Source organism: Nitrospira sp. SG-bin1, from assembly GCA_002083365.1.
Lineage (GTDB): Bacteria > Nitrospirota > Nitrospiria > Nitrospirales > Nitrospiraceae > Nitrospira_D.
Genome location: LVWS01000015.1, coordinates 1 through 101,010, shown reverse-complemented (window position 1 = coordinate 101,010; position 101,010 = coordinate 1). Strand labels below are relative to the sequence as shown.

100 protein-coding genes are annotated in these 101,010 nt (G+C 53.9%); 41 read left to right on the top strand and 59 right to left on the bottom strand.

Features of this window, described 5'->3' with window-relative positions; all coding sequences use genetic code 11:
- Positions 1–435 precede the first annotated feature (435 nt).
- The 30 genes from A4E19_16000 to A4E19_15855 all read right to left on the bottom strand — a co-directional run bounded on the left by A4E19_16000 (position 436) and on the right by A4E19_15855 (position 36,027).
- Positions 436–1,788, bottom strand: a complete 1,353-nt coding sequence (locus tag A4E19_16000) for a hypothetical protein (GenBank protein OQW35958.1) — start codon at positions 1,786–1,788, stop codon at positions 436–438.
- A 62-nt stretch (positions 1,789–1,850) separates the two neighbouring features.
- Complete coding sequence (locus tag A4E19_15995; GenBank protein ID OQW35957.1) at positions 1,851–2,915, bottom strand: glycosyl transferase family 1; 1,065 nt, start codon at positions 2,913–2,915, stop codon at positions 1,851–1,853.
- A 50-nt stretch (positions 2,916–2,965) separates the two neighbouring features.
- Positions 2,966–4,888 (bottom strand): hypothetical protein, encoded by a 1,923-nt coding sequence (locus tag A4E19_15990; GenBank protein ID OQW35956.1) that lies wholly within the window; start codon positions 4,886–4,888, stop codon positions 2,966–2,968.
- A gap of 1 nt (position 4,889) precedes the next feature.
- Positions 4,890–5,978 carry a hypothetical protein gene (locus A4E19_15985; protein OQW35955.1) on the bottom strand — a complete coding sequence of 363 codons (1,089 nt, stop codon included), beginning with the start codon at positions 5,976–5,978 and terminating at the stop codon, positions 4,890–4,892.
- Positions 5,979–6,036: 58 nt separating this feature from the next.
- Positions 6,037–7,260: a hypothetical protein gene (locus A4E19_15980; protein OQW35954.1), complete on the bottom strand. Its 1,224-nt coding sequence runs from the start codon at positions 7,258–7,260 to the stop codon at positions 6,037–6,039.
- Between the two features lie 391 nt (positions 7,261–7,651).
- A complete protein-coding gene (locus tag A4E19_15975) occupies positions 7,652–9,079 on the bottom strand; it encodes a hypothetical protein (protein OQW35953.1) in 1,428 nt (475 codons plus the stop codon).
- A 200-nt stretch (positions 9,080–9,279) separates the two neighbouring features.
- Complete coding sequence (locus tag A4E19_15970) at positions 9,280–10,662, bottom strand: hypothetical protein (GenBank protein ID OQW35952.1); 1,383 nt, start codon at positions 10,660–10,662, stop codon at positions 9,280–9,282.
- A gap of 222 nt (positions 10,663–10,884) precedes the next feature.
- Positions 10,885–12,228, bottom strand: coding sequence for a hypothetical protein (locus A4E19_15965; GenBank protein OQW35951.1), 1,344 nt, complete (start codon positions 12,226–12,228; stop codon positions 10,885–10,887).
- Between the two features lie 90 nt (positions 12,229–12,318).
- Positions 12,319–13,590: a hypothetical protein gene (locus A4E19_15960; protein ID OQW35950.1), complete on the bottom strand. Its 1,272-nt coding sequence runs from the start codon at positions 13,588–13,590 to the stop codon at positions 12,319–12,321.
- An 88-nt stretch (positions 13,591–13,678) separates the two neighbouring features.
- Positions 13,679–14,617, bottom strand: a complete 939-nt coding sequence (locus tag A4E19_15955; GenBank protein ID OQW35949.1) for a hypothetical protein — start codon at positions 14,615–14,617, stop codon at positions 13,679–13,681.
- Between the two features lie 85 nt (positions 14,618–14,702).
- Entirely contained in the window at positions 14,703–16,565 is a 1,863-nt protein-coding gene (locus A4E19_15950; protein ID OQW35948.1) for a hypothetical protein, read from the bottom strand.
- Between the two features lie 486 nt (positions 16,566–17,051).
- Positions 17,052–17,864 (bottom strand): hypothetical protein, encoded by an 813-nt coding sequence (locus tag A4E19_15945; protein ID OQW35947.1) that lies wholly within the window; start codon positions 17,862–17,864, stop codon positions 17,052–17,054.
- A 93-nt stretch (positions 17,865–17,957) separates the two neighbouring features.
- On the bottom strand, positions 17,958–18,929 hold the full coding sequence (locus A4E19_15940; GenBank protein ID OQW35946.1) for a hypothetical protein: 972 nt from the start codon (positions 18,927–18,929) through the stop codon (positions 17,958–17,960).
- 207 nt (positions 18,930–19,136) lie between these two features.
- Complete coding sequence (locus A4E19_15935; GenBank protein ID OQW35945.1) at positions 19,137–20,012, bottom strand: glycosyl transferase family 2; 876 nt, start codon at positions 20,010–20,012, stop codon at positions 19,137–19,139.
- 113 nt (positions 20,013–20,125) lie between these two features.
- On the bottom strand, positions 20,126–20,314 hold the full coding sequence (locus A4E19_15930) for a hypothetical protein (GenBank protein ID OQW35944.1): 189 nt from the start codon (positions 20,312–20,314) through the stop codon (positions 20,126–20,128).
- A 116-nt stretch (positions 20,315–20,430) separates the two neighbouring features.
- The gene (locus A4E19_15925; protein OQW35943.1) at positions 20,431–21,345 is read right to left on the bottom strand and encodes a hypothetical protein; all 915 of its coding nucleotides are present in this window, start codon (positions 21,343–21,345) and stop codon (positions 20,431–20,433) included.
- Positions 21,346–21,487: 142 nt separating this feature from the next.
- Positions 21,488–22,792, bottom strand: coding sequence for a hypothetical protein (locus tag A4E19_15920; protein ID OQW35942.1), 1,305 nt, complete (start codon positions 22,790–22,792; stop codon positions 21,488–21,490).
- 114 nt (positions 22,793–22,906) lie between these two features.
- Positions 22,907–23,737, bottom strand: a complete 831-nt coding sequence (locus tag A4E19_15915) for a phosphate ABC transporter permease (GenBank protein ID OQW35941.1) — start codon at positions 23,735–23,737, stop codon at positions 22,907–22,909.
- A 400-nt stretch (positions 23,738–24,137) separates the two neighbouring features.
- Complete coding sequence (locus A4E19_15910; GenBank protein OQW35940.1) at positions 24,138–24,866, bottom strand: hypothetical protein; 729 nt, start codon at positions 24,864–24,866, stop codon at positions 24,138–24,140.
- A 498-nt stretch (positions 24,867–25,364) separates the two neighbouring features.
- On the bottom strand, positions 25,365–26,594 hold the full coding sequence (locus A4E19_15905) for a hypothetical protein (protein OQW35939.1): 1,230 nt from the start codon (positions 26,592–26,594) through the stop codon (positions 25,365–25,367).
- A gap of 195 nt (positions 26,595–26,789) precedes the next feature.
- Entirely contained in the window at positions 26,790–27,389 is a 600-nt protein-coding gene (locus A4E19_15900) for a hypothetical protein (GenBank protein OQW35938.1), read from the bottom strand.
- 72 nt (positions 27,390–27,461) lie between these two features.
- A complete protein-coding gene (locus A4E19_15895) occupies positions 27,462–28,178 on the bottom strand; it encodes a hypothetical protein (protein ID OQW35937.1) in 717 nt (238 codons plus the stop codon).
- 268 nt (positions 28,179–28,446) lie between these two features.
- Positions 28,447–29,379, bottom strand: a complete 933-nt coding sequence (locus A4E19_15890) for a hypothetical protein (GenBank protein OQW35936.1) — start codon at positions 29,377–29,379, stop codon at positions 28,447–28,449.
- Positions 29,380–29,392: 13 nt separating this feature from the next.
- Positions 29,393–30,667, bottom strand: a complete 1,275-nt coding sequence (locus A4E19_15885) for a peptidase M28 (protein OQW35961.1) — start codon at positions 30,665–30,667, stop codon at positions 29,393–29,395.
- 47 nt (positions 30,668–30,714) lie between these two features.
- The gene (locus A4E19_15880; GenBank protein ID OQW35935.1) at positions 30,715–31,263 is read right to left on the bottom strand and encodes a dTDP-4-dehydrorhamnose 3,5-epimerase; all 549 of its coding nucleotides are present in this window, start codon (positions 31,261–31,263) and stop codon (positions 30,715–30,717) included.
- Positions 31,260–32,495 carry an SAM-dependent methyltransferase gene (locus A4E19_15875; protein ID OQW35934.1) on the bottom strand — a complete coding sequence of 412 codons (1,236 nt, stop codon included), beginning with the start codon at positions 32,493–32,495 and terminating at the stop codon, positions 31,260–31,262. Before A4E19_15875 ends, A4E19_15880 begins: the two co-directional genes overlap by 4 nt.
- Positions 32,496–32,563: 68 nt before the next feature.
- Entirely contained in the window at positions 32,564–33,622 is a 1,059-nt protein-coding gene (locus tag A4E19_15870; GenBank protein OQW35933.1) for an NAD-dependent epimerase, read from the bottom strand.
- 232 nt (positions 33,623–33,854) lie between these two features.
- Complete coding sequence (locus tag A4E19_15865; GenBank protein ID OQW35932.1) at positions 33,855–34,625, bottom strand: glucose-1-phosphate cytidylyltransferase; 771 nt, start codon at positions 34,623–34,625, stop codon at positions 33,855–33,857.
- An 87-nt stretch (positions 34,626–34,712) separates the two neighbouring features.
- Entirely contained in the window at positions 34,713–35,219 is a 507-nt protein-coding gene (locus A4E19_15860) for a hypothetical protein (GenBank protein OQW35931.1), read from the bottom strand.
- Positions 35,220–35,673: 454 nt separating this feature from the next.
- Complete coding sequence (locus A4E19_15855; protein OQW35930.1) at positions 35,674–36,027, bottom strand: hypothetical protein; 354 nt, start codon at positions 36,025–36,027, stop codon at positions 35,674–35,676.
- A gap of 330 nt (positions 36,028–36,357) precedes the next feature.
- Here A4E19_15855 and A4E19_15850 point away from each other — a divergent pair, with 330 nt between their 5' ends.
- Together A4E19_15850 and A4E19_15845 are read left to right on the top strand one after the other, a co-directional pair.
- The gene (locus A4E19_15850; GenBank protein ID OQW35929.1) at positions 36,358–36,966 is read left to right on the top strand and encodes a hypothetical protein; all 609 of its coding nucleotides are present in this window, start codon (positions 36,358–36,360) and stop codon (positions 36,964–36,966) included.
- Between the two features lie 190 nt (positions 36,967–37,156).
- On the top strand, positions 37,157–37,657 hold the full coding sequence (locus A4E19_15845) for a hypothetical protein (protein ID OQW35928.1): 501 nt from the start codon (positions 37,157–37,159) through the stop codon (positions 37,655–37,657).
- Here the strand turns inward: A4E19_15845 and A4E19_15840 are convergent.
- From A4E19_15840 to A4E19_15760, 17 genes are all read right to left on the bottom strand, one after another.
- Complete coding sequence (locus A4E19_15840; GenBank protein OQW35927.1) at positions 37,654–39,141, bottom strand: hypothetical protein; 1,488 nt, start codon at positions 39,139–39,141, stop codon at positions 37,654–37,656. The genes A4E19_15845 and A4E19_15840 overlap by 4 nt on opposite strands.
- Positions 39,142–39,186: 45 nt before the next feature.
- Positions 39,187–39,645, bottom strand: a complete 459-nt coding sequence (locus A4E19_15835) for a hypothetical protein (protein OQW35926.1) — start codon at positions 39,643–39,645, stop codon at positions 39,187–39,189.
- Between the two features lie 32 nt (positions 39,646–39,677).
- The gene (locus A4E19_15830; protein ID OQW35960.1) at positions 39,678–40,034 is read right to left on the bottom strand and encodes a hypothetical protein; all 357 of its coding nucleotides are present in this window, start codon (positions 40,032–40,034) and stop codon (positions 39,678–39,680) included.
- A 67-nt stretch (positions 40,035–40,101) separates the two neighbouring features.
- Positions 40,102–40,860, bottom strand: coding sequence for a hypothetical protein (locus A4E19_15825; GenBank protein OQW35925.1), 759 nt, complete (start codon positions 40,858–40,860; stop codon positions 40,102–40,104).
- Positions 40,861–40,912: 52 nt separating this feature from the next.
- A complete protein-coding gene (locus A4E19_15820) occupies positions 40,913–42,250 on the bottom strand; it encodes a magnesium transporter (protein ID OQW35959.1) in 1,338 nt (445 codons plus the stop codon).
- 130 nt (positions 42,251–42,380) lie between these two features.
- Positions 42,381–43,265 (bottom strand): GTPase Era, encoded by an 885-nt coding sequence (gene era, locus A4E19_15815; protein ID OQW35924.1) that lies wholly within the window; start codon positions 43,263–43,265, stop codon positions 42,381–42,383.
- Positions 43,262–43,621, bottom strand: coding sequence for a hypothetical protein (locus A4E19_15810; GenBank protein OQW35923.1), 360 nt, complete (start codon positions 43,619–43,621; stop codon positions 43,262–43,264). The genes era and A4E19_15810 overlap by 4 nt, the downstream gene beginning before the upstream one ends.
- Positions 43,622–43,648: 27 nt before the next feature.
- Positions 43,649–44,935: a phosphopyruvate hydratase gene (gene eno, locus A4E19_15805; GenBank protein ID OQW35922.1), complete on the bottom strand. Its 1,287-nt coding sequence runs from the start codon at positions 44,933–44,935 to the stop codon at positions 43,649–43,651.
- A 128-nt stretch (positions 44,936–45,063) separates the two neighbouring features.
- The gene (locus A4E19_15800) at positions 45,064–46,491 is read right to left on the bottom strand and encodes an aspartyl/glutamyl-tRNA amidotransferase subunit B (protein OQW35921.1); all 1,428 of its coding nucleotides are present in this window, start codon (positions 46,489–46,491) and stop codon (positions 45,064–45,066) included.
- Positions 46,488–46,811, bottom strand: coding sequence for a hypothetical protein (locus A4E19_15795; GenBank protein ID OQW35920.1), 324 nt, complete (start codon positions 46,809–46,811; stop codon positions 46,488–46,490). Before A4E19_15795 ends, A4E19_15800 begins: the two co-directional genes overlap by 4 nt.
- Positions 46,801–47,208, bottom strand: a complete 408-nt coding sequence (locus A4E19_15790; GenBank protein OQW35919.1) for a hypothetical protein — start codon at positions 47,206–47,208, stop codon at positions 46,801–46,803. The genes A4E19_15795 and A4E19_15790 overlap by 11 nt, the downstream gene beginning before the upstream one ends.
- A 51-nt stretch (positions 47,209–47,259) precedes the next feature.
- Positions 47,260–48,726, bottom strand: a complete 1,467-nt coding sequence (gatA, locus tag A4E19_15785; protein ID OQW35918.1) for an aspartyl/glutamyl-tRNA amidotransferase subunit A — start codon at positions 48,724–48,726, stop codon at positions 47,260–47,262.
- Between the two features lie 75 nt (positions 48,727–48,801).
- On the bottom strand, positions 48,802–49,158 hold the full coding sequence (locus A4E19_15780) for an aspartate 1-decarboxylase (GenBank protein OQW35917.1): 357 nt from the start codon (positions 49,156–49,158) through the stop codon (positions 48,802–48,804).
- A gap of 72 nt (positions 49,159–49,230) precedes the next feature.
- Positions 49,231–49,524 (bottom strand): asparaginyl/glutamyl-tRNA amidotransferase subunit C, encoded by a 294-nt coding sequence (gatC, locus tag A4E19_15775; GenBank protein ID OQW35916.1) that lies wholly within the window; start codon positions 49,522–49,524, stop codon positions 49,231–49,233.
- A gap of 32 nt (positions 49,525–49,556) precedes the next feature.
- On the bottom strand, positions 49,557–51,386 hold the full coding sequence (locus tag A4E19_15770; GenBank protein ID OQW35915.1) for a glutamine--fructose-6-phosphate aminotransferase: 1,830 nt from the start codon (positions 51,384–51,386) through the stop codon (positions 49,557–49,559).
- A gap of 53 nt (positions 51,387–51,439) precedes the next feature.
- Complete coding sequence (locus tag A4E19_15765; protein ID OQW35914.1) at positions 51,440–53,107, bottom strand: hypothetical protein; 1,668 nt, start codon at positions 53,105–53,107, stop codon at positions 51,440–51,442.
- Entirely contained in the window at positions 53,085–53,765 is a 681-nt protein-coding gene (locus A4E19_15760; protein OQW35913.1) for a hypothetical protein, read from the bottom strand. Before A4E19_15760 ends, A4E19_15765 begins: the two co-directional genes overlap by 23 nt.
- A gap of 178 nt (positions 53,766–53,943) precedes the next feature.
- Here A4E19_15760 and A4E19_15755 point away from each other — a divergent pair, with 178 nt between their 5' ends.
- From A4E19_15755 to A4E19_15730, 6 genes are all read left to right on the top strand, one after another.
- A complete protein-coding gene (locus A4E19_15755) occupies positions 53,944–54,630 on the top strand; it encodes a dTMP kinase (protein ID OQW35912.1) in 687 nt (228 codons plus the stop codon).
- A gap of 2 nt (positions 54,631–54,632) precedes the next feature.
- Positions 54,633–55,661, top strand: a complete 1,029-nt coding sequence (locus tag A4E19_15750; GenBank protein OQW35911.1) for a hypothetical protein — start codon at positions 54,633–54,635, stop codon at positions 55,659–55,661.
- A 36-nt stretch (positions 55,662–55,697) separates the two neighbouring features.
- A complete protein-coding gene (locus A4E19_15745) occupies positions 55,698–57,662 on the top strand; it encodes a methionine--tRNA ligase (protein ID OQW35910.1) in 1,965 nt (654 codons plus the stop codon).
- On the top strand, positions 57,659–58,513 hold the full coding sequence (locus tag A4E19_15740) for a hypothetical protein (protein OQW35909.1): 855 nt from the start codon (positions 57,659–57,661) through the stop codon (positions 58,511–58,513). Before A4E19_15745 ends, A4E19_15740 begins: the two co-directional genes overlap by 4 nt.
- Positions 58,514–58,584: 71 nt before the next feature.
- A complete protein-coding gene (locus tag A4E19_15735) occupies positions 58,585–59,523 on the top strand; it encodes a hypothetical protein (GenBank protein OQW35908.1) in 939 nt (312 codons plus the stop codon).
- 244 nt (positions 59,524–59,767) lie between these two features.
- Positions 59,768–60,061 carry a hypothetical protein gene (locus A4E19_15730; protein ID OQW35907.1) on the top strand — a complete coding sequence of 98 codons (294 nt, stop codon included), beginning with the start codon at positions 59,768–59,770 and terminating at the stop codon, positions 60,059–60,061.
- 39 nt (positions 60,062–60,100) lie between these two features.
- On the opposite strand, the gene A4E19_15725 is transcribed toward A4E19_15730, so the two are convergent.
- Positions 60,101–60,382, bottom strand: a complete 282-nt coding sequence (locus tag A4E19_15725; GenBank protein OQW35906.1) for a hypothetical protein — start codon at positions 60,380–60,382, stop codon at positions 60,101–60,103.
- Positions 60,383–60,419: 37 nt separating this feature from the next.
- Here A4E19_15725 and A4E19_15720 point away from each other — a divergent pair, with 37 nt between their 5' ends.
- On the top strand, positions 60,420–61,847 hold the full coding sequence (locus tag A4E19_15720; protein ID OQW35905.1) for a hypothetical protein: 1,428 nt from the start codon (positions 60,420–60,422) through the stop codon (positions 61,845–61,847).
- A gap of 199 nt (positions 61,848–62,046) precedes the next feature.
- Here the strand turns inward: A4E19_15720 and A4E19_15715 are convergent, their stop codons facing one another.
- Positions 62,047–63,399, bottom strand: coding sequence for a hypothetical protein (locus tag A4E19_15715; GenBank protein ID OQW35904.1), 1,353 nt, complete (start codon positions 63,397–63,399; stop codon positions 62,047–62,049).
- A gap of 22 nt (positions 63,400–63,421) precedes the next feature.
- Complete coding sequence (locus A4E19_15710) at positions 63,422–63,646, bottom strand: hypothetical protein (protein OQW35903.1); 225 nt, start codon at positions 63,644–63,646, stop codon at positions 63,422–63,424.
- A gap of 216 nt (positions 63,647–63,862) precedes the next feature.
- On the opposite strand from A4E19_15710, the gene A4E19_15705 reads away from it, so the two are divergent.
- Complete coding sequence (locus A4E19_15705) at positions 63,863–65,617, top strand: hypothetical protein (GenBank protein OQW35902.1); 1,755 nt, start codon at positions 63,863–63,865, stop codon at positions 65,615–65,617.
- Positions 65,614–67,848: a hypothetical protein gene (locus A4E19_15700; GenBank protein ID OQW35901.1), complete on the top strand. Its 2,235-nt coding sequence runs from the start codon at positions 65,614–65,616 to the stop codon at positions 67,846–67,848. The genes A4E19_15705 and A4E19_15700 overlap by 4 nt, the downstream gene beginning before the upstream one ends.
- Before the next feature lie 66 nt (positions 67,849–67,914).
- Here A4E19_15700 and A4E19_15695 read toward each other — a convergent pair whose 3' ends face one another.
- Complete coding sequence (locus A4E19_15695; GenBank protein OQW35900.1) at positions 67,915–69,255, bottom strand: hypothetical protein; 1,341 nt, start codon at positions 69,253–69,255, stop codon at positions 67,915–67,917.
- Between the two features lie 166 nt (positions 69,256–69,421).
- Here A4E19_15695 and A4E19_15690 point away from each other — a divergent pair, with 166 nt between their 5' ends.
- Positions 69,422–71,632, top strand: coding sequence for a 1,4-alpha-glucan branching enzyme (locus A4E19_15690; protein ID OQW35899.1), 2,211 nt, complete (start codon positions 69,422–69,424; stop codon positions 71,630–71,632).
- Positions 71,633–71,725: 93 nt separating this feature from the next.
- Here the strand turns inward: A4E19_15690 and A4E19_15685 are convergent, their stop codons facing one another.
- Entirely contained in the window at positions 71,726–72,304 is a 579-nt protein-coding gene (locus A4E19_15685) for a hypothetical protein (protein ID OQW35898.1), read from the bottom strand.
- A 350-nt stretch (positions 72,305–72,654) separates the two neighbouring features.
- On the opposite strand from A4E19_15685, the gene A4E19_15680 reads away from it, so the two are divergent.
- Entirely contained in the window at positions 72,655–73,017 is a 363-nt protein-coding gene (locus A4E19_15680) for a histidine kinase (GenBank protein ID OQW35897.1), read from the top strand.
- A 346-nt stretch (positions 73,018–73,363) separates the two neighbouring features.
- Here A4E19_15680 and A4E19_15675 read toward each other — a convergent pair whose 3' ends face one another.
- Positions 73,364–74,218, bottom strand: a complete 855-nt coding sequence (locus tag A4E19_15675) for a hypothetical protein (GenBank protein OQW35896.1) — start codon at positions 74,216–74,218, stop codon at positions 73,364–73,366.
- Between the two features lie 23 nt (positions 74,219–74,241).
- Complete coding sequence (locus tag A4E19_15670) at positions 74,242–75,993, bottom strand: hypothetical protein (protein OQW35895.1); 1,752 nt, start codon at positions 75,991–75,993, stop codon at positions 74,242–74,244.
- A 167-nt stretch (positions 75,994–76,160) separates the two neighbouring features.
- On the opposite strand from A4E19_15670, the gene A4E19_15665 reads away from it, so the two are divergent.
- From A4E19_15665 to A4E19_15575, 19 genes are all read left to right on the top strand, one after another.
- Complete coding sequence (locus A4E19_15665) at positions 76,161–76,583, top strand: hypothetical protein (protein OQW35894.1); 423 nt, start codon at positions 76,161–76,163, stop codon at positions 76,581–76,583.
- Between the two features lie 71 nt (positions 76,584–76,654).
- Positions 76,655–77,419, top strand: coding sequence for a hypothetical protein (locus tag A4E19_15660; GenBank protein OQW35893.1), 765 nt, complete (start codon positions 76,655–76,657; stop codon positions 77,417–77,419).
- Between the two features lie 196 nt (positions 77,420–77,615).
- Positions 77,616–78,218 (top strand): hypothetical protein, encoded by a 603-nt coding sequence (locus A4E19_15655; protein ID OQW35892.1) that lies wholly within the window; start codon positions 77,616–77,618, stop codon positions 78,216–78,218.
- Between the two features lie 13 nt (positions 78,219–78,231).
- Positions 78,232–78,975, top strand: coding sequence for a hypothetical protein (locus A4E19_15650; protein OQW35891.1), 744 nt, complete (start codon positions 78,232–78,234; stop codon positions 78,973–78,975).
- A 94-nt stretch (positions 78,976–79,069) separates the two neighbouring features.
- A complete protein-coding gene (locus A4E19_15645) occupies positions 79,070–79,384 on the top strand; it encodes a hypothetical protein (protein OQW35890.1) in 315 nt (104 codons plus the stop codon).
- A 27-nt stretch (positions 79,385–79,411) separates the two neighbouring features.
- On the top strand, positions 79,412–79,612 hold the full coding sequence (locus tag A4E19_15640) for a hypothetical protein (GenBank protein ID OQW35889.1): 201 nt from the start codon (positions 79,412–79,414) through the stop codon (positions 79,610–79,612).
- 52 nt (positions 79,613–79,664) lie between these two features.
- Positions 79,665–80,762: a hypothetical protein gene (locus tag A4E19_15635; protein OQW35888.1), complete on the top strand. Its 1,098-nt coding sequence runs from the start codon at positions 79,665–79,667 to the stop codon at positions 80,760–80,762.
- Positions 80,763–80,765: 3 nt separating this feature from the next.
- A complete protein-coding gene (locus A4E19_15630; GenBank protein ID OQW35887.1) occupies positions 80,766–81,593 on the top strand; it encodes a hypothetical protein in 828 nt (275 codons plus the stop codon).
- A 76-nt stretch (positions 81,594–81,669) separates the two neighbouring features.
- The gene (locus A4E19_15625; GenBank protein ID OQW35886.1) at positions 81,670–81,981 is read left to right on the top strand and encodes a hypothetical protein; all 312 of its coding nucleotides are present in this window, start codon (positions 81,670–81,672) and stop codon (positions 81,979–81,981) included.
- Positions 81,965–82,876, top strand: a complete 912-nt coding sequence (locus tag A4E19_15620; GenBank protein OQW35885.1) for a hypothetical protein — start codon at positions 81,965–81,967, stop codon at positions 82,874–82,876. The genes A4E19_15625 and A4E19_15620 overlap by 17 nt, the downstream gene beginning before the upstream one ends.
- Before the next feature lie 19 nt (positions 82,877–82,895).
- Positions 82,896–83,981, top strand: a complete 1,086-nt coding sequence (locus A4E19_15615) for a hypothetical protein (GenBank protein ID OQW35884.1) — start codon at positions 82,896–82,898, stop codon at positions 83,979–83,981.
- A 109-nt stretch (positions 83,982–84,090) separates the two neighbouring features.
- A complete protein-coding gene (locus A4E19_15610; GenBank protein OQW35883.1) occupies positions 84,091–84,336 on the top strand; it encodes a hypothetical protein in 246 nt (81 codons plus the stop codon).
- Positions 84,337–84,344: 8 nt separating this feature from the next.
- On the top strand, positions 84,345–85,250 hold the full coding sequence (locus A4E19_15605; protein ID OQW35882.1) for a hypothetical protein: 906 nt from the start codon (positions 84,345–84,347) through the stop codon (positions 85,248–85,250).
- Positions 85,247–86,305, top strand: a complete 1,059-nt coding sequence (locus A4E19_15600) for a hypothetical protein (protein OQW35881.1) — start codon at positions 85,247–85,249, stop codon at positions 86,303–86,305. Before A4E19_15605 ends, A4E19_15600 begins: the two co-directional genes overlap by 4 nt.
- Positions 86,274–87,233 (top strand): hypothetical protein, encoded by a 960-nt coding sequence (locus tag A4E19_15595; GenBank protein ID OQW35880.1) that lies wholly within the window; start codon positions 86,274–86,276, stop codon positions 87,231–87,233. Before A4E19_15600 ends, A4E19_15595 begins: the two co-directional genes overlap by 32 nt.
- Positions 87,230–88,075, top strand: coding sequence for a hypothetical protein (locus A4E19_15590; GenBank protein ID OQW35879.1), 846 nt, complete (start codon positions 87,230–87,232; stop codon positions 88,073–88,075). Before A4E19_15595 ends, A4E19_15590 begins: the two co-directional genes overlap by 4 nt.
- A 128-nt stretch (positions 88,076–88,203) precedes the next feature.
- Positions 88,204–88,809 (top strand): hypothetical protein, encoded by a 606-nt coding sequence (locus A4E19_15585; GenBank protein OQW35878.1) that lies wholly within the window; start codon positions 88,204–88,206, stop codon positions 88,807–88,809.
- Positions 88,806–89,459 carry a hypothetical protein gene (locus A4E19_15580; GenBank protein OQW35877.1) on the top strand — a complete coding sequence of 218 codons (654 nt, stop codon included), beginning with the start codon at positions 88,806–88,808 and terminating at the stop codon, positions 89,457–89,459. Before A4E19_15585 ends, A4E19_15580 begins: the two co-directional genes overlap by 4 nt.
- Positions 89,460–89,594: 135 nt before the next feature.
- Positions 89,595–90,092 (top strand): tRNA-specific adenosine deaminase, encoded by a 498-nt coding sequence (locus A4E19_15575; GenBank protein ID OQW35876.1) that lies wholly within the window; start codon positions 89,595–89,597, stop codon positions 90,090–90,092.
- Between the two features lie 125 nt (positions 90,093–90,217).
- Here the strand turns inward: A4E19_15575 and A4E19_15570 are convergent, their stop codons facing one another.
- Positions 90,218–90,406 carry a hypothetical protein gene (locus tag A4E19_15570; protein ID OQW35875.1) on the bottom strand — a complete coding sequence of 63 codons (189 nt, stop codon included), beginning with the start codon at positions 90,404–90,406 and terminating at the stop codon, positions 90,218–90,220.
- 279 nt (positions 90,407–90,685) lie between these two features.
- Positions 90,686–91,360: a hypothetical protein gene (locus A4E19_15565; protein ID OQW35874.1), complete on the bottom strand. Its 675-nt coding sequence runs from the start codon at positions 91,358–91,360 to the stop codon at positions 90,686–90,688.
- Positions 91,361–91,627: 267 nt separating this feature from the next.
- On the opposite strand from A4E19_15565, the gene A4E19_15560 reads away from it, so the two are divergent.
- Entirely contained in the window at positions 91,628–91,825 is a 198-nt protein-coding gene (locus A4E19_15560; GenBank protein ID OQW35873.1) for a hypothetical protein, read from the top strand.
- Here the strand turns inward: A4E19_15560 and A4E19_15555 are convergent.
- Entirely contained in the window at positions 91,822–92,223 is a 402-nt protein-coding gene (locus A4E19_15555; GenBank protein ID OQW35872.1) for a hypothetical protein, read from the bottom strand. The two genes, A4E19_15560 and A4E19_15555, sit on opposite strands and share 4 nt — an antisense overlap.
- Positions 92,224–92,287: 64 nt before the next feature.
- Positions 92,288–92,722: a hypothetical protein gene (locus A4E19_15550; GenBank protein ID OQW35871.1), complete on the bottom strand. Its 435-nt coding sequence runs from the start codon at positions 92,720–92,722 to the stop codon at positions 92,288–92,290.
- A 613-nt stretch (positions 92,723–93,335) separates the two neighbouring features.
- On the opposite strand from A4E19_15550, the gene A4E19_15545 reads away from it, so the two are divergent.
- The 5 genes from A4E19_15545 to A4E19_15525 all read left to right on the top strand — a co-directional run bounded on the left by A4E19_15545 (position 93,336) and on the right by A4E19_15525 (position 95,822).
- A complete protein-coding gene (locus tag A4E19_15545; GenBank protein OQW35870.1) occupies positions 93,336–93,581 on the top strand; it encodes a hypothetical protein in 246 nt (81 codons plus the stop codon).
- Positions 93,582–93,931: 350 nt separating this feature from the next.
- Positions 93,932–94,411 carry a hypothetical protein gene (locus A4E19_15540; GenBank protein ID OQW35869.1) on the top strand — a complete coding sequence of 160 codons (480 nt, stop codon included), beginning with the start codon at positions 93,932–93,934 and terminating at the stop codon, positions 94,409–94,411.
- 417 nt (positions 94,412–94,828) lie between these two features.
- Positions 94,829–95,215 (top strand): hypothetical protein, encoded by a 387-nt coding sequence (locus A4E19_15535; GenBank protein OQW35868.1) that lies wholly within the window; start codon positions 94,829–94,831, stop codon positions 95,213–95,215.
- Between the two features lie 97 nt (positions 95,216–95,312).
- Positions 95,313–95,540 carry a hypothetical protein gene (locus A4E19_15530; protein OQW35867.1) on the top strand — a complete coding sequence of 76 codons (228 nt, stop codon included), beginning with the start codon at positions 95,313–95,315 and terminating at the stop codon, positions 95,538–95,540.
- A 45-nt stretch (positions 95,541–95,585) separates the two neighbouring features.
- Positions 95,586–95,822, top strand: coding sequence for a hypothetical protein (locus tag A4E19_15525; GenBank protein ID OQW35866.1), 237 nt, complete (start codon positions 95,586–95,588; stop codon positions 95,820–95,822).
- A 36-nt stretch (positions 95,823–95,858) separates the two neighbouring features.
- On the opposite strand, the gene A4E19_15520 is transcribed toward A4E19_15525, so the two are convergent.
- Positions 95,859–99,113 (bottom strand): hypothetical protein, encoded by a 3,255-nt coding sequence (locus tag A4E19_15520; protein ID OQW35865.1) that lies wholly within the window; start codon positions 99,111–99,113, stop codon positions 95,859–95,861.
- A gap of 293 nt (positions 99,114–99,406) precedes the next feature.
- Between A4E19_15520 and A4E19_15515 the strand changes: the two genes are divergently transcribed.
- The 3 genes from A4E19_15515 to A4E19_15505 all read left to right on the top strand — a co-directional run bounded on the left by A4E19_15515 (position 99,407) and on the right by A4E19_15505 (position 100,873).
- The gene (locus A4E19_15515; GenBank protein ID OQW35864.1) at positions 99,407–99,862 is read left to right on the top strand and encodes a hypothetical protein; all 456 of its coding nucleotides are present in this window, start codon (positions 99,407–99,409) and stop codon (positions 99,860–99,862) included.
- A 181-nt stretch (positions 99,863–100,043) separates the two neighbouring features.
- Positions 100,044–100,244 carry a hypothetical protein gene (locus tag A4E19_15510; protein ID OQW35863.1) on the top strand — a complete coding sequence of 67 codons (201 nt, stop codon included), beginning with the start codon at positions 100,044–100,046 and terminating at the stop codon, positions 100,242–100,244.
- A gap of 188 nt (positions 100,245–100,432) precedes the next feature.
- Entirely contained in the window at positions 100,433–100,873 is a 441-nt protein-coding gene (locus A4E19_15505) for a hypothetical protein (protein ID OQW35862.1), read from the top strand.
- Positions 100,874–101,010 lie beyond the last annotated feature (137 nt).

Here is a 101,010-nt window from a genome sequence, read left to right as displayed (position 1 = left end):
GCGTGCGCCGCAACGGTTGACGCGAAGGCGCTCACTAAAATACAGGCCCCGAGGGCTTGCTTGAGTCGAAGCATGTGGAGTCTCCTCATAGTTCACAACACGCTGAGGCTATAGAAATGTTTGGCGGTGTCTTAAATGAGGTTCCGCACCTTATACAGAAATAGGCAATCATTATGCAAAATAAGCCGTCTATTAGAGACCTAAGTACAAATGTAAGGCCACTTATTCCGACTTGTTTAAACCGTTCATAGGCCCTGCGTGGTGTGCGATGAGAGGAACCGTAAAACTAAACTTTGGTGGTTTGATCGCTATGCCAATTGTTCCAGCAATTTGGCGTTTGCCCCTCCAGGACAGTTTTCAAGGCTTGAAGTAGTGGTAGGTAGCATCTAGCTCTGACAAGACCAGCTTTGTGCGAGCGTCAAGTAGTCATGATGCTCAACTCTTTTGAGGCTTATCCTTAGCTCTACATTCCTCCGGTAATTTGCAGACAACGGCGCGAAACTTTCCGCTCGCTCCGCGAGGAATCTCCGTGGTTCGCTCCATGACTACTTTGATATCCCCCATCCGTTCTTTGACTCTTTGCACGATCACATCTTCATGACGCGAGGAAAAACCTGGTGTTGGTACAAATTTCACACGCACACAATCAAGCCTTTCCTGAATGATCTGAGCTTCGCGGATCGCTAGGTCACCGTTAAATACTGCACCAAACCTGCTGACGCGCCTCCCGTCTTTTGTGTAGAGCACATCGCTGATTCTTCCATCCAGCGATCCCATCACCGGTAAGGTACGTCCACATTGGCACGCTTCAGGATGATCCGTCAGACAGCCTCGATCACCAATGCGGTACCGGATCAGTGGCATATCAGCATTTAACAAGCCCGTACACACCAGGTCGCCAGACACCCCGGGCGGAACCGGTCGATCATTCTGAACAAACTCTACCCACCCGACTTCCGGCCATAAGTGCAACCGGCCCATAGCACACTCACTTGCCATAGCGGCCATCTCGGCCATTCCGTAGGTTTCACGAACAGGACAGTTGAAGGCTTCTGCAATCGCTGCTCGTTGATACTCATAGACCGGTTCAGCGCTTGTGAGCGCGACGGCCATGTGCAGATCCTTTCGGCCTAAGTCCAAGGCTTTCTGAGCTAATGCGTAGAGCGAAGAAGGGTACCCATAAAGATAGGCAATACGATAGCGAGAAAGCGCATCAAGATAAGTCACCATGAGATCCGGAGCCAGATGATAGGAAGACATGTAGAGTTGATTTAACCCCTGATTCCATACCCAAAAAGGCGGACGTCTCTGAGTCACCGGAGTCACTAATTGGCCGGCAATCATTGCCCAACGGTTGTGTCGAGACACGCCGTTCCAGTTGCGAATCCGTGCCTCGCTCCAGGCAGACAAAGTACGTATGGTCTGCAAGCTTGCCCACAAGCTCAGTGGCTTACCGGTACTCCCACTTGTCCGCTCGTTGTACATCTTCCGCACGTTACAATCATCGGCCACAAATCCTCGTGAGTTCGCCCTGAGCAAGTCTTTTTCAAGAATCGGCCAATTTTCCAAGTACTCCCACGATGCCTTATCCCCGCCCTTCCGTCGGGCAGCCCATTGCTCCCGATAGTACGGCACTTGCGTGGCAGCTCGATGGAGTACATACGCTAATCGTTCTTCTTGCCAGACTCGCCACTGTTCTGGACTCCAATATTCACGCCTAAGTGCTTCTTCAGCCAGACGCTCTGTTTCCGGGCCGTATCGCCAGGATCGGAGGTGCAGCCCGCGCATGCTGGCTACTATCGAACGCAATGGTCCAGGCAGTCTATGGTAAGCTTTGAGTAGTGTGTCTTTCATTTCCGAGCTTGTGCTGCAACTTCCATCAAAATTTTCTCCCACTTTGGGAGAATGCTCGGCCAATCAAATTGTTCAACTTTTATGCGGGCATTTTTCGACAGCCGATCGGCGAGACCATCCTCGGTCAAGAATCGCCTAACCGCTTGGGCCATTGCGGCAGCATCGTCAGTAGGAACAAGGAGTGCATCGCTCTCGTCTTTGAGCAAATAAGGGATGCCTCCTACATTCGTACTCACAATGCATAATCCACAAGCCATGGCTTCGAGCACACTCACTGGCGTATTGTCCACTCTGGGTGTATTCAAAAAAATATCGCCTTGATTGAGTAACTTGGGAATTTCATCTTTAGTGACAGTGCCCGTGCACATCAGCCTATCATTGACGCCAAGTTGCGATGTCAATCCTTTCATCTGTTCAAAACTCCCATCACCCTTATCGGGGCCCATCATGACTAGCCGAACCTCTGGAAAGTCCTGTGCCAGCTGAGCGACTACCCGAACAGCGAGCGAGGGATTGTAGATATGATGGAATGCCCTGAGCCAGACTAACTTGGGGACAGGATGCGCTCGATCCTTAAACGAATACTTTTCCAGGTCCAATGGATTTGGCAACAGCTCTAACTCCTTGTGGTAGGGTCTCATTTGCTCAAAGAGATAGGCCGAGGGTGTAGTAACAATAGGGGAACTCCGTAATAAGCGAGGGACACGTTCACCGGTCTTTTGAGCAAATGCCGGAAGATTTCCTCCACGAAGCGTCAACACATATGGCTTCTTCACCATTCTTAAAGCCCAACACACCAACTCAGCCCACAGGAATGCCGGCCCACTGTAGACATCGACATGTGCCACATGATATTGATTTCGACACCGCCAAACAGTCTGCAGAAAATCAAGCAACCGTGCTAACCGACCAGGACGAAAGGATGTTGTGATAATGCACCAATCGGCAGCCTTGAGTCGGAAGGCAAGGTCCTCGCACACACTCCGAGTTCCCCTAGTAGCAGATAGGAAGTTGCCGACTAAGAGCACGGTTGGACGTTTCTGGTTTTCAAAAGTTAGCATAAGTTCGGCTCACAGAATGACAAGCCCATTAAGGCTTCAGCTGTTCCCATTTAGCAGACGGCTCCGTCATCCGCTAAATGCAAGTGAACGGAAAGCAAGAAAATCGTCAGCCGGAAGATGGCACCCCGTGAGAAAGCTCCATCGGGGCGACCGCTGCAAAACGCTTCCACGATCGGTTCATATCTCTCCGGCCTAAAAAACTCCGGCAGCCGACTCGATGGACCAAGCAGTGTCTCTCTGACGCGAGACCTAAACTGAGCATCCACCCACCGATCCACAGGAACAGCAAAACCGTGCTTGGGTTTCTTGGCGATCATCAGAGGGAGCTGCCGTGCGGCAATCTCCCGCAGGACCTGCTTGCACTCACGGCCTTTCACTTTGAGCTGGTGCGGCAAGGTGAGGCCAAATGAAAACAATTCCTCATCCAGCATGGGTACACGCACTTCGAGACTTTCCTTCATACTGGCGAGGTCAACCTTGAACAAAAAGTCGTTCGCCAACGTCACGCGCACGTTGGCTTCCGTCGCCAATCCAGAGAGCCGCTCCACTCGACCCGCCTTCGGGGGTAAGCAGTGCTCCCACTGTTGCTCAAAGAACCGGCGAACCGGCAGCATTTTTCCATAGTCCAAGCATAACCTGCGCAATTCTTCTTCTTGCAAAAAGGTGAACAAGTTTTGAACGATTTGCACATCGTCGCCGTATGCCACTTCCCTGAGACGAGCTGGGAGATGGGGTGACACAACCGCCAGGTTTGCCAGTGGATCAAGCGCCAGAGCGCTTACATTCCACAGAGCGGCAGGCAAACGTTGCATCTGTGCAATTCTGGTCAGCCGCCAATAGACATCATATCCACCAAATCCTTCATCCCCGCCGTCTCCCGAGAGCGCAACGGTGACATGGGCACGCATCAAACGACACACCGCATTGACCCCGAATAGCGATGTGTCGGCAAAGGGCTGTCCCGCATGCTTCAGCAAGTCGATGACCCGTTCCCATGTTCCTTGTCCCTCGTCCATATCGAGCGCCATATGATGACTGCCGATATGTTGGGCCACGGCTAATGCGTCCGATGTCTCATCATACTTCCGGTCCGAGAAACGAACATTATAGGTCCGCAGCCTTCCCTGAAGCGTTCGTTGAGCTGCCGCGCTGACGAGTGAGGAATCAATTCCTCCGCTCAGCAACGAACCGAGAGGGACCTCACTTTCTAACTGACGTTGGACTGCTGTCGCGATCAGCTCTTCCGCTCGATCAACGGCTTCCGATAAGGACAGGCTTGGGTCCGGTGCGATGATTCCCTTCCAATACCGTCGTGCCTTCCAGGAAATCGCGCCATCTGACAGTGAACTTGCTTCGAGAATCTCTCCGGCTTGCAAAGCATGGATACCTTGATAGAAAGTGCCGGGAGCTGGAATATACAACAGCGCCGCGGAGTCATAGATCGCCTGTCGATCCGGCCTCGTGTCGATGTCCTTTACACAAAGTACGGCCTTGAGCTCACTTGCGAAAGCCAGCCTCGACTTCGTCGGGGCATAAAAAAGCGGCTTGATCCCGTAACGGTCTCGAGCAAGCAAGAGCGTTTCGGTACGCATATCGTAGATCGCGATTGCGAACATTCCCCTCAATCGCTCAACAAAACCTATGCCTAGCTCTTCATAGAGATGTGGTATGACTTCAGAGTCCGAATGGCCCCTGAAGCGGTGCCCTTTCCCTTCCAGATGGCTCCGCAACTCCCTGTGATTATAAATCTCGCCGTTGAAGACACTCCAAACCGTTCCGGTTTCATTTGCCATCGGCTGAGTACCGGTTTCCGACAGGTCGATGATCGAGAGACGCGTGTGCACCAGAGTGGCCGAGGGGAAAGACCGGACTCCGAAGGCGTCGGGGCCTCGGTGATGGAGCGACCGCCGCATATGGTCGGCAGCTTCACCGCCACCCTCCTGTCTGCCGATCCAACCACCGATTCCACACATGTTATTTGTCCTTCCACCCTTCAGCCCGATAGACCGCAAAGGTCTCTGACAGCAAGCGATCGAGTCCGAAAGCTTGCTCGGCCTTTGTCCGACCGGCATCCCCCATCCTGCGACACAACTCCTGGTCTTTGAGAAGAGCTACGATACGATCGGCGAGTACAGCTCCATCCTCTTTTGGCACCACGAACCCCGTCTTGCCGTCTTTTATCAAATAGGGAGCGTCACCCGCGTCGGTGGCGACAACGGCACGACCACAGGCCATCGCCTCCATAATGACATTTGGACAGCCTTCGCTCTCGGCAGTATGGACAAGAAAGGCCGCATCAGCGAGTAGATCCGGAATATCGTTCCGCGCGCCCAGAAACCGAACTAGATGATCCACATGGAGACTTCTCGCCATGTCCTCTAGTTCCCCTCTCAAGAGTCCTGATCCCGCAAGAAGGACCTCAGGACATACGCCCTTAGAGGCAAGAAAACCGACGGCTCGAATTAACCGATCCCATCGCTTTACCGATGACAGGCTTCCTACAGCTAGGATATGTCCCCGTTCAGGGTACGGCTGAGGTATGTACCGATCCAGATCGACTCCATTCATGACAACGTAGATGCGGCGAGGCCGATTTATTGTCGCCGAACGTTTGGCCTCTTGCTCCGCATTAAAGCTATTATAGACTTGGCCGGACGGCCATCGTCTACAAAATCGCCCTAAAATCTGCCCCGCTTCCCGGCTAGCTCGGGTAAAGCTGCTTCGTACCGACCCAATAGGGATGGCTCCTGCACCTTGAGCTGCCCACCAGGCAGCGATGTTCGTATAGAACGTGTACGAGTGAATGACCTCAGGTCGCAGATCGGACACCAGACTGCGCAGAGCCTGTAATTTGGCCAATCGTGTCGGCTTGGTTCCTAGTGCGACCACAGGAACATCTAATGCGCGAATGAATGCGGCATAGTGATCATTATGAGAATTCCCCCACACAGCGACGACGGGTTTATACTTGCTTCGATCCATAGATTCTAGCAAGTACAGTAGCTGCCGCTCTAATCCACCTAAACCTAACTGCCCGACGAGATAGAGGATGCGGCAGTCCACGTGGGGATCCCTACAGAAAGTCCCTAAGATTCGCTAAGTGTTTTAAACAACTAAGGCGTTACAGGCGCCGACGAACATTTGTTTCCACAGCTTCCGATACGATCCCCGTGGGCCAGATCCATTGTCTCGCACCAACCAACATGCCGATACCAAAGGAAAACATCTTGTCATGAAAACCATGTATCTGGAGGAGATATAAACCGAGCGCGACGAGAATGCCCAGCAGTGCAAGCGAAAGTTCATCACGACCGGATCGTGATGGTATTAAACGATAGACATGCCATATGATCCACAGAAAAAATATGAGGCCGAGAACTCCCCAGTAGATTGTGATCGCGAGAAGTGAGTTGTGCACACCATGCGTAATCATACCACCGGCACGGTGTCTGCCATACCCCTTCTCGAGCCCCCATTTTTCATGGAAATTTCCCGAACCAACACCAGCTACGATGTATTCCGGTAGACGATCTAATGACGTGTCATATAACTGCATCCGGCTCTCCTTTTTGCCACTCTTTGCCGTCTCAGTTGAGAACACCATCCGAGACCAGATCGCGTCAGGTAGCACTGCATAAACAATCATGCCTAAGACGGAAGCAACGATCAAAGCTTTCCCATATCTGAATCCTTGGGCATAGAGAATTGTCGCAAAGGACACGAAGATGACCACGGCGACACCTCTGGACATCGGTAAGAATGAGGCAATGAGACAGAAGGCGCCTGCTCCCAGCAATAAAATACGGAGATGCTTTAATCTGTCCCATAAAGATAGAGCAAATGCCACGATTGCTCCCTGAGCGCATATAAAGGACAGATGATTTATATTGGCCCCCAAGGGCTTATTCCCGAACGCTTGACGGCGAATTTGGCTAGCCTCGCCGAAATCATCAGCCTGCATTCCCTGTAGCGTTTCATATCCCGTCGAATAGAGAACAATAGATACCCAGAAGGCTGTCGCAATATATCCGTACAGGCCGATAGTCAGCGCCGAGCGATCTCTACATAGTACCGCCACGCACACCGCGCCTCCGATCATTTGCCCAAAACGTATAAGGTCGCCATATCTGGAGAGCGGGCTCGAAAATTCCAAGAGGACGCTGACACCGATGAAGGCATAGGCTGCGATAAAGACGGGGTGATACCACGTCTTGCCCAAGGTGCGAGGACGATTCACCATGATATATGCCGCGATCACGACAAACAGGAGAAAGTTGACGGTCATCCCGGCTACCGTGGGAAGATAATTTTCCAGCGGTAGAATCACCATCGCCGCAAAGAGCAAGCATCTCTCAACAGGGGTGGTGCGGGATTGGGGCACGATGTGTTGAGTAGCGACCGGTACCCCGCTTGTCGATAGTCCCTGGTTTAATCTGATGGGTCGGTCGAGAATGGAGTGTACCTCGGTTTTTTGTAGGTGCTCTTTGTAACTAAGGCGGGTTGCTTGTTAGGCGCGGTGTAGGATCCTTAGGCCAGATCAACCCGTGGGTTCTGACCTTTTCGGCACAGGAAACTCACCAGTCCTATCAACACCTGTACTGGCTCGGATGAGTACGATATCTTATAGGTAATCGCAATTTCGCAAATCACTATATCTCTCGTAGGATACCCCGTCAAGGACACGATCGTTTGCGCGTCGACGAGTCGCGACCATTATAACAGCAATTTACCAGTGCTCATATGGCCGCCCAAAATACGAACGCTATCAATACGCCGATGGAAAGACTCACACGGTCGCGAACGGCAAAAATTACGGGATCCTCGTTCATCGAGCCGCGGTGCGTAAGCATCCAAACGCGTGTGATCCATGTAAGCAGCAAGGGACAAGCCAACCAAATGAATTCTGGATGGCTATACAGCTGAGTGGTTCGGCCATCGTTGATATAGAGGGCCAACACCATCACCGCCATGTAGCCGGATGCGGCACCGAGCGCCGCGATCATAGGCAGATCATCTGTGAAGTAGCCTCGGCCACGAGCTTTGTCCTGTTTGCTTTGTTCACGTACCTGAAACAGTTCGGCGTAGCGCTTGACCAGCGCTAAGCTTAGGAAGATGAACATTGAAAACGCGAGCAGCCAAAAGCTCAGTTGAATACTGAGAGCGACGGCACCGACAAGGATGCGCAAGGTGTATAGGATTGCAAGAGTGATGACATCGATGACCATTCGTCGTTTGAGCCATATGGAATAGGCCAGCGTCAGCGCGTAATAGCAGACCAATCCGATCGTGAAAACGATCGGCAACAACCAGATCCCCAAACCCAAGGCGGCCATCAGCATGAGCGGAGACGCGATCAGACCGGATTGGACCGAGAGTTGCCCGGAGGCAAAAGGCCTTGATCGCTTGCGGACGTGGTGACGGTCATCCCGAAGATCAAGCAAGTCGTTCAAGATGTAGACGCTGGAAGCGCATAAACTAAAAGAAAGGAAGGCGAGTGACGCATTGAGAACCTGCAACCACTCTGTATAGCGGTGGGCAGCCAGTAACGGCACGAAAATGAGAATGTTTTTGAGCCACTGATGCACCCGCAGAGCTCGTATCCAGTCGCGCAGTGCTCCTTGTGGGGACCCGAGGACACCGGCCACATTGCCAAGCGCCCGCGCCCTACGTTCAACCATGAGGGAGGCATTGACCACATAAGCCTGACGGGCGGCATTCCATACGGGCAGGTCTTTCTTGGAGTTGGCAGCATAGTCAAAACCACGATGACCGAAGTTCTGCACGAGTACATCGCGCTTAGCATGGGCTGAAAGGTTGCAATCACCGTCTGTAGCAATGATGTCATCGAAGAGCCTCAGATGGCTTGCGACCTGGTCTGCCAGCCTGCGATGGCTCGCCGTCGCGAGAACGATCCGCCGGCCACGCCGTCGCTCATGCTCGATAAACTCGATTATCACCCTGTCGTAGGGCAGAGTAGTGACATCGATCTCCGTGGCATAGGCCAGTTGGCGTTTGAGGACAGCTTTCCCCAGCATCAGCCACTGCAGCAGCGCAAGAATCCGGCGAGGTCTATCCCGTACGTACATCAGCGCCGTCTCGATCAAAAGATCGGAACGAAGCAGTGTGCCATCGAGATCGATGACAAGCGGTGGCTCCTCTACCAACGTAAACCTCTAACTCTCATACAGTGGTTCATGCTGCCCACTTCCATACGATAAGTGATTCTTGAAGAACGTTCACCCGAATATCACAGTGTAGACGTCCCGTCGTGGGGCCTCGGCGAGTCCAATCCAGAATCTCGCCACTGCAGGAAGCACGGTGCCAACTGGAATAACTGCCGGCAAGGATATTACCTGACAGGAAGTCAATTCTGTCTTAAACTACGAATGAGACGTACTAGTCCTATAGCTGCCAGTAACGGAACGATGAACTCCAGCGCGACTCGATATCGTGAACCTTGACCGAACGTAATCCCTGAAGGCAGAGTAAGAAGTAGACAAATACCCAAAATTGCTAGCAGCCATTTCATCTGGATCACGCCGCCGTCCCGATTTCTGTCCGGAGTGCCACATAGGCCTAGCCCAGCAAAAATCAATAAGGAAGCCAAAAATCCACCAAGCACCCAAACATCGCCACGGAAGTTCAATCCAGCCGGTCGCAAAATAGCCGGATCGGGATGAATGATATATTGGCCCGCGTTCAATACAAAGCAATAGCCCGTCAAGATAGGAGCTGCTCGAAAAACGGCGATCGCCCTTCGCCAGCGTTCGTCATTCACTTCCTGGATGGAAAGGCCCTGACTCCACTCTCGTTCTTCCTCATGTGCTGCTCTATGGAGCGCCCACCGGTCTCCCCTTGCTTCTTGAAGTTGCGCCTTCACACCAGCCGCAAAGTAATGATAGGCATTCACTCCCGGGACGTCGCTAAACCCATCAAACTGGGCCTCGCGTAGGTTACGAGTCTTCCACAGGTATAAGGGTGAAGCCGAGCAGACGAGCATGACGGCCACCAAAATCCAAGCCTTTTCCCGCTTGTCCCCGCACAAGAGAAATAGTGCGATCGCGACAATTGGTACCAGAGGCCAGAGAGGCCTTACAAATACCACAGCGCTTGTCAGTAGCCCTATGGCTGCACCGCCAGCTAAAATTGCATAAAGTTTCGTCGTGTGCTCTACCACGAAATACATTACAAAAAACAGCATCGCAAGGGTCAGAAAATATAGACCTTCGGTGAGCGCAAAGCCGGCTGTTACGGCGCCCCAAGGAGAAAAAGCTGCCAAGAGAGCTCCCGTGAAGGCCATAATAGGAGGAACGATCCGTCGAGCCAGCAAATAGAGAAAGACCACGCTCCAGGATGTAATAATGGTTTGGACGACCAGAATGGTGCGAAGGTCCTCATCATTATTCACGCTCTTTCCGGTCACGACCATAAGCGCCGATAGAAATACAGGATATCCAGGAGTTCTGCTGACTTCCGGCTCTTGATTTTTGTTTAAAAATTTTCCCTTCTCTAAAAGGCTTACAGCAGGACGGAAATAGGATCCGGAGTCGCCGAACTTGAGATCTGCGGGATCCGCCGACAAAGTCAGAAACAAGCGCGGCAGCAGCGACGCGATTAGAACAATCACCGTCGCAACACACGCATGACCTTGAAGCCAGGAAGATAAGCTCCGGCCATCGGCATTTTGCTTATCGTGCCGTTCAATAATTATTTCAGAATTGACCATGTGCTTAGCACCCGGTTTCATTGCCTCGTCTCAAGCCGAATCATATACATGAAATAATTCGTAACACCAGCGAATCTGCCGCCACTGATTTTCTCATTCTGTTCGCACATTGACGATTTCGGACATCCCACTGATCCATCTTGATCGAAAATTACGTGTGAGGAGCGCTGCAGCAAGATTTACGACGGGGCATCAGACTCCACATGTCTGCGTTGGCACGTTCGCACCATCCCAACCTCTGTCTCACGCCTGTGCGCGACTTTTATCACGCGCCACTATCCCTCGCAGGATGGCATCAAGATTCTTAGAAATGGTCGTCCACGAACAGCTCTCGATGTTCTCGGACCGAGGCGTCTGTCCACTAACCACTTCCTGGAGAAACGATACCATACCCTGAGTATCGGCACCTGTAAAACTTTTCACGAATCCGGTAGAAGCCGCGAGCCTTCTTGTGTCACTGCCAAAAGAGGAAATAAGGAGAACCGGCGTTCCGAATCCGATGGCTTCAAATATTTTGCCCGGGATAGTCCCTTTATCTATGAGTTGGCTTTGCTCATAAATTGAACTAATGACCAGTGCGAGGTTCGCCCCCTTGACTGCCGATAACGCCTCGCGCCTCGGGACTCTTCCATGAATCACTACACGATCAGTCAGACCATACTGAGCAGCCTGTTGGCGAACATAGCCTTCTTGCACCCCATAGTAGTGGAAGTACCATGCTTCGTTTGTTTCATTCGGAGACTCCTTCAGGCATTTGAGCGCGGCAAGGAACGGTGAGACGAGGATCTTTGGATGATAAAAGGTTCCTGTATACACGATGGCACAATGTCCGAAGTCGTATGGTTTGACGGCGGCCATCTCGTCGGGATCGTAGCCGTTTGTCATCACATGAACCTTTTCCCCAACACCGTACCGTTGATCCAAGTCCTCGCCCCATGAAGGCGACGCAATGGTGACCGCTGCACAACCTTCAAGCAAACGTGCCTCTTCCCGGACCGCCCCTGGTCTCGGTGGCCGATCGACGAAACGACTTTGAGTCCAGGGGTCTCGATAGTCCAAGACATAAGGCCGCCTCAGCCGATCTGAGAGGCTTCTTGCAAGTCGAAACGCCACGAACGGCGAACCGGAAGCAAGAATGACATCCACATCTTTCGGACTCAAATTGGAACAAGCTCGCTCGGCCTCCTTGATCCAACCTATATGCATATCGACCCCGAGTCGCCGTGCGATCGATCGGCAGATGCCTCCTACAACCCATCCCATGTTCCGATCCCAGCATTTCAGATGATTGGGCACCAGGCAGCACCATCGATGGCCGGTCAGGATACGATGAATGCCTTCGGCATCCAACTCGGTCGAGATCTTTTCGCTGTCGTCGGCATTGCGCCAGACACGAGGGTAGGGGGTTACCACGGTAACCTCCCAACCTAACCTGGCCAAATACCTCGCCATGTTCCATGTACGAACAGCCCCGATCGTCTGGACCGGCGGGAAATAGCAGGCGAGGAGGAGCAGTTTTGGCCTATCGGCACCCCCCCCCGTACTTTCTTCTGTATGAATATTTTCAAACATGTGAGGAGCGACCATCGTGAGACGTTTCCCCGCGTCATATCGAAGCTTGGAGTGAGAGGCCTCTCTTACGCCGTCTATACAAACCCCATGCGACATCGGAGTTTATTAAAGTATGCATCGGTCGATGTCGAGAGCGCACGGCCTGGAATACGTGTCTTGCATGAGTTCCCGGTATAATTCTTCCAGCTTTTTATTCAAGGCGTGTGTGTCAAACCCTTGCTCCACGTGCATTCTTCCCGCTTTACCCATCCTATTACATATTTCCGGATGGCTCATCAGCTGGGCCAGGGCCTCTGCAAGAGAAACCGCGTCCCGTTCCGGCACCAACAAACCCGACACACCGTCGGCCACCAGTTCCGGTATCCCGCTGTGAAAGGTACTGATCACGGGCAACCCCGTAGCCATCGCCTCTTTGATGGCGTTTGGAATCCCCTCCTGATCACCGCTTTCGGAAGTCAAACTAGGAGCAACCAGCACGTGCGATTCCTCCAATAATCTTTTCACTTCCTCGTGTGTTTTCCAACCGAGCAATCTGACTTGTCGCTCAATACCCATGCTCTTTATCAACTGCTGCAACTCCTCACGAAGCGCTCCATCCCCGACTATCGAATAGTCTATTTTTTCTCCCTTTGAAAGAAGGTGTGACACGGCTTCAACGGCAAAGGCCACGCCTTTCTTTTCGATCAACCTCGCAATCGTCAGCACCTTGATAGGGTCGCCAGGTCCCCGCTCTCTCTGAATGTATTCGAATTTTGAACAATCAATGCCGGAATGGTGAACGACGATTTTCTTTTGCTCGCAGCCCTCCTGGATCAACCGTTCCTTAAGGAACTCGCAAACCGGCAAAAACAAATCCCCTTCCCCGAATAACTCACGATAAATCCCCGGGTGTTTTTTGAGATACACGGTTACATCATACCCTCGGATGGATGTCACGATCTTGGAATGACTCGCACAGATTTGATTGAGTGCCACCCCACTGGGTCCGAGCGCGCCGAACTGGCAATGGATGATGTCAAAAGGACCTCTTTCTGTCAGCGCGGCGCTCATGAAAAGGAGACTAAGGGACCATGACGGTTTCCCATACCGAACGATATTTAACGATCTGAGCAGAACGTCATAGTGGCTTGGCGCATATTTCATGATGAGGAGAATGGCTTTGAGCATTCTCGATATTTTGTTCTGTGGAATTCCATAGTAGTGTGTGCGCTTGGACAATCCGTATTTCTCATAGTTCTCATGAATGGTGACATTCTTCACCGACTTGTCGGCGAAAATATGGACATCATGGCCCAGCTCCATCAGACCCACAATCTGATTCAAGATAAAGGTCTCGGAGACGGAGGGAAATTGGCTGACAAGAAAAGCAATTTTCATAATGGATGATACGATAAGGCCGAACGATCCGAATTAATACACGCCCTTGAATCTGCTACTCTCGAAGACAAACGCGCATGAACTCATGCTACCGGCTTGTAATTTGCCTCTTCAGAAACTTCTGGAGACGAGAAAGGTTTTTTACATACAAAAACCATAACGGGGAATAACAGTAGTCAAAGGTCCTGTAGATCGTTCGGTACGCATGCCACCGTTCACTCAGAGGTGTCATTCCGGCGACGCGGTTGTAATTTCTGAAGCAGAAGTACGCCATTCCCTTTTCTCGTATGACGGCAGCATGCTCAGGCACGGCATTGCACATGATGTCCAACAGAAAAAGACTGTCTTCGCACCAAGCGGAATAATGGACAGCACTCCCGATATTGCTGTCGTGCCTGCGAAAACTCGCTTTGACATCGGGAATATCTATTCTCCCGTATTTCGCGGCAAGTTGAACATATGCCACGACATCATCATACCTGTTCGTTTTCGAATGTATTCCGCCAAGCTCTTTCAACCTGTCGGCGTTGAAGATCGTGCTGCACAGATACAGAGGCAGTTTGCGCTCGAACCATCCTAAGATAAATTCGGCCGTTGAACAACCGCCCACCGTATTGCGACAAGCGGATATGATATTCCCTTTGGAATCAATCTCGCGCGCTCCGGTCAAAATGACGCCCGGCTCATGATGTTTCACCGCCTCCATACAGGTGGCGACAAAGTCGTCGTCGATCAAATCATCGTCCATCAGCAGGACGAAGTACTTCCCTCGGGATTGCTCCAGGCAAAAATTTCGATTGTTGACCGGGCCGATATTTTCTTTTTGCCTGTAGTACCTGATCCGAGCCTCGCCGAATTCCTTCACGACCGATTCGGTATCGTCCTGCGAGCAATTATCGGACAAGATGATCTCAATGTTCTCATAGGTTTGACGCACCGCGCTGCGCAGCGCATGTCGAAGATAGGTGCCCGCCCTGTTATATGTCGGTATGCCTATGGAGACAAGAGGAGCTGTAGAATCTGGCATTGTGATCGTTCCTGATAAAGAGGCCGGACCTTAGGGGCAGGTCTCCGTACGACTCAAGTTGCAGTCCCGATGCCGAATCCGAAACTCAGTTGATACCTACCTGAGGCCTTGCGAAGTATCGCTTTTCCCATAATGCCAAGCTGAGGAGCGGCCAGAGTCCACGTGCATAATTGCATCTTCCATTGATATGGTCTTCAAATACTCCACGCAACGCCCTTCGATCGATTTCAAGCCCCAGGATATCGGTTCGTGTCAGGACCTGTTCCTCGAACAGCTGTTTCAGAGATGTTCTGAGCCATGTCGCCATCGGCACTTCAAACCCGCGCTTCCGAAACGTCTTGTATGTCACCATTTTTGCCAAGGCATGCCGCAACGGTAGTTTCCCAAGTTTCTGTTCCATATTCAGGCAATCGCGCCAGTCGATCTTCGTGGCCGCTTCGATGACTTGCCTGTCGAGTAAAGGAACGCGAACCTCCAGTGAGTTGTACATGCTGGCCCGATCAACCTTCATCAATACCATGGTCAAATGATGGACCAACTCATGCCACCGCGAGAGCTGCGCTATTCGATCCTGGTCACGACCATCGTACGCATACACATTGTTTTCCGATGGCCATGCGGGCAAGGACGGAAATATTTCCTTCAGACCCACCTCAGGAAGGCGGGTGTGCATGGAACGATGGCAGTGGCCCAAGGACTCCATAAGCAAATACCTGTCATCGCCTCTTAACAGGACTCTTTTCATTCCCCATTGCAGCCGTCTCAGCCAAAGCGGTCGCCTGAAATCCTGAGTCAGCCGGATAAGCTTGATGAAGCGGCTGGGATACCCCCAGAACAATTCATCCCCGCCATCGCCGGACAGCATCACCTTATGATCACGGCCGGCCAATCTGGACACCATCAAGGTCGGAAAGATCGAATAGTCACCGAACGGTTCTCCACAGGCGTCGATGACATCCGCGGTCAACGCCTGCACCTGATCGGGAGAGATATAGTCGACCGTATGTTTGACGCCAATTTCTTTGGCATACGCCTGCGCGTCCGCGGATTCGTCCGTATGTTTTTCCCCGGTTCCAATCGTGAACGTTTCTATGGCCTTTGAGCTGACGGACCGCATCTTGGCCACCACTAACGGAGAGTCGATGCCGCCGGATAAAAAGGCCCCCACGGGAACATCACTGATTAAATGCCTTTTCACGGCCGCCGTTATGGCTTCATCCACCGCCTCGAAGGCTTCTTCCCCTCTCAACGAAGGCTCGGCATATTCGGGAAAAACATAAAAGTGGCCCCGTGCACACTGTCCCTCAGCGGAAATTTCCATCCACATGCCTGGTTCGAGCATGTGGGTATTCTTTTTTATGGCCCAAGGAGCGGGGATATAGGCCAAGCGCAGATACAGTCCCAACGCCTCCTCGGACACGCCGAAACGAGCGCTCCAGGGATGCGCCAGTAACTGATCGTACTGAGAACCGAAGACGATGCCGTTATCGCATAGCAAGTAATAGAGCGGCTTCATGCCCGCGTGGTCGCGCGCCAGCAGCAGCTTCTTCTCAACGCTGTCATACAAACCCAACGCGAACATCCCGTTGAACCGGGCCAACGCGTCTGTCCCCCATTCTATCAATGCATACAGGACAACTTCGCTGTCACTGGTCGAGCGGAATGTCACCCCTCGGTTCTCCAATTGTCCCCGCAGGTCCATGAAATTATAGACTTCGCCGTTGAACACCAATGTATATCGGCCGTTCCCGACGGTCATGGGCTGATGGCCCCGTGGGCTCAAATCGATTATCGACAGCCTGCGAAATACCAAGGTGCAGTATTCATCACCGGACCAGGATCCGCTATCATCCGGCCCTCGACGGGACATCATCGAACTGATTTTGTCCCAGTCCGCGCATGCGGACTGTTTGCTCCTGAATCTCAGCTCTCCGGCTATTCCGCACATCTTCCTATACCAGGCTCCTCGAGATCGTCATGGCCCATAGACTGCATAGTCTAACTAGCAAGCCTCTCCGTCAAGGAGATGTGTTGAAAGAAGAACGTCCGCTCTCTATGGCGACCGGTCCATGATGCCCGAAGTGACTCCGCTTGTCTCGAATATCGTTTCTCATTAGTAAGCGATGCCGGAATGGCGCCGCGTGGCTGTGGTTTCTGCAGGCGTGAATGGTCAGTGCCCACAGTACCCGGGATCGGTGTCCTTCAAGGCTGTTACCATTCGCGTTCAGTACACTTCGAATAACGCATGACAACTTCATGGCTAAGGGACATTGCACCAAGACATTCTTCTTTTAATGGTCTATGGTTCAGGGGAGCGTATAGGGCATCGCGCAGAAATGCCCTTAGTGGTCGGTCGTCGTTATCACATCACGATCTCACACAGGCATATTCATCATGATTGATTTTGGACAGGCCTGCCGAAAAGCCTTTCATTCTAAGGTTGCCCGGCGCATCTCTTTTCTGTTTTTGAGCCACCATCGGCTCCCGAGTATCGCCACCCATCCCCGTACGGCCCTGTGAGCCCATTGAGAAAGTCAACGTCACATTTCTTACACCACTTTCTTCGTAACGGACGCCCCTCTCGAAGCAGTTCCGGAACGGTGACGAAGCTGAAACGCCCGCTCAGTTCTCTGAGAAACGAGTCCACCATGTTCATCATCGGTTCCCGGTCGGCATAGCGCTCCTCTCCATACCGAAAAAGCGAATCATGCAAAAGAATGATGCTGCCGTCACGAATTCGGCTCATAATCCTGCTCTTCATCCAATCCGCGTCATGGTCGAGCCAATCATCGGCCGTCACACTATACATGATGACCTGATAGCCGAGCCATAATGCATCGAGACGGGACCACAGGTTCTGGTCCGCATAGGGAGGGCGTAGGAGCGGTACTCCATAGGGAGCAATCGCCTGCGCGCAGGCCCGGATCTGGGCCCGCCGCTCCCGTCCGGTGATGAGCGGGAAAGAAGGATGATCCCAGGAGTGATTGCCGATCGCATGTCCGCCGCCGGCCACTTTTGCCACGATGTCGGGATGGAGCGCTGCGGCTTGGCCCACCATGAAAAATGTCGCTTTTGCGCGATGCTTCTCCAAGATCGCAAGAAGACGGGGGGTGCAAAGCGGATCGGGGCCATCGTCGAACGTGAGGGCCACCATCGGTCGCGACGTGGACACACTCGTGATCGTCCCCACTCTGGAAAGAGCAGCACACTTCACCGTCGCGCATGCCTTCTTAATCAAGTGGAGCATTTCTTTTTGATGTCCAAGAGACGAGTTGGAAGAACTCGCTATGCTTTTTGGGGAGCCCATTGAAATGAGCGGCCGGCGGATAGTGCACACCCATTACCCTGACTTCCATAGTCGCTCCCAGCCTAAGTCCGCAAAGCACGGCCCTTGCGTGGCTTCGCTGAACTTAATGCCGTTTCTCGCCCCATTCCATTCCAGGAGCTGGACCTGCTCGTCCCGGTCGACAGTCACATCCCAGCCTACACAGCGTGTATAGGGAGCTTTCCGATGCAACTCGGTCACGGTGCGTACACAACTATGGAATGCAGGAATCACGTTCCCGGCAAACGCGACATGGCTCGTCGGATGAACTCTGGTCTCCAGCCATTCCGCCGTGTACCCGATCTCCTCTAATGCTCCACTGACCACGTTGACCGGCACTCTGATTTCGGTTTTTGACTGCACATGGGTTTCATCTCCACTGCCCATTCTCAGGTAACATGCCCGCACGGACACCTTCCCACTCTCCTCGTACACGGTCGTGATTCGTACGGTTGCTACGGATTGTTGGGTGAATTCAGCGAACAATCGATGCGGCCGCACGGCGCGTTGAAACACCCCGTTCCCCAGCCGGTGGATCTGTTCAAGACTGAACGACTCACGCGTGAGAAAATAAACGCCTTCACCTCGGAGCGAATGATCGAGCTTGAAGACCACTCGCTCCTGATCCTTGAACAGTTTGTCTCTCACCGCATCGGGTGACACAAATCCGGAGGTGGTGTCAAAAAAGATCCCGTTGACGTACGCGAGCACATCAGGAAGGGCCGCGCTCTGAAGCATGACCGCGCTCAGCCCCCTGAGGTCCGCCATCGGTCCATACCGCTTCTGAATCGTGGGTACGACAACCGAGAAGTAGTAGTTATCGGGAATCCAGCCCTCTCGAAACCGCCCGGAAACCGCCGTATAGACATACAACCAGGGGGCAAAGCGCTTATGTCCGAGGACCTCCACCGCATAATCGTTACACTGTTTCAGATCCTGACGGCTCGTCTTGCCTTTATAGCTTTCCACGGCCTTCAGGTTTCTCATAGCCTGTCTGTTGAGCTCCCAATAATCATAATAATAACTCTCCAAACGCCCCAACCTCTGAAAAATAGCTCTGGCGGATGACTTCCAACTTAAGGACATCAAAAGCTGACCTCCGTCAATAGATCTTCGCTGTACGCTGTTTGTCAACAGCCTGCCGGCGACTGACACATGCGCTTCAGTATCTCTCTTGCGCCATTGAGGAGCCGGTCAAATCGCAAAAATTCTGTATTTGATACTGCCCTTTAGCTGCCCCATTCGGGTGCCAAGACGCTGAGCCCAATGAACCAGATCTCTTCTACTCCGAATTTTGTGAATATTCTTGAGGAAGCCTATGATGAGATCTTTCCATGCCTCGATCCCTTCTTTCCACGTGTGTCTTGGCAGGCCTAATGGAAGGTACTTCTTGTACAGAAGAACGCGGTATTCTCCCCAGCCGAAAGACTGGAGAAAAATCCCTTTCACGGTATCCCTCAAGCGAACATGCATCACCGCATCCGACACAAAATGAAGCGCTGTTCCTTTCAGCTGCACTCTCCAACAATACTCCGTATCTTCACCTAAACGACATGATTCAGCGAAACCGCCGACTTCCTCATGGATACGACGCTTAATTCCGATGGTACTTCCCCCAGCATGCGGAAGAAAGTTCAAGAAACCGCCCGTCTGAAGCCCTCGTGCCTGTGAATGGTCCCACTTCTCCGCCACCCATGCAGGGCTGAGCTTATGAACATCGATGCGGCAGGCAACAAAATCCCACTTTGACAACGCCTCTCCCATCGACGCCAGCCACCCCGAACCCACCTCATCGTCAGCATCGCAAAAGGCTATGAATTCACCCAGGGCGTTCTTTGCACCTACGTTCCTGGCATAGGCTTGTCCACGCTTCCCGGATGCGTCAACGATTCGGAGACTAGGCAGCCGTCCCTCGTATTGTTTTACGACGTCCATTGAGCCGTCTGTTGACCCATTGTCCGACACAATGACCTCCCAAGGCTCAGACCACTGTTGATTGGCAAGCGCCTCGAGTTGAGTCCCAATGGTATCCGCTTCATTAAAACAGGGTATTACGACGCTCAACCTCATAAGCTTTCCTTCATCTTGTTATTCCAGTCCAATTACACACATACATTCCTCTACCGTTGAATCCCCACGGAAGAAAGGGCTGCTGTTATCGTATGGAATCGCGGACCCGAGACTCAATCCGACGCAATATGTTCAGAGAACTCCAAACGGTCGGAGGCCAACGTGTTGACAAGGCATGCTCTTTGACATCCGGAAGAAGTTCCATCGCTCTCGGTGGCACAAGGATACGTCTCCTCATATGTTTCACCCAATTCCCGCAGGACGGACATAAAGGCAAGATGAAAATGCGTCACGACGTTCATCTTTTCCAAAGATTCAGCAAATAGCCAGTCTCCCGAACTTATCTCTGTCTACGCTTGTTTCCGCGTTTGCGTTGTGCCGGGTTCACTCAGTCGAATATATCACTCGGCCCTTATGCTTATAGATAAACCGTGCGATAGCGCAAGGAACCACACAACCGACCCCAGCAGAGCGCCACCTTGCGCAGGAAATGCGCCCTCCGGCTTTCTTCTCCCCCCAGTAAATAGGGGAGCTCAATGACCAACCCCCTATATTTATAATAAACTCCACGGAGGGATGAGCGAGGCATTCCGTAAGAGGCGAATTGCTTGTAGAGATAGACATGAGCCGCGCCATAGCGCACATTCTGCTTCCACATTGCTTGCAGCGTCTCCCGGTAACGGTACTGAACCACCGCGTCCGGGACCGGATGGAGCACATAGCCTTGCAGTTGCAAACGCCACGAGAGCTCTATATCTTCGCAAAAGGAAGCCCTCTCGCTAAAGCCGCCGACTCGCTCGAATGCTTCACGCGAAAGCGCCATAAGGGCGCCACAGGCAAATGGCAGAAAAAACAGATTTCGTCTCGTGGCAAAATTGCCGGGGTGATGGCGCCAGGCTTTGCTCTGGTTCAGGGCCTCGACGTCAATGGTGCCGGCGACAAACTCGTGCTGCTCGAGTGCCCGAGCCAGTGCCGCGAGCCAACCCGGGGCGACGACATCATCGGCATCACAAAAAAGAAAGACATCCCCTTTGGCGGCCCGCGCTCCGACATTACAGGCATACGCACGGCCCTGCTTCTCCTCTGCCCCGACCAGACGGAGATGTGGCATCTGCTGCTGATACTGCCGGATGACCGCGACCGAGTCGTCCGTCGAACGATTATCGACGGCCACGATCTCCCAGTCGCCGTCAAATACCTGACTGTTCAGTGCATCAAGTTGTGGGGCCAACGTCGTGGCAGCGTTGTACACCGGCATAATGACGCTGACCAGTTGGCGTCGTCGTGGGCAGGGGTGTGCCGTTTCATTCACGTTCATATCAGTCCTCGCCATTACCCAGAAGATGACCTGGTTGCTGCTTCCTCAACATCGCTACATGGTAAACAGTCTCACATTCAGGAAAGCTTCGGTGACAGGGCATGGAACACCGTCCTATTCATGGAGACGCTTAAGACACGGTTTGCCGAATGGGCGCTCACTGAGGCATTTGACCGTTGTCGTTGAGCCGGGACACCTTCCAAGCTAGCACAGGGGAAACGATTCCTAACCGGCCCGGATTAAACGTATAACCGACCTCGGACACATCAAACGTCAATGCTCCCTCAAGCTGCTGAAACAGTTTATAGCTGCTTACACCTTGAGTGAACGAAATGATTGATAGATAGTAGCGGCCAGGCTTCAGCAAACAGGGAGGGATCTTGGTGGCGGCATGATAACGACCAGTCTCTCTGACACATCCTCTCAATTCAGGCAAGTCGGTATCCATCGATTCAAATACGATATTATTCATCGAATCGCATAGGTGAAACGTTACAGAAAGGTCTCTGATCGGAACTTTTACGTCGTATGCAATCTCCAGCACAAGCGAGTCGTTAAAGTTCACGACGGATTGCGGTCGCCCATCGCTCGACAACAGCCGAACGGATGTGAATCGGACCTCGGAGTCGCTCGGCGAGGACGATTCGTTGGACCAGCTCGACTTGACTTCCGTTCCGAACAAGGAAGACAAATACGTATTCACCACTTCGACCGAAGGTCCGACACGCTTCAATCTGCCTTTCTCCAATTGCACGGCCCTTCCGCAAAGCTGCGTGATGGCCCCAAGGTTGTGACTGACAAACAAGACCGTCCGGCCTTCCTTGGCGACACTTCCCATCTTGCCGAGACATTTTTTTTGGAATCCTGCATCCCCGACCGCCAGAACCTCATCGACCAACAGAATCTCCGGCTCAAGGTGCGCCGCGACGGAAAAAGCCAACCGAAGATACATCCCACTGGAGTAGTGTTTCACAGGCGTATCGATAAACCTCTCGACCTCGGAAAAGGCGACGATTTCGTCAAATTTTCTTTCGATATCGGCCCGCTTCATGCCCAGAATCGCTCCGTTTAGAAACGTATTCTCCCTGCCTGTCAACTCCGGATGAAAGCCGGTGCCTACTTCCAAGAGGGATCCGACACGCCCGCGAATTTCAGCATGTCCGACCGTCGGTTCGGCGATGCGTGAGAGTATTTTCAAGAGGGTGCTCTTACCCGCCCCGTTGCCGCCGATCACGCCGATGACTTCTCCCTGCTTCACCTCGAAGGAAATGTCTTGCAACGCCCAGAACTCAGGATCCAACTCAGCATCGTTCGCCCCCCCTCCCTGGAACAGTTGCCTTGCTCTCTGAAAGGGCGCGCCGAGCGCCCCCGCGATAGAATCCCGCAGCGTTTTATACTTTTCCATTTTCCCGATACGGTACCGCTTGCCGATTCCTTCTACTCGTATGGCGATCTCGTCCATGATTCCTCGGAGTGTGGTACAAAGTGGGCGCTAGGCTACCCGATGCACAGAATTGCCTCTTAGTCGTTCAGTACAACGCCGGGAGTTCTTCGCCGGTGTTCACTTTTCACACGATCAAATCACATCCGCAAACGTCTTTTCCAACCGGCGGAAGTAAAATGCTCCCCCGACCAAAAGTGCCAGGGCGGTCAGCGAAGACACGATTAACATCGGCCCCGGGGCGGTCGCCGTCCCAAGCAAGGCCCAACGAAATCCCTCGATCACCCCCACCATCGGATTAAGGCTATAGAGGGTCCGCCAAGGCTCCGACAACAAACTGCTCGGATACGCGATGGGAGTCGCGAAAAACCAAAGCTGAATCAGAAACGGCAGCACGTGTCGCACATCTCGAAATTGGACATTCAAGGCGGACAACCAGAGCGAGACACCGAGCGACGTCACAACCGTGAGCAGAAGCAGGAAAGGGAGCCAGATCACATTGAGCGTGGGAAGGATGCCGTAATAGAGCATCATGCCGAGCAACACAATAAAAGCAATCGAAAAATCGATGATTCCGGAAGTCACCGACGCGATCGGAACCGAAAGCCTTGGGAAATAAACTTTTTTGATCAGATTGGCGCTTCCCACCAGGCTGTTGGATGCTTGCCCCATCCCCTGGGCAAAGAAGGTCCAGGGAACCAGGGCAGCGTACGTGAAGATCGGATAAGGGATTCCGTCGGAAGGAATCTTCCCCAGTCGTCCGAAGAAAACGCTGAAGACAACCATAGTAAACACGGGTTGGATGATGGCCCAACCCACGCCGAGCGCAGTCTGCTTATAGCGCACCTTCACATCGCGCCAGATCAAGAAGTAGAGCAGCTCACGATAAGCCCATAACTCTTTTAGTTGAAGAGATACCCACCCCTTGGACGGTTCAATCCGAACTACCTGAATACTTTGCTCCATAGCCACCTCGTTAAGTTACTTTCATAGTGCCGATTAGCGATGAGAGCCGGTTCTCTCCCATGAGTTAGTCACAAGGATCCAGTTCAGAGTCTCTATCATGCCAGCATGCGACGGGTGCGAAGCTATCGGCCTCCTCTCCGCCCACGTCCGATACCGACGACGATTAGCCGCTTTTATTTCAAGCATCTCGGAGAAGTCCATTGTCGCCCCTTGCGAGCTCAATGTTCCACCGGCTTATTCTGCATATCATCTGTTGGCCGTCAAGAACTCACGATGCTATCTCCACAATAGATCCCGCCGTGCAACATGAAACTATGAGAGAATAGTATCACCGGTAGTTTGGAATACCATGGACACCCCGCCTTGTCAGCGACATCTGTAAGTTCGCCGCTTCAACCAATCAATACGACTTTATAAGCGGACGTATATTGATGTTCGTCACCTCAGCTGTTATCGGCATCATCAGAGCATTAATGACAGCCGCAGCGATATCCTCGGGCTGGAGAAGAAGCTCCGGCCTGTACTCCCTTCCCTCCATCTGGAAAATAGCCTCCATGCGTGGCGTGGCGGTTCGCCCAGGATAAACACTCAGCACCCGAACCCCATCCAAGTTGACCTCATCTCTGAGACTATCCGCTATGGCTTTCAAAGCATGCTGAGTAGCGGCAAATTGACCAAGATGCGCCTGTGCTTGAAGCCCTTGGCTTGAATTGACAAAAGCAATCTGACCTTTCCTTTTTTTGAGTATTGACAGAAGAGACTGAGTTAACTGGTACGGCATACGCACATTGGCTCGATACAGCCGATCAAATTCGTCCACTGAAGCCGTTTGAAAATCACCCTTCGAATAGGCTCCAGCACAGTGAATCAACACATCAACGCCACCCAATTGCTTACTAAGACTCTCCACGATACCGGTGATTGCCCCATCAGCTACCAGGTCAGTCGCATGGACCACGACCAATGGCGACAACTTGCGCGCAAGTTCTGCCACCTCGTGTAACGCCGTGCGGTTTCGTCCCACTAGAAACAGCCTGGCTCTCTTCGCTGCAAGACCAAGCGCTATCGCTCGTCCGATCCCTTGGCTCGCCCCTGTAACAACAGCCACATGATTTTCGAGAACAATCATAACACTCCTCATCATGTTCGCGTGGGATGGACGAATTCACTTGCACCGCACATCCCTGCTCGCGTGCATCCGCCATTACTTAGGAATTGCCTCAAGCCTCAGGGAAGGTGTGCGATGCACTGCCCCAACCTCCTCAGAACCTGGACGAACCGATCGCGGAATCATTCATTAAGGTTCCGAGAGAGACGGCATCTGTGATTGATATCCCACCTAAATCGGGGACCAGTTGTATGGTTCGAAATCGATGATGAAGCGCGTAACGCTGGTATATGAGGAACTCTTGAATGCATCCGCGCGACGGAAAGAGTGATCCCACCTGATGGGCCGATCAATGTCGGTGTACATGGCGAGCAGGACACAGGCTGGCACGTGATCATCTTTTGGACAGGCAGAATTCTCGCCTAGATGCGCAGAACGAACAACCGGAGGCAGGCGCTACGCGATGTGGATTCATCGTCGATTCCGATTGAGTCGTATCCCAGATGGCTTGCCCTTACCCTATTCCCATCCGAAGGATTCCCCTAACGTTTCCAACAAGACCGACAGCATGAACCCTACTTGATGGCGTGATACCTGGTACTCAAGCGCCGTTGTATCTGAGTTAATGTGTGAAAAGACATAAAACAGCTCTCCTCTGATGTTCCTCGTCAACATATACTCAAGCCGAGATGCTCCGGTGACAACCTGAAATTGAGATTCCGTATTGGGAAAAAACTGACTATGGGTATACCCACCGGCCCCGCTGACGCTGAGTCGCTCATAAATCCTATGTCTGATGCTCGCACGCGCAAGATGGTTGATCCGCGCGCCACCCTGTAAAAAGTATGACGGTCTGGCTTCCCGGGAAAGCGTCAGATTGAGAACAGTGTCTCGTTCCGGTTTAGTTGTGACCTGGATGGAACCGGACGGCAATGTCCGTCCGACCGGTTCGACAAACGTGACGCCCCCACGGACCGTGAAGGTCCACTCCGGGAACACCTTGGTATAATCGCCTTCGAGCGTGATGAGATTGGTGCTGAAAGTCCTGCCGCCTTCGGACCGCTCTTGGGTAATGAACGTCTGTCGATACAAGGCGGCGACGCTGTCGTTTCGCGTCAGGTGATATCGAGGTCCTCCGGACCACGTGTGCGTCATCGTGTTGAAGAAGGTGGCCCCCGTTACATTGCCCCCTTCAGTTTCACGGGTTAGCCTCCGAAGGCCGAATATATACCCACCTTCCAAAGAAAGGTCTCGGGACAGAGGGTAGCTTCCATTGAAGGACGTTGTGTTCAGAACCTTGCTCCGTCGAAATGTGACGAGGCCGCTACCGAAGACGTCATCCACCACCGTTGTCCCCCTCCCAAAAGTCTGCTCAGGGGTATAGACGAAGTTCTCGGTGACGCGCAAACGCGCTCCTCGGACATACTGATCAACCCATCGATCCAAGCCGACGGTGCCATTGAGCAACGCACCATAAAAGTTCAAGTTACTGTTTTCCACAAACGCGCTGTAATTTCCCCCCACCTTCAGGTCTGCTTCCATGTCTCGACTGTCGTGCCGCAGGTCTAGCCCGCCGTTCACCGTCGTCACAAAATCATGGAGCTGCGGGGCATTCCCCTGCGCGTCCCGTAGTAGCTCCTTGGGTCTACGCCATACATTGCTATCGTATCGCTCCATCACAGAGCCCCAGGGAACGATGTTGGTATCCGCATAAACTGACACCGCAGGCCACGCCCCCCAGATCACCATAGTCACGACTGCAAACCAAAACACCCTTCCGAGCTCACTGAGCTCAGCGCACTTACACCTCCACAATAGAATCACCACACTCCCTTTCCTGCGAGGAGAGCAGAAACGGCCGAAGGTCGCCCGCTCTACCCAATCCGACCAATCGCATACATGGAAATTGGAGAAACCAGATCCAGCAGTATGTCATGCCCACTGTCAAGGTACGACGACTGTGTCTCCGGAGGCCAACACGATGTTCCCCGGCTCGCCACGACCGCTGACAAGGTCATCATACCGTAGAGGGATATGGATCTCCTGACGTTTGTGACCGGGGCTTTCAATCACCCGCACCACCTGCAACCTATTCTTACTCGCATAGTTTGTAAAGCCCCCGGCCATGGAAATGGCTTGAAGCACCGTGACGTACGATTTGAGCTGATACTTGCCCGGCTTCGCGACTTCACCTAAAACGAATACCGAATAGCTGTTCAGCTCTTTGACGTTCACCGATACGGAAGGATTTTGAATGTACCCCTTGAGACGCTCGGTAATCTGAGCGGCCAACGCCTCCGCCGTGAGACCTGCCGCTTGAACGTCTCCGATGATCGGCATGGACACATATCCATCCGGCCGTATCAACGTGATCCTGGACAAATCCGGATTCTTCCACACATTGATCTCAATCTGGTCCTCAGAACCCAGAAGGAATTCCGTGGGAACGTCGGATGCCTTGTATTCCCTCGATGTCACCGGTCCCCGACAACCAACTTGGACAAAAACAGAACACATCAAGAATCCAATTAACGATGCTTTCATCGCAGGAAGATACCGCCTAGATACCCTTGTCCATCGTGCGTAATTGTCCACGGCAATCCTTTCCGGTATTCCCTACCGACCAGGGAAGACCACCATTGACTCACTCGGCACCACAAGTGTATCACCGGGCTTGAGCTCGAAATTGTCGCTGATTCCACTGCGAAGCACGATGTCGTCGTAACTGGCAGTAAATCGCTTCATGCCCGGGGCAGTTTCAGTAAACCGGAATATGACGATCTGATTTCTCGCCGCAGTTTCCTTAAACCCGCCTGCCATGGTGATGCCCTGCAAGAGCGTCGTCTTGCTCTTTAGAGGATACTTGCCCGGGTGAGCCACTTCGCCAAGCAGAAAGATGTTGGAGCTATTGACCTCCTTCAATGTCACGGCGACGACCGGATTTTGCACATATTCTTTGAGTTTGTTCGTCATCTCCTCAGCCAATTTTGTCGGCGTTTTTCCTACGGCCACCACGTCGCGAATGATGGGCATTGATATTCGCCCATCAGGACGCACTTGCACTTGCCTCGATAGATCCGGATTCCTCCATACCGTAATATCCAGCACGTCTTCGGCTCCTATCACATATTCGCTGCCGACTGCATTCGACAGCTTATCCATCATCACCTGACTGATCGCCTTCTCAGCCTGGGCTGTCGAGGCAGGCAATCCGGAGGTATCTGTCGGGGCTTTACCGGCATCTGTCTTACCTGAACCAGAGTCACAAAATCCGGAACTCGAATCTACCGCCAGCGCCAGTGAAATGATTAGAAACCACAGGGGGTATTTCATAGTTTCGGTTCCTTTTGTTAAATCATCAACCTTGTTGCCATCAAAGTACAGCCGGACAACTTTACATACTGTTCATGTTATCGAATGCAGGTCATCAAGGATCTGTCCAGTCAATCGTATGGCCGGCAACCAAAAGGAAGTATTTATTTACTCCGGGAAAGCGGAATGAGTCGAAGAACTCTTCAGCTGCTGAAAACACCGCCACCGGTTCTTTCGGCCGGTTGGTTCAGCTTCACATCTGTTCCTCCAAAGTCAAACTTCAGACATATCATGCGCTCTGTTCCGCTTTATGTTGATAGGAAAGCACACCGGCATCAGCAGTTTCATCATCATACAGTGCCACAAGATCGTCGGTGATATTTGCGAGGTCGCTAGCCCTCAAATAGTCCCTCATCGTGGTTCCAGTGCACTCTTCATCCACCCTGGGAGCGCCTTTCCTTCCCGCCACATCATCAAGGTTCACCACACGAAAGTCGATACTAAACCGAGTTTTCCCCGACGTATTAGGAACACTGGAGTGCATCTGGGCAGCTGAAAACAAAATAATGCCTCCCGCAGGCACGATAAGGCGAATCTGGGGATCGAGCACAAGCGATTGGGTCGGTTTCGGTAGCGGCCTAGGATCTTCTTTCAGCAATTTGGCGACATGTGCTCCGCGATTTTGTTGATTCCACGCATAGTAATTATACCCCTTGGAGCTGTTCTTTACCTGAACATTCCAATACTGCGGGTGGAAGGCCATGGCATTATTCGACTGAATATCATAGATGGGGATCCACCAATTGACCTGACAAGGAGGCGCGGAATACCACGTATCTCGATGCGGATGCCAGGCATACGCGATGCCCGTCGTCAGATAATTATCGCTGGTCGAGCTTCGCATCTTCGGAACATCAAAATATGTCTTCTCAAGATCACAGCCCATCTCATTAAAAATGTCCCGCATGAGTGCTTTCGATTCGGGATGATGAATGAAATTTGGCTTCAGTTTCCCAAGGAGGTCGGCGTACTGTTCAACGGGAAGATGCCGTTGAGCCGTCTCCGGATCATAGGGTGCAAAGGCCTCCTTGATCAACCTCTTGGCAAATTCGATAAACGCGAGGGTGCTCTTTCTCGGAGAGAATACGAGCAACTGGCCTTGATATAACTCTTCGCGGCGTCGTTCATCCGAGAATGGAGGGTCATAATAAATCGTGTTCATGATCGCTTCTCCATTAAGTGTTTCCCGGCCTCCGACATTCTTTCAATAGTCCCACCTCTAAGAGCGCATCGGCTGCGAATTGAATCTTGCTGAACGGAAGATCGGCTCGCTCTGCTATATCAAGTAGTGTATGGCGTCCATCGGACGCGTTCAAGACCCAGAAGAGAGCCAATTCCGTCCATTGTTTTTCTTGCTGACCGGCAACGGTACGATAAAGCCCTCGCCGACCCAGTTGAGGCTCGCATTTTGGATTCTGATTCATGTATGTTCGACTCCCCTCCAGCACCTCGAATACCTCCAGACATCGGCCATACGACTGAACCAGAGACTCAATCTTCACAAAGTCTAGGTTGTCCGCAGACGAGTGATACTCGGGATATTCACTGTGCGGTGTCCGCATGAAGCATCCCACAGGTAGATCAAATCCCGGCGAGCAGTACTGCCTCTCGTCATAGCCATAAGGGGAAAAATCAATAATAGCATACCGCTTGCCTGAATGCTTCAGCACATGTGCCATCGCCCGATCGATTTCCGCATTCCCTTGACGACTTCGTTTATACGTCACATCCCCAGCATCACCGACCCCTGTTATAACCAGTCCATGTTTTATACAAGAAGCCCTCTGTTCATTCAGCGCCAGCCATGTAATTGATCCGATCGTTCCTGGGATAAAGAGAAATCGATACGAATACCGCTTTTGATGAGCCGTCATCGCCTCTGCCAGTCTCACGGCTACGGCGATGCCGGATAAATTATCGTTACACAGTGATGGATGACACACGTGACACGAGATGAGAATTTCGTCCGAGATTTCCCCAGGCACATAGCACTCACCGTAGGTCAGTGCGCCGGGTTGAAGACTTGAATCGATGACGACCTCATATTCGTCATCAAGTAGTCGTTCGTAATCTACATGTCGAAGACAGAACCCCCAGTTTTCCTTATAGTAGGAGGTTCGATAAGGAATCCACTCGGGATGATCCGGAAGAGTGAACAAGTGAGGCTTCAGTTCAACCAATCCCATTCTTTTCCGGATGGGGATACTGTAGCTCATCAGGTGCAGATTGTGAGCGTTGAAGTCAACAACGCGCTCCCCTGCCCGATTCATGATATAGGCATCGGATACATTCCATTCCGGCGGCACCGTCCAGTCGAACACTTTCGTTCCACTAGGAACCTCATGGATCTCAAGTGGAATGTGCTTTTGAAGCACTCGAAGAGTTTCTCGCACTCCGTTTCCGGTAATACTCCGACATATCGGGTAGAGCTCAGCCATGAGATCATGCATGGCTCGTCCTAATCCGTCACGTTTCACGGTGGCTTGATCAGTAAACGTCACGTTTGTAGCGGAACGTTCATGGTAAATGCCGGCCATGTTCGATCCTTCTCCGACATGACCTGGATGGGTTCAGGCCATATAATCCTGAACGCTGGGTCGTCCCACCGGAGTCCTCGAGAACTGGCTGGTGTAAAGAATTCCGACATATGGTATGACACTTCGCTGTTTTGCTCGAGGGTGAGAAATCCATGGGCACAATCTTTCGGAATATAGACGGCTCGGCGATTGTCAGCCGACAGCATTATTCCGACATACTGACAATACGTGGGCGATGCGGGCCGCAAGTCAACGATGACATCATAGATGGCGCCGACAGTACAACGGACCAATTTCACTTCTTCATTCGGAGCGGCCTGGTAGTGGAGACCTCGCATAGTGCCTTTATGGGTGTTCACCGATATGCTGGACTGAACCCACGTAACCGCAAGTCCGTGCACCTCGAACTCTCTTTGGCACCAAGTCCTCGCAAACATTCCCCGTTCGTCTTGTATTGGCTCAAGATCGATTTGAAATACACCTTGGAGGGCGGTTTCCGTGAATATCATGGATACACTTGCACTTCAGGAATCGGGACCACAAACTTCCCTCCCCACTCCCGAATGTAACTCATCTGCTGCATGACTTCCTCTCGTATATTCCAGGGAAGAATCAAGAGGTAATCGGGGCGTGTGTTTCGAACCCGTTCCGGTTCATAAACTGGAATATGTACGCCCGGCAAAAAATGTCCTTGTTTATATGGGCTCCGATCCACCGTGTAGTCAATGAAGTCGGTCCCAATTCCGCAGTAGTTGAGCAGCGTATTACCCTTCGCCGGGGCCCCATAGCCCACAACGCGTTTGCCCTCTTGCTTGGCCGTAATCAAAAAGGAGAGTAATTTCCTCTTTGTCGCCTCAACTTGCCGACCAAACGACAGGTAGTGATTCAGTTGACCCAATCCTGCATTCTCTTCACGCGATTTCAGTTCCTTTGCCCGCGCTTCAATGGGCTTGGACATATCGTCATCGTGGCAAGCATAGATTCGAATGGATCCACCGTGGGTGGATAGCTCCTCTACATCGAACAATTTCATTCCCTGACGAGCAAACACCTGCTCTACGGACAAGAAAGAGAAATAGGAAAAATGTTCATGATAAATCGTATCAAACTGATTGCGCCGCATTAACTGGAGTAGATGCGGGAATTCCATTGTGATCAGACCCATTGGCTTGAGCAGCACCTTGAGCCCTCTTACAAAATCATTCAAATCCGGGACATGAGCCAGTACATTGTTCCCGACGATCAGATCGGCCCCCCATCCATCACTCACTAACTCCAGGGCGGTCTTCTCTCCAAAGAACGCGACCTTCGTATGAATCCCTTTCTTCTTCGCCACCTCGGCTATATTCGAGGCAGGCTCCACCCCCAGCACGGGGATGCCTCGCGTTACAAAATTCTGCAACAAATATCCATCGTTACTAGCTATTTCCACGACCCGGGAATTGAATCCCAACTTGAATCGCTCGACGATCATGTCGACATAACTTCTAGCGTGTGCTAGCCAAGAATCTGAAAACGAGGAAAAGTACGCGTAATCCGAAAAAATATCGTGCGGCGAGGAGAATTCCTCCAACTGAACCAACAGGCATTTCTCACAAACATATACATGTAATGGGTAAAAGGGCTCCATGCGGTTCAGTTGTTCGGGCTTGATGTAGGAATTGGCCAATGGAGACATGCCTAGATCGACGAACGTCTTCTCAAGCATCGTACCGCATGAGCGACACCCTGATTGCCCCATATCAACCTCTCTTCCTACTCACAAGTAATATTCCCCGGATCCAATACCCGATGGAACAACCGTTCGCATCAACCACTACGTTGCTCTTTCCATACAAGTTCGTCGTTTAGTTGCCCACTCTCCCGCAGTCGTTTCAACGTAACCAGCCTTATCAACTCACCCGTTCTGAACTCTTGGTCGCGAAACTGCATGGACACGAGTCCATCGCGGAGATCCTTCACGGCGCCCTGAAGGTCAACCGTAGGAAGGAATCCTTGAGCCAGCTTGGAAAACTTGTCGAAATTCACTCGATATGAACGTTTATCCGGTTGTGCATCTTTATTGATCGAAATCTCGACATTTGGCACAAGGTTAGCCACAGCAGCCGCCAAGTCCTTCACCTGATAGTTCCATGCGTCGCTTCCCACATTGAGCGTCAGAAATATCCCGCCATCTGTATGGTCGCGCCGCACTGCCCAATCAATCGCTCTTGCCATGTCCTTGACATGAATCAAGGGACGCCACGGCGTCCCATCGCTCAGGATATTGATCCGTTTTGATACCAATGCCCCGGCCACAAAATCATTCAACACAAGATCCAGTCGCAACCGATCACTCATGCCACACGCGGTTGCAAAACGAAGGCAGGTTGCCGTGAAGGTCTCTGATGCAAGCGATGCCAGATCATGCTCGGTTTGAACTTTAGACTTCGCATACGCCGTAAGGGGATTCAAAGCATCGTCCTCTCGGCGGGGACCGCCTTCAGCGAATCCGTACACACTACAGCTGGATGCGAACACAAACTTTCTAACTCCCGCTCGCTTCGCCTTCAGAGCAAGATCGATACTCGCTCGATGGTTTATATCGAGGGTGATTTTTTCAAAGGTCGCACCCATGGGATCGTTAGAGATGGCGCAGAGATGTACGATGGCGTCGATTCCTCTCAGGATCTCTTCGGAAACCTGTCGGATATCTCCGAAATATTGCAGGTCGGCACGGCTTTCAGGGAGTCGGAGGGTACCCGTTAAGCAATGTGCAAAGTAACCCATATCGTAACCGATGAGCGTTGCATGAGGATGGGATTCTCGTAGACGACGCAGTACCAATGGGCCAACATAGCCCATGTTGCCTGTAACTAGAATCTTCATGCTAGACCTCTGATTTAGTTTTGCTGCAGACACAGCCTGAAAAAGCAAAACATCTCGGAATGCCAAGCGGGATGGCATTACCCGTCTACGCTCAATGCTAAAGCGCTCTCAAGGCTACATCGATTCTGAGCTTTCGCTTCCTGGCATCACGGCTGCCGGAAAGCCCCAGATTCTGTCCGTCACTTCAAACGGTGACAAGATGGAGGAAAGAAGATAAAACGGTCGGGTTATCTTACCATATCTTCCATGGAGCCTTCGATGACTGCCATAGCTCCTCCAAGTAATTCTTCTCTTTCAGAGTATCCATGCAGGACCAGAAACGATCATGCCGATAGCCCATCAATTGATTATCTTTCGTCAGTCGTTCGATTGGCTCCCTCTCCCATACCGTCTCGTCACCTTTGATGTAATCAATGGCTTTAGGCTCCAGGACATAGAAGCCACCATTGATCCACCCTTCATCGCCATGAGGTTTCTCTGTGAATTCGATGATACGATCTCGATCAAACACAAGCCGTCCAAATCTCGCAGGAGGAAGAACCGACGTCACGGTGGCTAACTTCGCATGAGATTTGTGGAACTTGATGGTGGCCTGAATATCGACGTCGGACACTCCATCTCCATATGTAAATAGAAACGTTTCATCGCCTATCCATTTCTCCAACTGCTTAAGCCGGCCTCCCGTCTGAGTATGTAGACCGGTATCCACGAGATGCACCTTCCAGTCTTCATGCTGTTTCCCATCATGAATGGTTGTTTTCCCACTCCCAAGATCGACCGAAATATCTTTGTTGAACGCATAGAAGTTGAGGAAGTAGTCCTTGATCATCTCACCTTTATAGCCAAGACCAATAACAAATTCCTTTATTCCGTGAGCCGCATAAATCTTCATTATATGCCACAGGATCGGTTTCCCTCCGATTTCAACCATGGGTTTTGGTCTTAGAGTAGTCTCTTCGGACAATCGAGTTCCCCATCCTCCCGCGAGAATAACTGCCTTCATATACAATACCTCCGTGCGTCAGAGCCTCCAACCCTCTGAGAGAAAGCCCCGTTCGAAATAAGGAGCCGAGAATGTGACCTATCGAGCTCATGCTGCAGCATATGGAGCCAGTTGATTAATTTCCAGTACAACTCGCGCCTGAAGCGCGAGTGTACGTAGAAGCACCATTGCCCGCTGGTGCCCGGACATCTCTCGCATAAATACGGCTTCCAGTCCTCCTAATAGGCCATCTTTGATTTGTACGAGTTCGCCACCACTGAACTCCTTCGGTTTTATCAGGACACTCTCTTCGGAACCGGCCACCCGACTTTTGATGGCATCGATCATACCAATATCGACTTCAACAGGGGTCACACCAAATTGCACGATCCTGCGAACTCCTCTGGCATAAATCACAGCTCGATAGTGTTCGGATAGATTGATTCTGACGAATAGATACCCTGGGAAGAGGGGACCAATTATGGTTCTTACCTTGTGTCGAATAGCCCTTTGTTCCTCCAGAAGTGGCAAGAAACACTCGAGTCCTATACGCCGAATATTCTGCTCGGCTTGCTTTTCGTGGTTTGGCTTCGTACTTAATACATACCATCGCATCCCGCAACGACCCACTCCGGTTACAGCAATAGGGTCTCCCATGACTTACGCCCTCTCCGATTGATCCAAAGCTTCACAGGCTACCGCCGCCCCATAGCTGGGTGTTTAACCTTTAATGAACTATTTCACACAAGTCAACTTGCTGTGGAAAATCCGTCGCCACAGGACGGCTTCCATTTTTTCGAAGATGTCCTCGAACGACGCTTAGCACCATTGAGACATGGGTGGGAAACCCCGACTTTCACTCTGTTAACAAGGCCCCTCCATGCTTCCCGAATCACATGTAGAATTGATATCTTCCTCTCGGACGCTACTGTTCAACCATGAGTATCTTTGCTTCAAATTGTGAAAAGAGTGGCGATCCTGAGTGCAAAGTACCAGTACGTATGATCTAACCACCTATCATCTTTATCGGAACCACTACTTATAGATCAAGCTGGGATGTGCAGGAGAACTAGAACATGAACTTAAGTCCTACGAAATACGTAACACGGTTGTTCGAATCCCCAATCGGAAGCTTTCTCGTCCAACGCACTTCGGCAAGCGTTGGCGTTTCAGCTATTGTTATGGGGGTCGGCACGTAGACCTTTAACACTTGTTTGATGTATGGAGCCTGGTCCATAAGTACTAACATCCCTCCACTGCTGATATTCAGTGATAACGCTTTACCGCCCTTAACAAGATTATCATTCCCTGTTTCTGGTGCCGTCATCTCATAAAGAATTGGTCTGAGCAGCGCTGCCCGCTCACTATGGTTTTCATGACTATCCTTTATCGGCCACTCCCATTCCATTGGCGTCACGTCCATTCCTCCCTCTGGCAAAAAATCGTTGCCTCGAATGTTTCCCGTTTAAATTGAATTCATCTATATAGGGCAGACTGATTTGGCCTATCGATACGGTGAACAGGAACTACCCTCACCTCTAGAGTTCCAGTCTGTATCATATATATTTATTGTCTCTAGGGTCAGCAATACCGATGATGTAGGCTGCTTTCCCAAAGGTATATGTTGACTCCCTCGAAAGGGTTAGGTAATATTCCTGCGTTACCTGTGTCGGTACCAGACGCTTTTAAACCATATAGTTGTTTTGGCTTGGCATTGCACCACGCCAACAATCTTGTGACGTCGTAAAGAATTATGGCTGAAGTAGCCAAAGGCATTGATCAAACAGATGCCCTTGCCGATCAAAGAGCAGGGTCAGGCATAGTGGTGCTATCCGCATCCATGCAACTTCTTCACATGAATCGGCAAGCTACTGAACTTGCTAAAAAAATCAACGCAGTGGAACATGGAAGAACCACAGCAATTTCTGCGCATGGAGTCCTTCCGACCGCCCTTACTGAACTTTGTGCGGAGATTATCAAAGCTCTTCACATACGCACGGAAGCCAAGGATTGGGAGCAATTTGAACTCAAACGTGTTACAGGCGATCCCAATCAACCAATCCTGCTGAGAGGATTTGGTTTGCCGGATCGAGGAGGGGTCCAAAATGCCAGACTCGTGGTTACCATGGAAGAGTTGGGGAGGAAGCAAAACCTCAATACAGAACATGCTCGAGAACGTTTTCAGTTGACTAACCGCGAACAATCAGTGGTCGAGCACCTGGCCAAAGGGTGGACTAATAAGGAAATCGCCAATGCTCTCCAGATTACAGAGCAAACCGTGAAAGAACATATTAAGCACATCATGCGAAAGACCAATGCTACAACCCGCACTGGAATCCTTGTTCAAATCTTCAATTCCTGAACTCCTGAAACGCTTGTCGCAAAGCTTTCCTGATTCTATCGCTCCCATCCTGTATCAATAGCGCAACAGTGAGTTAGGATTCCCACACAACTTTAGAAGAAGATTCGTCAATCTTCTTTATATTCCACATGTTTCTAGATATATTTCCTGGCCTATCATTTGCAGTACTCTTTATGTAACTAAGGATGCGATGAACTACAGTAAACTCAGAATAATACCGGTCGTTGGGATATTAGCAGCAACACTTCTAGCTTCTGGCTGTGCAACCGGTCCCTCATCTCAAGTAACAGAAATTAAGAACAGCGGTTTCATGTCACTGTGGAACACCTACGCCGATTGCAAATCAACGTTTGACTTATCCCAGGCAACTTCAGACCTGGCGCAACTACGCTCAGCTAGCCAAATGGTGGCTGAAAATGAAGGATTCATCCTACCGTTGCCAACTCACCTCGAACGTCTAGTGGCTAACCCAACGAGTCGGGTAGCCGTTGATATAGAAGCGATGGCTGCCGCATGTGCCCTGCACACGGGAGAACTCGCCCTGAATCAAGGGCAGATGGATACCGCTCGCGATCTTTTGGTTTCGGTCATCAAGCTACATAAGGAAGAAGGCTCTTATTACGTTCTAAAGGCCAAGACCTTGCTGACCAGACTCGGACACGGAGTCCACGTTTCCTTCAACACTCGCTAGCTCGTTCTGCTTCGACTCTGCAACTCTCGATATAAATCCACGTACGATTTCGCCGATCGATCCCAAGACAGGTCGGTCTTCATCCCCGCATAGATCAAAGCTGCCCACGTCTCTTCCTCTTTGTACACATGAAGCGAGAGCAAAAGCGCTGAAAGCAGAGAATCTGTCGACGCATCAATGAAATGAAAACCGGTTGCTCGTCTAGATTTGATCGTTGACGGACGAAAAGGAACGACGGTATCTGCTAAACCTCCGGTACGGCGCACAATAGGTACTGTGCCATATCGGAGGCTGTACAACTGACTCAGTCCGCACGGCTCATAGCGAGATGGCATGATCAACATGTCTGAGCCAGCTTCGATGCGATGCGCCATTCCCTCATCAAAGCCAAGGCTGAGACCGATGCGATCAGGATAGGTGGCCTGAGCTGTTATAAACTGTTGTTCCAAATGGTGATCCCCCGTACCTAGGATGGCAATTTGGGTATCCAAAGACATAAGCTCGGGAATCACCTCAATCAACAGATCAAAGCCTTTCTGAAAAGTCAATCGACCGATCACCGACAACAGAGGAACATCAAGATTCGGCAATCCAAGTTCTCGTTGGAGCGCTCGCTTGCATATTCGTTTTCCAGACAAATCAGAAATCGTATACTGCGCGGGCAGATAAGAGTCATTCGCGGGGTTCCAGGCAATCATATCAATGCCATTTGCGATCCCTTTGACACCATCCACACGGCTTGCCAGCACACCTTCAAGGCCACATCCATGTTCTACGGTCATGATTTCCTTCGCGTAGGTCGGGCTCACCGTGGAAACGGCATCGGAAAAGATAATACCGCCCTTCAGGCAATTCACCGACCCATAAAACTCGAGGCCGTTTAGGGAGAACAGCGACGGGGGAAGCCCCATCTTCACAAACTCCTGTCCCGGGAAGATTCCTTGATAACCCAGGTTGTGCAAAGTCAAGAGCACTTTCAGTTGCCCAAGCCCCTTATACTCGTGAGGAAGGGTTTTTAGATACACGGCGCACAGAGCGGTTTGCCAATCGTGCAAGTGCAGCACATCAATCTTTTCCCCGCGAGTCTCGATTAAACCACGGACTATTTCGAGGATGGCACGCGAGAATAGGACAAACCGCTCCAGGTTGTCAGGATAATCGCGATGGTCTTGTTGGTAAAGTCCCGGTCGGTCAAAATAGGGATCGTACCGCACGAAGAAGACTCTCAGCTGATGCACGGCATCCGACACCGATAGATTTTCTGCTTCCACGGTTACTTCTATTAGCTGCCCATTCACTGGAATAGAAAATCGCATGGCCAGTTGACGGAACTCCGCTCTTGCGCGGCCTCGGTAACCAGGTAACAGCAATGTGACATGATGCCCTAACTTCGTTAGCTCGATCGCCAGAGCGCTAACCACATCGGCTAATCCGCCCGTTTTCGCGTAGGGAACGGCCTCGGAAGCTGCCATCACGATCTTCAATTCATCTCCTGATACCGGCATCATACGAAGTATTTGGTAGAAGACTTAGGGCCGAGGAGCTTCGTCAAGCCGGGTTTTGAATCGATCCTCATAGGCCCAGGATTTTGCAAGAGCTCGTAGCTCCTCAGCCTTGAGTTCTTCCTTGTAGGCAAGGCGATCATCGAGAAATACCAGAAGCCAGCCTCGGTCGGGATAAGCGAAATACACTCCTTCGCCTGCATGCACGCCAGCCTTCCACCCTTTCGGAGCCTCTCCTGTCCCCACACGAGATCGAGGAATAACACGGAAGTCCGGCATCACAAAAAAATAGCTAAACTCGCTATGATAAAGCGGAGGCTTCCCCCAGGCATTTACGACCGCCCTCGTGGTGATTTGATCCAATACGAGATTATTGGCTTGCACTAATTGTTCTTGCTGCTCCAGCGTCGGCATGCTCGCACAGCCTGCCATCAATGCGAGAACTCCAATACCACTCAGACACCGTATCGTTTTTATCATGGTCATTGCAGTAGTGGTAACCATGCGGTATCCTCGCCTTACATGAGCCGTCTGGATTTTATCTCAACCGGTTTCACCGGCTGACAAACGTCGCATTGGCACAACCTTCTTAGTAAGGAATAGGAATAGATACCGGTATCATGACCGTCGCTCCATTTGAACTGCAACGCGTAGCGTCCCACCGACTCGATGTCCTGGAGCATGATCAGGATGGGCACATCCTCGGCCTTAAGTCGCCGCTCGCCTGTCCACTCATCGACACAGGCCGCACAAGGGCACTGTTGCCGTAGATAGCGAACCGGATAGATTCCCTTGTGGCCATCGCTCCATTGAATCCCCAACACGCCCTTGTCGAGCCATTCCATATCCCGAGGCTCCAGAGCAACGGCCGCCATGATTTCACCTTTCATCGTATTGGACTCATTGTATTGGACTCATTGTATTGGACTCATTGCATCAGCCTCATCCTGGCGTGGCCACCGACAGGAAGTCAACCGGTGGCAGTCGCCGCCCGGCAACAACCGTGACGTACCCTTCAATCGCTTCCTCCACCTCAACCCGCACTTGCCCCACAGCTCGCAACCGCGTGAGTACGGTCGGCGCCAGCCGAATCGCTTGTTGGAGAAATAGCAGGCTGCCTCGTGAGAATGCGACACACCGAACTCGTTGACGTGCGGCACAGGCGAGGCACACGAGTCCTCCGGCGGTCGGAGAAAATTGAGGTTCCCCGACGAAATGTGTCTTCCCACAAGCGGCGCAATGGTCGGTCTGTGGACGGAACCCCGTCAATCCCAACAGTCTGATCTGAAACAGCAGCGCCGTAAAGGTTGGGTCTTCACTTCCATGAAGCGAGGTAAGGCCCTGCTCCAGAGTATCGAACAAGAGCGGGTCCGGGTCTCCATCCGGAGTGATCGCTGCAACAATGTTGACCATCCGCGCAGCCGAGGCCATCAAACAAAGGTCTTCCCGCAACACTTGAGACGACCGCGCGAGATCGACATGTGAAATCCGAAACAAGGAATCCCCGGGTTTCTCAAAGAGATTCAGCCGGCACACGCTGAATGGTTCGAGCGCAGCCCCGAAGCGGCTCTTCTGACGGCGGGCACCACGAGCGACGCCTCGAATCTTTCCCAGTTCCCTGGAATACAAGGTGACGATTCTGTCGGCGTCGCCCCACTTGCGGCTCCGCAAAATGATGGCCGTCGTCTTTACCAGAGGCACGGCTCTCTCCACTTCCACTCGTAAGAGAAGCAGGGCAACGCAACGGCTTGCGTCACCGGAGATACTCCAAGAACAGGGTGGCCAAAGTCAGGTAGATTGTGATACCGGTGATGTCGTTCGCCGTCGTAACGAATGGGCCGGCCGCGACGGCCGGATCGACCCCGACACGTTTGAGAAGAATCGGCATAATCGTCGCCATACTGGTCGACACTAAAAATGCGATGATCAGCGAAGCTCCGACAACCATGCCCAAAAAGCCTTGATGCAAGACCCAGGCGACGAGTGTCAATGTCACACCACAGGCCAGCCCCATAACCAAGCCGATCTTCGCTTCACGAAAGAAGACAGGCCATACATGGGTGAGCTCGACGGAACCGGTGGCCAACCCACGAATAATCAACGTCGAGGATTGCAGTCCCACATTCCCGCCCATCGCCGCAATCACAGGAATAAAACTCACGATTGCCACAACTTCCTGGAGCGTATAACGGAAATACCAGAGGATCGCGCCAGACAGGAGACTGCCGACTAAGTTGGTGAAGAGCCACGGCAGCCGTAGTTTCGCCGAGCCGATACTCGATGATTTCGAGCCCGTGTCTTCCTCAATCGCCCCGGCCATCTTCAACATGTCTTCGGTCGCTTCTTCTCGGATGACATCCACAACGTCATCGACCGTAATGATACCCACGAGTTTGCCGTCCCGTTCTACAACGGGAATAGCCAGCAAGTTATAACTGGCCACCTGGCGCGCGACCTCCTCTTGATCCATGTCGATTGCGACACTCATGACCTCTCGGGTCATGATATTTTTCAGGGGGGTCGTCGGCGGAACGGTGATGAGCTGACGGAGCGACAGAACACCGACCAGATGATCGTCCTTGTCGGTTACGTAAATGTAAAATACCATTTCCGCATCGGTGGCTTGCTGTAACCGACGGATCGCTTCCTGTGCCGTGGCATCCTCCGGCAGGGAGAAGAACTCCGTGGTCATAATCGCGCCCGCCGTATCTTTCGGATATTTGAGGATATCGGCGACTTCAGTCGAATCCTCGGTCTTCATCAACGCGAGGATTTCCTTACCGCGCTCTTCAGGAAGGAATCCGAGAATGTACGCCACGTCGTCCGGACCGAGATCTTTCAAGAGCCACGCGATGTCGGAATGCAACAGGTCCGCGAGTACTTGCTGGATACTTTCGCCGTCGAGTTCACTGAGGACTTGCCCGCGTTTGCCTTCCCCTCGCACCAACTCGAAGATCTCCCGCTTTTCCTTCGGTGAGGAGAGATGGGTTACGACTTTGGCGATGTCCGCGGGATGCATGCGCCCCAACATCTTGGAGAGATTCGTGATGGCTCCACGTCGCAGCAATTTCTGCACGGATTGGATCACGATGTCTGACTTCGTCTGTCCTCGTTCGGTCTGATCACGCAAAATTTCGCGCAGCACGTCCCGTTCGGACGGACGAGGTCGTTGATCCGGTATCCGCGGCTCTATCGGTCCTTCCGCCTGCATGCCTGTTCCGTTAGTACCCCAATTGCACCAAGGTTTGTTCGTCCTCGCGCCACGCCTTTTTCACCTTCACCCACAGTTCAAGGAACACTTTCATGCCGAATAGCCGTTCCATGTCCAATCTGGCTTGCATACCGATCGATTTCAACCGCTCTCCTCGTTTGCCTATCAAGATGCCTTTCTGCGTCTCTCGCTCCACCAAAATCGACGCTCGAATCTTCGCCAATTTCCCTTGCTCGACGAACTCGTCAATCTCGACCGCCACCGCGTGCGGCACCTCTTCCTCCGTCTCTTGCAGCACCTTCTCACGGATCATCTCCGCCGCTAACGCCCGCATGGTCTGGTCGGTTACGACATCGTCACCGTAGGCCCCTTCTCCGGACGGAAGATAGGGGACCGTCACGGCCAACAACCGGTCGATGTTTTCGTCGGCTTTGGCAGAAACCGGCACGATTTCCGTCCACGCAAAGAGCCTGCCATACCGGTCAAGAATCGGAAGCAATTTCTGCTTGTTCACAAGATCGATCTTCGTGACGACAAGGATGGCCGGACGCGGCTGTTTAGCCAATGCCTCCTTCATATGCGTAATGGCAGCCAAATCTCCGGGGCCCGGCAGACTCGTTCCGTCCATGAGCATGTACAACAGATCCGCATCTTCTAAAGTTTCCACGGCAGTACGCATCATTCGGCGATTCAGCATGTGCGCGGGCTTATGCAGCCCAGGCGTATCCAGAAAGGCAATCTGTGCTCCATCCACGTGCAGGACGCCCATAATACGGGTCCTTGTGGTCTGGGGCTTATTCGAGACAATCGAGATTTTTTCGCCCAGGAGGCAATTGAGCAGCGTCGACTTGCCGACGTTGGACCGGCCGATGATGGCCACCGTTCCGAACTTCATGGTTTTGAGTTGGGTTCAGGTCTTTTCTCGGGGTCCGGCACCAGTTGATACACCGTTTCTCCCTTACGCACATAGCCCAGTTGCTCTCGAGCCAATTGCTCGATTTTGGCGGGGTCATGTTGGAGACGAGTAATATCCTGCTGCAAGGCCATATTCTCTCGGCGTAAAGCCGAGAGCTCGTGCTCCAGATCTTTGGCATAATCACGCATCGAGAGATAGCGCGTCAGGCCCATTTCTCCGGAAAACAAGGCCACGAATAACCACGCACAACCGCCGGCGCCGATCACCTGAGTGAGGATCAGTACGCGTTGTCGCCATTCCAGCCACTGCCGTCCACGATTCCGTTTGATAATCATCTATCTCATCCGCCTACGATAAACCGGTCAGGCCCCGGCCTGCACTGCCTCTCGACCACGATAGAGCGCCATGGGGCCCAACTCTTCTTCGATTCTGAGCAGTTGGTTGTACTTTGCCACACGATCCGTTCGAGACAAGGATCCCGTCTTGATCAATCCACTGTTGGTCGCCACCGCCACGTCCGCAATCGTGGTGTCTTCCGTCTCGCCGGACCGGTGTGAAATGATCGCCGTATAGCCGGAACGCTTCGCCAATTCGATCGCATCCAAGGTTTCCGTCAGGGTTCCGATCTGATTGAGCTTGATCAGGATCGAATTCCCGATTCCTTCCTTGATGCCTTTTGAAAAGATTTCGACGTTCGTGACGAAGATGTCATCCCCGACGAGCTGCACCCTGTTGCCCAACTTCTCGGTGAGGATCTTCCAACCCTTCCAATCCAATTCGCTCAACCCGTCTTCGATCGACAGAATCGGATAACGATCCAGCAGCTTGCCATAGTAGCCGATCATTTCCTCGGACGAACGTTCGGGGTTCTTTTCCGCTTCGAGCACATACCGTCCCTTGTCGTAGAGCTCGCTCGCCGCGCAGTCCAACGCCAAGGCGATATCCAGACCCACCTTATAGCCGGCATCTTCTATTGATTGTGCGATCAGGCCCAACGCCTCCTCGTTCGATTTCAGATCCGGGGCGAACCCACCTTCATCCCCCACGGCCGTGTTGAGACCCTTCTTCTTCAAGAGGGCTTTCAACGAATGAAAGACTTCCGTTGCCATGCGGAGGGCTTCGCTGAACCGGCTCGCACCGACCGGCATGATCATGAACTCTTGGAGGTCCAAGCGGTTATCGGCATGGGCCCCGCCGTTGATGATATTCATGAGTGGCACCGGAAGCACGCGAGCATTGGCCCCACCGAGATAACGATAGAGCGGCTGCCCTGTTTCATTCGCCGACGCCTTTGCAACGGCTAACGAGACACCCAAGATCGCGTTGGCCCCGAGCTTACCTTTGGTTTTCGTTCCGTCCAACGCGATCATGGCTCGATCGATGCCGGCCTGATCGAATGCTTCCTTCCCGAGCAGTTCGGGGGCGATGACCTTGCTGATATTCGCAACCGCCTTGGAAACACCCTTTCCCATCCACCGCTTCTTGTCGCCGTCGCGGAGTTCGATCGCTTCTTTTTCCCCCGTTGACGCACCGGATGGAACGGCTGCCCGCCCCTTTGCACCGCTTTCGAGCGTGACTTCCGCTTCAATCGTCGGGTTGCCGCGTGAATCGATAATCTGCCTGCCCTTGATTTCTCGAATGGCGCTCATGGTCACTCCGCTCCAGTTGGCTGACAATCAAATGATCAATGACTGTTTACGCTGCCTTTTGAGTATAGAGATGTCGACGGATGGGTAGCGAAACGAAGACGAAGGGGCTGGCCGACGATGGCCCACCATCATCCCAATTTCTTCTTCAGCAACTCGTTCACCTTCCCAGGATTGGCCTTGCCCCCGCTCGCCTTCATCACCTGCCCGACGAGAAAACCCAATACCTGTTGTTTCCCTTCCTTGAACTGCGCCACTTGGGCTGGATGCTTGCTCAATACCTCATCGACGATCTTCACCAGCGCCCCTTCGTCGGAGACCTGGGTCAGCCCCTTTTCCTGCACAATCTGTTCGGGCGTCTTCCCACTGCTATAGAGTTCCGGAAAGATTTCACGGGCGACCTTTAAACTGACGATCCCCTTGTCCACCATCTTCAAGAGACTCACCAGCCGTTCAGGCGTGACAGGTGACGCTGAAATGTCTGTTCCAATGTTGTTCAACTCTCTCATCAACTCCCCCATCACCCAATTACTCACCGTCTTCGGTTGATCGAAGAGCTTCACGGTGGACTCAAAGTAGTCTGCTATGCCTTTCGATCCCGTCAAGATAGTGGCGTCATATTCGGACAACCCATAGTCCGACATGAATCGCTTCGTCCGCACGGTCGGCAATTCCGGCAGGCCAGCACGGAATCCTTCGATCCACTCCTTGTCCAACTTCAACGGCACCAAGTCCGGATCCGGGAAGTAGCGGTAGTCATGGGCTTCTTCTTTGGAACGCATCACCGCCGTTTCACCACGTTCGATGTTCCAGAGCCTCGTTTCCTGACGAATCTTGCCTCTCTCGTTCAACACTTTGGTCTGCCGTTTGATCTCGTACTCGATCGCATCCTTCACATACTTGAAGGAATTGATGTTTTTCAGCTCGACCTTCGTCCCAAACTCCTTTTGCCCCGACGGACGCAGCGACAAATTGGGCTCGCATCGGAAACTTCCTTCCTCCATGTTCCCGTCGCAGACGTCGAGGTACATTAAGATTTCCCGCAGCCCTTTGAGGTAAGCCACCACTTCCTCGGCCGAACGCATGTCCGGCTCCGTCACGATTTCCAACAGCGGTGTGCCGGCACGGTTCAAATCAACCCGGCTCCCACTGGTGCCGGTCTCATGGATGTTTTTCCCGGCATCTTCCTCCAAATGCGCGCGCCGGATGCGGATCCGCTTTGTCCCGCCGCCATCATGAATCTCGATCCACCCATGCTGGCAAATCGGGAACTCATATTGCGAAATTTGATAACCTTTCGGTAAGTCCGGATAAAAATAATTCTTTCTCGCGAATCGATTGTTCGCCGTGATCGTACAGTTCAACGCCAAGCCCGCACGAACCGCCATTTCGACCGCCGTTCGGTTGACGACGGGCAAGCTCCCGGGCAGACCGAGACACACGGGGCAGGTTTGGCTGTTCGCCGACAGACCGAAGGTCGTGCCGCATCCGCAGAACATCTTGGAGTTGGTCCGCAGTTGTGCGTGGACCTCCACCCCGATGACCGTCTCGAAACTCATCCTCGATCCTGTCCCTCACCTTGAAAACGACCACGTTCGCGTTTGACGGCCTCCCGCCCGGCATCAAACGCCTCTCGCAAAACCGACCGCTTCGATTCGACAAACTCCTTGCCCTGATCGACGACCTCTTCAAAGGCTTCACCGGCTCGTCCGGCCAAGTCCCGAAGATCATGTTCCGCACGACGGGCATAGCCCCGGAGTTGGTCACGCGATTCGCTCCCTGATTGAGGCGCCATCAACAGTCCCATCACAGCCCCCATCGCCGCACCGCTCAGAAACGCCAAAAAGACCGCTGCCGACGTACCCCGTTCATCCGCCATTGTGTGTCCCTCCTTCATGTCTCATGCGTTCGCGCACGACGTGGGTGGCCGCCTTGAAGCCCGCCACCATGCTGGCCACATTGCTCAAGAGCGTGCCACTCGACCCACGGACAATATTATGAACCTGCTGCACGGACTCGCCCACTTCACCGACCGCGTGCAGCAACACCGCTGCATGTTCGACACCCTCACGTGCCTGATTCGTCACTTCGTTCAGATTCTGGCTTACCGCACGCAATTCAGCCACCAAGGCCGGCATCTCTACGTTCATCTTGGCCAGCAGCTGTTCGGACTCAGCCACCGTTTTGCGGACTTGCATCAGGACCGGGACCAGATACCCGACCATTACGGCGAATGCCACGGCTACAAGAAGCCCAGCGATTTCGACGATTGTCATTGTTGCCACTCCTTCGGATCGTTCATTCGTACCCTTGCGGCACCCGATGCCTTACCGTAATGTCGGTTTCTTGAGATACCATTGCGTTGATCGCTCATAGGCACGCGCGGCTCGAAATATCGTCTCTTCCTCGAATGCGCGTCCGATCAACTGCAGGCCGATCGGAAGTCCCTCCTTGCTGAACCCGCAAGGCAACGCGATCGCCGGTAACCCGGCCAGATTCACTGAGATCGTGAAAATGTCGGAAAGATACATTTGCAAGGGGTCTTCGCTTTTTTCTCCCAATCTGAAAGCCGGAGTCGGTGTCGCAGGAGTCACGATCAGGTCCACCTCTTTGAACGCGGCGTCGAACTCTTGGCAGATCAACGTTCGCACGGCCTGGGCTTTCCCATAATAGGCATCATAATACCCGGCGCTGAGCACATAGGTCCCCAGCATGATCCGCCGCTTCACTTCCGGTCCGAATCCCTCCTGCCGGGTCTTCATGTAGAGTTCGAGAAGATCCTTGGTTTCCTTTGCACGAAAACCGTACTTCACCCCGTCGAAGCGGGCGAGATTCGAGCTGGCTTCGGCCGTCGCGATGACATAGTACACGGCCACAGCCGCATCCGTTCTCGGCAGACGGATTTCCCTGATTTGCGCCCCAAGATTCTTCAACTCGCCGATGGCCGCTCTCACCGCCTGTTCGACCTCTGGATCGAGTCCTTCGGTAAAAAATTCAGCCGGCACGCCGAGCTTCAGATTTTTGAGATCGAGTTTTTGCAGCGCCTTCATGTAGTCCGGTACAGGACGATCGACAGACGTGGAATCCATTGGATCATGCCCTGCGATCGCTTGCAGAAGAAATGCCGCGTCGGATACGTCCTTCGTGATCGGCCCGATTTGATCCAGCGAAGAGGCGAATGCCACCAACCCGTACCGCGAGACTCGTCCGTAGGTGGGTTTCAGTCCCACCACACCGCAGAAGGCCGCCGGCTGCCTGATGGAGCCACCCGTGTCCGAGCCGAGCGCCGCCACACATTCTTCCGCCGCCACCGCGGCCGCAGACCCTCCACTTGATCCCCCGGGCACACAATGCACATTCCAGGGATTCCGGCTGGGGCCGAACGCGGAGTTTTCAGTCGAAGACCCCATCGCGAATTCATCCAGATTCGTCTTGCCCAACAAGATGTAGTCTTGCGCACGCAACTTGGCAACGACTGTTGCATCATACGGCGGCACAAAATGCTGCAACATCCGAGAGCTGCATGTCGTCGGCACGCCGTTCGTACAGATATTGTCCTTGACGGCCAGAGGCATTCCAGTGAGCGGCTTGGTTTTTCTCCATTCCTTGAGCTTTCGATCCAAGGCCTCGGCCTGCAGGAACGCCGTCTCTTTCGCATAGGTGACGAAGGCTTTGACCTTGGGCTCAACCTGGCTGATACGCAAGGCGTAAGCGCGCACGATCTCCGCCGCCGTCACGTCTCCGGTTTTGAATTGTTGCTGAAGCTCACAGAGGGTCAATTTATGAAGGGACATGGATCTCTCGCTACCGACGGGTGAGATGAAGGCGGACCGACACGAGACTTCATCGGTCTGGCTGGCCGTGGCTTGTCAGCTCACCGTCACAATCCGATTTTTTTCATTCACTCGAACGATCTTAGGTGCGTGCTTTTTGATCTCTTCTTCTCCGTAATACTCATAACAAAAGATGATAATCTGATCTCCGACCGCCGCTTTTCTTGCGGTGGGCCCATTCAAAATGATCTCCCCTTTACCTCGCGTCCCGTTGATCGCATAGGTCATGAATCGTTCGCCGTTATTCAGATTCGAGCAGACAATCGCCTCATAAGGGAGGATCCCGGCCGCTTCCATCAGGTCTTGATCGATGGTCAGGCTGCCTTCGTACTCAAGATGGGCGCCCGTGACTGTGGCACGATGAATTTTCGAACGTAGCATTTGTCGAAACATCTATCATCCCGTTATTCGTCACTCGCCGCCCATCATTCACTGCTCTCAACGAACGAGGTGGATGCCTGACGATTAACGCTCCTCTAGAATTTTGGGCACAACAAAGCCGTCTCCTTCACGCTCCGGCGCGTTCGCCAACGCCTTTTCCGAAGACAGCGACGGACATACGACATCTTCGCGAAATACATTCACCTGCCCCATGATCGTCGCGGTCGGCTCGATCCCCGCCGTGTCGTACCGGTTCAGCGTATCGACATGGGTCAGAATCTGGGTCAACTGTTTGGCAAAGGTCTCCTTCTCGGCAGCCGTGACCGCCAATCGCGCCAGCTGCGCCACCTTTTCTACATCGTGCTGCGTAATCTCCATCGCTTTTTTCCACTTCCCTTCAGCCGTTGTGCCTATTCCACGGTGACGCTCTTCGCCAGATTTCTGGGTTGATCCACGTCCGCTCCTCTCAGCACTGCAATATGATACGCCAGCAGCTGCAGCGGGATCGTGAACAGAATGGGCGAGATCAACGAATGGGTATCGGGAATGGTAAACACCGCATCGGCGATTTTACCGAGTTCCCGCTCACCTTCGGCCACAAAGGCAATCACCGGCGCGTGTCGGGCTTTCACCTCCATGAGGTTGCTGACCGTTTTGTCGTACAGTCGATCCCGAGGCGCCAGAACCACGACCGGCATATCCTTGTCGATCAATGCGATGGGGCCGTGTTTCATCTCGCCCGCCGCGTACCCCTCGGCATGGATGTAGGAAATTTCCTTGAGCTTCAGCGAGCCTTCCAAGGCGATCGGATAGTTGATGCCGCGCCCCAAGAACAGAAAGTTCCGTTTCTTGTAATACCGCTTGGCGATCGCCACGATTTCGGCTTCCCGCTGCAGCACACGCTCCACCAGCACCGGCAACTTCACCAACCGGTCGAGCCAGGCCTTTCCGTCCGCTACCTTCATCACATTACGAACTCGAGCAAAATGCAAGGCCAGCAAGTACAGCGCGGTGAGTTGCGCGGTGAATGCTTTGGTCGAGGCCACCCCAATCTCTGGCCCGCAGTGAGTGTAGAGCACTCCGTCCGACTCACGCGCCAACGTGCTGCCGACGACGTTGACGATGGAGACGACGCGTGCGCCCTTTTGCTTCGCCTCTCGCGCGGCAGCCAGTGTATCGGCCGTCTCTCCGGATTGAGAAATCGTGATGAACAAGTCATTTTTCCCGACGAGCGGATCGCGATACCGAAACTCGCTGCCGATGTCCACCTGAACCGGGGCACGGACCATTTCTTCAAACAGATACTTTCCCACTTGTCCGGCATGCCAGGACGTTCCGCAGGCGACGATCCAGATCCGCTCAACCGCGGCGAATTCTTTTGGCGTCAGGCCGATGTCCGGCAGATCCGCCTCCCCGGTCTCATAGGAATATCGACCACGCATGGTATCAAGAATCGTTTGCGGCTGTTCATGGATCTCTTTCAGCATGAAGTGGGGATATCCGCTTTTCTCCGCCGCCGAGGCATCCCAGGTGATCGTGGAGGACTTACGCGAGACGGCATGGCCCTCGCCGTCCGTAATGTCCACGCAGTGTTGGGTCACGACCGCGACATCCCCTTCCTCGAGATACGTCACTTCTCGCGTATGCGCGAGCATCGCCATGACGTCCGAGGCCACATAGGACGCGTGCTTGGTCCGACCGACGACCAACGGGCAACCTGACCGTGCGGCGATCAACGTGCCGGGTTCCCGTTCCGAGATGACGGCCAATGCATAGCTGCCTCTGACGTCTTTCGTCGCCAGCCGCACGGCATCGGCCAGCTTGTTTTCGCGCTGAAGATACTTATCGATCAAATGGGCGACGACTTCCGTATCGGTTTCCGATTGGAATTTGTAACCGTCTTTTTGCAATTGCTGCTTCAGCTCCTGATAGTTTTCGATGATCCCGTTGTGCACCAGCACGCATCCTTTCGACCGATGCGGATGGGCATTCTGTTCGGAAGGTTTCCCATGAGTGGCCCACCGAGTATGGCCGATTCCGACCGTTCCGGTAAGTTCGTTGGCTTTGAGCGAATTTTGAAGGTTGATCAGCTTGCCCACGCTCCGCCTGACGGCGATCTTTTCTCCCTGCATGACCGCGACACCGGAGGAATCGTACCCACGATACTCCAACTTCGCCAATCCTCCGATGAGAATCGGAACCGCATCTTGGTTGCCGACGTATCCGATGATTCCACACATGACGTTGCTCCAGATCTAACGAGACTGACCGGTGGACGACGTACCCACCGTCATCAGCGTTTCGATGACTTCGCGCGCCGCCTCTTCTTACCGCTCGGACCTTTTTTGACTCTCTGGCCTTCCGGCTTATCGGAAGCCTTCGCTGAGTTTTCGCTCGCCATACCGGCGGTCAGCAACATCCGACGTTTAGCCGCCCACCCGACTCGATTGATCTGCGGCACACGGGCAATCGCCAATGAATCGGCCGGCACATCTTGCGTGACGGTCGTGCCGGCCGCAATGATTGCCCCCTGTCCAATGGTGATCGGCGCGATGATTTGAGTATCGCTCCCCACCGACGCATGATCTTCGATCACTGTTTGGTGTTTGTTGACTCCATCATAATTGACCGTGATTGTTCCGGCTCCTATGTTGACGCCCTTCCCGATTCGCGCGTCGCCGAGATACGTCAGGTGATTTGCTTTTGATCCTTCGCCAAGCTCGGCCTTTTTCATCTCGACGAAGTTTCCGACCTTCGCCTTCCGCCGCATGATCGCCCCCGGTCTCAAATGCGCGAATGGCCCCACATGCGCTTCGTCCTCAACGTGCGATCCGCGCAGCACACAATGATCGAGAATCTCGACATTGTTTCCGATTACGCAATCGGTGATGCGGACTCCGGAACGGATCGTCGTCCCTTCACCGACGGTTGTAGTGCCTTCGAGGGACACGTGTGGGTAGAGCACCGTATCTCTCCCGATGGTGACTCCGGCATCAATCCACGCAGAGCCAGGATCCCGCATTGTCACTCCGGCTTCAAGCCAGCGTTCGCGGATCTGCTGACGGACGACCTGCTCTGCCGCCGCCAGCTGTTGTCTGGTATTGACTCCCAACCCTTCTTCGGGGTCTTGGAGGGTCATAGCCGCAACGCGCCGGCCTTGCGCGACTGCCATCCGGACAATATCGGTCAGGTAATATTCATTCTGTGCGTTGTGTGGTTCCAGCTTATCGAGAGCGTCAAAGAGAAATTCTCCGGATACGACGTAGGTACCCACATTGATTTCCTTCGTCGCCCGCTCCGCCGAAGTGGCATCCCGATCTTCAACGATCTTCAGCACGTCGGACAGATTCATATCACCTTGATGACCGCCGGACTGCCGTCGGATGACTCGGCCATAGCCTCTCGGATCATTCAACATGGCCGTCAGAATCGTCACTGTAGCTCCCTGGGATTGATGGAGTCGCAAAAGCTCACGCGCCGTCGCATCTTTCAGCAACGGGGTGTCACCGTTCAGAATAAGAAAGCTCGTGGGATGTTCCCCGTCGCCCCGATAAAACGCGGGACGGCTTTGCATCACGGCATGGCCAGTCCCAAGTTGCTCAACTTGGTCGACAATGCTCACCGACCCGGCATCCGACCTGCCTGCGATGCCTGCTTCAATGACATGCCGAACCCGGTCCGCTTGATGGCCCACCACAACCGCCGTGCGATGGCCTGCCACCCGCAAGGCCAGATCAACTGCGTAGAGCACCATCGGTCGTCCCGCGACATGATGGAGCACCTTGACATGATTGGACTTCATTCGTTTGCCCAATCCGGCCGCCATCACAACCACGCCTAAGCCGGGAATACGCGAAGCCATCGTCTGTTGCTCCACCGACTGTTTCATCGAGATCTCCCACCATGAGAGGATCGCCATTGAGTATCGGACATGGTGTTTATCCGATCGGCACGCCGGCATCCGGCTGTTTGACCTGGCTCCATTTCGCCTCTCCGCTCAGGGCCGAAGCCACGGCACCAGACGGCGTATAGAGACCGCCTGACACAATGAGTTTCATCGCTTCCTCAATGCTGATATCGACAGCGGTCACTTCCCGTTCCGGCACGAGCAGAAAATAGCCCGATGTCGGATTGGGCGAGGTGGGCACATAGACATGAATCAGCGTCTCTTGACCCAATGCGCTGGTCTCCGCCTTCGTCATGCCGGTCACGAAAGCGAAACAATAATGGCCGTTCTTCGGGAATTGGATCAAGACGACGCGTCGATACGAGCCGCGCTCCGAAAAAGACAGAATATCCATCATGGACTTCAAGGTGGAATAAATCCCCCGGACCAGTGGCAGCCGGTTAAGCCAATCTTCCCAATGCCCCACAATCTGGCGCCCGATGAAGTTCGCTGCGAACAACCCCACGAAAAAGATGAGGAGGACCAGCGTGACGATCCCTAGCCCAGGGATATAGTGATCCGGTACTAACTCTGCTACGGCGTCGCCTAAGATGCCGTCGACCGCGACAAAGAGGGTCTTGAGAATAAGAATAGTGCCCCAGATAGGAGTGACGAGCAGAAGTCCTGTCAGAAAATACCGTCTTAACGCGGTCTTGACCATGATCACCGACACCCATTGAACAGGAGAACATTGAGTGGGTTCATCTTACAGAGTTCCGGACTGACCCCGCAAGCGTTTTCTTGTAAATTTCAATGACTTATGGACTGAAGTCGGACGAAATTCCCGTAAGGTACTGGTCTTGCTATTCACCGCGACCTGACATAGGATCTGCCTCCGAATTCCGATTGAAATGAAATCCTCAAGGGGCAGACCAGCCAGACGATCGACGGGCATCTTCATCACGCTGGAAGGCGGTGAAGGAAGCGGGAAAACGACGCACGCGCGCCAGCTGTGTGAATGGTTGACCGCGCAGGGCTTGGAGGTGTTGCATACCAGAGAACCGGGAGGCACATTGCTCGCTGAACGGTTACGGAGTATCCTGCTCGACCCATCGGCGGAAACTCTCGCCCCGGAAACGGAAGCCTACCTCATTTTTGCATCACGACGCCAGCATGTGGATCATGTCATCGAGCCTGCGCTCGCACAAGGCAAGACGGTCGTCTGTGATCGGTTCTCAGATTCGACGATGGCCTATCAAGGGTATGGGAGAGGATTGGATCTGCGGGTGTTGCACACGATGAACGACTGGGCGACCGGGAAGTTGTCTCCTCAGCTCACCTTGCTCTTCGACGTTCCTGTCGCTGTTGGACTCCGGAGGCGCCGTAGCGGCGCCGCCGCCCAGAATCGGCTCGATCGAGAAGCCGAACAGTTCCACCGGAAAGTCCGGACGGGATTTCAGATCTTGGCACGACGAGAGCCTCGCCGCATCAGAGTGATCGACGCGGCACAATCCCTGGAGTCTGTCACACAAACGGTCGAAAAGCTGGTCTTGAACTGGCTCACGACCTATCGCTCACGGACCTCGACAGGTCGATAGCCATGCCTTTTGCCGATATCACAGGCCATGCGCAACCCATCTCCATCCTGCAAGCCGCCTTGTGCCATGGACGTCTGGCCCATGCCTATCTGTTCTACGGCGAAGCCAGGATCGGAAAGTTGATGACCGCCGTGAGACTGGCTCAGGCCCTCAGTTGCGAGAGACCCTCGCAGACAGAAGCTCAGGATAGTTGTGGTTGTTGCCGATCCTGCCTCCAGATCGCCGCTCGGACGCACCCGGACTATTTCGTCATCGAACCTGATTCCAAAGCCGCCACGCCGCAAATCAAGATCGAGCAGGTGAGGGAAATCGAACAGCAGTTCGTCTATCGGCCGCTCGTCGGGGAGCGGAAGATTTGCCTGATTGACGACGCGGATCGCCTGACGATCGGGGCAGCCAACGCGCTGCTCAAGACCTTGGAAGAACCTCCGGGTCATAGTCTCTTTGTCCTTGTCACCAGCCGGCCACACGCATTGCCGATCACGATTCGATCACGTTGCCAAGCACTCCGTTTCACGACGCCAGCCCGCACGCAAGTTGAAGCGGCCGTGATACTCAAGCGGGAGCTGCCTCCGGCCGATGCCCGTTTTCTGACTGTCTTCGCCGATAGCCGTATCGGGGAATCGCTCACGATGAACGTGGCGGATGTTCGCGCACGACAACACGAATGCCTGGCGTTGGTGAGGCCGGAAGGCTTGACGTCGATTACGACCATGCTCTTGGCAGCGGAAAGCTTGGCCAAGACCGACCGCGGCGAAGAAACGCTCGCGTGGCTTGCGCGATGGATCCGTGATCTCATCATCGTCATGGTGGAGGGAGATCGGGATCAAATCCTTCATCTCGACCAACTTCCCGACCTGCAACGATACGCCCAACGAGCGGACATCGACAGGCTCCTCATCCTGTTGAACGACATCGAACGAACCGAACAGCAAGCGACGCGGCACTTGAACGTGCAGATGGCGCTGGAAACGACGTTCCTTCACTTGAGAGAAGCACTCGGGCTTGTCTCACCCGAAGCCGCAACCTAGCCAAACACGCCGCCGACCTGATATCTTGCCCTTGCGATGGCTGACGAGACGACGTTCTACATCACCACTCCCATTTATTACGTCAACGACGTTCCGCATATCGGCCATGCCTATACGACCGTCGCGGCGGACGTCCTTTCGCGCTACTGGCGGCTGCGCGGACGCGACGTGTTGTTTCTCACCGGCCTCGACGAACATGGTCAGAAAGTGCAACAGGCGGCTGCCAAAGCCGGTATCGATCCCCAAGTCCACTGCGACAAGCTGGCCCCACAGTTTGAAAAGCTCTGGCAACGACTGAATATCTCGAACGACGCCTTTATCAGAACCACTGACGATGAACACCAATCAGTGGTTCAGCGGTGCTTGCAACAGCTCTACGACAAGAAGCTGATCTACAAGGATTCGTACACAGGCTGGTACTGTACGTTCGATGAACGCTTCTGGACCGAGAAAGACGTCGAGTCCGGACTCTGCCCGGACTGTAAGCGTCCTGTCGAGAAGCTCAGCGAGCATAATTACTTCTTCAAGATGGGGCAGTATCAGGACCGCTTGATCGAGCACATCAAGGCACATCCGAACTTTATTCGCCCTGAGTCGCGGCGCAACGAAGTCCTCGGTTTTCTCCAAAACCAGAAACTGGGCGACCTCTCGATCTCCAGGCCGATATCCCGACTCTCGTGGGGCATCGAACTCCCTTTCGATAAAGATTACGTGACCTATGTCTGGTTCGATGCGTTGGTGAATTACATCTCCGCCTTGGAATATCTCCCTCGAGGCAACCCAAGAGGCAACCGATTCTGGCCCGCGAACGTGCATCTCGTCGGCAAAGATATCCTGACGACGCATGCCGTCTACTGGTCCACGATGCTGATGGCATTGGGTCTCCCATTGCCGGAAACAATCTTTGCCCACGGCTGGTGGACCGTGGAGGGCGAGAAGATGTCAAAAAGCCGCGGCAACGTCGTCGATCCCAACAAAATGATCGATGAATTCGGTGCCGACGCGTTTCGCTATTTCTTATTGCGCGAAGTGCCATTCGGGCAAGATGGAGACTTTTCCCGAGCCGCCATGATTACCCGCGTGAACAGTGACCTAGCAAACGGCATCGGAAATCTTGTGAGCCGTACCATCACAATGGTCAATAAATTCACAGAAGGAAAGATTCCAGAACGTGGTGAAATATCATATGAAGAGACTGAGCACTTAATTAAAGTAGAAATCGAAGGCAGAGCCCAAAAAATCATGCATCAGCACTTGCGTTTTAATGACGATTTAGCAGGGCTATGGTGGATTATTCAGCTATGTGATCTCCTCATTGACAAGTCCCAACCATGGCAACTGGTCAGAAGAGATGATTGCAAAGTGCGGCTCTCCAATGTCCTTAACACATTGGCCAGATCTATATACGCTCTCTCGATTTATCTGTATCCCTATATGCCAAAGGCTGCCACCGAAATCCAGAAGCAACTGGGCATATCACCAGATTGGTCGATTCCTCTGGATGAAAAGTCAATTTGGGATGACCGAGTTTCTGGAAGAACAGTAAAAATAGGAAATCCTCTGTTCCCACGCATCGAATCAAAACCAGGAGTACGACCAGTGACCGAATCATCTGTTTCTCCACAACCAACCGCTGCCACGCCGACTCCTCCGGCCGCTCCGGAACCTCCGGCGGCACCGCAAATCAGCATCGACGAGTTCATGAAGGTTCAGCTCAAGACGGCAAAGATTCTGTCCGCCGAGCGCGTGCCAAAATCGGAGAAGTTGATCAAGTTGCAAGTCTCCCTCGGCACGGAACAGCGTCAGATCGTGGCGGGCATCGGCAAGAAGTACGAGCCGGACACCTTGATCGGCAAAACCATCGTGATCGTGACCAATCTCAAGCCGGCCAAGCTCATGGGGGTTGAATCGCAAGGCATGGTGCTGGCGGCGGGTGACGCCGAGGTGCGCGGACTGCTCACCATTTTGGAAGAAGTAGATCCCGGCACCAAGGTGAAATGACGCTGGCTTTCCTTGTCCCGCTTGGCCTGATTTTATCGCTCAGCTTGCTCCCTTGCATAACAACTCCGGCCCAAGGCCAGACACTTCCTACGTCACCCCTCAACGGGCCCCGGCCGACGACGGTGCTCGTGCGGGTCGTCGCGCATGGAGCCATGGTGTTGGGCCGCGAAGTCGGTGGCGCGCGCGTGACGATCACCGACGTCGCAAGCGGGCAGATTCTGGCGACCGGTCTCCAGCAGGGAGAATCCGGCGATCAGAACCAAATCATGCGCACACCGCACACGATGGAGGAACCGATCTACAGCTCTCGCCCCTCCGCCGTGTTCACCATAACCTTGTCACTGCAGAGACCGACGTTGGTGGAAATCTCCGCCGAAGGGCCGCTTGCTCATCCCCGTGCATTACAGAGAACACGTCAAACCTTGTTGTTGATCCCGGGACACGATCTGACCAACGACGGCATCGTCCTGCATCTCTACGGCTATCTGGTGCAAATCGAACGCCCGAAGCCCCGTGATGCCTTGATCGCCAGAGACGATGTCACCCTCCGCGCTTCCGTAAGGACATTGTCCGGTTCATTGGTCCGCCCCCATGGAGATTGGGATTCGCGGAAGATCCGTATTTACGGAGAAGTGTTGATCGGCGACCGCGTCGTCGAACGGCTGCAAATGTTTTATGATGAAGGGAGCCGCACCTTCGAAGCCCCGTTCTTTGTGCCGCCATCGAAGGACGTTCCCGACGGCATCACGCTCCGCGTCATTGCGACGGACCTGTCGACCGGCAACTCTGGAATGGATGAAGCCAACTATCCAGTGTTACGCGAGCGCGCGCCGCCCAAATCGGGTCGATAGCTGCACAGTTCATCAAGACAAACGTCCGGCAAGACTTGCCGCGTGACGTCCCCCGTGCGAAACTGTCATGCATGACGGCCCTGGCGTCATATACCCATCTCCGATCCCGACTTCGCCTGGCGCTGGCGCTCAACGCCGTGATCATCGCGGCTGAGTTTGTCGGCGGTTGGCTGCTCAACAGCATCGGACTGATGAGCGACGCAGGCCACAACCTCGTGGATCAGGGTTCCCTCTTCCTGGCCCTCTATGCTCATCTCCTTACCGCCCGCCCCGCTTCGGAAAGCCGGACGTTCGGTTATCACCGCGCCGGCATCATCGCCGCGTTTCTGAACAGTTTCATTCTTCTGTTAACCGCCCTTGGCATCGCTGTCGTCAGTTTGAAGCGACTACTACAACCGGTCCCCGTCGATGGTGGATGGGTGATGGCGATCGCCGCCATCAGTTTCCTGGCCAATCTCGGGATCGCCCTCTTGCTTCAGCACGGCGCAAAAGACGATCTGAATATTCGCAGTGCGTTCTGGCACATGTTGGGAGACGCGTGGGTGTCGCTCGGCGTCATCGTCAGCGGTGGGGCCATTCTCCTGACGGGATGGACCGTCCTGGATCCGCTCGTAAGCTTACTGATCGTCGGAGTCATTCTCCGAGGAGCCTGGCCGATCTTTAAAGAATCGATGGATGTTCTGTTGGAGTCAACCCCGCCAGGCATTAGCGCGTCTCAAGTAGCCGCTACCATGGAGGCCATTCCCGGCGTCAAGAACGTACATGATCTGCACATCTGGGCCGTGGAACCCCGCCTCGTCATGCTGACGAGCCATGTCATGATCGAACGCCATCGCCCTCCGCTGGAACTCCTGCAGTTGATCCAAAACCGAATCACAACCGACTTCGGCATCAAACACATGACCATCCAGCTCGAAACCGAGTGCTGCGATCCCGACGATATCCACTGCGACCTTCGGAAACTGACGGAGCAGCACCACGAAGCACCCTCCTTCGCGCATCATCACTGATGGCTCCCGTGTGTCGCTTGTCCCACCTCATCAGCTTCCACGAAGCGATCACGTTCCTTGACACACCTATCACTGGCGCGCACAATTTCCTTAGTCGTTCAGGGTAGAGGTAAGACCATATACTTTCACAGTGACCCCACAGTGTATCTGGTCGTTATTCCAACTGGATGGCCAACGAACAGATGAGAGAATAAGTTAGGTTGAGGGCAAATGGCTGAACTATTCCTCTTGGACTCAAGCTCATATGAAAAGAACCGTGGCTCTCCCGAAATTAGAAATCAGAATTCACATGTCGCATCTCACCCGCCAGAGATTCCCTGTACCCTTCGATCGTGACCAGGTGGCTCAAGACTGGATCCGGCGAGGCTATTCCTGTGATCTGTTCACCGATCCGCTAGGACGGGAGTGGAATGACTTCGTCCATGTCGCGAACGAACTGGTGACGGTTATGGATGGCAGGCTTACGCACGGCGGAGAAGAGCTCATCGCGAAGCTGGGCGACGAAGTGTTTATTCCAAAAGGAGTTTCCATTCCGTGAAGAATGTTTCTTCTGCCGCAACAGGCTGACTGGATGGATTTAATTAGGTGTAAGAAGGGTTGCGAAGTACTTTTGCCCATCCTGAACTTGCCATAAAGTCGGCGTCGGCTTTCCTCTCATTTTGACCTCACAAACAGTCATGTGTTTCTGGTATCCTAGCTTCGTTTCTTCACCACTAGTCTCACGTTCCACAATTTGAGACTGTTTGAGGCCAGACATCTCACGATCACTGATTATCGAAGGGGTAAAGCAGATGGTTCCCAAATCGGCAAGCAATCCTCTCGTAGCCTTTTCCTTATTGCTGTCTTTGACGAGCTGCATCGCACTCAGTAACCCTGTCGTTCATCCACCAACGCCTTTGCTGCTACCGGCGACACCGAACCCACTCTCTCCGGCCCCGGAATCCAGTATCAGCGTTCCCGTCTATGTCGATCTGTCACCGTTTCTTACTGCCGCCAACGATGAGGTGCCGAAGAAATTCGATCATTGGGGGAGCTTCATCAAACATCCCAAAGGCGCCGAATACAAATACTATGCAGAGCGAGATGATTTTACCATGGCACCGACCGGCGTTCACCGAGTCAACGACACAAATTCGGGCGTCATGCTTCGTGACTGGTGGAAAGGAGTGGAACTTCCCGGCTCTCAACTATTTGTCGTCACCGGCCTTCGATATAAAATCGGAGCCCATTCGCTTCACTGCGGCGACGGCAATGAATGGCCACGAAGGGCCACGCTGCATGGGAATATCGCGACTGAGCTGACTCCGACTTATGGTCTGACCGCATCAGTCGCCAGCGTGGCGGTGAACACTATTGATCCCTGCAAAATCACCATCGCCGATACCGACGTGACCCAGGAACTCACACATCGGCTCGCAGACATCGCTCGAGCAGGACTTGGCCGCGCTGTCGATCGCATCAACGCGCTGACGGTCAAAGCTCATGTGGAAGATGCCTGGAATACACTGCGCAGCCCTATCCCGTTAGAACCGGATGCCTGGCTCCAGTTCAATACCGACAAAGTTCGACATAGTGGCTTCTCAGGGGTCGGCCCCATTGTCGAAGACACCATCCAGGTCACCGCGAAACCGATTATCGTCTTCGGGCAGGAACCACCCGCTGCAGTTGCGGCCCTTCCTCCACTCGACACTCCACCAACTTCTACGGGATTCCACGGTGCCGCCGATGCTCGGCTCTATGGCACACTCCCCACAACACTTGCAAACCGATTAACCCCTACTAAATTCCACGTCGTCACGGACATCCCGATGGACTATGCCTCGCTGTCCAAGACCCTTGCGAACCGGCTCACGGGGAAAACCGTCGCTAAGAAAGGGTATTTCCTTCTCATTACAAATGCCGCGATCTTTGGCAATGGCGGCAACCAAGTGGTGATGCGAATTGATTTCTCCGGAGACGCGATCGGCCACGTGTATTTTGTCGGAAAACCCGAAATGAACTCACTCACACAGACGGTTTCGTTCGGCGGCCTCCGCTATGACTTCGCGACGGAAGCGCTCCTACAGAAAACGGTCGATTGGCTTGACCTCTCGACATTTCGAGATCTGATCGCCAGCGAATCCATTCTCGGAGTGACTGCAGCAACCGACCGGGTGCGAGGCCTTCTGGCCACCACACTGAATCGAGCACTCAGTCCATCCGTCTCGATGCACGGCACCGTGGAGTCGGTCCAGGGCATCGGCGTGTTCGCCGATACCAAAGCACTGCACATCCGCACGATGAGTGATGGAACGCTTGGTCTGACCGTTGCAGGTAAACCTTGAATCACTTCTCTGCAGCGCTCGCATCCACTGGATAAGGAGCTGGAAGGTCTGCAATAGAACGCCGGCCTCTGCACATCCACGCAACAACTACAGTCCTGCCGGATCGAGACCGAAACGAGTGAGGAAATCCGGCAAGCTGTCGAACTACGCACGACCAATCACGCGCTTTCGGAAATTGTCTACTGGAAAGCGGAAGTAATCAAAAATTGACCCGGATATTGATCGACCCAACATGATACGTGGTGTTGTACGTTCCGTTCACGACACCGGGGATGGCGATGGGGTGCTGACTCCCCGTGACGGTTCGTGGTTCATAGAATATGGCTTGATAGGCTAGATCCAGTCCGATTGCTTTCGGTAAGAACAATGGACCATTGGTCGTCCCGCACGGGATCACGCCCAGAAAACGGCCCGGCCCTTTACAGAGCAAACCCAGTCCTCCTGAGACGGCATGCTGATCCGCATCCGGAATGGTGGGCGTGAACGATTGATCCGGAATTGGCGTCTGGGAATGCCAGTAGCCCCCTCGTAAGGCGACTTCCCAGTTCGGCAGCAGCGCCGGGTTGAGCCACTTATACTCGGTACCGACCATGATCGTATAGACGCTGCGCCAGTTCTGCGGAAATGGGATGGTGGTTCCTGTAGAGAGGCGCACATCGAGACTTCGCACTGATCTCCATCCGGTATAGTCGACATCCAATTCAATCTTCCATTCGCGTGCGTTATCCCGGATGGGCCATACGGCGATGCCTGCCGTAAATATTTGGGGAAGCACCAGCGTGGTCGATGCATCGGCCACACGAATGCCATTGGCAAGAAGCTGACCATCCAAATGGAGTGTCGCTTGAGTGCGGTAGACCAAGCCCACATTGACCACCGGGTGTCCAGTGGCATTCCGCAACGGAGTCAACAAGGCACTCACATTAAACCCGGCAGCTGTATCACTGCCCGTGATCTCCATCGGAGTTCCGGGCGGAGGCAAGCCCGGTCCACCAGATGAAAGAAAGCTCGTCGAAACCTCTCCGGAACGCAAAAATGGCGCGAAGGTATAGATGTCCGCACCGAGACCGAGCGACACGTAGTCATTCACCTTATAGGCCAGCGTCGGCTTAATGTCGATCAGGGGCAATGACTGGCGTAACGCCGCGGTGGCGAACGGTGCGTCATTGGAATACCCGTAGAGAAGGCCAAACGGAGAAATGACGCCAAGCCCGGCCGAAAAATTTTCCAATAGGGCTACTCCGGTTCTCCCCAGATGGGCCGTAATATAAAAGTTGCTCGGGGGCGGAAAGGCCACACTACCATCGAAATCTCCACGTGCCGTTGCTCCGGCGGAGCTGGTGTAGCTGGTAGCTCCACCGATCAGCAGGGTCCCGGCACTGGTTTGTATACCACTCAGTTGCGTCATGCCGGCCGGGTTGAAGTAGACGGCGGACGGATCGTCGGCCTGCGCCGCAAAGGCGCCACCTTGAGCGGTAGCGGAAGCGCTATGATCAAAAATCCTGAACGCACCGGCAGATACCATGCTTGGGTTGGCACTGATCAGGAACATATTCGCAATCAGAAGGACGCTCCTATAGTCTATCCAATCTGCGAAACGAGCAGGTGCCCATGTTGTCCGACATGCCGCTGGTGCGTTCATCAGCCCACTCTCCTTTCGACGTCGTCTGAACCGTAATCTCTCTGAGGCTCAGTTCCGTTTTTTCAGTCAGGCATATCAATGAACCGCCGAACAGGCGAGTGAATTCACAAAATCCATCAGACCCGACGTAGGGCCGATCGGCCCTCTGGTTTTGCATAGGCACCCTAATGTATTAATCATGTACGTATTCCTTACAATTGACACTCTCGGGCACTGCCTACTCTAATGCGTTCAATCTTGCTCCAAGCCGAGAAGAGAAGAGGTTCTGAATATAGGTTTGAGTGATGCGACCTTTGCCACGTCGCGAACACGAGGATAATCAACGACCGCGCTCGTCTTTGGCCGAGCTCAAATTGAACAGGAGAAATATGTGATGGAGGCGCTCACAACAAACAGGCTTGCCGTAAGTGTGCCCGTTATTGTGGATTTTCAAGGAACATTGACCCGAGGCGTGACACAGGAACTGGATCTGCAGTCTGTTTCATTTTGGAGCGATTGCGACTCCATAGTAGGCACAACCGTTTACGGACTGTTCTACTTCAGCCGCAATGTCGCGTACCTGCCATTGACCGGTCGAGTTACGGCCGTGGAAAAAGAAATCGACAGTTCAACTTCCCAGTTTCGTATTGATGTGAGCTTCTTACCGCTGCAGACGATGGAGCGGCGGGTGCTTGGCTCGGCCCTGCAGGAATTAGAAACCTATCTGCGAGCCCTCGAGGCATCTGAAGGTTCCACTCGCCAGGCAGTCCGTGAAACACTGATCACTAAAAACCCTCGCTCGATCCTCTCTTTTTTCATTACCGATAACCCCTATCAGCTCTCCTATCGCTTACCGACCGGTTTTGGTCAACAAATTTCCAGCTTAGGCAACGTCGACATTCAAGGCCTTCCTGCACAATTCACGCAGAACATGAACGCCGACCTCAACGCTTCATCATGCAAGAAAGACACAAGCGGGTTCTCTATAAGAATGCTCTGGCAGAGCTTAGGCCTGCTTGTACAAGTCCTTCGCGATTTAGTTATCAGATTTTTTCCGGGCCCTCTCGCTCGTCTCTTCGTCACACCCATTACATTCGCGTTCATCGGCCATCCCCGCACACTGAGCGATGTCCCACGGAAGTTCCCGTTCGCCCGTTTCCTGCCTTCGCACGTGGTGGAACGGTGGTTCCGATACCAATGGCCGTTTGTCGCTTCCTATATCACCGGTCTTAAATTGGCAGATGGCACACCAACGACTGGCGCCATGTTGATTTCTCCGCTGACCACGGAACAGATGATTCGCGACCCTCGGCTTGCTCGGCTACGCGTGCTGCAGACCGTTCAACTTGCAGAAAAAATGGGGGCGTCAATCGCCGGGTTAGGGGCGTTCACCTCAATCGTGACGCGTGACGGACAGGAGCTAGAGAAAAAGGTTCGCCTTGGACTCACGACAGGAAATCCTCATTCGGCTGCGATCGCCGTCCAAAATGTTCTCCACGCTGCGGCCCTGACTAATCTCAGTCTACCGCATGCCACGGCGGCCATCATCGGGGGAGCCGGTTCGGTTGGTTCTGCCTGCGCAAAATTACTCGCCCGTCTCGTCGAAAAACTTCTTATTATCGACATAAAGAAGGATGCACTCCATAATTTAGTGGCAGAATTAGCGAATGCGCGCGCAGCCGTGGAAGGGATGACCAACCTCGATCGGGTACGCGAGGCAGACATCGTCATCGCCGCAACGAACAATCCAAATATTCTCGTGACCGCAAGCCATTTGAAGCCCGGTGCGATCGTGATCGACGCAGCCCAACCAAAGAACGTGTCTGAGGAGATCCCGCATCTGCGACCCGATGTCGTCGTCATCGAATCCGCCGTGGTGCAAACGCCCGACGTCAGTGTGCATTTCGACCTCGATCTTGCTGAAGGGGAAGCACTGGGCTGCCTTTCCGAGACCATGATCTTGACCGCCATCGGATGGGAAGGCCACTACTCGCTCGGTAAAGCCGATCCGTCGCATGCGTCACACATCATTGCTGCCGGCCGTAGGCTCGGTTTCCGCCTCGCTCGTTTTCGAAACTCGAGGGGTTACATTACCGACGCCCAGTTGCTTCACATTGCACAGAGCCGAGTCCCACAAGACGCCCTATGACCAGCGATCCCGCTTACGTACTTAATCACCATGCCATCCCCATGTTCCTCATGGGGATGGTCACCCTCGGACTTGGGATCCTGGTCTATCGAGCCAATGGACAGTCTCTCGCACATCGACACTTCCTGGTGCTTTGCACCAGCATCACCTTATGGCTCGTCGCAACAGGCCTTGGTCTGTGTGCGACCACGCAGAACCTAGCGTTGATCTGGTTTAAGATTGACAATGTCGGTGTCATGTACATATCGGTCTCGTTCTACGCATTTTCCGCGGAATTCCTGAAGCTTCATCGCGCTCGTTCGATTTGGGTCGGTTATGGATTCGCAACCCTCTTGGCCATCGCCGTCCTCTTTCATCAAGATTTCGTGACAGGCGTATATACCTACTGGTGGGGATACTTCCCGAAGTGGGGACCAGCCAGTGTGCCATTTTTTATCCTGTTTTTATCCTACATGGCGGTGGCATTTTCTGACTATGTTCGTACCTATGGGGCGACAGCCTCACCCATCAAGCGTCAGCAGGTGAAGTTCGTCTTGGTCGCGTTCGTGATCGCCTACCTCGGCTCTGTCGATTTTCTTCCGACATTCGGGTATGAGCTCTATCCTTTCGGATATGTTCCGATTTTTTTCCTGACCGTTGTCGTCACAGTCGCTATTTTACGCTATCAGCTCCTCGATGCTGCGCTGTTCGTCTCAACGAGTGCCACCTACCTCCCGCTCATTCCTTTTACGTTCGCCCTGATATTTGTCGCAGATATGCTGCATGACCTCGCTCCCACCATCCTGGCCAGCTCTCTCATCGTGGCAACCGTAATTTTTACTGTCTTATATGTCACCATCCAGCCACGCCTTCAATCTGCCCTCAACAAAGCTCTTTTCCCCAGCCGATACGATGCCTACAACACCTTGACGCGTTTCAACCACGCAATCGTGACGAATCTAAACCTTGCCAACTTGCAGACCGAGATCGTCCGCACACTGCAAACCGTCATGAAGATCGAGAAAATCTCGCTCTTTCTCCTTGAGAAGGAACAAGGATATTACATTTTGAAGTCATCACACGGGATTGACGAAGCCCAAGCCGATGCCATCCGACCGGCGAGTCATGAATCGTTCGCTGGCTTCCTGCTCGAGCGCAACCAACCGATCGTCAAGGAAGAGCTTGAAGATGGGTTTTTAGAACGAGATCCCACACGTAGGATGACCCTGATCGAGACTTTCACAAAGATGGACTCTGAAGTGTGTCTTCCCCTCGTCAACAAAGCTCGGCTCATAGGCTTTGTAAACCTCGGACACAAGCCTTCTTTGGCATTCTATTCTCAGGACGAGCTCGATCTCCTTCGTTCGTTGGCAAACAGCGCTGCCATCGCGCTCGATAATGCCATGCTCTATGAAGACTGGAAGCGTTCACAGCTTCTCGTCCGACGGGCGGATCGACTTCGCTCCTTAGAAACCATCGCGGGTGGATTCGCCCATGAAATACGAAATCCGCTCACATCCATCAAGACGTTTATTCAGCTGGCGCCGTCTCGACGGGACGACCTTGAATTCATGGACTCATTCAGTTCGGTCGTTGCCGACGATGTCGCTCGAATCGAGCGACTTATCGAGGAAATCCTCGACTACGCGCGTTATATGAAGCCAAAATTTTCGTTGGAATCTTTGAACGAGATCGTCAGCTCGTGCCTGCACTTCCTAGAAGTCAAAGCCGGCAATTTGAGCGTGTCGATCGAGAGACGCTTGGCGGAAGAGCTCCCTCGTACCATGGTTGACCGCCAGCAAATCAAACAGGTACTCATGAACCTCATTTTGAACGCCATCGATGCCATGAAAGCCAGCGGAGGGCGACTGACCGTCACAACGCGTCCGCTTACGCGTCTCGATGGCACCCGCTGGATACAGCTCGATATGACTGATACCGGCAGTGGGATCTCTCCCGAAAACCTTCCACACATATTCGACCCATTCTTTACGACGAAACACGAGAGTACGGAGCATGAAGGGACCGGGCTCGGCCTGTCCATCGTCCATCAGATCGTTCAAGAGCATTCCGGGACGATCGAAGCACAGAGCACGGTCGGCCAGGGAACAACGTTCACGCTCACGCTTCCAGAGAAATCGGAGAAAGATTGCGTGCAGACTTCTTCCGACCAGACGTGGCAGGGAAAACTTCTCCCTTTTCCCAGCCTCCCTCCTGTCCTTCAACGCCGCACTGGAACATACGGTCATTAGAAGAGGCCGAGGAATGACGTTTCTCTTAACCCACCAGCTCGTTCCTCGGCACGGCGAATCAACCGCTCACCGCAGGAACACCAGCCACAGATAGATCGCGCTCAGTGCCACCGATCCGATCATCACGGGTAGGCCATACTTGAAGAATTGCCAAAAGGTGATCCGGTAGCCCGCCTTCCGAGCGATATCCACGATCACGACGTTGGCACTGGCACCGATGATGGTCCCGTTGCCTCCCAAGCAGGCCCCCAACGCCAAGGCCCACCAGAGCGGAATAATATCCGGTTGATGGACCAGCGTCGCATAATCGGCGATTTCCGGATGCAGGGATCGGGCAAGATCGACGATCAACGGATTCATCGCCGCGACATAGGGAATATTGTCGACCGCGGCGGAAAGCATGGCCGATCCCCACAGCACCGCCATCGTGGATCCGGTGAGATTGCCCCTCGTCACCGCAACCAGCTGATCAGCCAGATACCGAATGACTCCCACCTTGACGAGTCCCCCCACCAGAATAAACAGTCCGATGAAAAAGAAGATGGTCTTCCATTCCACTTCAGCCAGATAGGTCAACTCCTCCGTATCGTCGGATTTTCGTCTGGCATGCCCGATCACCATAAATAGGCTCGCCCCCAGTAACGCGATCGTCGCCGGCTCGAGATGGACCAGCGAGTGCAGGCAGAATCCCACATTGATGACCGCCAGCAGAAAGAGACACCGCCGTAGGAACGCCTTATCCGGCACTGCCTCACGTGAGCTCAGCGCAAGCACGGCCTCCCGGAGATGGGGTGCGACCGTCATCGTTCGCCCAAAGATCAGCCACAATACCGTTAAGAATATCGTCATGATCACGATGACGATCGGCCCCAGGACAAAGATGAAATCGAGATAGCTGAGCTCGGCTTTGCTCGCGATCATGATGTTGGGAGGATCCCCGACAAGTGTGGCGGTCCCACCGATATTGGAGGCCAGGGCTTCGGTCATTAAAAAGGCGACAGGGTTCAACTCCAACCGCTTGGTGATGGCAAGCGTGACCGGAGCCATGAGGAGGACGGTGGTAACATTGTCGAGCATGGCTGAGAATACGGCCGTCAAGATGGCCAACAACACCAGGAGGCGGAAGGGCTTGGCATTGGCCCGCTGTGCCGCCCAAATGGCCAAGACCTCAAACAGCCCGGTCTCCCGTACGATGTTGATGATCACCATCATGCCGATCAGCAAGAAGACGACGTTGTAGTCCACTCCGAACTCATGGGAATAAAATGCCTCCTCTTGCGACACGACGCCGAGGCTGATCATCAGTGCCGCTCCGCACAAGGCCACAATGGTCTTGTGGAGCCGCTCGGTCATGATGAGCACATAGCACAAGCCGAAAATGAGGAGCGCCAGAGTCAGAGACGACATGTATGTCCTCATTACGAAACGAAAGGGATTAACCGACGAGCCACCGCATTATCCGGGGCCGCTCTCGACAATGCAATCGGAGTCGTCCTTCTGATATGTCCCCCAGCGCCGTCACGGAGAATATTTTGTCCTTCCTAATCAACGTCGTAGCCAGTAGGATAATGTGATGCCCCTTGAGCCGACCCTTCAACAAGATGACCTCGATCGCCTCATTGCGGGAACCCACTGGGCCCCTCATTCGATTCTAGGCCCGCATGCCTCGATGATCGACAGCCGCCCGTTCCTCTCGGTCCGTGCTTGGCTTCCCCACATCAAGGATGTAGAGGTTGTCTTCGACTCCAGCCTGTGGCCCATGTCGCGTCTTCATGAGGAAGGGCTGTATGAAGCCCTTCTTCCGGAGATCACACAGGCGCCGTCCTACAAGCTTCGCGTCACATACCAGGACGGGACCGTTGCGGATATTCATGATCCCTATGCCTTTCCCCCGCTGTTGAAGGATTTTGATCTGCACCTCTTCGCCGAAGGAACTCTCTATAAAGCCTACGAGACTTTCGGCGCCCATATCCGGACCGTTTCCGGCGTCTCCGGAGTGCATTTCGTGGTGTGGGCTCCCAACGCCTCACGTGTCAGCGTGATCGGCGACTTTAACGGTTGGAACGGTCTCCGCCATCCCCTGACGAGTCGAGGCTCGACCGGGCTCTGGGAACTGTTCATTCCCGACCTGCCGGAAGGCACGCTCTACAAATATGAGATTCGGTCCCGAGAACATGGCGATGTGCTCAGAAAGGCCGATCCCTACGCCTTCGCAAGCGAGCTCCGCCCACGAACGGCGTCGATCGTGCGTGACGTGTCCGCCTACACCTGGCATGACGAGACGTGGATGGCCGCTCGAGCAGCATGGGATCCGCTGACCGCCCCCCTCTCCATCTATGAAGTCCATCTTGGATCATGGATGCGGGTGCCGGAAGAGAACAATCGTTGGCTGACCTATGAAGAGCTGGCGGAAACGCTGATCCCTTACGCAAAAGATCTGGGATACACGCACTTGGAACTGCTGCCGGTGACGGAACATCCCTTCGACGGATCCTGGGGCTATCAAGCGACCGGCTATTTTTCCGCCACCAGCCGGTATGGAGATCCTTGTGGATTCATGGCATTCATCGATGCGGCTCATCAAGCCGGGCTCGGTGTCATCATGGACTGGGCCCCGGCGCATTTCCCGGACGATCCCCATGGATTGGCGTTGTTCGACGGCACACACCTCTATGACCATGCCGATCCGCGACGCGGCTATCATCCCGATTGGCACAGCCGAATTTTCAATTACGATCGAGTCGAAGTGCGCACCTTTCTCTTGAACAGCGCACTCTTCTGGTTGGACAAATACCACATCGACGGATTGCGCGTGGACGCCGTGGCGTCCATGCTCTATCTCGACTACGGCCGAAAAGCCGGTGAATGGATTCCGAATGAATTTGGCGGGAAGGAAAACCTGGGAGCCGTCTCACTGTTGAAAGAGCTCAACGTCCTCATCCATCGAGAATTTCCGGGAGCCGTCACGATCGCGGAAGAATCCACGGCCTGGCCGGGTGTGTCTCGACCGACCTATGCAGGAGGACTCGGTTTTACGTTCAAGTGGAACATGGGGTGGATGCACGACATGCTGGCCTTTTTCCAGTACGACCCTCTTTACCGTCGATTCCATCAAAACCAAATTACCTTCGGACTCCTTTATGCCTTCAGCGAGAATTTTATCCTTGCCCTTTCTCATGACGAGGTAGTCCACGGCAAGCGAACCTTATTGGATAAAATGCCCGGCGATGTATGGCAGCGATTTGCCAACCTCCGGCTGCTCTACGGCTATATGTACGGCCATCCCGGCAAGAAAATGCTCTTCATGGGCGGAGAGTTCGGCCAATGGCGGGAATGGGATCATGACACCAGCTTGGACTGGCATCTCTGCGAGGGAGAGCCGCATCGGGGATTACAACGCCTGATCGGTGACTTGAACCGGCTCTATCGTCAAGAACCGGCACTACACGAGGTCGACTTCGATTGGAGCGGATTCCAGTGGATCGACTTCAGCGATACGGACAATTCGGTCATCGCCTACATTCGTAAGGCTAAAAGCACGAATGAAGCGATCCTCTGCGCATGTAACTTCACACCAGTACCCCGTTACGGTTACCGCATCGGCGTCCCGGAAGCAGGCTGGTATCGGGAACTGATCAACACTGACGGGATCGCGTACGGCGGCAGCAACATCGGAAATGGAGGCGGTATGCATGCTGCCGAAACCCCGAGCCACGGCTTCCCTTACTCCCTGGCGATCACCCTCCCACCTCTTTCGGTCCTTATGCTGAAGCGACAAGCATAGGACGGAACCTCCAAGACAAAAGCACCACTCTCCCGCTCATGGCGGAGGGAGATTCCGGAAGAGAAGAGATTCCAGTGCGGCAGTAATTGAACATTAGCTATGCCAATACCGGAACGGACCGGAATCCAAATGCACATAGCTCGAACGTTTGTAAAAGCCGACGCCGCCGTACCGCAGTTCGAGCGCGGCTTGGCGGAGTTTTGTCGTAGGAACACCGGGAATGAGAAGATCGATGGCTTGCCCTTGCATATGCAAGCTGTTTTTGGCGACATGTCGATCGGTCCGAACCAACATGGCATTGTACTCGGGAGACCGAAAACCGGAAATTACATGAACCTCTTCCTGGATGCCGAGTTTATTCTGTACGAGATTCACGTGCTCCAACACTCGAACGTCGATCGCCCCGACTTCATCCGTGTAATGGCACCGCAGGAGGTAATTCACATCGTCGAGCGCCGCAAGGTCATAGTTTCCGTCTTCGTCGCGGTAGGTGACGTCCAGCCGCTCATTGGTCCAGACATTCACCAACGCCAGTCTGCCTTCCGGAAGCTCACGAGCCTGCGCGGGCTGAGGACCGACCAGCCGTCCGCTCAGCAAGAGAGTCCCTATCAAAGAAACCTGAAGAAACGCTCGTCTACTCCAGGCCCACTTGGACTGATCCGTCGTATTCACTGAAACAACTCCTCAATTAAATAGATGGTAATCATTGGAACAAACGTTTCGCCTTGTAACAAAAATCAAAAACTTGGTCAAACGATATTGTCCCTAGGAGATCAAAATAGGCTCGTGCTTATCAGAACTGTATGCCCTTACATTCATTCAGACATTAAATCTGTATGCTTTTACCTTCATTCGCAAAAAGGAAGTCGTTACGCTGCGCACATGAGGTCTGCCCCTGTCATGAGCAAATGAGGCCGATTGGACTCATCCTCAATTCACCGCTTGCACCTAGCTCAGAAATCATTTTCTTTCTAGACTGTCTTAAGGGCACCAGGTAAGATCAGAAAAAATCAGTAGAGCATATGGCTACCATACTCGTTATTGATGATGAACAATCTATTCGAGGACTGCTGAAAGAGGTCCTTGTCAAGGCAGGGCACCGCGTGCTTGAAGCAGAAGACGGCCGTAAGGGACTCACGCTCTACCAGAAGGAGCCCGTCGATCTCGTGATCATGGACCTGTTGATGCCCGAAACGGACGGTCTGGAAGCGACGCTTCAGCTGACCCGCGAATATCTCGATGCCAAAGTGATCGCCATCACGGGAGCGCAAGGCGATCACAACTTCCTGGACGTCGCCAAACTGTTCGGCGCTCGGCGCGCCTTTGAAAAGCCCTTCGACATTAATAAGCTCCTAGAGGCGGTGAAGGAAGAACTCGCCGCCTAGGTGTAAGCACCTCCTCTCTCTTACTCCCAACCATGACTCAAGATATGTTGACCCACGCACTCGCGCTTTGAGAAGATCGCTCATGGGCAGCGAGGCATCTCGGAAGGTTATACTTTTCACAGGGGTCAAGCTACAGCGTGAGTTCCTCTGGGCCTTACTAGCCGGCATCTCTATCGCTCCCATGCTTCCGTTAAGCAATTTTGTGGGACACTCAAGTCTTTTGCCGCAACCGCTACAGAACCGCGGCATGTTATATGGTTATCGTGGGTAACGGTTCACAAACGCTTCAACAGATTCCCCAAGCCTTCATAGACAGACCTTCCGCTGGAATAAAGAACCACGCCCGTCATGGGCGCGCACTCAACGCCTTCCGTGCAAGCCCTCGCATCATCACCGGATCACTGTATCCCACTTGACTGAGCGCGTCCATCAAGTGCAGGCCCTTCGAGGAGACCAAGTCCTTCGCCTTGTCGTAGTTCTTTGCGCTGAACCGCGCCACCGCGGGCTGACCGTTCACGATCTGGCAGGCCAACACTTCGCCGTTCACCTCGAGCGTGCCACCTTGTTCAATAAGCGCTTTTGCCTGAGCCATTGTGATGCCGTGCAGTTGGGCAAACTCATCTAGCCCCCCGGTTTCGACAAGCCGACCATCCGGCATGATGCAGAGCCGCTTGAAATGCGGAGACCAGTCCTTTCGGAAATCGATGTATGTGATGTCACCGCCCTTGGCGACGGCCCGATCCAACGTTCGGTAATCCAATCCCAGATTTTTCTGCTTGAGTTTGGCTTTCAGCTCGTCGGGTAGTGTCCTATGAAAGACCTCCAACGCCGCATCGAGCAGAGGCACTGATTTGGTCCGAGCCAACTGCTCCGCTTCTGTGAATTGCATCAAGTCCAACGTCCAGGTTTGTTTGGGCGCGTGCCCCGAAAGATCAATCCAACAGGCCAATAATCCTCGCGCGAAAATACCACCGACTTCCGGATACACATAGGTTCCTCCTTCTGTCAGCAAGGCCGTCATCCTCTCAAGCGGCACGTCGTAACTTTCTGCAAGGATCTTCGCGTGTATCGGGAGATCCTCCGCTTCCGTCATCGCACAGACGGTGACATTGCCCGGAGCGTCGAACTCGGAATAGTCTTCGACGATGTTATAGAGCACCGTCCGCTTCTGCTTCTCGGCTTTTTTCTTGATCTTGAACATAGCTACCTCACGGTCATCGAGCCTCACAAACCGGGCCGCAGATGATAGTACGGCGGCAAGGTTTGCAAGCGTCGATCTTCAACCGGCCCACCGATCGTAAAGTGATAGAGGGATTGAATAGCCAAATTCTGAATCCCGACGATCTCGTGGACCGGATCATCGAAAAAGCAGCCGATTCCCGTCGCCCGTACTCCGGCGGCTTCGGCTTCCAGATATAAGACTTGCCCGAGCAATCCCGCTTCCCAAAACATCCGTGGATACCACCAGGCACCGCGATCCCGCAAGGTACCCTCGAATTCCGCCACCATGCCGAACGAGAAGGCGCTGTCGCCTGCAATGTCTTGATGGCAACTCACCTGTACCGCCAGTTTTTTCGCATCACCCTCCAGGAGCCAATAGAGCGGCAACCCTTCGGGACAGCCTGGAGCGACAGTCCAGACCAATTCAGGATTCATGGCTTGCTGAATGAACGACAGCTTCTTGCTGTCGCGGACGAGAACATACAATCCGGGCGTGAGCCCCTCCACACGATGAACAAAAATCATGAGATGAATCGCCGGATCATAGGGCCAGACATCCCACGGCATCGGCCGTTCCAACTGCGGACCTTCGGCTCGCGGCATGACACGCAGCATCATCTGAAAGAACATCGCGGCAGAAATCGACGTCTTGCCGTCGAACGCCACAGCGCTCCGCCGCTGATGGATGATGTGGCCAGCCGACGGACGAAGATCGCTCCTTGTTCGTAAAGTGTGAGGCCTATCTGGTGAAGGAGAGGACTTGCGGAGAAGCTTGATCATCAGTTGATCGGTCTGTTTTTTCCATGAAGCTTCCGCTGCTTCATCGATGATGTCCCAATGGACGCCATGCTCTTGGCTCAATCGATTGGCCTTTCCATGCCAACTTGCGGCAACTAATTCTTCCACAATGGTCCGATCAAGAGACAACGGCATCTCCGAATGCGCGCGCTTTACACGCAACGCTTCACGCTTCACATTTTCAGATGGCCAGACGACCGCCAGACAGTCGGGATGCTCGAGTTCAGCCTCACCAAAATCTTTTTTGCGATCTGTTCCGAGCAACATGGCCACTGTGTCCTGATCCACTCCGTCCAACAAAACCATGTCCCAGCCGAGCGTCGCCGCGGCGATTCGTGCCGTTCCGATTGCATGCCCGACATCGTGATTGCAGTAGCGGAACGCTCGCTCACCGTATTTCCACGCTTCCCGCCAATGGACCGACGTGAGTCCAAAGAGAAAGGCATCTGAAGGATAAGGTTCCAGGAGACGTTTAAGGGCATCTGCACGAAACTCTGCCCGCAACTCTACTCCATGCTCTTTGGGTGCATAGTGATAGAGTCCCGGTGTCAGGTCGAGCCCTTCAATCTTCGGTAAGACCACGTAGCCTTCCGTCGGATGCAGATTGCCGGACGATGGATTACTCCTCAACGCCCACTCTGACTCTCCAGCTTTTTTCCAGGCCGACAAAGCCAAGGCATATTCAAAGAACCGAGAAAGGCTTCGTACATTCACAGGCTGAGCCATAACTGCTCCCTGTTGATACATCGCCTCATAGGTCGGCGAGAGCGGTTCTTCATCAGGTTTGAGCACTAAAAGTGGTGTAAGCTCAGCACCTTCGAACCGCCGGAACGGATCAGGCTGGTTCACCCAATCCAGAAACCCCAGCGAGCGGGCATAGCGGTTGAAATGGTGCTTCGTCTGAACGTGGTAGTAGATGATGCGATCGACAGCATCGCGTGTAACGGGTTTAGGCATTGTACCGGGAATTGGGCTTTCAGTGCTCATCTCACGATACGTGCAGTCTACAGAGCCTCTTAGCACAATGTAAATCTATGGCCTGAGCAAGACACATTGACCTCCATTCCTCTACCCCAGTATCCTCCTCGTTGTTTGTATACTGACTGCACGAGATACGAGGTTCTATGCGCTTTGATCCTGCTCTTGCCGCTCAAGAGGCTTTTCACGAAGCCGAAACTGAGCTCGGCCCGGACTGGGATACGGCTGTTGAGCTGGAAGACACATTTTCCTCCAATGCCGGTGCGACCGCGCGCGAAGCCTATGAGGGTTTGCTGGCCCTTGCTCGGCATTATCCCAACGCCCATTCTTTTCAGGCATTCTGCATTTACATCACCTGGCAACAGGTCACGGAGGAGACGATCGCGCGCCACTTCGAAACTGGTCTGAAATTGTCTGAAGCCTATCTCGCCTCTCAAGGAGGTAAGAATCCACGGGATATCGAGTGCATCACTGAGCTCCACGGTTCGTTCCGAGCTGGTTTAGGCCTGGAGGAACAGGACGAGCTGCAGGTGGAATATAAACGCGACACGCCGAAGGGCGGAGATTGATTAAACCAGGACAGATGTCGAGTGGTAAGAGCTGCGTTGGATTACTCTGAAAGCCGACTCCTTATAGGGTCATGAGCGAGGATCATAAACATCGCGCCAGGATTTTTCTCCATCGCGGAGATCTGGTCCAGGCTCTCGCCGCCTGGGAATCGGCGGCAGCCGACGATCGACTGGCCGGCAGTCAGCAAGCGCTGTCGGATTCGCTTGGGAACCTCGGCAACACCTGCGCGCTCATGGGCGACATCGCCCGCGCTGAACTGTGCTATCGGGAGGTGCTCCAGATTCAACGGACCGAACGCAATCTCACCGCGGTGGCTCACACCTTGGTCAATCTCGGCAATCTGCACATTGCCTCCGATCATCCGGAGAAAGCCCGCCCTTATTATCTCGAAGCCATGGATCTTCTGCGTCAATTACAAGACCACCGTGGACTCGGCATTCTCTACAACAACCTCGCATTGCAAGAGGGCCGTGATGGCCTGTGGGATCAAGCCGTGGCCTCATTCCAACAAGCCCTCGAGCATCACCGAACGGTCGGGAACGAAGAAGGGCTCGCCGTCACCTATAGCCAGCTCGGCAAGTGCTATCTCGATCAGGGAGATCTCACCAGAGCAGAGCGCTGCTTGAACAACGCCTCGGAGCATTACATCAAACTCGGGAACGAACCGGCTGAGGCCGCGGTACTCCGCCTCCTGGCAACGGTGTACGAAACTCGCCAGGATACGGTCTCCGCTCTGCGATGCCTCGCGCGAGTGGTCGCGCTCGACGAACGATATGCATTGCCTGAGCTTCAAACCGACACCGTCCACCTCTCCCGGCTCAATCCATCCGTCTGACCCTCTCACCAGCAGACTTTGTGCACTTCGACCATTGTTATCCCCCGTCTGATATTTTTTGACTTCCCATCAACTCGACCCGGGCGAGTTCCTGGACAGAATTCCATCCTCTGCTACCTTTGAATCGTCACACCTGAACCCCTGTTGATCAAGTTTTACCGCACAGCAACCGACAGGATATTGACGTGGAGACGGCATGGCTTGGTTCGCTCGAACGGTCACAACGGTAATCCTCGGGTTGATCATGGAAGCCTCCGTCACGCATGCCTCTGATGTCTCGCCCACGATCACGGTCGGCACGCAAGAGGTTGGACTCACCGCCGGTTATCTGTTCTCGCACCGGCTCACCGATCTCCATACGACCAAACAACATGGGCCGGCACTGATGCCATCATGGATGATCACGCTGACCGACCCGGTGGGCGACGGTTGGTATCGAGGGCAGGTCTCGCTCGGCGCGGAGATGGTCTACCTTGAGTTCCGAGAACCGATCGTGACGCATGGCATCGGATTCACGCCAAGAATCAAGTACACCTTCGTGGCATTGGGTCGGCTTCGCCCCTATGCGGAATTCACCGGCGGACCGTTTTGGACGGATCTCGGGGGTCGCATCCGGGAACAAGCCAATGAATTCAACTTCATTTTGTCGGGTGGCGTGGGGGTGTCATGGTTTGTCACGCCGCAACTCGCGGTCAATGCAGGTTATCGCTTCCATCACATTTCCAACGCCGGTACGGCCTTTCCGAATCTCGGACTGAATGCGAGTCTGCCCTTTGCAGGATTTTCATTCTATTTCTGAGGAGACGGCAATCATGACGATGAACATACTTAGATGGTCGGTCTTGAGTCTTGCAGGGTTCGCCCTGTGCGGCACGATGGGATGCACAAGATGGATCGACGTCAAACCGTCCTCAACCGATCCCAGAGAAGTCACGACACACTCGCTTCCCGACGATGAGCGCGTCCCGCTCGTGACGAATTCGTTTCACCTCTCAAGAAACGAGGCAGTCCAATACCCCTCCGCCGACCTCGAACGAAGGATCTTAGGCAGCCTTCGAGAAACCAATCTCTTTTCGGCATTGCTGCCCCTGGGAGAAAAGTCCGACTCTCTCGGCGACAAGGTCGTCTCCGCGCGCATCACCGTCGAGGAACATATTCAGCCTCACTCCTGGCTCTCGGCATTCAAAGGGATTGTCATCGGAGGTTCCATGTTCCTCCTCTCCCCCTTCATCGACCTGGAATATGGCTATGCGGCAACGGTCGCCCTCGAGCTGGAACGCTGGGACGGCCATGTCAAACGATATGCATCGACCTCATCCGGTGCGGTCCATTATAAATTGTTCGGCGCTACCCCGGTCATGATCGATGAGCTGAAGGGACATGTGACGGAAGCTTGCCTCACCGATCTGGCGGGGCAACTGGTTCGTGACACTACACTCTACATGGCCAGCAGTGCTCCGATGCCGGACGCTGGTATCCGCATGGTAACCGTAAAAGCCAAACGTCCCTCTACACTGTCCACCCGTTCTCTCGTTCCTGTCACGACGACTCCCTAAGCAAACTGGATCGTTCCTCTCACCACCGATCTCGTCTGGCCGATCTGGTCGTTTCAATGGTATAGTACCGTTCACACATCCGGCACGATGATCGATGGACATTGACGCGTTTCGCCAAATGGTCGTGAAGAACCCCAAGGGATTCTTGGGCCGCTATGGACTCGGCCAGAAAATCCTGCAGGAAAACGGCAGCCTCGAAGAAGCGGTCGAGCACCTGACCGTCGCCACACAATTGGATCCGACCCATGCGGCCTCTCATTTGGCGCTAGGGCGTGCGTTGGTCCAACTCGGCAGGAAGGCCGAGGCCAAGTCCATTCTTACCGCGGGGGTCGAAGCCGTGCTTTCCGGGCGCTCCAACGGCGGCAGGGACCTGGTCCCCGAGATGCAAGAGTTACTGCGCTCGCTGTAATGCATCCTTACATAAAGGAGTCTCTCCGTGAATCTCGACGATGCCAGAAAGCGAATCGAATCCGCTGTCACGCAATATGGCCAACATGCCGCTCCCGCCATTGATCTTGTCATGGCGGAAGTTCGTTCTGATTTAGGGGCCGGTGCTTTCAATGAATTGATCGAGGAATTCGACCTCGAGTTGATGTACAACATCACTCCGATGGAATCGGACCACTCCAATAGTTGAAGAGCGTCTATCTCCTCCGCCCTGTACCCATGACGCTCACGCGCTCCAGCCTATGCCGCTGATCTGGGCCGCCATCTCGGGGCATGGATTTGGGCACGCCGCACAAGTCGTGCCGGTTCTCAATGCGCTCCATCGTCTCGTTCCCAACCTTCGCGTACTCCTGCGAACGACCGTCCCTCGCTCCTTTTTCAAAGACCGCCTCGTCCCTCCATGGGATGTGAGCACGGCGAAACAAGATATTGGATGTGTCCAAAATGGCCCGCTGAAGATCGATGTCGAAGCGACCTGGCGTGAGCACCACCGGTTTCATGGCTTTTGGGAAGCGCGGCTTCAGCAGGAAGTAGACGAGATGACGGCCGCCGCCCCTGACGTCGTCCTGGCCGATACCCCGTATTTGGCGATGGCGGCTGGAAAAGCGGCTGGTATTCCCACCGTCGCGCTCGTCAGTTTTACCTGGGACCTGGTCTTATCCGAGTATCTCACGCCATCGTCGATCGATGGTCCGACGATCATCCAGTCGGTTCGAAAAGCCTATGCACAAGCCGATCTCGCCCTGCGAATCACACCTGCTCCTCAAATGGAGAACTTTCACCGTGTCGTCGACATTGGACCGATCGCCGAGCCTGCGCCGTCCGCTCGAGGACGGTTGAGCCGGGTCCTCGGGTTGGCTCCGGGAGAACAAACCGTACTCGTCGGATTCGGGGGTATTCCCCTGGATTCTCTTCCGTTCGACCGATTGGAATCAGTCAGCGGATACCGGTTCCTTTTCGATGGATCCATTCCGCGGGGCAGTAAGCGCTTCATCGCCGTCGCCTCCTTGCCGTTTTCCTTCAAGACCGTAATGGCTTCAGTCGATGTCATCATGACGAAACCGGGCTACGGAACCTTGGTGGAAGCCGTTGCGCTACAAACCCCCATGGTGTACGTACGCCGATATAATTTTGCCGACGAACAGCCGCTGGTGGATTATCTCCATCGATATGGAAGGGGGGTCGAACTCTCCATGAGTGACTTCACACAAGGCCGGTGGGATACGACACTCAAGAAAGCCGGCGAATTACCCGCCCCTCGGACCGCTCCACCTCCACTCACCGGAGCCACTGAAGCGGCGGCTCTCCTTGCTCCATACCTGGACCATCATCGAGGATAAGGTGTGCGCGTCCTAATCCTCTGCATCAGAATCTTTGATCGTATCAGCACCGGCATCATGACCTTACTGTTTCGCATTCAGCAGCTTCTGACCGGTGTGCTCCCTGCCTTAGCGACTCCCGAAGAATTGACCCGGTTACTTCAGGCCCACTATGGACACACCTATCATGATGCGCCATCTCAATACCCAGAACTCTCCCCTATCTGGGCGCTCGAACCATGGGAAGAGAACGTATTGGCCCACCACATGAGCGGTTCTGGCACAGTGTTGGTACTCGGAACCGGTGTGGGACGGGAGTCCATCGCCATTGCTTTACAAGGTTATCGCGTGCTGGGTCTCGAATTGCATTTCGGCGCCCTGCACTGGGCAGTTCAGCGGGCGAAGGCACGTGGCGCGCGGGTCTGGTTCGTCCAAGGTAGTTTTTTGGCTATTCCGGTGACATCCGCGAGTATCGACTACATCTTGTTCCCCAGCGTCATGTACAGTGCCATCCCGGGAAGATCGGCACGACAAACGTGGTTGCGAAGTCTGCGCATCTTCCTCAAACCGCAGGGGCGAGCTATTTTGAACTTCATGGTAGTGCGTGAACCCGAAACAACCGTCCAACGACTGACACACGGCTTGGCTACGCGCATCATGAAATTGCCGGGAGCCAATTCGAATTACCAGCCCGGCGATACCTGTGCCCAAGGCCACTTCTTGCATCTCTTCACCACAGAAGAGGAACTCCGGTCAGAGATCGTCGAAACCGGCGCGACCATTCATGCTGTCAGCTGGCACAGTGGATTCGTGGTTCTCAGCTGGCCGACTTCCGCCGCTGCCGGCCACTGATGCCTTGTCTCGCTTCCGCGAGGATCGTGAAGAAAACCCCTAGAAGGTACACGATATATTTGATATCCTCCCCGCGATGCCACCCTCCTCCGTGTACGCAAAAAGCGACGACTTCGTGCAACGACAGGTTGCGGGCGAATGTATCCTGGTCCCGATCCGCCGCAATCTGACCGAGGCCAACAGCATTTACGTCTTGAATGAAACCGGTGCCGCCTTGTGGTCCTATATCGACGGGACGCGGTCGGTGCTGTCTATCGAAGAGGAAATGGGTCGCGAATACGAGGTAGCGGCGGACCAGCTGCATCGGGACTTCGAGACCTTGTTGACGGACTTGCTGTCGATTCGCGCGATTCAGGAGGTCGCCGTCCACGATGGTTCAGCGACGTAAGCTGGATCAGCTGCCCGACCGCTTCCCCCTCGCCTGCCAATGGGAAGTCACCTGTCGTTGTAATCTCCACTGTGTCATGTGTTACACGGACTGCTTCAATGAACCGGAGCGGATCCGTCAGGAACTTTCGACCGTCGAGCTGCTCCGCATTATGGATGAACTGGCCGAGGCGGGCTGCCTTGAACTATGTGTGACCGGAGGAGAACCGCTCACGCGGCCAGACTTTTTTCAGATCTATGAACGGGCCATTAGTCTCGGATTCTTGGTCACCCTCTTCACCAACGGAACATTGATCACCGAGTCCATCGCCGACCGTTTGGCGGCCCATCCCCCTCATCGAATCGAAATCAGCATGCACGGGCTGACGGAATCCACGTTCGAGCAGGTGACGTTGGGACCAGGCTCATTCCATCGGTGCCAACAAGCCATTGCCTTGCTTCGTGAACGTGGCCTGCCCCTCACCATCAAGTCGACGGCCATGACGCTGAACCGACACGAGATCATCGCCATCAAACGATACGTGGACGAACTCGGTTCGGTCGGATACAAACTCGGTGAGGAGATTCGTCCCGCGATTGACGGCTCCGGCACTCCCTTTCGGTTCGCCCTTCAACCCCAGGATCTCGATGAACTCCATCGGCAAGACGCCCAACTGTGGAGGGAAGCCTGTCAACGTCACCTCCCGGACACAAGTCCCTGCCGTAGCGGGCTGCGTCGATTTCACATCGACGCATACGGCGTTCTCCAACTGTGCTCGGGAAACCGCGCTCAAGGCTACGATCTTCGGAAAGGCTCGTTCCACGAGGGGTTTTATGACTACCTGCCTTCGTTCGGCTGCCGATGGAAACCCGACGTACACTCGAGTCTCCTCCACCCAAGTGTGACCCATGCCTGATGCACGGACACTTCCCGCTATGGCGTACGGTGACTTCAGCCGGCGAGTCCATCTGCGGGCAACAAACTCTCATCAAGTCACGAATGCGCAGTTCGAGTTGACCTACCGATGCAACCTCCATTGCCGCCATTGTTATACGGATCCCTACAACCACCGGCGCTGGATCGCACAGGAACTGTCCCTTCCTGAGATCATTCAATTGATCGACGACATGGCGGAGATGGGCATTCTTTGGCTGAACTTGACGGGAGGAGAGGTGTTTCAGCATCCTCGCTTCTGGGAGATTTACGAGCATGCCTATCGCCGCGGCTTTCTGCTCCAGCTCTATACCAACGGCACCCTGTTCACTGAAGCGATCGTGACGCGACTCCGTTCTCACCCGCCGTTTACCATCGACATTTCCTGCCATTCCGTCATCGAGTCCTCGTTCGACTGGTTCACGCAGGTGCCTGGTTCATTTCGAGCCTTTCGGCGAGGCCTGGAGTTCCTCCGGCAGGCCAATCTGCCGTTTACGCTCAAGACCAAGGGGATGAACTGGAATCGTCGCGAGTTGCCGGCAATCAAACAGTTTGTCGAATCCTTCGGACAGCCGTTCAGCGTCACCACCGCGCTGTCACCCCGTCTTGACGGCGATCTTTCCTCCTTGTCGTACCGAATGACACCGAACGACGTCGCCGGGCTGCAACGGGATATGATGGAGGGGACTTCTTCGGAAGAAGAGTGTCGGACAGCTGCGGAGCTCTTGCAACAACCGGCAGATCGTCTGTACCGCTGTGGCTGCGGCACGAACACCATCCATATCAACGCCCGGGGAGAACTGGGCACCTGCACCTTGCAGTATGAACGACGCTATTCGCTGCGGACCTATTCCCTGCGAGACGCGATCGATCGTCTCTTTCGAGACATCGTATCACTGCATTACACCAGCGACGCACCCTGTCGGACCTGTGAGCTCCAGTCTTTTTGCGATAAAAAGCCGACGGAAGCTCACAGGGAATGTGGAAACCCCGAGGCACCGATCCCCTATGATTGTGACGTGGCGTTGGCACGAGCCGAAGCCGCGACAAACCGGAGATTGCTCCATCCTCTCCGGGCATCTCGATGATGGATCAGGTCCGCCATGCCAGAATGCCAGAAGGATTCTTCATGGCGGTGAACGCAAGATGACTGGCATTTGAAACCGGAGCCGCTCGTTCTACGGGAGGAATCACGTCATGAATGAAAAGAAACCCTATACCCCGCCACAACTGTACGAAGTCCGGTTGGACCAGGAACAAGCCATCCTGGCCACTTGTAGCCTGGCCACCATGGCTCTCTCGGCCGGAGGCAACGCGGGCTGCCGACCCCCGGCCGGCTGTAGCATGTATCCGGGCGCGAATTCGGCCGGCTGTAAACGCTCTGTGTTGCCTGCCACATATATGGGAGTCGTTTGTCATGACTCCGGTCCCCGCGCGTCCTAGGAGATAAGATGGACCTGACTGTCGGCATAGGCGGATACACGATACAGATTCGTGAACCAGCCAATCACCCCCGCCTCACCTGGCCGCTTCGTCCATTCGACGGGTTTCTCTCCCCTTCGACTCCATCCCCGGATATTCGAGTAAACGTGTCGATCGTATCGCCCCTGCCGGATCTTCCATCGGGGAGGCTCCTCTTCGATTCGGCCCATGGCTGCTGGAAACTTCTTGGATCAGACACCGGACTTCTGTTCGAGTCCCTCGATCCCAAAATTCTTCAACCACGGGTTCGGGCACGTATTTCAGATGACTACCGGACAGTGCAAGCATGGATGCTCCCGGACTTGGAAGCAAGCCAAGTGGGATGGCGCCCCATGCAACTTTTCAATCCGCTCATCGAAGTGTGCTTGTTGTCGCGCTTGTCACGTGACGGCGGATTGCTCTTGCATGCAGCAGGCTTGGTCATCGACAGACGGGGTTACGTCTTCACCGGAGCGTCGGGAACCGGAAAATCCACCATCGCGGGATTGTTCGCAACCCAAACCGCCGCTGTCCTCAGTGACGAACGGGTGATCTTACGACGGCATGGGACCGCCTTCTTCTTGTATGGAACTCCTTGGGTCGGCTCCGGTCACTATGCCGAAAATGCTTCAGCCGGGATCACTGGGCTCTTCTGCATCAACCATGGGCAAGAACGGCACTGCCTTTCCCTTCTGAGATCATCCCACGCAACCTCGCTCCTGTTGCAGCAGGCCTTTCTTCCCCATTGGGACCGTACCGGCTTGGAGGCCACGCTCGAATTTTTGGCTTCACTCACGGTACAGATTCCCTGTCATGGCCTTTCGTTTCTCAACCAACCCGATGTCGTCGATTTCGTGCGCGATCATTCGGCGGCGCTCACGCAGACTTCCCGATGAAACGGATTGATGCCGACACGTTCCTCGCTGAGCTATCGTCGAAAGCCAAATGTCGGCGTCAGCCGGACAGCGTGACTTTCGAACTGACCTATGGCTGTAATCTCCGATGCGTCCATTGCTTTAATCCCACCCACCGCGCCTTGCCACAAGAACTCCCTACGAATGAGATTCTCACGATCCTGGACCAACTGGCCGCATTCGGCGTACTCACGATCACATTTACCGGCGGCGAACCAAGCACCAGGCCCGACCTCCGGCGGATTCTGCATCATGCCCGTCGCCTTGGCCTCTTGATTCGACTGCTGACCAATGCCACGCGGGTGACAGCCGAATTGGTGTCGTTGCTTCGAACGGTCCATGTGGAGCAAGTCTGTGTTTCGATCTACGGAGCGACTCCTTCGACCTACGAACGGATGACCGCCGTCCCAGGCTCCTATGCGGCATTTCATCGAGGACTGGGGATGTTGTCTCAGGCCGGTCTTCCTGTGATCGTCCGCATGCCGGTCACCGTGATCAATTTCCACGAGATTCGCCGTTGCCACTCGATCGCGGCAGAATTTGGATTCAAGTTCCAATATTGTTTTGATCTCACGCCGACCGTAACCGGAGACGTAACGCCGCTCCGATATCGTCTGACGCCGGAGGCAAAGATTCGCATCGACCAGGACATGCTGGCGGACTGGGGCCTACCGTCGCCCGAAGGCACCTGTGTCTCTGCAGGCGATTTCATCGAATGTGCCTGCGGCCATACTCGCTTTGCCATCACCCCCTACGGCGAGATGAATCTGTGCACGGCCTTCCCGATTCCCCGGTACAACCTGAGAACCGGGTCCGTCTCGGAAGGATGGGAATTACTCAAGCGCACCGTGGACGAGGCTCGCCCCAATAACCGGTATGAGTGCGCGGCTTGTAACGTTCGTGCCTACTGTCGCCAAGGGCGCAACGATGCATGGCTGGAAACCGGTGATCTGAGCGTTTGTCTTCCACACTACAAACAGTGGGCTGAACTGGAGCATCGGACCCATGGCCTCCTCGACCCTCGACGACCTGCTTGAGGTCTACTCTCACGTCAGCGCGAGAAACCGAACGGTCCTGGCACAATTTGCACTGATCGCCCGGCGATTCCATCAAGAAGGGATTGCCTTCATTGTGCTGAAAGGCGCGGATGTGCTTCCCCGTCTGTACGGCGTGCGGGGAGCACGCCCTCTTTCGGATGTCGACCTGCTGACCCACGAGTCGGATTTACCTGCCATCGATCGACTACTTCGAGACCTGGACTTTACGCAACAGATCGACGGCAACCCTTCCTATGTCTCCTCTGACCGAAGTCTGACGCTCGACCTGACTACGAACATCTGGTATCTCGATGCGCGAGGGTTGGCGGATCTATGGAGCCGTGCACCCACCAGACAGTTCGACGGCACTCCTATTTCTTACCTCGATACAGCGGACCTGCTGATCTATCTCACGGCCTATGCCGTGATTCACCGAGGAGAGCTGTCCGCAGCATTTGTCCAGGACGTGAAATTGCTTATCGAAAAAGAAGCGCCCGCATGGCCTACGGTCGTTGCACGAACGAAGGGCGCCATGCTGCAGGTGCCCCTATTCCATGGTTTGCATCATGTGCGAACGATCATCCCCACCGTCGCCATTCCTGATACCGTCCTGGCCCTCTTGGCTCCGATGAGCTGGAACGAATTGATGTTGACTTGGCTGCTCAGGAAACTCGTGACTCCGACTCCCCTGCCTGAGGTAGGACATCTCCTCTTGTTCTGCACGCAACCTGGTCTGAACAAGTTGGCCTGGCTGAAACAACGTTTTTATCCTTCCTCCGTATTTCTCTCCTACCGATATGGCGCGGCAGCACAGGCCAGGCCTTGGCGAATGAGACTGTTACGTATCCGTCACCTCCTAGGAGCCGCCCTCCTCTTAAGTGGCCGAGTGTTCAAACGACTGACCACACTACGGAGGCCGTGCTCATGATCGCTCGACTCCGTAGCCCGGTGAACGCCTCCACACACTTCTCGGTCGACCAATTACCTGAAACAGTCCAAGAAGCGGCGCTGTGGAATCTCCTGATTCCCATCGTGAAATCCGAGAGCATGACTCCGACACTCCAACTGGGCGATGCGCTCGGGCTGGAACAGGCGGACCATCTCCGGGTCGGCGAGGTCGTGGTGTTCCGATATGATCGTCTGTTGGTCTGCCATCGCATTCACCGCATCGATGGCCATCGGCTGTTCTTGCGCGGGGACGCGAATACCGGGCCCTTCGAAGAAGTTGACAGCCGACGGATCGTCGGCCGAGTCGGTTTTCTCTTACGCCATGGGCAACGCATTGCCGTTTGCCCCTCTAGAAACCCGCAGCGAGTGCGGTCGGATGATTCTCTATGGACTCACCCCTTCCGGTGGGGTGGAGGGCTGGCAAGGCGGCTTGCCCTGCGGTGGGTGAATGCCGTCGCGAGTTTCCCCGGCGCCGAGCGCGTTGTCCTCCACATCCTGCAAAGGTTGATGATCATCGAGATCATGGAGAGAGTGTCACTGAACACCCTCGAAGGCTATGTCCTACGACAGCGCGTTCATTCCGATCGACTTGCCCGTTGCTTACAAGATCTCTCGCCGTTGAATCGCAACAATCTCGTGCTTGTCGTGAGGGCTGGCTTTGCCTATCTGGGAACCTGCACGCTCGATCCGTGGCACATACGCATGCGGCCGCTGCTTCAACGACAGACCACGCGGGTGCTCTTTGACGCGGTTGACCCATTCTCGCCACTCCTCATTCCATCTCGTTCGGACCTGAGCTCAACGACAAGTAGAAAGCAATAGGATTTCCACTTTGTGTCGTGGAGTAATCCGCGCAACCTTTGCGCGATTTCTTCGTCGAGTGCATCGGGGATGCTATAGTGGTCACCGGTTAACCGATCGGTACCTTGGATACTCCACACAACATCCTTATGGACACATCTTCTCAATGTGCCGCCTCAGCCATTGACTCAAAACTCGTGGCCCGAGTCGCCAAAGGCGAGCACCATGCCCTTGGCCAGCTCTACGATCAATCCAGTACCGTGTTATTCAGCCTCGCATCCCGCATCCTCGGCAACCGTGAAGAAGCGGCGGACGTGCTCCAGGAGATCTACCTCGACGTCTGGAGAAGAGCGGTTCGGTACGATGTCGGTCGAGGCACACCCATCGCCTGGCTCATCACCCTGACCCGCAATCGTGCGGTCGACCGATTACGAACGCGTGGAGCTCGGCCGGCCCGCTCGGTAGGTCCGTTCACTGATGCGGCCCAGGCGCACCAAGTCGGCGACCGAGATTCCTACGCTTTCGATTCACAGGCCGATCAAAAACTGCGAAGCCTGATGAGGGAAGCGTGGGCCAACTTGACCCCGATACAACAGCAAGTGATCGAGCTCGCCTACTATGAAGGCTTGCCGGATACGGAGATTGCGGCGCAGCTTCATCAGCCGGTGGAGGCGGTGAAGAGCGGCATCGCCCTCGGCATGTCGCAACTGCGTGAGTCACTACAATCATACTGGGAACAGGATGAAGCGGTATGACGCATGATGATCTGGAAACCGCCGTTCCGCTCTACGCTGCAGGAGCACTCGACCGGATCGAACGGCAAGCGTTGGACGTCCATCTGCTTTCAGGCTGCCTTTCTTGTCGCGCGACGCTGAAAGAATACCAGGCGGTGGCGGTCACGTTACCCTTCGGGCTCACGCTCATACCTCCTCCCCGCACCTTAAAAGGCAAAATCATGTCGTCTCGGCTGTCCCTCCCCGCCACGGAACCGGAAACTCCATCGTCCCCCAAGCAGAGTCTCGAGCCCGGCGAATGGATGAAACATCTTTTTCCCCCGTCATCTCCACCGGCATCCTCATTCGGATGGGCTTTGGGCATGGTCGTCTTTGTGGTCCTGATCATCCTGGTGGTTTTTGGCTGGACTTCTTCCACCCACATCGCCGAAGACACGGAAAAGCTCGCGCGGCTGCAATCTCAAGCGGAAGAAACCGGCTTACAGTTGGCAACTCTCCGACAGCAGCTCAGCGAGCGCGATGAAACGCTCGCGCAAACCCGAGAGGAACTGCAGCGCCGCGTGGCTGAACTGGCAGAGGTCAGAGATCAGTTGATTCAGCGAGAGGCCGAACTGGAAGAGTTAAAAGCGCAGTTGGCCCAAGGCAACGGGAGATCGGCGAACATCCCCTAGGATCGTGGGCCGATTGTCCTCGTTCGACATCGGGAACCCAGCCCGGGCGAATCCTCTTTCCCCTCTCTCCTGTCGCCGTCTCCGGCTTTTATGCTAGCATGCGCCGTGACCATGAATTTCACGTCCTCCCCGTCGATGCAGCACGAACCGGGCGATCCCCACTACATGGAGCTCGCCCTACAGCAGGCCGCCCTTGCCCCGCTTGTAGGAGAAGTTCCTATCGGGGCAGTCCTCGTACACAACCATGAAGTGCTCGCGGCCGGCCACAATTATCGGGAGGTTTTTCAGGACCCGACGGCCCATGCGGAAATGATCGTGATCCGGAGAGCTGCCGAACGGTTGCGGACATGGCGGCTCACCGGAACAACGCTCTACGTGACGCTGGAACCCTGTCCCATGTGCGCCGGAGCGATCATACAAGCCCGGATTGCACGGCTGGTGTTCGGAGCGTGGGATTCCAAAGCCGGGGCATGCGGATCGATCTTGGATATTCCGGCCGAGCGGAGGCTCAATCACAGAGTCGACGTGGTGGGCGGTGTGCACGAACAGAAAAGTCGCGCGTTACTGCAAGACTTTTTCAGACTGCTGAGAGACGAGGATCCGGGGAGAATAAAAACCGAACAACACTCATGAGCGTATGATGAATTGGCATGGAGTGAATCCAGTGAATCCCTGGGGTTCCTGTTCGTAAACTCATGTATGGGGCTTGACTTGGGACAAAGCCAAGCCCCCTCAAGTTTTGGCTACCGACGCTGTGCCTACATGTCAACGCTGGAACCATGGTGACGCAGCTGAGAGAATCCCCATATCAGCGCGCCTAAGACCATGATCACACCAACCCCTACATCATTATTTTTTGCAACGTCCGCACTGGCATAGTCGAGCAGAAAGGGCGCCGCGATGAGCCAGCTCCCCACGACAGCTAAGATCCAAGGGAGATATTTCATGCCCGCTCACCTCCTTCCTCCTGCGTTCCCTTCACACTCCCAAGTTGTGGAATAGGGCACCACGCTTTTTCCTCATCATCATAGAATCACATCGTCACACGATCCGCATCGCGACCATGAAAGGCGCCACGATGAGCCACGTCGCGATAAGCGCGAAAACCCAAGACACGTATCTCATGGTCAGCCACCTCCTTTCGTACACACTGCACTGCCAGTCTCACATGATTCTTTCTTGATGTTCGCGTCACTATCTCGAAACCACCTTACCCATTTGCGTGACTATCTTCCTGATGGGCTAAATGAAGCACTATGAAGCACTGCGGCCTGCTTGTTCTGTATCGGATGGTCAGGCAATGGAATCGGGATGCTGAGTTCTTGCTGGCGACGCTCTTGATCCTCCTTGGAGGCCTGTTGAGGACTGCGATCCGTTATCGCCAAGACCAGTTCGCGTTGGTCCCCATTCATTTTGCGAGTTTCCGTTAAACTGGCCATCGTGGCATGATCCATCCAGACGGTTTTCTTCTGTGAGAAGGCTTCGGGCTTCGTATAATATTCTTGCAGATTCTGGCTCATCGGCTTCCCATAGGACTCGCGTAATCTTTCGAGCAGTCCCGGATATCCACCGGGCACTTCGCCATGGTGGTAATGGATGACTATTTCTTGGAGCCGATCATCGTAGAAACGATATTCAATGCGTTGAAGGGGCCGATCCTTCGCCGAAACCACCACGGTACGTTCAGCCTGATCCCGCCCTCCAAGTGAAACTCGCTTGGCCTCGGGCACGACAGCCGCGAATTCAGACAGGGTCATCCCCAACTGAGCGCTCTGAAATGCGCGCGGCAGGACGGCGTTCATTGGCACACCTTCAGCGGCTATTCCCGGCGTTGTTGAGACTCCCCCTACCAAGCAGAACATAACGAGTGCGAGCAGCATGCTAGATTTGAGTGTCATCATACGTTCCTCCTTTTTGTTCGGCTTGCAGCAGGGACCTCCACGCCGGATGTCCCTGCGCCTCATCGGGTCCACCACGTGCGTGGCCACGAGGAATAGTCAAACCACCGCAGGACACTTGCGTTCCATTCTTTCCATTGAAGTCTCGGCATCTGAAATGGCACCATCGCATCCTTCCTGTTTCACTCCACGCTCGAGTCTGACTAAGCTGCGGCCTGGAAGGGCGGATAGTGAGTGCGATCGGATTGACGCCCTGTTTCCTCGGAGGACGTGGACACGGTGGTGGATTCCGAGGACAACATCGAAATCCCGATCAGTACCACCGCAATGGCCCCGCCGAATGCCAAGCTCGCATCAATCATCGAGCTCATATCCATCATCGTGTTCACCTCCTTTCCGTTCTGTCACAAGAAGTCCATCACCTCGTCGCAAGTCTGGGCTTATTCCGGCGATATCTCGCCGGTCTAAACCGACACATTCGGTAATAGTCGTCTGATTAATGTGAAAATCGGCTCAACCGTGCCCGGATCAAAGTCGCCTCGCGCGACAGCCCGTTGCAGCAAAAAGAGCGCCTGGTAAGCGGAACCTTTCATGGCCGCGTCATTCGCTGTGTCAGCCGCTCGGCAAGCTTGCTCCAGCAAAAACGTAATGTCGTAGATCTCGCGCTCAACGGAATCCGGCTTGCCATGCCACTTCGGACTGTTTGCGGCGGCTTGTTTCAATACCTTTTCGGCTTGACCGATCACGTCGTAGCCCAAAGCATACGATTCACCGCCGGCCTGAACCGACGTTGTTTGCATCCACATCAGGACTGAACCAGCCAGCACGAGACTCCTGATCAACCGACCGATCCGCATGATCACCACCTCAGACCTGAGGACTCGCCGGCGGTCCTCGATTCGGAGCGCCGGCGAGCCGCTGGAGCAAGACTTACTGACTCTCGATCATAATGCGACGAGGTTTTGCTTCCTCGCGTTTGACGAAAGCGATCGTCAGAACCCCATGTCTATACGAGGCCATGGATTTTTCATGGTCCACATATGCCGGAAGCTTGAAGGAACAGGAGAAGACACCCTCCGGAATATTGCGCGTGTACCACTTGATTCGTTCTGACGTCTCACTCTTGCGTTCCCCTTTCACTCGAAGGACATCGTTCTCAACTTGCACGTCGATCTGGCTCGGCTCCATCCCCGGTAACGCCATCTCAACTGTAAATCCATGGGAGTTCTCAAATATGTTGCATGCTGGGTCCCAATTTTGCGGCGATGCACTTGCAGCACGAATCGCATCCTCAAGCAGACCATCAATCTGTGATTCAATCGATCCGTTATGGAACAGCACCGGCACTTGGTTTGCCCAAGTCATAGCAAGACCTCCTTGTGGGTGTATGAATAGGGTTGTGAATGATCGAGCTGAAGTGGAGGACTGCGTGAAGGGCCGGGTCGAACACCGCCATGACAGCTGGCTAGACAGTGGGCCCTTCACCAAAGTCCATCCAGTCCAGCCTGTCAACTGGGCGTATTAATAATACCGAACTTTGATGAGTCAAGGGGGGCTAGGGATCGCACAACGCATGGATCTTCCGAGAATCGCGGTTTGATAGCCTTGGCTTCGCTTGATTCATGCATCGCATCCGCCGCGTCACGGCTCCTCCTTCCAGGCGGTCCCATTTCCACAATCATAGCGACGGATAGGGATGGACGGAGGCCTGGGGAGCCTGGGCGCCGTTGACTTTTCTTCAGAAAGAATTATTGCCACATGTGTTACGCGGAGTCGTCATGCTGGCAAGGATGATGAGACCGCATGACGACCTTCCGATCAGCCGCGAACCATCGCTCATCGCCGGAACGAAGAAGCGAAGAACGGACCGAGGTGCATTGTAAATCATCACGGCTGATCGGGGTGATGTCGTTGTGATGCCGCACGCGGCAATCAGTGGAGACCGACGGTGGAACCGGTATTGAGACGCTCAGACACCATGCTCACAGGGGCGTTCGATGCCGAAGCCATGCGGCGCACGAATCAGGATGCGGAGCCGCAGGCTGAACGATACGACTTTCAGCACCCGGCGGTATTGCAAAATGTCCCGCCGCCGACCGTCAGATCACACCGCCCTCTTCGCTGGTGGTCGATCGATCGACGCAGGAGGCTGGCGGCCGTCATGCGCCTTCGCGACCGACTGGTGGAGGATATTATGCACGCACGTTGCAGGAAAGCTGCGTGAGAGCCGGACGCTCGCAATGCGTGAATCATTCGCCACATTGCCGCACACTGAAGTAGTTGGACTGGCAATATTCGGCCTGATCGTGATGGCCTTCATGGCCAGTGTCTGGTTGTCATGGTGGAAGGAACGGAAGCATACAAAGAAGCCGGGGCGAACGGGTAAGCGATACAACTGATACCGATCGAGCATGACACAGCGCTCGCACGCCTATGGAACACCATGGGGTATTTGCAACCGACCGCCAACCACCAGAGGGTGGTCTTTGATTAGGAATACTTGACCGAGCCGTTCTGACGCTTATTAAAGACCTGTAAACCCGGTGCAAATTCACATGAAAGGAGGAATGGGTTATGGAGCTGATGACAAAACTCAAAGAGATGATTCCTTGGAAACGCAAATCAGTTGAACCGCACGAAGTCATGTCGCTGCGCGATGACATTAATCAATTGTTCGATCGTTTTCTGATGTCACCCTTTGACACGGGATGGTCCCGTTTCCCAGGAATGGGCTCCGGGATCAATATGGAGGAGACGGAAGAGAACGTCATCCTCCGCGCCGAGGTCCCGGGATTGGATCCCAAACAACTCAACGTCACGGTCCGAAACGGCATGCTCCATATGAGTTATGAAGACGACCGCGAGTGGCGTGACAAGAACGGTGATGGGAACAGCCGTCGTTATGCAGCATTCCATCGAAGCGTGGCATTGCCTGATGGATTGGACCTCTCTAAAGCGGAGGCCGCATGCAAGCACGGAGTGCTGATTGTTCGAATACCCTGGTCGCCCGAAGCCAGAAACCGATCCCGTACGATCGTGGTATCCGTAGACTAAACGAGAGAATATTACATGGTCTCGTGGGGGCGGCAACCCACCAGCCGCCCCTTTTCTTTTACGTCATCGATAGACATCTTGAATCAACGGGTTCACCTCAACGTGAAACTACGGCCGACCTTCCGGCAACAAATGCGGCTTTAACAAGGATCCCCTTGATTGCCGCTGCTATGGTGAGCTCCCCTTTACTCAACAGCATTGCTCCCAGACGGGCCGCTGTCGGCAGATAGTCGAACACTCTTCCCTGGCCAGTTTCCATCTCCCCCGACCTCTTCTCAGGGTGACTTGACTTCCAGAGAGACAGGATTATTTACCCACCAGTTGGCGGAATCGTCATGCTCGTCATTGGATGATGGAACCGCACGACGATCTCACCGTCAATACTCAGCTTAATCCACCAACTGAAAGGAGGGACCTATGAGAGTGCCGGCCATGCTCTGCATGCTGTCCTTGCTGATTGGCGGGGTGGCGCTGCTGCCATCATCATTGGAAGCAGCGGGTTGGATCTCCGGCGCTGACGACTATGCGGCTCCGTGGGTCAAGGACATTGAGCAGGAACTTCTGAAGAAAGACTATGGGTATGTCTACGCCAACGATCCTCGGACCCCCCAGATAATTGCTCTTCGACTTTTGAATCACGCTGCAAAAGCTCAGAAGGCAGAAGATCGCGTGTTGGCTCAACAGCTTACGCAGAAAGCGCTGGACGTGTTCGAAGAAGGAGTACGGAAACATTATTATTCGCGATCCGAGATCGAGCCGATCATGACGTTTATCCGTGAACATGCGCCGATGAAGAACGGTTGAGTCATGGCCGCGATGAAATCGCGGCTCATCCTAGAGACGACCATGGACTCTGGCAACATCCTATCCATCGAGAAGAGCATCGTAGCGAGGTGATCACATGAAATGCGACCGCTGTAACGGATTGGTCATAGCTGTATCGTTTGTGGGGGGTGATGATCAGGTTGGCATATGGGCATACGACGGATGGAAATGCGTCAACTGTGGGGATGTCCGAGATCCGTTGCTCATGAAAAATAGAAGTATCCTGACGGAAGGCGGAGAAACCTATCGATCAGCATATGGGGGAAACGTGCCGATGCATCTGCAGACGCAGAATGCGGCATAGACCGACGAGCATGAGGCTCCTTCTGAAAACTCAATGGTAAAGTCCATGATGCGATTTCACGGTTTTCTTCACCGATTGGCGGGCATTCTGTTCGTTCCGACCCTGATGGTGCTTCTGGCGGGAGTAGTGCGGTGTTCTCAACCGTCGAGTCATGGTGTTCATCAACGCCATGCCTTCGGCACCCACAATCCTGCGCAGCTACAACCGGTCCAGGCGGATTCGGACGGGAAGCACCACTATGCGGGACAGTTCGCAAGAAAGAGTCGCCCATCATCCTCATGACGACGTGAGACTCTTTCCTCGTGGTGAGGAGCAGAGCTAGAAGTTATTGGCAATGAGTTCGATGGCCACGAATAGCCCATAGGCACCGGAAGGTAGGGCAATCGCTCGAAAGACCGGCAGTTCGGTATAGGGAAGAAACGCGCCTTCCTTCAGGGCGCGAATGGTGACCATCACCTGTTCGATCTGCTGCGAGGAATTCGGCGTGAGGTCGGCAAGACGCCGCTCGGCCAATTCGGTCATCACCTGGCGTCTCACGTCTTCCGACGCCACTCGAAGACAAATGGCACTGGCTACCACATACGCTGCTCCCACCCCAACCACAATCGCCAGGCCGATCGGAAAGTGCCAATTATCAATATATCCCGACCGGGCTAATAACATGAGGCCGATCAAGATCGCGGGATAGTACACCAGGATGTCGATTCGCGCGGTGAGCCCGGCCACGAGTTGTAATTTACTCAAACATTCAGCAGGACTCGAACAGGCGAGTTCTCTCTTGATCAGCTTTTGTACAAAGACACTTGTGACGCGTGTCACGTCCAGTACAAGAAAGATCACCACGATCAAGAGCAACACAGCTGCAAGGAGTACTCCTTGATTGACATACCGCACGACGTCCCCACGAAACGGGACGATCGGTTGGCCAAATACTGTCAGGGTAAGTTGGCCCACCAGAAAGAAGACTATGCTCAACCCAAGCACTCGCCCCCATAGATACATCGGCTTCAATCGCGTTCGATAGTCATCCCAGACAGCAGCGGGCTCTACCGCAACCTCTGCCAATGACCAACTATTGATGCTCCATGACACATCCTTCCAAGACCACCGTGTCAAAGACGTGTCACGAGAGAGTGGCTCCAGCCTCGTCACCGCCGATGTACTCGTATCCACCACTTGCGGTCGTGGGGCCAACAGATGATGGAATCTTAGCTCAACCTCTTCGCAGACGTTCCGGAGACGCGTTCGAATCCGCACAATGAATAGGATGGCCAAGAAGACGACGGCGCCCCGTAGGAGTTGACTCGGCCAGATGCTTACTCCATCGTTGAGGGAGAACGGTTCCCCTTTCTCTTGGTCCGCCACGATCATTGGCGCCACGGCGAACCACAGCAACCAGCCGATTGCACCCCACATGATCAGCATCCTGGCCCTGAACGCGGGGTTCAAAAGTAACCGGTTATAACCTGACCGCGTCAACCCATACACTGTTTGGCTCGCAGGAATGAGCAACACCCATCCGATAAGGAAGACCGCCGCAACATACACCATCGCCAACCGAGCGTCTTCAACTGAAGGTGGTTGTGGGCGCGGTTCGTGGATCGTCTTGATATTGTCAGTCCCATGAAGAAGCTCGATACTCAGGTCGACCGCCCCGTTCTCCCCGATTTCGTGCAACCTGGGTTGCGGCAATGCATTGAAGCATGTGACCGTTTTCTTGCCAGGTCGAGCAGCACTCCGTCGCTCTACAAACGACATCCCTACGCCGGGTGAACATAACGGGTCTGACTTCAGCAGGCCCAGAGCCTGCACGGTTGCGTAGAACGAGGCGGTTTGGTAGCTATCACGGAACGGCGGGATGGCCTGCTGGAGATCCTGATTCAACGTCAGTCCGAAATGCGAGGCCACCACCAGGTTACGAGTCCACTGCACCTCTCGCGGGTGAAAGAGTCTCGCATCCAGATCCGTAGTGAAGAAAATCACGTGCGGAAAATTTCGCTTGAGGGCCTGCAAAATGAGCAGCTTGTCATAGACGTCACTCCCAAGTACCCCGATGGCCTTGAACCCGGGGCACATCCCTTTCCAAATCCCGCAGGGAGCTTGGGCCTCGGCTTCGGCTTCCTTCAGCACCTGTACCAGGCGCCGCACATAATCCAACTGGCTCCGCCCTTCCGGCCGCTCCAATTGCTCCGCGAGTTTACGGCGTTCATTGAGCGACAGCGGAGCCTTGTCGTCCCCCTGCGATGAACCACCCTGCTCTTCCTTTCCTTTCTCCCTTGGCAATTCACCATCCAATCCCCGAAGGTAACTGAATTGCCGGATCTGCAGATCCAGCTCCTCCTCAGCTGCCGATCCACGCGTCGCACGTACCGCGTCCTTGAACTCTGCAGGCAGGGCTCGACCATACAGCGTATCCCACTCGGAAATCAGCGCCACAAGATCGCATCGTGAGCTTTTCGGACATGGCTTACCGAGCTCAACCCCTCTTCGCTTCAGCTCCTCAACCAATTCCCGCATGAGTCCGTCATCCGTTGGGATTGCACGCTCGAACGACAGTCCTGCATCGCCCAGGATGCCTGCCATGTCGGCCTTTCCGGCGACGCTGTTCTTTTCACTATAGATCAACTTTTCGGGAGCAGTTGACCAAGGCGAATACACTTCCAACGGCGTAGCTGTAGCGCGCGAAGGCTGTACTTCCTTTTCCCTGTTCGCTTTGTAATGGATAGCTTCACTGACCATGGCAGCCAACGTTCCTGAGGATCGCGGACCGATGACCTGGAAGGTGATCATCCTCTTGTGTACTTCGAATGCATGGGACAGGATGCCACGCATCATCTCCAAACTTGCGAGCGGACAGTCGCCAAGATCCTGGTCCTTGATCCAAAGCACCAGTACCTGTGATGCGTCAGGGCCCGAAGACTCATACCACTCCACTGGCACACGAGCCGCCTGCCAATCGAGCCACGTAGGATCGGGGCCAGACATACCAGGACAGGCACGATACCGACCTGACGTTGATGTGTCCTCTGATGAATTGTGGTCGAACCATTCGAAGAAACGGATGTGCTCTCCGTCAATCGGTTTGAAGCCAGACCGCTCCAGACCGGCGAGGACGGCATAGCGTTGACGGAGTCGGGATTCGGCTGGATCGGAATAGGGCGCACCGTCAGTCATCAGGGCCAGCACCGAGATGGGCGCGGTGTCGGCACGGGCTATTTCCTTGACGAAGTTCTGTAGCGAGTGAGAATGCTTCGATTCACCGCTTCGGTTCTCAACATCCCGATGTCTCGCCACGGCATCGAAGGGATCTTGCCACAATCGGGCCTGGACTCTCCGATCTCCAGTCACCTCAGGTCTTTGGCTCGAGTGTTCCTCCACCGGGCGCGAACTCTTCAGTGGATCCTCGTAGAACCAGATCGTTCCGAGTACTGCGCTGGCCAGCAGGATAAGGTTCTGGACCGGGAGTTTCGTTTCTGATCTCTCGTCGGACGACATTTGGTAAGCCTGTTTTAAGATCAGCTCAGCGAGGACAATTACCACGAGCGAATGCAGATGGCATACCATCACATGCATGCTTCAAGACATTGATAAACAATGCTTTCCAAGACACAGTGGAACATGCCGTTCAGAGAGGCGAATCCATTCTGATACCGAACTATGAATCCAATTCGATTCACGAATGAGAGTGCGAAAAGACCATCTGGTAGATTTTTTGACCCTCGATGGCGAAGGCAATAGGCCTCGATCGCTCAGTTTGGTTGCCGTGGATGACGCGCCCGGCAACTTTCATTACTGTGTTCTCGGCAGAAGTCTGGTGCTGGCAAGGAACAGGTGGAGATAGTGGCGATCAACAAGGATGTGTCGTAATGTTTAGCTCGAATAGACGTGGCGTGGACGATGGCCAGGAATACCATGTTCCTAAGATATCCGTGAGTTCCGCGCTGCCCCTAGAATATGAACGGATCGCGAAACAAGAAGGCACGACAAAGAGCGACCTCTTTCGTCGAATGGTAAACATCTACAAGGACGAACGCGAGGAGCAGGAATTCCTTGCGCTCCAGCGCAAATGGCCCGACGACCCGAGAGATAGAGACGATGACCGAGGAGGATGTGGAACGCATCGTCTTCGAGGGCCGCTGATGAAAGTGGTCTTCGACACGCGCGTATTCGTGTCGGCGTTCATCGTACCTGGCAGTCGGAGCGAACAGGCCTTCCTCTTGGCCCAGCGCCGTGCAGTCGAGCTCTCTTCCGATCTAGGTTTCTTGAATTGGTCGGTCAGCGTGATCATGGAAACTTTGAGCAAGCTCCAGGCCTTACTGTAGCCTCGCTGATGTCGCCGACCGATGCTGAACGAATTCATTTTCAGAACCACCGAATCGAACACCTCGGATAGCTGGCGAATAGATCAAGCCATCTGCAGAAGGAAATAATTGATCATATCTAACAAAATGTGAAACAAGCATACAGATCAGTTCCTAGCCTAACCCTACTTCTGATCGCTCCATGGTAAAGAAGCAAGACGCCAAAATATTTGAAGCTTATAAGCCTCTCCACAACGTCATTCGAAAACTTGGCCTCACAGATTTTCTCGCAGTCATCAGAGCCACCTATGCAACCTCCAGTTTGATCATGACATTCCGTCTGATTATGAGGTTCATCCTGAATACATTTCTCGTCAGTCTCATACTGAAAGAGCCAGGCTGATCTCGGAGTTTCATCTTGAAACATTATGCCGGGAAGTTATCCTTCACGCGTCCGATCTTGGTCGAGCCGAAAAGTCGCTGAAGGAGTTGGCTACCTTCGGAAAAGCGATAAACCATCTCAAGAAACCTGAGGAGGTAATTGCTGTCCGATACACAACAACCGATCTTTTCATGCAGGAACTTCATCGGATGGCCCATCGACAATTTCCGTGGCAGGAGTCCAAACCAACAGCACCGAATATCACCCGTTATTACTTGATCTACGGACATCCCCCTCTCAAGAAAATCATAAATGACACCACAGAACTCTCCCTTGATGAACTTTTCATGTTTGGAACAGCACTTTTTGGGACCTTCTCTCACAAACTTGCCATCCTTTATCCACCAAACATCCAAGTCCCTGGCTTATCACCAGATGAACTCGATCGCTTCTTGCGCCACTTCTCGCACAATGTTCACGATTTAAGAACCTTATTACAGAACGAACAGGAAATGAATGATGGGTTCCTGTACACCTATCATTCCTTGAGAGCTTTTCCATTACTTAAGACAGTATCAAGGCAGAGACAGCCTCTTCTGCCCTCTTCCAACCCTCCTATTCTGGAGATTCACAAACGGCTTGTATTATGAAATCTGTAAGAAATCTGAATTTGACAATGCATTTGGTAACGCCTTGTAGTGCTCCCCTGAAATCAAGCCACCTGAGTTACTTGTTGCGCCCGATATTGGACGGGGCTTCGATAGCCCAACGCTTGATGCGGGCGCTC

What these genes read in the sequence shown, in the direction of transcription:
- A4E19_16000 (OQW35958.1), bottom strand. Translation starts at nt 1,788, where the DNA reads ATGCGCGGGCTGCACCTCCGATCCTGGCGATACGGCCCGGAAACAGAG.
- A4E19_15995 (OQW35957.1), bottom strand. Translation starts at nt 2,915, where the DNA reads ATGCTAACTTTTGAAAACCAGAAACGTCCAACCGTGCTCTTAGTCGGC.
- A4E19_15990 (OQW35956.1), bottom strand. Translation starts at nt 4,888, where the DNA reads ATGTGTGGAATCGGTGGTTGGATCGGCAGACAGGAGGGTGGCGGTGAA.
- A4E19_15970 (OQW35952.1), bottom strand. Translation starts at nt 10,662, where the DNA reads ATGAAACCGGGTGCTAAGCACATGGTCAATTCTGAAATAATTATTGAA.
- A4E19_15965 (OQW35951.1), bottom strand. Translation starts at nt 12,228, where the DNA reads ATGGTCGCTCCTCACATGTTTGAAAATATTCATACAGAAGAAAGTACG.
- A4E19_15960 (OQW35950.1), bottom strand. Translation starts at nt 13,590, where the DNA reads ATGAAAATTGCTTTTCTTGTCAGCCAATTTCCCTCCGTCTCCGAGACC.
- A4E19_15955 (OQW35949.1), bottom strand. Translation starts at nt 14,617, where the DNA reads ATGCCAGATTCTACAGCTCCTCTTGTCTCCATAGGCATACCGACATAT.
- A4E19_15950 (OQW35948.1), bottom strand. Translation starts at nt 16,565, where the DNA reads ATGTGCGGAATAGCCGGAGAGCTGAGATTCAGGAGCAAACAGTCCGCA.
- A4E19_15945 (OQW35947.1), bottom strand. Translation starts at nt 17,864, where the DNA reads ATGCTCCACTTGATTAAGAAGGCATGCGCGACGGTGAAGTGTGCTGCT.
- A4E19_15940 (OQW35946.1), bottom strand. Translation starts at nt 18,929, where the DNA reads ATGAGAAACCTGAAGGCCGTGGAAAGCTATAAAGGCAAGACGAGCCGT.
- A4E19_15935 (OQW35945.1), bottom strand. Translation starts at nt 20,012, where the DNA reads ATGAGGTTGAGCGTCGTAATACCCTGTTTTAATGAAGCGGATACCATT.
- A4E19_15930 (OQW35944.1), bottom strand. Translation starts at nt 20,314, where the DNA reads ATGAACGTCGTGACGCATTTTCATCTTGCCTTTATGTCCGTCCTGCGG.
- A4E19_15925 (OQW35943.1), bottom strand. Translation starts at nt 21,345, where the DNA reads ATGGCGAGGACTGATATGAACGTGAATGAAACGGCACACCCCTGCCCA.
- A4E19_15920 (OQW35942.1), bottom strand. Translation starts at nt 22,792, where the DNA reads ATGGACGAGATCGCCATACGAGTAGAAGGAATCGGCAAGCGGTACCGT.
- A4E19_15915 (OQW35941.1), bottom strand. Translation starts at nt 23,737, where the DNA reads ATGGAGCAAAGTATTCAGGTAGTTCGGATTGAACCGTCCAAGGGGTGG.
- A4E19_15910 (OQW35940.1), bottom strand. Translation starts at nt 24,866, where the DNA reads ATGATTGTTCTCGAAAATCATGTGGCTGTTGTTACAGGGGCGAGCCAA.
- A4E19_15905 (OQW35939.1), bottom strand. Translation starts at nt 26,594, where the DNA reads ATGGTGATCTGGGGGGCGTGGCCTGCGGTGTCAGTTTATGCGGATACC.
- A4E19_15900 (OQW35938.1), bottom strand. Translation starts at nt 27,389, where the DNA reads ATGAAAGCATCGTTAATTGGATTCTTGATGTGTTCTGTTTTTGTCCAA.
- A4E19_15895 (OQW35937.1), bottom strand. Translation starts at nt 28,178, where the DNA reads ATGAAATACCCCCTGTGGTTTCTAATCATTTCACTGGCGCTGGCGGTA.
- A4E19_15890 (OQW35936.1), bottom strand. Translation starts at nt 29,379, where the DNA reads ATGAACACGATTTATTATGACCCTCCATTCTCGGATGAACGACGCCGC.
- A4E19_15885 (OQW35961.1), bottom strand. Translation starts at nt 30,667, where the DNA reads ATGCATGATCTCATGGCTGAGCTCTACCCGATATGTCGGAGTATTACC.
- A4E19_15880 (OQW35935.1), bottom strand. Translation starts at nt 31,263, where the DNA reads ATGATATTCACGGAAACCGCCCTCCAAGGTGTATTTCAAATCGATCTT.
- A4E19_15875 (OQW35934.1), bottom strand. Translation starts at nt 32,495, where the DNA reads ATGGGGCAATCAGGGTGTCGCTCATGCGGTACGATGCTTGAGAAGACG.
- A4E19_15870 (OQW35933.1), bottom strand. Translation starts at nt 33,622, where the DNA reads ATGAAGATTCTAGTTACAGGCAACATGGGCTATGTTGGCCCATTGGTA.
- A4E19_15865 (OQW35932.1), bottom strand. Translation starts at nt 34,625, where the DNA reads ATGAAGGCAGTTATTCTCGCGGGAGGATGGGGAACTCGATTGTCCGAA.
- A4E19_15860 (OQW35931.1), bottom strand. Translation starts at nt 35,219, where the DNA reads ATGCGATGGTATGTATTAAGTACGAAGCCAAACCACGAAAAGCAAGCC.
- A4E19_15855 (OQW35930.1), bottom strand. Translation starts at nt 36,027, where the DNA reads ATGGACGTGACGCCAATGGAATGGGAGTGGCCGATAAAGGATAGTCAT.
- A4E19_15850 (OQW35929.1), top strand. Translation starts at nt 36,358, where the DNA reads ATGGCTGAAGTAGCCAAAGGCATTGATCAAACAGATGCCCTTGCCGAT.
- A4E19_15845 (OQW35928.1), top strand. Translation starts at nt 37,157, where the DNA reads ATGAACTACAGTAAACTCAGAATAATACCGGTCGTTGGGATATTAGCA.
- A4E19_15835 (OQW35926.1), bottom strand. Translation starts at nt 39,645, where the DNA reads ATGACCATGATAAAAACGATACGGTGTCTGAGTGGTATTGGAGTTCTC.
- A4E19_15830 (OQW35960.1), bottom strand. Translation starts at nt 40,034, where the DNA reads ATGGCGGCCGTTGCTCTGGAGCCTCGGGATATGGAATGGCTCGACAAG.
- era (OQW35924.1), bottom strand. Translation starts at nt 43,265, where the DNA reads ATGAAGTTCGGAACGGTGGCCATCATCGGCCGGTCCAACGTCGGCAAG.
- A4E19_15810 (OQW35923.1), bottom strand. Translation starts at nt 43,621, where the DNA reads ATGATTATCAAACGGAATCGTGGACGGCAGTGGCTGGAATGGCGACAA.
- eno (OQW35922.1), bottom strand. Translation starts at nt 44,935, where the DNA reads ATGAGCGCCATTCGAGAAATCAAGGGCAGGCAGATTATCGATTCACGC.
- A4E19_15800 (OQW35921.1), bottom strand. Translation starts at nt 46,491, where the DNA reads ATGAGTTTCGAGACGGTCATCGGGGTGGAGGTCCACGCACAACTGCGG.
- A4E19_15795 (OQW35920.1), bottom strand. Translation starts at nt 46,811, where the DNA reads ATGGCGGATGAACGGGGTACGTCGGCAGCGGTCTTTTTGGCGTTTCTG.
- A4E19_15790 (OQW35919.1), bottom strand. Translation starts at nt 47,208, where the DNA reads ATGACAATCGTCGAAATCGCTGGGCTTCTTGTAGCCGTGGCATTCGCC.
- gatA (OQW35918.1), bottom strand. Translation starts at nt 48,726, where the DNA reads ATGTCCCTTCATAAATTGACCCTCTGTGAGCTTCAGCAACAATTCAAA.
- A4E19_15780 (OQW35917.1), bottom strand. Translation starts at nt 49,158, where the DNA reads ATGTTTCGACAAATGCTACGTTCGAAAATTCATCGTGCCACAGTCACG.
- gatC (OQW35916.1), bottom strand. Translation starts at nt 49,524, where the DNA reads ATGGAGATTACGCAGCACGATGTAGAAAAGGTGGCGCAGCTGGCGCGA.
- A4E19_15770 (OQW35915.1), bottom strand. Translation starts at nt 51,386, where the DNA reads ATGTGTGGAATCATCGGATACGTCGGCAACCAAGATGCGGTTCCGATT.
- A4E19_15765 (OQW35914.1), bottom strand. Translation starts at nt 53,107, where the DNA reads ATGCCGGCGTGCCGATCGGATAAACACCATGTCCGATACTCAATGGCG.
- A4E19_15755 (OQW35912.1), top strand. Translation starts at nt 53,944, where the DNA reads ATGAAATCCTCAAGGGGCAGACCAGCCAGACGATCGACGGGCATCTTC.
- A4E19_15750 (OQW35911.1), top strand. Translation starts at nt 54,633, where the DNA reads ATGCCTTTTGCCGATATCACAGGCCATGCGCAACCCATCTCCATCCTG.
- A4E19_15745 (OQW35910.1), top strand. Translation starts at nt 55,698, where the DNA reads ATGGCTGACGAGACGACGTTCTACATCACCACTCCCATTTATTACGTC.
- A4E19_15740 (OQW35909.1), top strand. Translation starts at nt 57,659, where the DNA reads ATGACGCTGGCTTTCCTTGTCCCGCTTGGCCTGATTTTATCGCTCAGC.
- A4E19_15735 (OQW35908.1), top strand. Translation starts at nt 58,585, where the DNA reads ATGACGGCCCTGGCGTCATATACCCATCTCCGATCCCGACTTCGCCTG.
- A4E19_15730 (OQW35907.1), top strand. Translation starts at nt 59,768, where the DNA reads ATGAAAAGAACCGTGGCTCTCCCGAAATTAGAAATCAGAATTCACATG.
- A4E19_15725 (OQW35906.1), bottom strand. Translation starts at nt 60,382, where the DNA reads ATGCAGCTCGTCAAAGACAGCAATAAGGAAAAGGCTACGAGAGGATTG.
- A4E19_15715 (OQW35904.1), bottom strand. Translation starts at nt 63,399, where the DNA reads ATGTTCCTGATCAGTGCCAACCCAAGCATGGTATCTGCCGGTGCGTTC.
- A4E19_15710 (OQW35903.1), bottom strand. Translation starts at nt 63,646, where the DNA reads ATGCAAAACCAGAGGGCCGATCGGCCCTACGTCGGGTCTGATGGATTT.
- A4E19_15705 (OQW35902.1), top strand. Translation starts at nt 63,863, where the DNA reads ATGGAGGCGCTCACAACAAACAGGCTTGCCGTAAGTGTGCCCGTTATT.
- A4E19_15700 (OQW35901.1), top strand. Translation starts at nt 65,614, where the DNA reads ATGACCAGCGATCCCGCTTACGTACTTAATCACCATGCCATCCCCATG.
- A4E19_15695 (OQW35900.1), bottom strand. Translation starts at nt 69,255, where the DNA reads ATGTCGTCTCTGACTCTGGCGCTCCTCATTTTCGGCTTGTGCTATGTG.
- A4E19_15690 (OQW35899.1), top strand. Translation starts at nt 69,422, where the DNA reads ATGCCCCTTGAGCCGACCCTTCAACAAGATGACCTCGATCGCCTCATT.
- A4E19_15680 (OQW35897.1), top strand. Translation starts at nt 72,655, where the DNA reads ATGGCTACCATACTCGTTATTGATGATGAACAATCTATTCGAGGACTG.
- A4E19_15675 (OQW35896.1), bottom strand. Translation starts at nt 74,218, where the DNA reads ATGTTCAAGATCAAGAAAAAAGCCGAGAAGCAGAAGCGGACGGTGCTC.
- A4E19_15670 (OQW35895.1), bottom strand. Translation starts at nt 75,993, where the DNA reads ATGCCTAAACCCGTTACACGCGATGCTGTCGATCGCATCATCTACTAC.
- A4E19_15665 (OQW35894.1), top strand. Translation starts at nt 76,161, where the DNA reads ATGCGCTTTGATCCTGCTCTTGCCGCTCAAGAGGCTTTTCACGAAGCC.
- A4E19_15660 (OQW35893.1), top strand. Translation starts at nt 76,655, where the DNA reads ATGAGCGAGGATCATAAACATCGCGCCAGGATTTTTCTCCATCGCGGA.
- A4E19_15655 (OQW35892.1), top strand. Translation starts at nt 77,616, where the DNA reads ATGGCTTGGTTCGCTCGAACGGTCACAACGGTAATCCTCGGGTTGATC.
- A4E19_15650 (OQW35891.1), top strand. Translation starts at nt 78,232, where the DNA reads ATGACGATGAACATACTTAGATGGTCGGTCTTGAGTCTTGCAGGGTTC.
- A4E19_15645 (OQW35890.1), top strand. Translation starts at nt 79,070, where the DNA reads ATGGACATTGACGCGTTTCGCCAAATGGTCGTGAAGAACCCCAAGGGA.
- A4E19_15635 (OQW35888.1), top strand. Translation starts at nt 79,665, where the DNA reads ATGCCGCTGATCTGGGCCGCCATCTCGGGGCATGGATTTGGGCACGCC.
- A4E19_15625 (OQW35886.1), top strand. Translation starts at nt 81,670, where the DNA reads ATGCCACCCTCCTCCGTGTACGCAAAAAGCGACGACTTCGTGCAACGA.
- A4E19_15620 (OQW35885.1), top strand. Translation starts at nt 81,965, where the DNA reads ATGGTTCAGCGACGTAAGCTGGATCAGCTGCCCGACCGCTTCCCCCTC.
- A4E19_15615 (OQW35884.1), top strand. Translation starts at nt 82,896, where the DNA reads ATGGCGTACGGTGACTTCAGCCGGCGAGTCCATCTGCGGGCAACAAAC.
- A4E19_15610 (OQW35883.1), top strand. Translation starts at nt 84,091, where the DNA reads ATGAATGAAAAGAAACCCTATACCCCGCCACAACTGTACGAAGTCCGG.
- A4E19_15605 (OQW35882.1), top strand. Translation starts at nt 84,345, where the DNA reads ATGGACCTGACTGTCGGCATAGGCGGATACACGATACAGATTCGTGAA.
- A4E19_15600 (OQW35881.1), top strand. Translation starts at nt 85,247, where the DNA reads ATGAAACGGATTGATGCCGACACGTTCCTCGCTGAGCTATCGTCGAAA.
- A4E19_15595 (OQW35880.1), top strand. Translation starts at nt 86,274, where the DNA reads ATGGCCTCCTCGACCCTCGACGACCTGCTTGAGGTCTACTCTCACGTC.
- A4E19_15590 (OQW35879.1), top strand. Translation starts at nt 87,230, where the DNA reads ATGATCGCTCGACTCCGTAGCCCGGTGAACGCCTCCACACACTTCTCG.
- A4E19_15585 (OQW35878.1), top strand. Translation starts at nt 88,204, where the DNA reads ATGGACACATCTTCTCAATGTGCCGCCTCAGCCATTGACTCAAAACTC.
- A4E19_15580 (OQW35877.1), top strand. Translation starts at nt 88,806, where the DNA reads ATGACGCATGATGATCTGGAAACCGCCGTTCCGCTCTACGCTGCAGGA.
- A4E19_15575 (OQW35876.1), top strand. Translation starts at nt 89,595, where the DNA reads ATGCAGCACGAACCGGGCGATCCCCACTACATGGAGCTCGCCCTACAG.
- A4E19_15570 (OQW35875.1), bottom strand. Translation starts at nt 90,406, where the DNA reads ATGAAATATCTCCCTTGGATCTTAGCTGTCGTGGGGAGCTGGCTCATC.
- A4E19_15565 (OQW35874.1), bottom strand. Translation starts at nt 91,360, where the DNA reads ATGATGACACTCAAATCTAGCATGCTGCTCGCACTCGTTATGTTCTGC.
- A4E19_15550 (OQW35871.1), bottom strand. Translation starts at nt 92,722, where the DNA reads ATGACTTGGGCAAACCAAGTGCCGGTGCTGTTCCATAACGGATCGATT.
- A4E19_15545 (OQW35870.1), top strand. Translation starts at nt 93,336, where the DNA reads ATGCTCACAGGGGCGTTCGATGCCGAAGCCATGCGGCGCACGAATCAG.
- A4E19_15540 (OQW35869.1), top strand. Translation starts at nt 93,932, where the DNA reads ATGGAGCTGATGACAAAACTCAAAGAGATGATTCCTTGGAAACGCAAA.
- A4E19_15535 (OQW35868.1), top strand. Translation starts at nt 94,829, where the DNA reads ATGAGAGTGCCGGCCATGCTCTGCATGCTGTCCTTGCTGATTGGCGGG.
- A4E19_15530 (OQW35867.1), top strand. Translation starts at nt 95,313, where the DNA reads ATGAAATGCGACCGCTGTAACGGATTGGTCATAGCTGTATCGTTTGTG.
- A4E19_15525 (OQW35866.1), top strand. Translation starts at nt 95,586, where the DNA reads ATGATGCGATTTCACGGTTTTCTTCACCGATTGGCGGGCATTCTGTTC.
- A4E19_15520 (OQW35865.1), bottom strand. Translation starts at nt 99,113, where the DNA reads ATGCATGTGATGGTATGCCATCTGCATTCGCTCGTGGTAATTGTCCTC.
- A4E19_15515 (OQW35864.1), top strand. Translation starts at nt 99,407, where the DNA reads ATGTTTAGCTCGAATAGACGTGGCGTGGACGATGGCCAGGAATACCAT.
- A4E19_15510 (OQW35863.1), top strand. Translation starts at nt 100,044, where the DNA reads ATGGTAAAGAAGCAAGACGCCAAAATATTTGAAGCTTATAAGCCTCTC.
- A4E19_15505 (OQW35862.1), top strand. Translation starts at nt 100,433, where the DNA reads ATGGCCCATCGACAATTTCCGTGGCAGGAGTCCAAACCAACAGCACCG.